Origin of the sequence: Massilia aurea (assembly GCF_014200505.1) — a bacterium.
In the GTDB taxonomy this organism is placed as follows: Bacteria; Pseudomonadota; Gammaproteobacteria; order Burkholderiales; family Burkholderiaceae_D; genus Telluria; species Telluria aurea_B.
The window spans coordinates 1,259,621-1,372,974 of sequence record NZ_JACHBX010000001.1; the positions used below are offsets into that span (position 1 = coordinate 1,259,621).

The 113,354-nt window shown below is 64.4% G+C and carries 101 protein-coding genes and 5 tRNA genes (2 of these 106 running past the window's edge); 63 read left to right on the forward strand and 43 right to left on the reverse strand.

Annotated features, from left to right (window positions below; translation table 11 throughout):
- A protein-coding gene (locus tag HD842_RS05595; RefSeq protein WP_229424608.1) for an HDOD domain-containing protein crosses the window boundary here: on the reverse strand, positions 1-1,068 show its 5' portion. Its footprint begins 426 nt before the window's first position; only the first 1,068 of its 1,494 coding nucleotides appear in the window; it begins with the start codon at positions 1,066-1,068; its stop codon lies off the left edge, out of view.
- A complete protein-coding gene (locus tag HD842_RS05600) occupies positions 1,065-2,801 on the reverse strand; it encodes a putative bifunctional diguanylate cyclase/phosphodiesterase (protein ID WP_183552027.1) in 1,737 nt (578 codons plus the stop codon). Before HD842_RS05600 ends, HD842_RS05595 begins: the two co-directional genes overlap by 4 nt.
- A 490-nt stretch (positions 2,802-3,291) precedes the next feature.
- Here HD842_RS05600 and upp point away from each other — a divergent pair, with 490 nt between their 5' ends.
- From upp to HD842_RS05615, 3 genes are all read left to right on the forward strand, one after another.
- Positions 3,292-3,942, forward strand: coding sequence for a uracil phosphoribosyltransferase (gene upp / locus HD842_RS05605; RefSeq protein ID WP_183552029.1), 651 nt, complete (start codon positions 3,292-3,294; stop codon positions 3,940-3,942).
- Between the two features lie 7 nt (positions 3,943-3,949).
- Entirely contained in the window at positions 3,950-4,321 is a 372-nt protein-coding gene (locus HD842_RS05610; protein WP_183552033.1) for an Hpt domain-containing protein, read from the forward strand.
- A gap of 319 nt (positions 4,322-4,640) precedes the next feature.
- The gene (locus tag HD842_RS05615) at positions 4,641-4,844 is read left to right on the forward strand and encodes a cold-shock protein (RefSeq protein ID WP_137176112.1); all 204 of its coding nucleotides are present in this window, start codon (positions 4,641-4,643) and stop codon (positions 4,842-4,844) included.
- A gap of 101 nt (positions 4,845-4,945) precedes the next feature.
- Here HD842_RS05615 and HD842_RS05620 read toward each other — a convergent pair whose 3' ends face one another.
- Positions 4,946-5,851, reverse strand: coding sequence for a LysR family transcriptional regulator (locus HD842_RS05620; RefSeq protein ID WP_183552036.1), 906 nt, complete (start codon positions 5,849-5,851; stop codon positions 4,946-4,948).
- A gap of 172 nt (positions 5,852-6,023) precedes the next feature.
- On the opposite strand from HD842_RS05620, the gene aceB reads away from it, so the two are divergent.
- Positions 6,024-7,613, forward strand: coding sequence for a malate synthase A (gene aceB, locus HD842_RS05625; RefSeq protein WP_183552039.1), 1,590 nt, complete (start codon positions 6,024-6,026; stop codon positions 7,611-7,613).
- A gap of 7 nt (positions 7,614-7,620) precedes the next feature.
- Here aceB and gloB read toward each other — a convergent pair whose 3' ends face one another.
- Positions 7,621-8,421, reverse strand: a complete 801-nt coding sequence (gene gloB / locus HD842_RS05630; RefSeq protein WP_229424609.1) for a hydroxyacylglutathione hydrolase — start codon at positions 8,419-8,421, stop codon at positions 7,621-7,623.
- Between the two features lie 26 nt (positions 8,422-8,447).
- On the opposite strand from gloB, the gene HD842_RS05635 reads away from it, so the two are divergent.
- The 6 genes from HD842_RS05635 to HD842_RS05660 all read left to right on the forward strand — a co-directional run bounded on the left by HD842_RS05635 (position 8,448) and on the right by HD842_RS05660 (position 13,086).
- Positions 8,448-9,236, forward strand: coding sequence for a class I SAM-dependent methyltransferase (locus HD842_RS05635; RefSeq protein ID WP_183552045.1), 789 nt, complete (start codon positions 8,448-8,450; stop codon positions 9,234-9,236).
- A gap of 6 nt (positions 9,237-9,242) precedes the next feature.
- Positions 9,243-9,731, forward strand: a complete 489-nt coding sequence (gene rnhA, locus HD842_RS05640; RefSeq protein WP_183552047.1) for a ribonuclease HI — start codon at positions 9,243-9,245, stop codon at positions 9,729-9,731.
- Between the two features lie 71 nt (positions 9,732-9,802).
- Positions 9,803-10,504, forward strand: coding sequence for a DNA polymerase III subunit epsilon (gene dnaQ / locus HD842_RS05645; RefSeq protein WP_183552051.1), 702 nt, complete (start codon positions 9,803-9,805; stop codon positions 10,502-10,504).
- Positions 10,505-10,560: 56 nt separating this feature from the next.
- Positions 10,561-10,635: transfer RNA gene (locus tag HD842_RS05650), tRNA-Val, on the forward strand.
- A gap of 133 nt (positions 10,636-10,768) precedes the next feature.
- Positions 10,769-10,843: transfer RNA gene (locus HD842_RS05655), tRNA-Val, on the forward strand.
- A 275-nt stretch (positions 10,844-11,118) separates the two neighbouring features.
- Positions 11,119-13,086, forward strand: coding sequence for an MHYT domain-containing protein (locus HD842_RS05660; protein ID WP_183552054.1), 1,968 nt, complete (start codon positions 11,119-11,121; stop codon positions 13,084-13,086).
- 14 nt (positions 13,087-13,100) lie between these two features.
- Here HD842_RS05660 and HD842_RS05665 read toward each other — a convergent pair whose 3' ends face one another.
- The gene (locus HD842_RS05665) at positions 13,101-15,137 is read right to left on the reverse strand and encodes a GGDEF domain-containing protein (protein WP_221290134.1); all 2,037 of its coding nucleotides are present in this window, start codon (positions 15,135-15,137) and stop codon (positions 13,101-13,103) included.
- A gap of 378 nt (positions 15,138-15,515) precedes the next feature.
- On the opposite strand from HD842_RS05665, the gene HD842_RS05670 reads away from it, so the two are divergent.
- The 4 genes from HD842_RS05670 (at position 15,516) to cphA (HD842_RS05685) (ending at position 21,968) form a co-directional block, all read left to right on the forward strand.
- Positions 15,516-16,916: an amino acid permease gene (locus HD842_RS05670; protein ID WP_370660794.1), complete on the forward strand. Its 1,401-nt coding sequence runs from the start codon at positions 15,516-15,518 to the stop codon at positions 16,914-16,916.
- 126 nt (positions 16,917-17,042) lie between these two features.
- On the forward strand, positions 17,043-17,657 hold the full coding sequence (locus HD842_RS05675) for an isochorismatase family protein (protein ID WP_183552057.1): 615 nt from the start codon (positions 17,043-17,045) through the stop codon (positions 17,655-17,657).
- Between the two features lie 132 nt (positions 17,658-17,789).
- Positions 17,790-19,244 (forward strand): iron-containing redox enzyme family protein, encoded by a 1,455-nt coding sequence (locus HD842_RS05680; RefSeq protein WP_183552060.1) that lies wholly within the window; start codon positions 17,790-17,792, stop codon positions 19,242-19,244.
- Between the two features lie 90 nt (positions 19,245-19,334).
- Positions 19,335-21,968, forward strand: coding sequence for a cyanophycin synthetase (gene cphA, locus HD842_RS05685; protein WP_183552063.1), 2,634 nt, complete (start codon positions 19,335-19,337; stop codon positions 21,966-21,968).
- 410 nt (positions 21,969-22,378) lie between these two features.
- On the opposite strand, the gene cphA (HD842_RS05690) is transcribed toward cphA (HD842_RS05685), so the two are convergent.
- From cphA (HD842_RS05690) to HD842_RS05700, 3 genes are read right to left on the reverse strand one after another with little or no spacing between them, the layout of a single operon-like run.
- A complete protein-coding gene (gene cphA, locus HD842_RS05690; RefSeq protein ID WP_183552066.1) occupies positions 22,379-24,967 on the reverse strand; it encodes a cyanophycin synthetase in 2,589 nt (862 codons plus the stop codon).
- Positions 24,964-25,845 (reverse strand): cyanophycinase, encoded by an 882-nt coding sequence (locus tag HD842_RS05695; protein WP_183552069.1) that lies wholly within the window; start codon positions 25,843-25,845, stop codon positions 24,964-24,966. Before HD842_RS05695 ends, cphA (HD842_RS05690) begins: the two co-directional genes overlap by 4 nt.
- On the reverse strand, positions 25,842-26,753 hold the full coding sequence (locus tag HD842_RS05700) for an isoaspartyl peptidase/L-asparaginase (RefSeq protein ID WP_183552072.1): 912 nt from the start codon (positions 26,751-26,753) through the stop codon (positions 25,842-25,844). Before HD842_RS05700 ends, HD842_RS05695 begins: the two co-directional genes overlap by 4 nt.
- A 203-nt stretch (positions 26,754-26,956) precedes the next feature.
- On the opposite strand from HD842_RS05700, the gene HD842_RS05705 reads away from it, so the two are divergent.
- The 4 genes from HD842_RS05705 to HD842_RS05720 all read left to right on the forward strand — a co-directional run bounded on the left by HD842_RS05705 (position 26,957) and on the right by HD842_RS05720 (position 31,973).
- Complete coding sequence (locus HD842_RS05705) at positions 26,957-28,222, forward strand: Hsp70 family protein (RefSeq protein ID WP_183552075.1); 1,266 nt, start codon at positions 26,957-26,959, stop codon at positions 28,220-28,222.
- A 39-nt stretch (positions 28,223-28,261) separates the two neighbouring features.
- Complete coding sequence (locus HD842_RS05710; RefSeq protein WP_183553660.1) at positions 28,262-28,921, forward strand: 3'-5' exonuclease; 660 nt, start codon at positions 28,262-28,264, stop codon at positions 28,919-28,921.
- A gap of 138 nt (positions 28,922-29,059) precedes the next feature.
- Positions 29,060-29,707: a tetratricopeptide repeat protein gene (locus HD842_RS05715; RefSeq protein WP_183552078.1), complete on the forward strand. Its 648-nt coding sequence runs from the start codon at positions 29,060-29,062 to the stop codon at positions 29,705-29,707.
- Positions 29,708-29,801: 94 nt separating this feature from the next.
- Complete coding sequence (locus HD842_RS05720; RefSeq protein WP_183552081.1) at positions 29,802-31,973, forward strand: prolyl oligopeptidase family serine peptidase; 2,172 nt, start codon at positions 29,802-29,804, stop codon at positions 31,971-31,973.
- 79 nt (positions 31,974-32,052) lie between these two features.
- Here the strand turns inward: HD842_RS05720 and HD842_RS05725 are convergent, their stop codons facing one another.
- On the reverse strand, positions 32,053-32,628 hold the full coding sequence (locus HD842_RS05725) for a helix-turn-helix domain-containing protein (RefSeq protein ID WP_183552084.1): 576 nt from the start codon (positions 32,626-32,628) through the stop codon (positions 32,053-32,055).
- A gap of 174 nt (positions 32,629-32,802) precedes the next feature.
- Here HD842_RS05725 and kbl point away from each other — a divergent pair, with 174 nt between their 5' ends.
- Genes kbl through HD842_RS05740 form a run of 3 tightly spaced genes read left to right on the forward strand, consistent with a single transcriptional unit; the run spans position 32,803 to position 36,419 of the window.
- Complete coding sequence (kbl, locus tag HD842_RS05730; RefSeq protein WP_183552087.1) at positions 32,803-34,008, forward strand: glycine C-acetyltransferase; 1,206 nt, start codon at positions 32,803-32,805, stop codon at positions 34,006-34,008.
- Between the two features lie 29 nt (positions 34,009-34,037).
- Complete coding sequence (locus HD842_RS05735) at positions 34,038-35,000, forward strand: NAD-dependent epimerase/dehydratase family protein (RefSeq protein WP_183552090.1); 963 nt, start codon at positions 34,038-34,040, stop codon at positions 34,998-35,000.
- Between the two features lie 36 nt (positions 35,001-35,036).
- A complete protein-coding gene (locus tag HD842_RS05740) occupies positions 35,037-36,419 on the forward strand; it encodes an L-serine ammonia-lyase (RefSeq protein WP_183552093.1) in 1,383 nt (460 codons plus the stop codon).
- A 32-nt stretch (positions 36,420-36,451) separates the two neighbouring features.
- Here HD842_RS05740 and HD842_RS05745 read toward each other — a convergent pair whose 3' ends face one another.
- Positions 36,452-37,420: an IS1595 family transposase gene (locus HD842_RS05745; RefSeq protein ID WP_183552096.1), complete on the reverse strand. Its 969-nt coding sequence runs from the start codon at positions 37,418-37,420 to the stop codon at positions 36,452-36,454.
- 224 nt (positions 37,421-37,644) lie between these two features.
- Between HD842_RS05745 and thrC the strand changes: the two genes are divergently transcribed.
- The 3 genes from thrC to moaD are packed head-to-tail and all read left to right on the forward strand — an operon-like array spanning position 37,645 to position 40,646.
- Positions 37,645-39,120, forward strand: a complete 1,476-nt coding sequence (gene thrC, locus HD842_RS05750; RefSeq protein WP_183552099.1) for a threonine synthase — start codon at positions 37,645-37,647, stop codon at positions 39,118-39,120.
- A gap of 1 nt (position 39,121) precedes the next feature.
- Positions 39,122-40,381, forward strand: coding sequence for a molybdopterin molybdotransferase MoeA (locus HD842_RS05755; protein WP_229424611.1), 1,260 nt, complete (start codon positions 39,122-39,124; stop codon positions 40,379-40,381).
- 7 nt (positions 40,382-40,388) lie between these two features.
- The gene (gene moaD, locus HD842_RS05760; RefSeq protein WP_183552102.1) at positions 40,389-40,646 is read left to right on the forward strand and encodes a molybdopterin converting factor subunit 1; all 258 of its coding nucleotides are present in this window, start codon (positions 40,389-40,391) and stop codon (positions 40,644-40,646) included.
- Positions 40,647-40,660: 14 nt separating this feature from the next.
- Here the strand turns inward: moaD and dctP are convergent, their stop codons facing one another.
- The 5 genes from dctP to HD842_RS05785 all read right to left on the reverse strand — a co-directional run bounded on the left by dctP (position 40,661) and on the right by HD842_RS05785 (position 43,667).
- Positions 40,661-41,701, reverse strand: coding sequence for a TRAP transporter substrate-binding protein DctP (gene dctP, locus HD842_RS05765; protein ID WP_183552105.1), 1,041 nt, complete (start codon positions 41,699-41,701; stop codon positions 40,661-40,663).
- Between the two features lie 179 nt (positions 41,702-41,880).
- On the reverse strand, positions 41,881-42,105 hold the full coding sequence (locus tag HD842_RS05770; RefSeq protein WP_183552108.1) for a hypothetical protein: 225 nt from the start codon (positions 42,103-42,105) through the stop codon (positions 41,881-41,883).
- A 13-nt stretch (positions 42,106-42,118) separates the two neighbouring features.
- The gene (locus HD842_RS05775) at positions 42,119-43,060 is read right to left on the reverse strand and encodes an alpha/beta fold hydrolase (protein ID WP_183552111.1); all 942 of its coding nucleotides are present in this window, start codon (positions 43,058-43,060) and stop codon (positions 42,119-42,121) included.
- Positions 43,057-43,260: a helix-turn-helix transcriptional regulator gene (locus tag HD842_RS05780; protein WP_183552114.1), complete on the reverse strand. Its 204-nt coding sequence runs from the start codon at positions 43,258-43,260 to the stop codon at positions 43,057-43,059. Before HD842_RS05780 ends, HD842_RS05775 begins: the two co-directional genes overlap by 4 nt.
- Positions 43,257-43,667 carry a hypothetical protein gene (locus tag HD842_RS05785; protein WP_183552117.1) on the reverse strand — a complete coding sequence of 137 codons (411 nt, stop codon included), beginning with the start codon at positions 43,665-43,667 and terminating at the stop codon, positions 43,257-43,259. Before HD842_RS05785 ends, HD842_RS05780 begins: the two co-directional genes overlap by 4 nt.
- A gap of 136 nt (positions 43,668-43,803) precedes the next feature.
- On the opposite strand from HD842_RS05785, the gene HD842_RS05790 reads away from it, so the two are divergent.
- The 3 genes from HD842_RS05790 to HD842_RS05800 all read left to right on the forward strand — a co-directional run bounded on the left by HD842_RS05790 (position 43,804) and on the right by HD842_RS05800 (position 46,737).
- Positions 43,804-45,060: a TIGR03862 family flavoprotein gene (locus tag HD842_RS05790; RefSeq protein WP_183552122.1), complete on the forward strand. Its 1,257-nt coding sequence runs from the start codon at positions 43,804-43,806 to the stop codon at positions 45,058-45,060.
- A gap of 74 nt (positions 45,061-45,134) precedes the next feature.
- Positions 45,135-46,325: a tetratricopeptide repeat protein gene (locus tag HD842_RS05795; protein WP_183552125.1), complete on the forward strand. Its 1,191-nt coding sequence runs from the start codon at positions 45,135-45,137 to the stop codon at positions 46,323-46,325.
- Positions 46,326-46,377: 52 nt separating this feature from the next.
- A complete protein-coding gene (locus HD842_RS05800; RefSeq protein ID WP_183552127.1) occupies positions 46,378-46,737 on the forward strand; it encodes a hypothetical protein in 360 nt (119 codons plus the stop codon).
- A gap of 3 nt (positions 46,738-46,740) precedes the next feature.
- Here HD842_RS05800 and arfB read toward each other — a convergent pair whose 3' ends face one another.
- Positions 46,741-47,148 carry an alternative ribosome rescue aminoacyl-tRNA hydrolase ArfB gene (gene arfB, locus HD842_RS05805; RefSeq protein ID WP_183552130.1) on the reverse strand — a complete coding sequence of 136 codons (408 nt, stop codon included), beginning with the start codon at positions 47,146-47,148 and terminating at the stop codon, positions 46,741-46,743.
- A gap of 187 nt (positions 47,149-47,335) precedes the next feature.
- Here arfB and HD842_RS05810 point away from each other — a divergent pair, with 187 nt between their 5' ends.
- Entirely contained in the window at positions 47,336-48,553 is a 1,218-nt protein-coding gene (locus HD842_RS05810) for a YeeE/YedE family protein (protein ID WP_183552131.1), read from the forward strand.
- A gap of 184 nt (positions 48,554-48,737) precedes the next feature.
- On the opposite strand, the gene HD842_RS05815 is transcribed toward HD842_RS05810, so the two are convergent.
- The 6 genes from HD842_RS05815 to hpnC form a co-directional block, all read right to left on the reverse strand.
- Positions 48,738-49,544, reverse strand: coding sequence for a GIN domain-containing protein (locus HD842_RS05815; RefSeq protein WP_183552132.1), 807 nt, complete (start codon positions 49,542-49,544; stop codon positions 48,738-48,740).
- Positions 49,545-49,549: 5 nt separating this feature from the next.
- Positions 49,550-50,368 carry a DUF1700 domain-containing protein gene (locus HD842_RS05820; RefSeq protein WP_183552133.1) on the reverse strand — a complete coding sequence of 273 codons (819 nt, stop codon included), beginning with the start codon at positions 50,366-50,368 and terminating at the stop codon, positions 49,550-49,552.
- Positions 50,369-50,383: 15 nt separating this feature from the next.
- Positions 50,384-50,533, reverse strand: coding sequence for a hypothetical protein (locus HD842_RS05825; protein ID WP_183552134.1), 150 nt, complete (start codon positions 50,531-50,533; stop codon positions 50,384-50,386).
- Positions 50,534-50,564: 31 nt separating this feature from the next.
- Positions 50,565-51,974, reverse strand: coding sequence for a hydroxysqualene dehydroxylase HpnE (gene hpnE, locus HD842_RS05830; protein ID WP_183552135.1), 1,410 nt, complete (start codon positions 51,972-51,974; stop codon positions 50,565-50,567).
- Complete coding sequence (hpnD, locus tag HD842_RS05835) at positions 51,961-52,794, reverse strand: presqualene diphosphate synthase HpnD (protein WP_183552136.1); 834 nt, start codon at positions 52,792-52,794, stop codon at positions 51,961-51,963. The genes hpnE and hpnD overlap by 14 nt, the downstream gene beginning before the upstream one ends.
- A 105-nt stretch (positions 52,795-52,899) precedes the next feature.
- Entirely contained in the window at positions 52,900-53,709 is an 810-nt protein-coding gene (gene hpnC / locus HD842_RS05840; RefSeq protein WP_183552137.1) for a squalene synthase HpnC, read from the reverse strand.
- A gap of 119 nt (positions 53,710-53,828) precedes the next feature.
- On the opposite strand from hpnC, the gene HD842_RS05845 reads away from it, so the two are divergent.
- The 7 genes from HD842_RS05845 to lon all read left to right on the forward strand — a co-directional run bounded on the left by HD842_RS05845 (position 53,829) and on the right by lon (position 64,540).
- Positions 53,829-54,998, forward strand: a complete 1,170-nt coding sequence (locus tag HD842_RS05845; protein WP_183552138.1) for an efflux RND transporter periplasmic adaptor subunit — start codon at positions 53,829-53,831, stop codon at positions 54,996-54,998.
- A complete protein-coding gene (locus tag HD842_RS05850) occupies positions 54,995-58,093 on the forward strand; it encodes an efflux RND transporter permease subunit (RefSeq protein ID WP_183552140.1) in 3,099 nt (1,032 codons plus the stop codon). Before HD842_RS05845 ends, HD842_RS05850 begins: the two co-directional genes overlap by 4 nt.
- Before the next feature lie 158 nt (positions 58,094-58,251).
- Positions 58,252-58,338, forward strand: a tRNA-Leu gene (locus HD842_RS05855).
- Between the two features lie 31 nt (positions 58,339-58,369).
- Positions 58,370-59,710 (forward strand): trigger factor, encoded by a 1,341-nt coding sequence (gene tig / locus HD842_RS05860; protein WP_183552142.1) that lies wholly within the window; start codon positions 58,370-58,372, stop codon positions 59,708-59,710.
- 77 nt (positions 59,711-59,787) lie between these two features.
- Positions 59,788-60,405 carry an ATP-dependent Clp endopeptidase proteolytic subunit ClpP gene (gene clpP, locus HD842_RS05865; RefSeq protein ID WP_307732379.1) on the forward strand — a complete coding sequence of 206 codons (618 nt, stop codon included), beginning with the start codon at positions 59,788-59,790 and terminating at the stop codon, positions 60,403-60,405.
- A 182-nt stretch (positions 60,406-60,587) separates the two neighbouring features.
- The gene (gene clpX / locus HD842_RS05870; RefSeq protein ID WP_183552143.1) at positions 60,588-61,856 is read left to right on the forward strand and encodes an ATP-dependent Clp protease ATP-binding subunit ClpX; all 1,269 of its coding nucleotides are present in this window, start codon (positions 60,588-60,590) and stop codon (positions 61,854-61,856) included.
- A 269-nt stretch (positions 61,857-62,125) separates the two neighbouring features.
- Positions 62,126-64,540, forward strand: coding sequence for an endopeptidase La (gene lon / locus HD842_RS05875; RefSeq protein WP_183552144.1), 2,415 nt, complete (start codon positions 62,126-62,128; stop codon positions 64,538-64,540).
- Positions 64,541-64,613: 73 nt separating this feature from the next.
- On the opposite strand, the gene HD842_RS05880 is transcribed toward lon, so the two are convergent.
- A complete protein-coding gene (locus HD842_RS05880; RefSeq protein ID WP_183552145.1) occupies positions 64,614-65,582 on the reverse strand; it encodes an IS1595 family transposase in 969 nt (322 codons plus the stop codon).
- 241 nt (positions 65,583-65,823) lie between these two features.
- Here HD842_RS05880 and HD842_RS05885 point away from each other — a divergent pair, with 241 nt between their 5' ends.
- The 5 genes from HD842_RS05885 to HD842_RS05905 all read left to right on the forward strand — a co-directional run bounded on the left by HD842_RS05885 (position 65,824) and on the right by HD842_RS05905 (position 70,680).
- Positions 65,824-66,096 carry an HU family DNA-binding protein gene (locus HD842_RS05885; protein ID WP_183553666.1) on the forward strand — a complete coding sequence of 91 codons (273 nt, stop codon included), beginning with the start codon at positions 65,824-65,826 and terminating at the stop codon, positions 66,094-66,096.
- An 81-nt stretch (positions 66,097-66,177) separates the two neighbouring features.
- A tRNA-Asp gene (locus HD842_RS05890) sits at positions 66,178-66,254 on the forward strand.
- A gap of 25 nt (positions 66,255-66,279) precedes the next feature.
- A tRNA-Asp gene (locus HD842_RS05895) sits at positions 66,280-66,356 on the forward strand.
- A 115-nt stretch (positions 66,357-66,471) separates the two neighbouring features.
- On the forward strand, positions 66,472-68,391 hold the full coding sequence (locus tag HD842_RS05900) for a SurA N-terminal domain-containing protein (protein ID WP_183552146.1): 1,920 nt from the start codon (positions 66,472-66,474) through the stop codon (positions 68,389-68,391).
- A gap of 141 nt (positions 68,392-68,532) precedes the next feature.
- Positions 68,533-70,680, forward strand: coding sequence for a beta-glucosidase (locus HD842_RS05905; protein ID WP_183552148.1), 2,148 nt, complete (start codon positions 68,533-68,535; stop codon positions 70,678-70,680).
- 2 nt (positions 70,681-70,682) lie between these two features.
- Here the strand turns inward: HD842_RS05905 and mnmH are convergent, their stop codons facing one another.
- Both mnmH and HD842_RS05915 read right to left on the reverse strand, forming a co-directional pair.
- Positions 70,683-71,744 (reverse strand): tRNA 2-selenouridine(34) synthase MnmH, encoded by a 1,062-nt coding sequence (gene mnmH / locus HD842_RS05910; RefSeq protein ID WP_183552151.1) that lies wholly within the window; start codon positions 71,742-71,744, stop codon positions 70,683-70,685.
- Positions 71,741-72,397, reverse strand: coding sequence for an arylesterase (locus tag HD842_RS05915; protein ID WP_183552154.1), 657 nt, complete (start codon positions 72,395-72,397; stop codon positions 71,741-71,743). Before HD842_RS05915 ends, mnmH begins: the two co-directional genes overlap by 4 nt.
- Positions 72,398-72,446: 49 nt before the next feature.
- Between HD842_RS05915 and HD842_RS05920 the strand changes: the two genes are divergently transcribed.
- A complete protein-coding gene (locus HD842_RS05920) occupies positions 72,447-73,124 on the forward strand; it encodes an ABC transporter ATP-binding protein (RefSeq protein ID WP_183553667.1) in 678 nt (225 codons plus the stop codon).
- Here HD842_RS05920 and HD842_RS05925 read toward each other — a convergent pair whose 3' ends face one another.
- Complete coding sequence (locus HD842_RS05925) at positions 73,125-74,645, reverse strand: NAD(P)H-hydrate dehydratase (RefSeq protein WP_183552157.1); 1,521 nt, start codon at positions 74,643-74,645, stop codon at positions 73,125-73,127.
- 109 nt (positions 74,646-74,754) lie between these two features.
- On the opposite strand from HD842_RS05925, the gene HD842_RS05930 reads away from it, so the two are divergent.
- Together HD842_RS05930 and HD842_RS05935 are read left to right on the forward strand one after the other, a co-directional pair.
- Entirely contained in the window at positions 74,755-78,354 is a 3,600-nt protein-coding gene (locus HD842_RS05930; RefSeq protein WP_183552160.1) for a hydantoinase B/oxoprolinase family protein, read from the forward strand.
- Positions 78,355-78,444: 90 nt separating this feature from the next.
- Entirely contained in the window at positions 78,445-78,918 is a 474-nt protein-coding gene (locus tag HD842_RS05935; RefSeq protein ID WP_183552163.1) for an FKBP-type peptidyl-prolyl cis-trans isomerase, read from the forward strand.
- Here HD842_RS05935 and HD842_RS05940 read toward each other — a convergent pair.
- From HD842_RS05940 to HD842_RS05950, 3 genes are all read right to left on the reverse strand, one after another.
- On the reverse strand, positions 78,915-79,817 hold the full coding sequence (locus tag HD842_RS05940) for a YdcF family protein (protein WP_183552166.1): 903 nt from the start codon (positions 79,815-79,817) through the stop codon (positions 78,915-78,917). The genes HD842_RS05935 and HD842_RS05940 overlap by 4 nt on opposite strands.
- Before the next feature lie 81 nt (positions 79,818-79,898).
- A complete protein-coding gene (locus HD842_RS05945; RefSeq protein WP_183552170.1) occupies positions 79,899-80,138 on the reverse strand; it encodes a hypothetical protein in 240 nt (79 codons plus the stop codon).
- A 53-nt stretch (positions 80,139-80,191) separates the two neighbouring features.
- The gene (locus tag HD842_RS05950) at positions 80,192-81,823 is read right to left on the reverse strand and encodes a response regulator (protein ID WP_183552173.1); all 1,632 of its coding nucleotides are present in this window, start codon (positions 81,821-81,823) and stop codon (positions 80,192-80,194) included.
- 225 nt (positions 81,824-82,048) lie between these two features.
- On the opposite strand from HD842_RS05950, the gene purL reads away from it, so the two are divergent.
- The gene (gene purL / locus HD842_RS05955; protein WP_183552176.1) at positions 82,049-86,080 is read left to right on the forward strand and encodes a phosphoribosylformylglycinamidine synthase; all 4,032 of its coding nucleotides are present in this window, start codon (positions 82,049-82,051) and stop codon (positions 86,078-86,080) included.
- Positions 86,081-86,274: 194 nt separating this feature from the next.
- On the opposite strand, the gene HD842_RS05960 is transcribed toward purL, so the two are convergent.
- The 8 genes from HD842_RS05960 to HD842_RS05995 form a co-directional block, all read right to left on the reverse strand.
- Positions 86,275-86,709 (reverse strand): GNAT family N-acetyltransferase, encoded by a 435-nt coding sequence (locus tag HD842_RS05960; RefSeq protein WP_183552179.1) that lies wholly within the window; start codon positions 86,707-86,709, stop codon positions 86,275-86,277.
- Positions 86,706-87,281, reverse strand: a complete 576-nt coding sequence (locus tag HD842_RS05965) for a hypothetical protein (protein WP_183552182.1) — start codon at positions 87,279-87,281, stop codon at positions 86,706-86,708. The genes HD842_RS05960 and HD842_RS05965 overlap by 4 nt, the downstream gene beginning before the upstream one ends.
- 141 nt (positions 87,282-87,422) lie before the next feature.
- Positions 87,423-88,199: a peptidylprolyl isomerase gene (locus HD842_RS05970; RefSeq protein WP_183552185.1), complete on the reverse strand. Its 777-nt coding sequence runs from the start codon at positions 88,197-88,199 to the stop codon at positions 87,423-87,425.
- Positions 88,200-88,283: 84 nt separating this feature from the next.
- Positions 88,284-89,063: a peptidylprolyl isomerase gene (locus tag HD842_RS05975; protein WP_183552188.1), complete on the reverse strand. Its 780-nt coding sequence runs from the start codon at positions 89,061-89,063 to the stop codon at positions 88,284-88,286.
- 104 nt (positions 89,064-89,167) lie between these two features.
- Positions 89,168-89,461: a BolA family protein gene (locus HD842_RS05980; RefSeq protein ID WP_183552191.1), complete on the reverse strand. Its 294-nt coding sequence runs from the start codon at positions 89,459-89,461 to the stop codon at positions 89,168-89,170.
- Entirely contained in the window at positions 89,458-90,090 is a 633-nt protein-coding gene (locus HD842_RS05985) for a septation protein A (RefSeq protein WP_183552196.1), read from the reverse strand. Before HD842_RS05985 ends, HD842_RS05980 begins: the two co-directional genes overlap by 4 nt.
- Before the next feature lie 13 nt (positions 90,091-90,103).
- Positions 90,104-90,499, reverse strand: coding sequence for a peptide-methionine (R)-S-oxide reductase MsrB (gene msrB, locus HD842_RS05990; protein WP_183552199.1), 396 nt, complete (start codon positions 90,497-90,499; stop codon positions 90,104-90,106).
- Positions 90,500-90,530: 31 nt separating this feature from the next.
- The gene (locus HD842_RS05995; protein ID WP_183552202.1) at positions 90,531-92,021 is read right to left on the reverse strand and encodes a protein adenylyltransferase SelO; all 1,491 of its coding nucleotides are present in this window, start codon (positions 92,019-92,021) and stop codon (positions 90,531-90,533) included.
- 202 nt (positions 92,022-92,223) lie between these two features.
- Here HD842_RS05995 and HD842_RS06000 point away from each other — a divergent pair, with 202 nt between their 5' ends.
- From HD842_RS06000 to HD842_RS06010, 3 genes are all read left to right on the forward strand, one after another.
- Entirely contained in the window at positions 92,224-93,891 is a 1,668-nt protein-coding gene (locus HD842_RS06000; protein WP_183552205.1) for a 3-(methylthio)propionyl-CoA ligase, read from the forward strand.
- A 73-nt stretch (positions 93,892-93,964) separates the two neighbouring features.
- The gene (locus HD842_RS06005) at positions 93,965-94,162 is read left to right on the forward strand and encodes a YqaE/Pmp3 family membrane protein (protein WP_183552208.1); all 198 of its coding nucleotides are present in this window, start codon (positions 93,965-93,967) and stop codon (positions 94,160-94,162) included.
- A 103-nt stretch (positions 94,163-94,265) separates the two neighbouring features.
- A complete protein-coding gene (locus HD842_RS06010; RefSeq protein ID WP_183552211.1) occupies positions 94,266-96,356 on the forward strand; it encodes a 3-hydroxyacyl-CoA dehydrogenase NAD-binding domain-containing protein in 2,091 nt (696 codons plus the stop codon).
- Positions 96,357-96,418: 62 nt separating this feature from the next.
- Here the strand turns inward: HD842_RS06010 and HD842_RS06015 are convergent, their stop codons facing one another.
- A complete protein-coding gene (locus HD842_RS06015) occupies positions 96,419-98,119 on the reverse strand; it encodes an MFS transporter (protein WP_183552214.1) in 1,701 nt (566 codons plus the stop codon).
- 223 nt (positions 98,120-98,342) lie between these two features.
- On the opposite strand from HD842_RS06015, the gene HD842_RS06020 reads away from it, so the two are divergent.
- From HD842_RS06020 to HD842_RS06030, 3 genes are read left to right on the forward strand one after another with little or no spacing between them, the layout of a single operon-like run.
- Positions 98,343-98,645: a Dabb family protein gene (locus HD842_RS06020; protein WP_183552217.1), complete on the forward strand. Its 303-nt coding sequence runs from the start codon at positions 98,343-98,345 to the stop codon at positions 98,643-98,645.
- A gap of 25 nt (positions 98,646-98,670) precedes the next feature.
- Positions 98,671-99,453 (forward strand): SDR family oxidoreductase, encoded by a 783-nt coding sequence (locus tag HD842_RS06025; protein ID WP_183552221.1) that lies wholly within the window; start codon positions 98,671-98,673, stop codon positions 99,451-99,453.
- A gap of 35 nt (positions 99,454-99,488) precedes the next feature.
- A complete protein-coding gene (locus HD842_RS06030) occupies positions 99,489-100,397 on the forward strand; it encodes an SDR family oxidoreductase (RefSeq protein WP_183552225.1) in 909 nt (302 codons plus the stop codon).
- Between the two features lie 20 nt (positions 100,398-100,417).
- On the opposite strand, the gene HD842_RS06035 is transcribed toward HD842_RS06030, so the two are convergent.
- From HD842_RS06035 to ygfZ, 3 genes are read right to left on the reverse strand one after another with little or no spacing between them, the layout of a single operon-like run.
- Positions 100,418-101,179, reverse strand: coding sequence for an NRDE family protein (locus HD842_RS06035; protein ID WP_183552228.1), 762 nt, complete (start codon positions 101,177-101,179; stop codon positions 100,418-100,420).
- Entirely contained in the window at positions 101,170-101,475 is a 306-nt protein-coding gene (locus HD842_RS06040) for a DUF4936 family protein (protein ID WP_183552231.1), read from the reverse strand. The genes HD842_RS06035 and HD842_RS06040 overlap by 10 nt, the downstream gene beginning before the upstream one ends.
- A gap of 2 nt (positions 101,476-101,477) precedes the next feature.
- Positions 101,478-102,545: a CAF17-like 4Fe-4S cluster assembly/insertion protein YgfZ gene (gene ygfZ, locus HD842_RS06045; protein ID WP_183552234.1), complete on the reverse strand. Its 1,068-nt coding sequence runs from the start codon at positions 102,543-102,545 to the stop codon at positions 101,478-101,480.
- Positions 102,546-102,657: 112 nt separating this feature from the next.
- Here ygfZ and mltG point away from each other — a divergent pair, with 112 nt between their 5' ends.
- The 13 genes from mltG (at position 102,658) to HD842_RS06110 (ending at position 112,172) form a co-directional block, all read left to right on the forward strand.
- Positions 102,658-103,659, forward strand: coding sequence for an endolytic transglycosylase MltG (mltG, locus tag HD842_RS06050; protein WP_183552237.1), 1,002 nt, complete (start codon positions 102,658-102,660; stop codon positions 103,657-103,659).
- Positions 103,656-104,282 (forward strand): dTMP kinase, encoded by a 627-nt coding sequence (gene tmk / locus HD842_RS06055; RefSeq protein WP_183552240.1) that lies wholly within the window; start codon positions 103,656-103,658, stop codon positions 104,280-104,282. The genes mltG and tmk overlap by 4 nt, the downstream gene beginning before the upstream one ends.
- Positions 104,282-105,301 carry a DNA polymerase III subunit delta' gene (locus tag HD842_RS06060; RefSeq protein ID WP_183552243.1) on the forward strand — a complete coding sequence of 340 codons (1,020 nt, stop codon included), beginning with the start codon at positions 104,282-104,284 and terminating at the stop codon, positions 105,299-105,301. Before tmk ends, HD842_RS06060 begins: the two co-directional genes overlap by 1 nt.
- Positions 105,302-105,311: 10 nt before the next feature.
- A complete protein-coding gene (locus HD842_RS06065; RefSeq protein WP_183552247.1) occupies positions 105,312-105,689 on the forward strand; it encodes a PilZ domain-containing protein in 378 nt (125 codons plus the stop codon).
- Between the two features lie 35 nt (positions 105,690-105,724).
- Positions 105,725-106,243 carry a GNAT family N-acetyltransferase gene (locus HD842_RS06070; RefSeq protein WP_183552249.1) on the forward strand — a complete coding sequence of 173 codons (519 nt, stop codon included), beginning with the start codon at positions 105,725-105,727 and terminating at the stop codon, positions 106,241-106,243.
- Positions 106,244-106,295: 52 nt separating this feature from the next.
- Positions 106,296-107,078 carry a TatD family hydrolase gene (locus HD842_RS06075; RefSeq protein ID WP_183552252.1) on the forward strand — a complete coding sequence of 261 codons (783 nt, stop codon included), beginning with the start codon at positions 106,296-106,298 and terminating at the stop codon, positions 107,076-107,078.
- 3 nt (positions 107,079-107,081) lie between these two features.
- Positions 107,082-107,750 carry an ankyrin repeat domain-containing protein gene (locus HD842_RS06080; RefSeq protein ID WP_229424613.1) on the forward strand — a complete coding sequence of 223 codons (669 nt, stop codon included), beginning with the start codon at positions 107,082-107,084 and terminating at the stop codon, positions 107,748-107,750.
- 124 nt (positions 107,751-107,874) lie between these two features.
- Positions 107,875-108,789 carry a methyltransferase domain-containing protein gene (locus HD842_RS06085; protein WP_183552254.1) on the forward strand — a complete coding sequence of 305 codons (915 nt, stop codon included), beginning with the start codon at positions 107,875-107,877 and terminating at the stop codon, positions 108,787-108,789.
- A gap of 320 nt (positions 108,790-109,109) precedes the next feature.
- Positions 109,110-109,310: a hypothetical protein gene (locus tag HD842_RS06090; protein ID WP_183552256.1), complete on the forward strand. Its 201-nt coding sequence runs from the start codon at positions 109,110-109,112 to the stop codon at positions 109,308-109,310.
- Between the two features lie 113 nt (positions 109,311-109,423).
- Complete coding sequence (locus HD842_RS06095) at positions 109,424-109,651, forward strand: DUF6139 family protein (RefSeq protein WP_183552258.1); 228 nt, start codon at positions 109,424-109,426, stop codon at positions 109,649-109,651.
- Between the two features lie 189 nt (positions 109,652-109,840).
- The gene (lpxO, locus tag HD842_RS06100; protein WP_183552261.1) at positions 109,841-110,740 is read left to right on the forward strand and encodes a lipid A hydroxylase LpxO; all 900 of its coding nucleotides are present in this window, start codon (positions 109,841-109,843) and stop codon (positions 110,738-110,740) included.
- A gap of 114 nt (positions 110,741-110,854) precedes the next feature.
- Positions 110,855-111,454: an NAD(P)H:quinone oxidoreductase gene (gene wrbA, locus HD842_RS06105; protein WP_183552264.1), complete on the forward strand. Its 600-nt coding sequence runs from the start codon at positions 110,855-110,857 to the stop codon at positions 111,452-111,454.
- A gap of 19 nt (positions 111,455-111,473) precedes the next feature.
- The gene (locus tag HD842_RS06110; RefSeq protein WP_183552267.1) at positions 111,474-112,172 is read left to right on the forward strand and encodes a glutathione S-transferase N-terminal domain-containing protein; all 699 of its coding nucleotides are present in this window, start codon (positions 111,474-111,476) and stop codon (positions 112,170-112,172) included.
- 19 nt (positions 112,173-112,191) lie between these two features.
- Here the strand turns inward: HD842_RS06110 and HD842_RS06115 are convergent, their stop codons facing one another.
- The gene (locus HD842_RS06115) at positions 112,192-112,926 is read right to left on the reverse strand and encodes an SDR family oxidoreductase (RefSeq protein WP_183552270.1); all 735 of its coding nucleotides are present in this window, start codon (positions 112,924-112,926) and stop codon (positions 112,192-112,194) included.
- Positions 112,927-113,084: 158 nt separating this feature from the next.
- Positions 113,085-113,354 carry the end of a peptidase U32 family protein gene (locus HD842_RS06120; protein ID WP_183552273.1) on the reverse strand. The gene runs 1,701 nt beyond the window's last position, so only the last 270 of its 1,971 coding nucleotides appear in the window; its start codon lies beyond the right edge, outside the window; it ends in the stop codon at positions 113,085-113,087.

Genomic DNA, 113,354 nt, shown 5'->3' on the forward strand with positions numbered 1-113,354 from the left:
AAACGACAGTCCCTCGTGCATGGTTTCCAGCGCCAGCGACATCATCTGGCCGGCGCTGGCGTCCGGGCCCGCGTCGCGCATGTCGGCCACGCCGCCCATCAGGATCTGGTTGCCGGCGATGCGGTCGCGCGTGGCCGCCGCCAGGCGTGCCTGTTTCTCGGCCGGCCGGGCCAGCGGCGCGATCGACAGATCGGCCACCGCTTCGATCCGGGCCCGGTCGATCGAGGCCAGGATGCCGGCGGGCGAGATGCCCAGCATCGGGGCGAACTGCTCGGCCAGTTCGGCCACCTTGTCGGCGCCGGCCGCGTCGTCGGCCCACATCGCGTCGGCGGCGCGGGTCGACATCGTGCCCAGCGCCGCCAGCCAGTCATCGTGCTCGAATCGTTCGCCCCGTTCGCCCGGTTCGACCCGGCGCATGCCGGCCACCAGGTTGCCGGGCAGGCCCCAATGGGCGGCGGTGGCGCGGCCCAGTTCTTCGAGATGCAACCCGAGCACATCGTGGGCCGCCGCCGTGTCGTCGCCGCCCGCCGCCCCGGCCTGGATCAGAGCCCAGCGCTCGGGCATGTAGAACGTGATCATCATGCGGCCCAGCGAGTGCAGGATCGAGCAGACCACGGCTTCTTCGGGATTTCGCACCTGCGCGCCGGCGGCCAGTTGCTGCGCCACCATCCCGGCCAGCACGGCTTTTTCCATCTCGATGTGGGCGATCTCGGTGTCGGGCGTGCTGCGGCCGAGCTCTTCGATGAGCTTCAGGCCCAGCGCCAGGTGGCCGATGCTTTCGGTGCCCAGCACCAGCACGGCCCGGGAAATCGTGTTGACGTGCTGGCCGAACGCCGCGTACATGCTGCTGTTGGCCAGGCGCAGGACCTTCTGGGTCAGCACGGGGTCGGACAACACGGTCTGCGTCATCGAGAAGTCGCGCTCGTCCTCGCCGCGCATCGACGCCAGGATGGCATTGATGGCCTTGGTAAAGCCGGGCATGTCGCCCTGGCGGCGAATGCGTTCCCACAGCAGGGCGAGAGTGGCTTGCGCTTTCGCCGAGCGCGCGGTGGTGATTGGTGTGGTCATGGTTTCCCTGTCCGGGTGTCGGCCGGCAGAAGAGCGGTATAGAGATTTTCCTTGAGGGCCGTGACGGCCACGTTGGCCGGCATCGGCTTGCCCGTCAGGTAACCCTGAACATAGTGGCAGCCCTGTTCGTCCAGCCAGGCCAGCTGGTCTTCGGTTTCGACGCCTTCGGCCACGACGGCCAGGCTCAGGTGCCGGGCCAGGTCGAGCACGACCTTGCAGATGGCGGCGTCCTTGTGCGAGCCGGGCAGGTCCTTGACGAATGCGCGGTCGATCTTGAGCACCGAAATCGGAAAGCGCTTCAGGTACGCCAGCGACGAGTAGCCGGTGCCGAAATCGTCGATCGCGATGCGGACCTTGCGCTCGACCATTTTTTCCATGACGGCCTCGGCGTGGGCTGGATCGACCATCAGCGTGCCTTCGGTGATTTCGAGCACCAGCTGGTGCCCTTCGGCGCCGGACATCGCCAGCGCGTCGTCGAGCTCTGACAGAAACCGGTCGCTGCGAAACTGGCGCGGGCTGATGTTGACTGAGATATACAGCTCGCGGCCCGCCACTTCCTGGAACTGGCGGATCTGCATGCAGGCCGCCTTCAGCGCCCAGGCGCCCAGCAGGTTGATCAGGCCATTGTTTTCGGCAATCGGGATGAAGCGCACCGGCGGCACCATGCCGAGCGTCGGGTGCTTCCAGCGCATCAGCGTCTCGAAGCCTTCAATGACCTTCGTGCGGGCGTCGACGATCGGCTGGTAGTAGAGCAGAAACTCGCCTTCGCGCACAGCCTTGAACATGGCAGCCTCGAGCGAGATGTCATGCTCGGGCGGGCCCTGGTCGCGCGGGCTGTACAGCACCGTACGGCCCTTGCCGGTTTCCTTCGCGCGCGACAGCGCGGCGTCGGCCAGCGTCACCAGGCGCACCTCGTCTTCGGCATGGTCCGGGTACACGGTCACGCCAATCGACGCGCCCAGATAGATCGTGTGGCCACCCGTCTCGAACGGCGACTGCAGCGTGGCCATCAGGCGCCCGGTGACGAGCTTGATCTGGGCCTCGCTGAAGGTGCCGGGCAGCACGGCGACGAATTCGTCACCACCGACGCGCGCCAGCGTATCGCTGTCGCGCAAGACCCGGCGCAGGCGCGTGGCGGCCATTTGCAGCACGGCGTCGCCCAGCGGGTGGCCCAGGCCGTCGTTGACCTTCTTGAAGCCGTCCATGCCGATCGCAACGACCGAAAAGCCCTGGCCCGACCGGCGCGCATTCGAGATCACGACACGGATACGGTCGGCCAGCAGCAACCGGTTCGGCAACTCGGTCAGCGCATCGTGCGTCGCCATGTGGCGCAGCCGCTCTTCGGTCGCGTGCTGCGCCGACATGTCACGGCCGATCACGAGGATTTGCGCATCGTCGCCCGTGGTCAGCTGGGCAATACGCAGCTCGAACCAGATGTCACGCTCGCCGCTGCGAAAGCGCGCTTCGACGAGCGCGGCTTCGTGCGCCGTCGCGGCGCCGTCCAGTGCGTGGCGCAAGGCTGCCTGGTCGACATCGTGCACGAGCGAGACCAGCGAACAGCCCGGCGCATACCCGTGCAGGCGCTGGGCACGGGTGCCTGCGGCACGGATCACCCCACTTGAAGCCACCCGGAATACGGCGTCGCCCGCGCTTTCCAGCAGACCGTCGAGCAGCGTCGCCGGCGGCAGGTGCGCCGTCGGCGGATGGGAAGCTGCGGAAGGTGGGGTCAGCATGGTCGGTCAGAGCTCTCGTTTCGCGGCATGCTCGAACCATGCCGATATCATCTTGTTATCCGTGCCAGGCAACAAACCAGGAACGAGTCTATCACTGAAAAATTCCGTACTGCATCAGAATGAGCAACGTACGGTGCGTTCGCTTCCATGCCTGCGCCTGCGCGCATCCTGCTGACTGGCAGGCCAGCCCGTCATCCGTGTATTGTCGCTGATTATTGCTGAGTAGAAAATATCTATCGCTTAATTTAATGCTTTAATGCAACCAGATTTGTGTCATCGTGACACATTCATGTGCTGGACCAGGCCGCAGGCATCATCCGGCAACAGGAACGGGGCGGCGGAACGGCTGACGGGCAGGGCGCTGCAGACGGTCGGCTACTTCGCGCCGGGGACGTCGACCCAGAATTATTTCGGCGGGAGCCGGGACAAACCACGTTGTGCCTGTGATAATGCTGGCTTACAAGCTTCATCGACTGCGTCGAGCCCCGCCATGAACCAAGATCCGCGCTTCCCGAACCTCTTCATCCTGAACCACCCGTTGATCCTGCACAAGCTGTCGCACATGCGCGAGCACGACACGTCGACGCGCACGTTCCGCGAACTGCTGCGCGAGATCACGCTGCTGATGGGTTACGAGATCACGCGCGACCTGCCGCTGACGACGCGCCAGATCCGCACGCCGTTGGTGACCATCGATGCGCCAGTGATCGCCGGCAAGAAGCTGGCCGTGGTGCCGATCCTGCGCGCCGGTATCGGCATGAGCGATGGCCTGCTGGAGCTGGTGCCATCGGCCCGCGTCGGGCACATCGGCGTGTTTCGCGATCCCGATACGCATGAGCCGGTCGAGTACATGGTCCGCTTGCCGGACACGACCGATCGCACCTTCATCCTGTGCGATCCGATGATTGCCACTGGCAACTCGGCGGTGCACGCAATCGACGTGCTGAAAAAGCGCGGCGTGCCGGACGAGCAGATCCTGTTCCTGGCGCTGGTCGCCGCGCCTGAAGGCATCCAGGTGGTGCAGGACGCGCATCCGAACGTCAAGGTCTACGTCGCGTCGCTGGACTCGCACCTGAACGAACACGCCTACATCATCCCGGGCCTGGGCGATGCGGGCGACCGTATCTTCGGCACCAAGTAAGGCCGGCATGACCATGACGCAGCCGGCTGACCAGCAATTCTTCGCCCGCCTGGCCGAACTGAACGACAAGTTCGCGGCGCGCCTGCCATCCACGTTCGGGCGCCTGGCGCAGCTGTCGCAAGAGCTCGCACCGGCTGGCGCGCCCGGGTTCGACCCGGCCGGGCCGGCCGGTGAGCTGCAGGCGATGCTTCACACGCTGGCCGGTTCGGCGGCGACCTTCGGGTTTCGCGGCCTGGGTCATCATGCGCGCCTGCTTGAACAGCGGCTGCGCGTGCTGCGGGCGTTCGATGCCGTCGCCGCGGGCGAGTGGCAAGCCTGGCGCGCCGAGCTCGACGACTACATTGCCGCTGCGCTGCGCGACCCCAAGGCGCTGACCTGAACTACGGGCAGCGCAAGCCGGGCGCGCAATTGTCGAGCACACCGGAATTTGATCAAGCGCAAACAAATTAACCGTCCTTGCCTCTATTCTTTGCTGCATACCGAATTAAAAAATCCCGCTGTCGTATTTATTGGCATCAGGAATCGTAGGGCTACTTACGTATTTTTATTCAACGAACAGGGCATGCGCGAGAAATATTCGGTATAATGTGGGATCGTTGGGTTCGAGGTAGTAGTGCAGTCTGTCTGTCATTTCTTTCTTGCTTCTTCAAACGATCTAAAACGGGCGCAAGCCCAACTAACCGAAATAGGAAATTGTAATGGCAACTGGCATCGTTAAATGGTTCAATGACTCGAAGGGCTTCGGCTTCATCACCCCTGATGAAGGCGGCGAAGATCTGTTCGCGCACTTCTCGGCTATCCAGAGCAACGGCTTCAAGTCGCTGCAGGAAAACCAGCGCGTCTCGTTCGACGTGACCACCGGCCCTAAGGGCAAGCAAGCCTCGAACATCCAGCCTCTGTAATCGCCTAACAGGCGTTGCGAGACCAAAATCCCCGGAACTGCCGGGGATTTTTTTCGTCTGTACCTTTCAGGTGCTCATTCGGCCTGACCTGGGCTGGCGCGTCAGCGTTGCCGCCAGTAGTCCGGCGCCGCATAACTGCGGCGCAGGAAGTCGACAAAAGCGCGGATGCGCAGCGGCAGATGGCGGCGCTGCGCGAACACGGCGTGGATGTCGTTGCCGGGCGCCGCGAAGGCGTCCAGCACCGTGCACAGTTCGCCACTGGCGATCTGCTCGCCCACTTCCCACATCGAACGCCACGCCAGGCCCTTGCCGGCCAGCGCCCACGCGTGCAGCACGGCGCCGTCGTTGCAGACCATATTTCCGCTGACTTTGTGCGTGACAGGTTGGCCATTCTCGAGAAAGGTCCAGCCGCGCTGGCTGCCTTCGCTGCTCATTGCCAGGCAGTTATGGCGCACCAGATCGCCTGGTGTGCGCGGCGTGCCGTGGCGCTTCAGGTAAGCGGGCGCGGCAACCAGTACGCGCCCGTTGTCGGCCAGTTTCACCCCCACCAGGTTCGAGTCGCCCAGACGGGCGATCCGGATGGCGACGTCGACGCCATCGCCGATCAGGTCGATGACGCGGTCGTTCAGGTTCAGGTTGACCGTCACGTCGCGGTGCTCGGCCAGGAACGAGGGCAGCAGCGGCGCCACGTGCTGGCGGCCAAAGCCGGCCGGGGCCGACACCGTCAGGTGGCCCGACGCCCGACCGCTTCGCTCCGAGATGGCCGATTCTGCCTCGTTGACCTCGGCCAGGATGCGCTGGCAATCTTCGAGAAACGCCACGCCCTCGTCAGTCAGGACGAGCTTGCGCGTCGTCCGGCGCAGCAGCTTGACGCCCAGCCGGGCCTCCAGCGCGTCCAGTCGGCGCCCGATCATCGCTGGTGCAATGCCCTCGGCGCGCGCCGCGCCCGACAGGCTGCCGCGCGCCACGACCTCGACAAAGGTTGCCATCTGGGTGAACTTGCTCATGCAAACGGTCCGGTTGCGCAGATTGATTTAATACAAAAACACACAGATGAAGTGCGTATTTGTCTCGTTTAGCGTTACGCAGGTGAATATACTGGATGCCAACAGGAACGCCAAGCAGGGCCCGCCCCGGCGCAGCGTCGCACGTGATTTTCATTCATCTTTAGGAGTCGATATGTCCCTCAGCATCCCCCAAGGCATGGAAATTTCCGGCACGATCCAGCCGGCCTACGAGCAGATCCTGACGCCGGACGCGCTGGCGCTGGTGGCCACGCTCACACGCGCGTTCGAGCCACAGCGCCAGGCCCTGCTGGCCGCGCGTGCGGAGCGGGCAGCGCGCCTGGACGCCGGCGAGCGCCCCGATTTCCTGCCCGAGACCGCCGCAATTCGCGACGGCGACTGGCGCATCGCGCCGATTCCGGCGGCGCTGCATTGCCGCCGTGTCGAGATCACCGGCCCGGTCGAGCGCAAGATGGTCATCAACGCGCTGAACTCGGGCGCCGACAGCTACATGACCGACTTCGAGGATTCGAACACACCCAACTGGGATAACCAGATCAGCGGCCAGATCAATCTGTTCGATGCGATCCGCAAGACCATTTCGCTCGAACAGAACGGCAAGTCGTACCGGCTGAATGACAAGGTTGCCACGCTGCTGGTGCGCCCGCGCGGCTGGCATCTGGATGAAAAACACGTGCTCGTCGATGGCAAGCGCGTCTCGGGCGGCATCTTCGACTTCGCGCTGTTCATGGTCCATAACGCGAAAGAATTGCTGGCGCGGGGCGCCGGGCCATATTTCTACCTGCCGAAGCTCGAGTCGCACCTGGAAGCGCGGCTGTGGAACGACATCTTCGTGATGACGCAGGATCTGCTCGGCATCCCGCAGGGCACGATCAAGGCGACGGTGCTGATCGAGACCATCCTGGCTGCGTTCGAAATGGACGAAATCCTGTACGAGCTGCGCGAGCACAGCGCGGGCCTGAACGCAGGCCGCTGGGATTACATTTTCTCGTGCATCAAGAAGTTCAAGCGCGACAGCGATTTCTGCCTGGCCGACCGCGCCAAAGTGACGATGACGGCGCCGTTCATGCGCGCCTACGCGCTACTGCTGCTCAAGACCTGCCACGCACGGGGCGCACCGGCCATCGGCGGCATGGCCGCGCTGATCCCGATCAAGAACGACCCGAAGAAAAACGAGATCGCGATGGGCGGCGTGCGCAACGACAAGGCGCGCGATGCGACCGATGGCTACGACGGCGGCTGGGTCGCGCATCCGGGGCTGGTGGGGTTGGCGATGGAAGAATTCACCAAGGTGCTGGGCGAGCGCCCGAACCAGTTCGACAAGCAGCGGCCCGACGTTGTCGTGACGGCCGCGCAACTGCTTGACTTTAAGCCGGAAGCGCCGATCACCGAAGCCGGCCTGCGCTACAACATCAACGTCGGCATCCACTATCTGGGCGCCTGGCTGGCCGGCAATGGCTGTGTGCCGATCCACAATCTGATGGAAGACGCCGCGACGGCCGAAATCAGCCGCTCGCAGGTGTGGCAGTGGATCCGGTCAGCCAAGGGCGTGCTGGAAGACGGCCGCAAGGTCACGGCCGACATGGTGCGCGCGATGATTCCGGAAGAGCTGGAAAAAGTGAAGCTGGTGGCGGCCGATGGCACGCACGCGAGCTACGAGCGCGCCGCCACCATCTTTGAAGAAATGTCCACGGCGGATGCGTTCGCTGAATTTTTGACGTTGCCGCTGTACGAAGAAATCTGACGCCGCGTCAGAACGTATTCTTCCACTCCCGCAGCGCCGTGAAGACCTCGAGCGGCGCTGCACCTTCAGCCACGCGCCCGGCAGCGACCAGGCTGCGCACGATCGGCGCGCTCGTCGTGCGCAGGAACGGGTTGGTGGCTTTTTCCAAAGCGATCGTTGAAGGAATGGTCGGCTGGCCAGCGGCGCGGCTGGCCCCGTCGGCCTCCACGCGCGCAGCCAGCGCCGTGTTGGCGCCATCGACCGCTTGCGCAAACGCCAGGTTCGACATCGTGTATTCGTGCGCGCAATACACCAGCGTCTCGTCCGGCAGCGCCGCCAGTTGCGCCAGCGACGCGGCCATCTGCGCCGGTGTGCCTTCGAACAGGCGGCCGCAGCCGGCGCCAAACAGCGTGTCGCCGCAGAACAGCCAGCGGGCATCTGGATCGCGCCGCACATAGGCAATGTGCCCGAGGGTGTGGCCCGGCACGTCCAGCACGTCGAGCGCCAGATCGATGCCCGGCACGGTGATGCGATCGCCCTGCACCAACGGATGCGTCACCAGATCGATCCCATCGTTCTGCGGGCCAAACACCGGCACATCCCATTCGGCCAGCAGGGCGGGCACGCCACCGATATGGTCAGCATGATGATGGGTGAGTAGAATGGCAGTCAGGCGCAGGTCGTGCGCGGCCAGCGCCGCGCGTACCGGTGCTGCGTCGCCCGGGTCAACGACGGCCGCATGCGTGCCGTCGTGAACCAGCCAGAGGTAATTGTCTTTGAAGGCCGGCACTGTCAGTACCGACAGGGCCGGCTGCCGTGGAGGTGTCATGGTCATGTGTATGGTCAAGAGGTGGCATGGATAGCGCTGCCGAGAAATCCATTATAGCGCTCGACAACTGGCTGCAATCGCCAGCCGGCGCGTACGTGCGCGCGTTCGAGCAGGCCTGCCTCGAAGAATTGACGGCGGATATTTTTGGCTACAACGCGCTGCAGATCGGCGTGCCGCAGCTTGATGCGCTGGCCGCCAGCCGCATGCCCAACCGGTGGCAGGTTGCCACGCGCACGTCGAATGCCGACGAGCTCGCGTTCGCCTCGAACGGCCGCCAGATTGCGGCCGCGGCCGATTTCACCGAGCTGCCGTTTGCGTCGAGCAGCATCGATCTGGTCGTGCTGCCGCACGTGCTCGAGTTCACCGCCGAGCCGCACCAGGTCTTGCGCGAAGTCGAGCGCATCCTGATTCCCGAAGGGCAGGTGATCATCTGCGGCTTCAATCCGGCCAGCCTGTGGGGCATGCGCCAGGGGATCGGGCGGGTCACGCGCAATGGCTACTTGCCGGACACGGGCGAATTCATTTCTATGCCGCGCCTGAAAGACTGGCTAAAATTGCTCAACCTGAGCGCCACGCGCAGCCACTTCGGCTGTTACGCGCCACCTTGCCGTACCGCCCATTGGCTCAGCCGCTTTGCGATGATGGAATCGGCCGGCGGGCGCTGGTGGCCATATCTTGGCGCCGTCTACGTCGTGCATGCGATCAAGCGCGTCAAGGGGATGCATCTGATCGGCCCCGCATGGAACAAGAAAACCAGCAAGCGACCGGCGGCGGTGCCGGCGGCGAACCGCATTGAACGAATTGAAAGTGAATAGCAGGGCATGAGCGACTTAACGAGCACAACAACGAGTGAAGTAAAGAGCGACACTAGCCCGACCCGGGTCGAGATTTTCAGCGACGGTGCCTGCAAGGGCAATCCGGGCACGGGCGGCTGGGGTGCGCTGCTGGTGTCGAACGGGCACGAAAAGGAAATCTTCGGCGGCGAGCCCAACACCACCAACAACCGCATGGAATTGCGCGCCGTGATCGAGGCGCTGGGCGTGCTGAACCGGCCATGTGAAGTCGTGCTGCACACCGACAGCCAGTACGTCCAGAAAGGCATCTCCGAGTGGATCCACGGCTGGAAGGCGCGTGGCTGGAAGACGGCGGCGAAAGAGCCCGTGAAAAACGAAGACCTGTGGAAGGCGCTTGACCTGGCCCAGCAGCAGCACGCCGTCGAATGGCGCTGGGTGCGCGGCCACAACGGCCACCCGGGCAACGAGCGGGCCGACGTGCTGGCCAACAAGGGCGCTGCATCGGTACGGCGCTGAGCAGCCGCTGCTGAGCATCCCGCCGCCGCAGTTGTTATACTGCGCCCGCACCCACTTTGAAGAATTGCACCATGCGTCAGATCGTTCTCGATACCGAAACCACAGGCCTGAACCCCCGCACCGGCGACCGCGTCATCGAAGTCGGCTGCGTTGAAATTTTCAACCGCAAGCTGACCGGCAATAACTACCACTGCTATATCAATCCCGAGCGCGAGTCGGACGAGGGCGCGCTGGCCGTGCACGGCCTGACCACCGAGTTCCTGAGCGACAAACCGAAGTTCCACGAGATCGCGCACGAACTGCGTGACTTCATCCAGGGCGCCCAGGTCATCATCCATAACGCCCCGTTCGACCTGGGTTTCCTGAACGCCGAGTTCACGCGCATGGGCCTGCCGCCGTTCGTCCAGTATTGCGACGGCGTCATCGACACGCTGGTGCAGGCGAAAGAGCTGCATCCCGGCAAGCGCAACTCGCTCGACGCGCTGTGCGACCGCTACGACATTTCGAACGCGCACCGCAAGCTGCACGGCGCGCTGCTCGACTCGGAGTTGCTGGCCGATGTGTACCTGGCGATGACGCGCGGCCAGAATTCGCTGACCATGGATGTCGAAGAAGAGACGAGCAGCGATGGCGAGGCGCTCGAGATCGTGCCGCTGGGCGAGATCATCGTCGTGGCGGCCAGTAGCGATGAACTGGCCGAGCACGATACGGTTCTGGCTGGCCTGGACAAAAGTGTGAAGGGCACCTGCGTCTGGCGGACTTACGCCGTTTAATTGCGCGGCGCAGGGGTGACGCCAAGAAAATTTTGTGCCATAATATGCCTCGCTTCGGGAGGTTAGCTCAGGGGTAGAGCACTGCATTCACACTGCAGGGGTCGCAAGTTCGAAACTTGCACTTCCCACCAAGAATTTTCAAGGCCAGCAGAAATGCTGGCCTTGTTCGTTTCTGCGCAGGTTTTTTACGGTGCGCCGTCCGGATGCATGTAGTCGATTGCTATTTGGCATAATTTATCGGCTGTGGCATAATACGGCCTCGCTGGGAGGTTAGCTCAGGGGTAGAGCACTGCATTCACACTGCAGGGGTCGCAAGTTCGAAACTTGCACTTCCCACCAACGAATATGGTTGAGCGAAAAAGGCTTGCACTTCACCGTGCAAGCCTTTTTTGCATTGTGCCTCTCGCTTTGCGCCCACCAGCCAGCCCCACAACCGTTAGGCATCTTTTTGACACGAATAATTGTCAAAAAAACGCGGTCAAACAGGCCGCAGAACGAGCGGAATTCAACCGCGCCCGTGGCTTCGCCCTGTACACTTGTCGTGCAACCACGCGGCATGCGCTGTGCCTTCAGGCACGTGCCGGCATCCGAAACATTCAAGTAACGAAGCTTTCATGGTGAATGGGCATTACCAACCCTGGCTGGTCGCCGTCTCGATTCTGGTCGGCATACTGGCGTCATACACCGCACTGAGTCTGGCCATGCGCGTCAGGCAGGCGCAGCGGCGTGCGCGGTATGTCTGGGTGGCCGGCGGCGCCATGGCCATGGGCAGTGGCATCTGGGCCATGCACTTTGTGGGGATGCAGGCGTTTCGCCTGCCGCTGCCGATCGGCTACGACACCACGACGACCTTTGTGTCCTGGCTGCTGCCGGTGGTGGCGTCCGGCCTCGCGCTCTGGCAATTGCGATACCGCACGGTGCGGCCACGGCATCTTGTCGCCAGTGCCCTGCTGATGGGCCTTGCCATCAATGCCATGCACTACACCGGCATGGCCAGCATGCAGATGCATCCTGCGATTACCTATTCGCCGTGGCTGTTCGCACTCTCGGTTGCCATCGCGATCGGCGCGTCGGCGCTCGCGCTGCAGATCGGCATGCGCATGCAGGAGGGTGCTCGCTCGCGCCGCATGCTGCAATTGGCCGCCAGCGTCGTCATGGGCGGCGCGATCGCCGGCATGCATTACACCGGCATGGCCGCCGCGCACTTTGCGCCGGACAGTGTCTGTGGCGCGGCGCTGGTAGGCGTCGACCAGGATTACCTGGCGGCGCTGGTAACGATCACGACAGTGGCGCTATTGAGTATCACGCTGCTGGCCACGATTTTCGATGCGCGCCTCGAGGAGCGCAACCAGACGATCGCCGCCTCGCTCGTGGCCGCGGCCGAACGCCAGAAGCTGTTCTTGCTCGAGCAGCAGGCGCGGCTCGACGCAGAAAACGTCAGCCAGATGAAGGATGATTTCCTGGCCACGCTGTCGCACGAGCTGCGCACGCCGCTCAATGCCATGCTCGGCTGGTCGCAATTGCTGCTGCAGGGCGGGCGCGACGACGCTGCACTCAAGCGGGGCCTCTCCACGATCGAGCGCAATGCGCGTGCGCAGTCCGAACTCATCGAAGACATGCTCGACATGAGCCGCCTGCTGGCCGGCAAGGTGCGCATCGATAACGTGCCACTGTCGCCCCCGGACTTCATCAACGCTGCGCTCGACACGACGCGGCCGGCGGCCCTGGCGCGCCAGGTGACGCTGGTCGGCGATCTAGACGCCGGGGCCGGGCGCATCCTCGGCGACAGCGGCCGCATGCAGCAGGTGATGGTGAACCTGCTGTCCAATGCCATCAAGTTCAGCGAGCCGGGCGGCGTCGTGACGGTCACGCTGCGCACCCTCGAGGACGCCAGCGTGATCACCGTGCAGGATACCGGCGCCGGCATCCCGGCCGCCTTCCTGCCATTCGTGTTCGACCGCTTTCGCCAGGCCGATGGATCGTCCTCACGGCGTCACGGCGGCCTGGGTCTGGGGCTGGCCATTGCGCGCCAGCTGATCGATTTGCAGGGCGGCGCGCTGAGCGTGGCCAGTGCGGGCGAGGGGCAGGGGGCAGCCTTCACGTTGCGCATGCCGCTGGCTAGTGGCTGCGCCCCGGCGCCCGCCGCAGCGGCGCCCGCACTGGGGTTGCCGCTGACAGCGCTGGCGCTGCAGGGCCTGACGGTGCTGGTGATCGACGACGCGCTCGACTCGCTCGAACTGGTGCAGGCGGTGCTGGCGCCCAGCCAGGCCAGGATCCTGACCGCCACTGGCGCCCAGGAAGCCCTGCACCTGATCGCGCTGCACCGGCCCGACCTGATCATCAGCGACATCGGCATGCCGGTCATCGATGGGTTCGATTTCATCCGCAAAGTGCGCGCCTTGCCGGACCGCCTGATCGCCAGCGTGCCGGTGATCGCACTAACGGCGTTTTCGCGCAAGGAAGACGAGCAGAAAGTGCTGGCGGCGGGGTTCGATGAATTTCTGGCCAAGCCACTGGTGCCGGCGGCGCTGCTGCAGACCGTGGCGGCCGTCAACGCGCGCCGCACGCCGCTGCCGGTCTAGGTCCAGGTCTACCTTCAGGCCGCCACGCCCGGCAACACCAGGTCGAGTTGCAGCGCGCCTTCTGGTCGCCGCAGGCCCGCCACGATATACGCGCGGTTGCGGCCCGCTTCCTTGCCCTTGTACATGGCGCGATCGGCCAGGGCAATGGCTTGTTGCCAATCCATCGAGGGCGCCGGCGCCTCGTCTTCACCGATCGCAAACGGCAGCGCCACGGCGCCGGCCGTGGCGCTGATCGCCAGCAGCGTGCCGTCGGCCAGCAGCACCGGGGCGCTCGCCAGTGCGTCGAGGATGCGCTGCACCAGCAGCGGCCGCTGCGCCGCCGTGACGCCCTGCGAATACACGAGGAATTCTTCGCCGCCCCAGCGCAGCACCATGTCCGACTCGCGCAGCGTGGCGCGCAGGCGCTTGCCCACTTCGACCAGCACGGCGTCGCCGGCGGCGTGGCCATAGTCGTCGTTGATGCGCTTGAAATGGTCGATGTCGAGCAGCGTGAAGCAGTCCGCGGCGTCCGGCTGCGGCGCCGCTTCGCCGGTACGGCTGCGCATGCGGTCCTGGAAAGAACGCCGGTTGTGCAGGCCGGTGAGCGGGTCGTGCGCCGAATGGTGGGCCAGTTCGGCGTTCAGTTCCGAAAGGCGCTGGCCCGTGCGTTCCGATTTGCGGTACAGCCACAGCACGCCAGCGCACAGCAGCAGCGCCAGCGCGGTCCCCAGAGAGGCGGCCGTCTGCACCAGCGTACGGTGACGCAGTTCGGCGTCCTTGGCGGCGTTTTCCAGGCGCAGACTGTCGATCTGGGCAACGCGCTCGCGCGACTTGAACTGTTCTTGCAGCGCCGAGATCGCCTTGTTGCGGTCATTCACGGCCAGTTGCTGCATGACGGCGTCGCGCTCACGCAGCGTGGCAAGGGCTTCCTTGAAACGGCCGGCCCGCTCCAGCGCCTGGCTTTTTTCGGCCAGCAGGCGCCCCAGCGTGGACAGGGCGCCGGCGCGGCGCATCGCGGCGCTGACCTCGTCGACCAGGTGCAGGCCTTCCTGATAGCGGCGCTGGCCAAACAGCGCAAAGCCCAGGTTCGCTGTCGCCATCTGCAGGCTGATCCTGTCCTCGCTGTCCCTGGCAGGGATCAAGGCGGCGCGTGCGGCCGTTTCGGCCTCGGCGTAGCGGCCCAGTTTGAGGTAGGCGTTGGCCATATTGCCCAGCACATTGGCCTGGACCGACAGCAGTTGATGCGTTTGCGCCAGCCCGAGCGCCCGCTCGAGCGCCACCAGGCCGGCAGCGGGCCGGTCTTGCGTGATCAGCGCGCGGCCTTCGAAGAACGACGCCGCCGCATCCAGCCGCGGCGGCAGGCTGGTCTTGCTGGCGCGTACTTCGCGCAGCGTCTCGAGCGCGCGCACGGGATCGCGGGCATTGACGTACATGCGTGCCATGGCCAGCAGGATGTCGGCTTTGCGCGGGCTCCACAGGTCGGGGTGGTTGTTGACCAGTTCGAGCGCAGGCAAAAAGCGCTGCAGCGCGCGATCGTACTGGCCGACGGCGCTGAAAGCTGCGCCCTGCAGTGCATCGAACCCGGCCTTGAATTCCAGGCTGTCGAGATCACGGTAGCGGGCGCCCAGCGTTTCCAGCAAGCCCAGCGCCGCGGCGGGATCATTGTTTTCAATCAGGCGATACACGCGGCCCAGGCTGGCCAGTGCCAGGTTGCGCGGATCGTGCGCAGTCGTGGCCAGCTTGATGATCTGTTCGTTGGTCTCGTACGCGTCGCGGTAATTGCCGCCATCGACCTGCACCCGGCGCAACAGGAACAGGTAACGGATCCGCACCGCATAGGGCGCGCCGGCGATCAGTGCCGGGCCTTCCTGCACCAGGAGAGTGCGGGCCTGCGCATGATGTTGCTCCGCGATGACGGCAATGTCGTCGAGACGCGACGCCGGGTTCGGCGCTGCCAGTGCGCCGCCAAGCACCAGTGTAAAGCCGCAGGTCACCAGTGCACGACGCAGTCCAGTCCGCCCCGACGCGTGCGCGGGCAGTCCGGTAATCAATTGTCCTGGGGTGACATGCATGGCGGGGGAACAGCGGTGTCCAAACAGCGGAAGGCGGCCCAGACAAGCTGGGGCGGTGGCAATCACCCATTATCGAATGTTGCCCTTGGGAAATCAAGACCGCTCGACGCCGGCGCGCTGTTTACGCAACGCTCGGTTGGATTTGCCAGCGGGCACGTAAATTGCACTTGTTTCCGCAGATTGCTTTGATTCGAGACAACATTCTGGTTATATTGGCACACCTGCGAAAAAGCTGGAGATGACAGGTACAAGCAGCGGCGGTTTCAGGTCAGGCAAGCCGGCCCACCAGGCAGGATCCCGGGAGTGCGCCCGCCCATCAGGCAGGCGCAGGAATGACAAGACGCGGGACCACACCATTATTTGATTGGAGAACACGTAGTGAGTATTTTTAGAACCAAGAATCTGGATGCGATGATCGCCGCAAGCGCCAAGCCGGGCGGCCTCAAGAAAGTGCTCGGCCCGACCGACCTGATCCTGCTCGGCATCGGCGCCATCGTTGGCACCGGTATCTTCGTGCTGACCGGCACCGGCGCCGTCACGGCCGGCCCCGGCCTGTCGCTGTCGTTCGTCATCGCGGCCATGGCATGCTGCTTCGCCGCGCTGTGCTACGCCGAATTCGCCTCGACCGTCCCGGTCGCTGGTTCCATCTATACCTACAGCTACGCCACGCTGGGCGAATTCGTCGCCTGGATGATCGGCTGGGACTTGCTGCTCGAATACGGCCTGGCCACCTCGACCGTTGCGGTCGGCTGGTCGGGTTATTTCCAGTCGCTGCTGTCGGGCTTCGGCCTGGTGCTGCCTGACGCGCTGACCGCCGCCCCCGGCGCACGCCCTGGCGTCGAGACCCTGTTCAACCTGCCGGCCTTCCTGATCATGATGGCCATCACGTTCCTGCTGTCGCTCGGCATGCGCGAGTCGGCCCGCCTGAACAACGTGATGGTGATCATCAAGATCAGCGTCGTGCTGCTGTTCATCGCGGTCGGTGTCGGCCACGTCAAGCCGGAGAACTGGCAGCCGTACATGCCATACGGCATGACGGGCGTGATGAGCGCCGCCGCACTGGTGTTCTTTGCCTTCATCGGCTTCGACGCCGTCACCTCGGCCGCCGAGGAAGTCAAGAATCCGGCACGCGACCTGCCGATCGGCATCATCGGTTCGCTGATCATCTGCACCATCCTGTATGTCGTGGTCGCTGCGATCATGACCGGCATCGTGCCGCACATGGACTTCAAGGGTGTCGACCATCCGGTGTCGCTGGCGCTGCAAGTGGCCGGTGAAGACTGGGTCGCCGGCTTCGTCGACCTGGCGGCGATCCTGGGCATGAGCACCGTGATGCTGGTGATGGCGTATGGCCAGACCCGTATCCTGTTCGCGATGTCGCGTGACGGCCTGATGCCGGCGCGCCTGTCGAAGGTGCACCCGAAATACGGTACGCCATTCTTCGCAACCTGGCTGGTGGGCATCATCTTCGGTCTGATCGCCGCCGTGGTGCCGCTGACGGTGCTGGCTGAGCTGGTCAATATCGGCACGCTGGCCGCGTTCACGCTGGTCTCGATCGCCGTGATCGTTCTGCGCAAGAAGCGTCCTGACCTGCCACGTGCGTTCCGTTGCCCGGCCGTGCCTTTGATCCCGATCCTGGCGATCATCTTCTGCCTGGTGCTGATGTCGTTCCTGAGCTGGCATACCTGGGTCGCGTTCGCGATCTGGTTGACCATCGGCGCGATCGTGTACTTCGGCTATGCACGCAAGCATTCGCTGCTGAACAATACGCCGCAGTAACGCACCACAGTAAGCACCACAGTAAGCTGCATGTTTTGTGCCCCTGCCAGCGCGGGGGCTTCATGGTAGGCTCTTGTTGGCGACGCCATCATGGCGTCATGTGAACGAACAGCAAAGGAAACAACCATGAGTGCCATCGTGCTGGGTGGGGGCGACGCCCTTCTGATCGTCGACCCGCAGGTCGACTTCCTTCCCGGCGGCAGCCTGGGCGTCCCGCAAGGCGACGCCGTGCTGGCCCCGATCAATCGACTGATCGACCTGTACCGCGCGCATGCGCTGCCGGTGTACGTGTCGCGCGACTGGCATCCTGCATTGCATTGTTCATTTGCCGACCAGGGCGGACCGTGGCCCGTGCACTGCGTCGCGGGCAGCGATGGTGCACGCTTTGCCAAGGCGCTGCAGCTCGACGACGCGGTGGTCGTCTCCAAGGCCACCACGGTCGAAGTCGATGCCTATTCGGCGTTCAACGGTACCGGCCTGGCCGACACGCTGCGCGAGCGCGGCATCCGGCGCCTGGTCGTGTGCGGGTTGGCAACAGATTATTGCGTGCTCAATACGGTCGTCGATGGGTTGGCGGCGGGGTTCGAGGTGTTGCTTGCACCAGAGGCAATGCGCGCCGTAAATGTCAATACGGGCGATGGCGAGCGTGCCCTGGCGCGCATGCTCGATGCCGGGGCAATGCCGGTACAACTATCCAACAGTGGCCTGGTTCCAGAGCAGACCCTGGGAGCAGCAGCGTAATGACCTGCGTCACTCGATAATATTTTTGTAATCCCTATCTTACAGGCCGACAGCACGCCTACCGATTCTCTCGACATGCCTGAGCACGGATAATGCGGTACCGTCCATAGAACGCATTTCAAGAATCGAGACATGAGCCCAATGCTGTTAGCCGACGCGCCAGGCGTCCAGAGTGCCCCGCTGCCTACCGGCCAGGGTGCCAGGAATCTGTACTTCTCGCTGTATGCCGACCCGGCAGCGCAGCCTGATGCCGCCAAGTCGTTCATCGACGACCAGATCGCGCTCGCACGCGAGCTGCCAGTCGACCTGCCATCGAACATGAATGACCTGCAAGCGTGGATCGAAGAGCGCGCCGACGTCGTTGGGCAGGAATACCGCGAATACCTGGCTGCGCGCAAGAACGGTGCACCGCGCCGCTACTTCAGCACCCGCGCCCATGCGCTGTACTTCATCAAGGGCGTGGCGCCGACCAAGTTGGTCGATGGCGCCTGGCTGTATGGCCTGGTGCGCCAGTGGGATGACGTTGCTTTCCACCCGCTGATCAAGACCTACCTCGAAGAGCTGGGTGACGGTTTGCCGGACAAGAACCACGTGACGCTCTATCGCAAGCTGCTGGCCACGAACGGCTGCGACAGCTGGGCAGGCTTGAGCGACAGCCATTTCCTGCAGGGCGCACTGCAACTAGCGCTGGGTCATAACGTTGAGCATTACCTGCCGGAGATCATTGGCTACAACCTCGGCTACGAACAATTGCCGCTGCACCTGTTGATCACGTCCTACGAGCTGAACGAACTGGGCATCGATCCGTATTACTTCACGCTGCACGTGACGGTCGACAATGCCGGTAGCGGCCATGCCCGCAAGGCCGTGCAGTCGGTCCACGACCTGATGCCACGCGTGGGCGACCGCGATGCCTTCTGGCAGCGCGTCGTCAACGGCTACCGCCTCAACGAGCTGGGTGCCAGCACCACGTCGGTGATTGGCGAGTTCGATCTGCAGGAAGAACTGGTCAGCATCATGGCGGCCAAGAGCATCGTCGGCAAGAACATGCATTCGGACTACTGCCGCGTGGCTGGGCGCTCGGTCAACGACTGGCTGGCCGAGCCCGCGCAGATTCCCGCATTCCTGGCCGCGCTCGAAGAAGCCGGCTGGATCAAGCGCGGTGAAGCAGTCGAGCACAGCCGCTTCTGGCGCCTGGTCGAAGGCGAGCGCGCCGAGATGTTCGGTGTGTTTAATGCCTATGAGCTGCAGGTGCTGCGCGACTGGATCACGAGCCACCCGGACGGCGGGCAAGCTGCCGGCCCGCGTGTGCTGACCGCCCGCGCGCGTCAGCGTACGCTCGACCAGCATGGCCTGGGCACCGAGCGCGGGACTGCGTTCCCGGTGCGTGGCCTGATCCGCCGTCACACGGGCGCCGACGCACAAGATACAGGCAACGAGCTGCGCGTGCTGGAGCAGCAGGTTGCTTCCAGCAGCGGCAAGCAGGAAGCGATGGCGCTGCTGGCGCGTTTGCTGTCGCCGGAAGTGCACCACACCACGGTGGGCCTGATGGCCACCCGGATGTACACGCAACTGTTCGACGCCTGAGGCGTCCGCACAGTGCACAAAGCGGCCGGTACACGTAGAGAGCGTGTGCCGGCCGTCGCTTCATCAACACCATAACAAGGGAACACCAACGTGCAAATCCTGGAACAACGCTTTCTGCGCGGACCGAACGTCCACGCCGATTCACCCTGCCTGCTGTCCGTCGTCGATCTGGAAGACCTGTACGGCCTCTCGACCCGGGATATCCCCGGCTTCAACGATGCGCTGCTGGGCCTGCTGCCAGCGCTGGGCGGCGCGCGCCTGTCCGATGGCGCCACGGGCGGCTTCGCGCAGCGCCTGGCGGCCGGCACCTACCTGGGCCGCGTGATCGAAACCGTCGCCCTCGAGCTGCAGTCGTTGGCCGGCGCACCCGCCACCTTTGGCCGTACGCGCCCGGTGAACGGCCATCCGGGCCAGTTCCGCGTGGTCGTTGCGTACACCTGTGAAAAGCTGGCCGAGCCGGCCTTCGATCTGGCGGTGGACCTGGTGACGGCGCTGGCGCGCGGCGAAGCGTTTGCACTCGAGCCACGGCTGGAAGAACTGCGCGGTATCGCCGGGCGCTACGCAATCGGCACCAGCACGGCGGCCGTATTGGCGGCGGCGCACGAGCGGGGCATCCCGACCCAGCGCATCACCGAAGAAGCGAACCTGTTCCTGCTCGGCTGGGGTGTGCGCCAGAAGCGCCTGCAAGCGACGACGACGGGCGAGACCAGCTTCATCGCGGTCAAGATCGCCAGCGACAAGCAGTTGACGAAAGCGTTGTTGAAGGAAGCCGGCGTGCCGGTGCCCGAGGGCGACGTGGTCACGACCGTCGAAGCGGCGCAGCGCGTGGCGCGGCGCCTGGCGGTGCCGGTCACGCTCAAGCCACTGGACGGCAACCAGGGCAAGGGCGTCACAGTCGCCTGCGCGACACCGGACGACGTGGCGCTGGCGTTCGAATTTGCCCGTGGCTTTGGCCGGCGCGTGATCGTCGAACGCCATGTCGAAGGACGCGACTATCGCGTACTCGTGGCCTGCGGACGCGTGGCGGCCGCCTCGTGCCGCCGCCCGGCACACGTCGTCGGCGATGGCAACCTCACGGTGCGCCAGCTAGTCGAGATCGAAAACACCAACCCGGCGCGAGGCGCGGGCCATGCGACCATCCTGACCCGCATTACGCTCGATGAACACGCAAACGACATGCTGGCGCGCCAGGGCTTCGATGTGGACAGCGTGCTGCCGGTGGGCGTCACGGCCGAACTGCGCGGCAATGCGAACCTGTCGACCGGCGGCACCGCCGAAGACGTGACCGACCAGTTGCCGGAATCGACGCGCCTGCTGTGCGTGCGGGCCGCCGCCAAGATCGGTCTGGACGTGGCCGGCATCGACATCGTGTGCCAAGACATCGCGCAGCCGCTCGCAGCGCAGCGGGGCGCCGTCATCGAAGTGAACGCCGCGCCAGGCATCCGCATGCACCAGTACCCGAGCGCCGGTGAGCCGCGCGATGCGGGCGACGCCATCGTCGAAGGCCTGATGGGCAATACGGACGGGCGCATTCCCGTCATCGCACTGACCGGCACCAATGGTAAGACCACCACCACCTTGCTGGTCGCGCACGCGGCGCGCATGGCAGGCAAGGTGACGGGCGTGACGACGACCGAGGGCGTCTTCATCGACGGCAAGCAGGTCGTCAAGGGCGATTGCACCGGCTACTGGTCGGCGCGCACGGTGCTGGGCGCACCGGAAGTCGAGGTCGCGGTGCTGGAAACGGCCCGTGGCGGCATTCTCAAGCGCGGTCTCGCGTTCGATCGCTGCGACGTGGCGATCGTGCTGAATATCGCGGCCGACCACCTCGGTCTGGATGGCGTCGATACGGTCGAAGATCTGGCACAAGTCAAGGCCGTGGTGGCGCAGTCGGCCTCGAAAGCGGTCGTGCTCAACGCGGAAGACGCGCTGTGCGTGCAGATGGCGCGCCGCATCAAGCCAGGCGCTGAAGTGCTGTTCTTCTCGATGGATCCGGAAAGCCCGGTGATGCTCAAGCACCTGGAAGACGGTGGGCGTGGTGCGTATCTGCAGGATGGCGCGGTGGTGCTGGCCGACGGCCACAGCCAGCAAGCGCTGCTGCGCGTGGAAAGCATGCCGATCTCGTTCGGCGGCCTGGCACGGTTTAATATCGCCAATGCACTGGCGGCTGCTGCCGGCCTGATGGCCGCCAACTTCAACCATCTTAACATCGCTGCGGGCCTGTCGACGTTCGTCTCGAACGGCCGCACGAATCCGCTGCGCACGAACATGTTTGACGTGCGCGGCGTGACGGTCATCGTCGACTACGCGCACAACCCGGCCGCCTACGCCGCCATGGCCGACATGGCACGCGGCATGCTGCCCGGCCAATTGATCGGCATCGTGACGGCGCCCGGAGACCGCCGCGACACCGACCTGGAACAGGTCGGCCGTGTCTGCGGTGAGCGTTTCGACGAGCTGGTGGTCTACGAATCGCAAAGCCGGGGCCGTGAACCCGGCGAAGCGGTCGACCTGATCCTGTCCGGCGCCGAAGAAGTGGTCGGCATCAGCGACACGCTGCACCGCGAGCTGGATGTCGGCAATGCCATCCGCCTCGGCCTGAGTCTGTGCAACCCGGGCGACGTCCTGATCTTCGCCTGCGGCTCCTCGCTGCAAGTCTTCATCGACGCCATCCGCATGACCGACCCCGAAAGCGCCGCCCTGATCGCCGCCCAAACGGCCTGACCCGAAGATCCCGAACAATTAGGGTCAGAGTAGAATTATTGAGCAATTGATCCGGATTTAAACGGACTCAGCTTATCGAGTCCGTCGAATTCGGAAAAGTTATCAAACAATTCGACTCTGGCCCTAATTGTTCATTTTCTGATGGCAAATCTGAGGCAAAAGACTTAATTAGGGTCAGAGTCGAATTGTTGAGCAATTTCTCCCGAACTTAGCAGTCTCATCTTATGCAGGCTTGCTTATTCGAAAAAGTTGTCAAAGAATTCGACACTGACCCTAATTATTCAGTTTCTTTGGGTAGAGCCCTAGTGCAATGATTAATTGGGGTCAGTGTCGAATTATTGGGTAATGGATTTGGAGCACTGACAGTGCGTGAAAAAAACGGCCCTTTTGGGGCCGTTTGTCGTTGGGGCTCAGATTGCGGCGGCTTCGATTTTATTTGCCAGGTCCGGGCGGGTGGGGCGGAGGGCTTCCGTAAGTTCGGAGATCGATGAACCGCACCCGAAAACGAGGACGTCGCCAGGCACGCAGCGTGCCAGGCCCAGGCGGATGGCGCAGTGGACGTCATGCTCGATCTGCAGGTGGTCTGGCGCAATCTTTGCCAGCTGGGCGCCGCGGGCGATGAGTCTTGCGGACTCACCCTTGGCGCGGCCACGCGCTTCGCTGTCGTAGACGACCAGTTCGTCGAACCCGGCGGCGCAGGTGCGGCCGATGTCGATCAGGTCGGCATCGCGTCGGTCGCCCGGGGCGGCCACCACGCCGACCAGGCGGCCGGCCGTCATGGCGCGTGCCATCTCGGCCAGCGCGGCGTAGGCAGCGCAGTTGTGGGCGTAGTCGACGACCACCGTCACGCCGTCGACGTCGTACAGATTCGAGCGCAGTGGATTGTGCTTGTTGTCGGAGACAAAGCCGCGCAAGCCGGCGGCGATGTCGTGGTTGCTGAAGCCGCTGGCCATCAGCGCTGCCGCTGCCGCCATCGCGTTGGCAATGTTGTAGCGCGCACGACCGCCGAGCGACACGGGCATGTCGCGCACATCGAGCAAGGCCTCGTGCCGCATGCCCCCGGCCAGTACGATCGTCGAATCCTGCAGGTAGACGCCGCGGCCACCGTGTTCGATGTGCGGCACCAGGACTGGGTCTTCGGCGTCCAGCGCGAAATAGATGATCTCGACGCCGTCGGCCAGCGTGTCCGCCATCCTCACGCAAAGGGCGTCTTCGGCATTGAGCACCACCGCGCGCGTCGCCCTGGCCGCGACGACCGCCTTCACCCGGGCCAGATCCTCGATCGTGTCGATGCCATCCAGCCCCAGATGGTCGGCCGAGACATTCAGCACCACTGCCACGTCGCAGCGGTCGTAGGCCAAGCCGCGCTTGAGGATGCCGCCGCGCGCCGTTTCCAGCACCGCGAAGTCGACATCGGGCGAACCAAGCACACTGCGCGCCGAATGGTAGCCGGTACAGTCGCCTTCATAGGCCAGCTGCCCGTCCAGATACACGCCGCTGGTCGTCGTGACGCCGGTGCGCAGGCCGGCCAGGCGCACCACGTGTTCGATCAGCAGGCTCGTGGTGGTCTTGCCATTGGTGCCCGTCACGGCGACCACGGGAATGCGGCCATCATCGGCACCGAATATAGCTTCGACGATGGCGTCACCGGCATCGCGCGGCGCACCGCGACTCGGATACTGGTGCATCCGGATCCCCGGCGCGGCATTGACTTCGATGACGCCGCCGCGCTGATCGCGCAAGGGCAGGGCGATGTCGTCGCAGATGATGTCGATGCCCGCGATGTCCAGGCCGATCGTGCGTGCGGCGCGGATGCAGATGTCGCGCGTCTCTTCCGGCAGCAGGTCGGTCACATCCTCAGCGGTGCCGCCGGTGGACAAGTTCGCGTTGCCCCGCAAGTCGGCGCCGATGCCGGCCGTGAGCACTGTATCGAGCTCGTAACCCTGGCTGGCGAGCGTCTCGAGCGCCAGTGCGTCGAGCGGAATCTTCGTCAGAATGTTCGTGTGCCCGTCGCCCCGGGCCGGGTTACTGTTCTCGCGCTCGACCAGCGCGCGGATCGTCGAGTGGCCATCGCCCGTCACGCCAGGCGGGCGCCGCCACGAGGCAGCGGCGATGCGGCCGCCCGTGACCAGCACGCGGTAGTCGCGTCCACGCAAGTACTGTTCGACGATCACGCGCCGACCGTGTCGCCGCGCGTGATCGAAGGCCCGTTCGACGCTGTCAGGCGTCGCGCAATCGACCGTCACGCCCTTGCCCTGATTCGCGTCCAGTGGCTTGACGACCACAGCGCAGCCCAGCCGGCGCGCGACACGCTGGGCGGCCGCGCTGGTCATCACGACCTCGCCACGCGGCACCGGTACGCCGGCCTGCGCGAGCAGGGTCTTGGTCAGGTGCTTGTCGCTGGCGATGCTCACCGCGATCGAATTGGTGGCGCCGGTGATCGTCGCCTGCAGACGCTTCTGACGGCTGCCCCAGCCCAGCTGGAACAGGTTCGCCCCGTCCGTCAGCCGGCGCGATGGAATCCCGCGCCGCTGCGCCGCATCGAGCACGGCGCCGGTGCTGGTGCCGATCGCATGCGCCGAAGCGAGTTCGCGCAACGCCGCCACGGCGGCATCGAGATCGAACGGCTCATCGCGCGTCAGCGCCGTCAGCAGCTTGACGCCGACCCGCAGCGCTTCGCTCGCAACCTGCTCGACGCCGTAACCGCACACGATGCGGCGGCGCTCTTCATGCCCCGTGACCGCCAGCGTCGCACCTTGCACGCCGGGGGCGTCCGCGAGGCGCTGCAGTTCCATGATCACGGGTTCGAGCGCGTCGACGGGCAGGGCATCGTCAGACAGCCGCACGGCCGCCGCCGCGGGCAGCCCCGGCATCAACGCCAGCAGGCGCGCACCAAAGCCACGTCCCTTCGTATTCAGATTGTCGACGACCGCCATCAGGCATGGCGTCTCGGTAAACAGGTTCGGGCCCCGCAGCAGGCGCTTTTCGATCACTTTCATGAGAGAGGCGTGCGCTTCGTGACGATCTGCAGGAAGTCCAGCAGCGAAGCCGGAATGCGCCTGCCCACCTGTTCATCGCCAATCGGCAGCGAATACTTGGCGCCGGCCGGCAGCAGGTGCAGGCGCACGTCAATCAGTTCCGGGATGGCCCGGTCCTTGATCTCGGCGACGTTACTGCTCATCGAGCGGCCATCGACGACGGTCACCGCGCCTTCACCCAGCACCTCGATTCCCACGCCGCGCTCGATCACGAGCGCCGTGTCTTCATCGATGCCAATGCCTTGCAGGTACGGATTCTGCGCGACGATCGACAACAGGCGCGACAAACGCTGGCGCTCCGAGAAATGCTGGTCGACGACCACGCGGTGCAAAAAGCCCAGGCCCGCGCCCAGGCTGACCGAGCCTTTTTCGGGCAGCAGGTCGGTGCGGCCCTGCGCGAGCATGTGGCCCGACATCGCAGATGCACCGGCGCTGGTGCCACCAATGGTGGCGCCGCGCACCTTCAGCGCGGCGTGCATTTCGGCGTCCAGCGCCGTGCCACCGATCAGCGCGAGCAGGCGTTTCTGGTCGCCGCCCGTCATGAAGATGCCATCGGCTTCGGCGACCTGGCGCACGAAGTTCTCGTCGTTGGCGTCGTCGCGGCTCGTGATTTCGAGGTGGCTGTGCCGGGTCACGCCCAGTGCGCCGAAGGCGTCATCGTAGATATGCCACATCTCGTCGGCGATCTGGCTGGCGGCTGTGATCACGACGATGCGTGCGTCGGGGCCGCCGGCCAGTTCGACGAAGCGCGACAGGATCTGCATGTCGTGCTGGCGGTCCTCGTGGCCGCCGATGATGACGAGGTGGCCGTTGCGCGGTACGTTCAGTGTTGGGTTCATCGTTGTACCATTTTCGAAGTGGGCATATCACTGTTGCTGAAAGCGCCGGCGTCCGTGCGGCTCACCGCAATCAGGCCGACCTTGATGTCCGGGGTGAACAGGGCGACGCCGCGCTGCAGCGCGTCCGCCAGCGGGATGCCATCGGCAATCCAGCCATACACGGTGCGCGCCAGCAGGTGGCGCACGATCTGTTCACCGATGCCGGTGGCGGCGACGGCGCCTTCCGGGCCGGCAAAAAAGCCGCTGCCGATGATCGGTGCATCGCCGACGCGGCCCAGCAGGGCCGGCGCCGACCCGCCGCTCGAACAGGCCACGGCAAAGTGGCCGTCGGCGCCGCGCACGACGGCGCCGACGGTGTCGCAGGCCACGCCTTCGGGCAAGCGCATGGGGGTATTGTAATTCCAGTAGTGCTCGATCAGGTCGCGGTCCAGGCCCGGCATCACCGGCATCGAGCCGGCCAGTTGCGCCAGCAGCTTGCGGTGCGCCGTGCGCTGGCGTTCCGTCACCGGGGCGGCGTCCGGCATGCCGATCGTGCGCGCGAAGCGGCTGGCGCCTTCGCCGACGAGCAGCCAGTGCGGCGTGTCGGCCACCGCATGTGCCAGGCGCACCGGATTCTTCACCGACTGCACGCAGGCGACGGCGCCAAGGCGGCCGCGCGTGTCCATGATCGCCGCGTCCATTTCGACAGTGGCGCCATCCAGGCCCAGCACCGAGCCGCTGCCGGCATTGAAGCGGCCATCGTCTTCCATCGTGGTCACGGCGCCGATGGCGGCGTCGAGTGCGTCGCCATTGATTTCCAGTTGTGCCAGGGCGCGGCGCGCGGCGAGCACGCAACCGTCTTCATGGTCGCGCGACGTGCCGGCGCCGCCGTGAACAACGACGGCGCCAGCGTGGGGGGTATTGCTCATGCGGTCAATCTTTCTGCTTTATTGTTGTCGTGGCCAGCGTACAGCACCGGCAGTGCATTGCCGGGCGATTATCCGGTGTTCACCAACCACACCATATCGGTACGCCTGCCGCCTCCCTGTAAGAGCTTGCTTACAGCGGGAAGCGGCGAAGCGATACTTGACGGAATCTGTTACCATACCGCCCCTTCAAGATAAAGGTTCCTATGGTGCACGCTTGCGGCGTTGACTTCGGCACGTCAAATTCCACGGTCGGCTGGTATCGGCCCGGCATGATGCAATCCGCCCCGACGGCGCTGTTGACCCTCGAGGACGGCAAGCCCACGCTGCCGTCGGTGGTGTTCTTCAACGCCGACGAGGACCGTGTCAGCTACGGCCGCGCCGCGCTCGCCGAATATCTTGAAGGCTATGAAGGCCGCCTGATGCGCTCGCTGAAAAGCCTGCTGGGCACGAGCCTGATCGGTGGCCAGACCGAGGTCGCGGGCCGTTCGGTGTCGTTCCGTTCGCTGCTGGCCCAGTTCATCGGCGAGGTCAAGCACCGCGCCGAAACACAGGCCGGCCAGCCGTTCCAGAGCGCCGTGTTCGGCCGCCCCGTGTTTTTCATCGACGACGATGCCCAGGCCGACCAGCTGGCCGAGGATACGCTGCTCGACGTGGCGCGCTCGGTCGGCTTTCGCGACATCGGCTTCCAGTACGAGCCGATCGCCGCCGCCTTCGATTACGAATCGCGCATCGACCGTGAAGAACTGGTCCTGATTGCCGACATCGGCGGCGGTACGTCCGACTTTTCGCTGGTGCGCCTGGGCCCCGAACGCGCCGGCCGCCCCGACCGCCGCGACGATATCCTGGCCAATGGCGGCGTGCACATCGGCGGCACCGATTTCGACAAGTACCTGAGCCTGGCGAGCGTCATGCCGCTGCTCGGCTACGGCAGCAAGCTGCGCTCGGGCGCCGAGATCCCGTCGAGCTACTACTTCAATCTGGCCACCTGGCATACGATCAATCAGGCCTACACGCGCAAGAGCGTGACGCAGCTGGCCGACCTGGCGCGCGACGCGGCCGAACCGGCCCGCATCGCGCGCCTGCAGAACCTGATCGAAGACCGCGCCGGTCACTGGCTCGCGATGCAGGTCGAGGGCGCCAAGATTGCGCTGTCCGACGCCGACATGGTCAATCTGCAGCTCGATCGCCTGTCGCCGCCCGAGTCACTGGACATCGCGCGCGCCCAGTTCGAAGCGGCGATCGCGCAGCTGGTCGAGCAGGTCGCCACCACCGTCGGCAAGCTGTTCGCCGATGCGGGCGTGCGCCCTAGCGATGTCGACACGGTCTTTTTCACCGGCGGTTCGAGCGGCGTGGGCTTGCTGCGCGCGCGGATTGGTGCGATGGTGCCGGATGCGCGCCGCGTCGAGGGCGACCTGTTCGGCAGCATCGGCACCGGTCTGGCGCTCGACGCGCTGCGCAAGTTCGGCTGACACCCCGCTGGAACAGCACACAAAGGAGCAAGGATGAGTATGTACGACCGACCGCTGGTGATGCTCGACTTCGAGACCACCGGCCTGTCGCCCGATATGGGCGACCGCATCACGGAAGTGGCGGCATTGCGCATCGTTGGCGGTGAAGTGACCGAGCGGTATGTCTCGCTCGTCAATTGCGGCGTGCGCGTGCCGTCGTTCATCACGGCCCTGACCGGCATCACGCAGCAGATGGTCGACAGCGCGCCGCCTTCGCACCAGGTCGTGCCTGAGCTGCTCGACTTCATCGGCGGCGACGTCCTGTCGGCGCACAACGCGAGCTTCGACGAAAAGTTTTTGAAGGCCGAAGGCGCGCGCCTGGGCCGCACGACGCAGCACGTGGGCCTCGTGTGCTCGCTGAAACTGTCGCGGCGCCTGTTCCCGGGCCTGGTCAGCTACAAGCTGGGCCAGCTGTCGAGCCAGCTCGGCATTCCCTTTGTCGGCACCGCCCACCGGGCCGAGGCCGACGCCCAGGTCGCGGCCGACGTGCTGCTGCATGCCGCGCGGCATCTCGGGCGCACCTGCGGCATCGAGCGCGTCGAGCCAAGTCTGCTGGTGTCGATCAACAAGGTCGCTGCCGCCAAGATCCCGGTATTTCTCGAAAAATATGCGGCCACCGTGCGCGAACGCCGGATGGCTGCAGAGGCGCATTGCAGCTGATGGCAACTGATGGCAACTGACCTTGCCTGACATCCTGATTGTGCGCTCGCAAACCGCGTAGCCCCGATCTACTTAAACTTTTGGCAATGGAATGGGCTGCGCCTGCGGCCGTTCGCACGACTTGCCGAAAGGATCTGGATGAGCTCCGACCATGCCGCCCGCGCCGGCGCCGCGACGTTCTCCTGGTATCACCGCGCTGCCTGGCAAGGCAACCCGTACGCCCAGTTCAACCTGGCCCAGCTCTACCTGCGCGGCCACGGCGTCGAGCGCGACGACGCGCAAGCCGCCGTCTGGCTGGCGCGCGCCGCCTCGCACGGCCTGGCCTATGCCCAGAACCATCTCGGCGCCTTGCACTACAGCGGCCGGGGCGTGCCGCCCGACCACGCGCTCGCTGCGCGCTGGTTCCGCCGCGCAGCGCAGCAGGGCGATCGCTCGGCGCAATACAATCTCGGCCTGCTGTACCGCAAGGGCCGCGGCGTGACGCTGTCCCATCCCACTGCACTGAGCTGGTTCTACCGGGCGGCCGAGCAGGGCATGGCGCGCGCGCAGGCGCAGCTGGCGCACGGCTATCTGCACGGGCTGGGCGTCACGGTCAGCCATCCGCTGGCGATGGCGTGGTACCGCAAGGCCGCCTTGCAGGGCCACGTCGCGGCGCAGGTCCAGCTGGCGCATATGTACGCGCGTGGTCTGGGCGTGGCGGCCAGCAGCGCGCGTGCCCTGTACTGGTACCGCCATGCGGCGGGCGCCGGCGATCCCTCGGCCAGGCGCGCCCTTGGCCTGATGTAAAGGCTGTCCGGCGGGCGGTTTGCACTGTTGTCAATTCGCGCTATGATGCCCTGCGGCCACAAGCCGACCTCATCATTCACAGACCGAGAACAACATGCACATGAAACTTGCCACGCTTGCCGCCGTGTTGGCCACGACCTTCAGCGCCAATCCGGCGCTCGCACAAAGCTGTTCCACCAAAGGCACCGGGCCGACCTATCCGGTGACGAAGAAAGTCGACCAGACGGACAACTACCACGGCACCGTTGTCGCCGATCCGTACCGCTGGCTCGAAGACGCCAACAGTGCCGAAACGAAGATGTGGGTCGACGCCCAGAACAAGGTCACCCAGGCCTACCTGGCCGCGATCCCGCAGCGCGAAGCGATCCGCCAGCGCCTGACGCAGTTGTGGAACTACGAGCGCTACAGCGTGCCGGGCAAGGAAGGTGGCCGCTACTTCTATACGCGCAACGATGGCCTGCAGAACCAGGCGGTCCTGTACACGCTGAAAAACCTGAATGACGAACCGCGCCTGCTGCTCGACCCGAACAAGCTGGCCGCTGACGGCACCGTCGCCCTGGCCGGCACCGAAGTAAGCCCCGACGGCAAGCTGCTGGCCTACAGCATCGCCGCATCGGGTTCGGACTGGAACGAGATCAAGCTGCGCGACATCGAGACCGGCAAGGACCTGCCGGACCACATCAAGTGGGTCAAGTTCTCGAGCACGGCCTGGACCAAGGATGGCAAAGGCTTCTTCTACAGCCGCTACGACGAGCCGGAGGAAGCGACCAAGCTGGCCGACGTCAACTACTTCCAGAAGCTGTACTACCACCGCATCGGCACCCCGCAAAGCGCCGACACGCTGGTGTATGACCGCGCCGACCAGAAGGAATGGGGCTTCGGCGGCCAGACCACGGACGACGGCCGTTACCTGATCATCACCACCACCAAGGGCACAGCGCCCAAGTACCGCGTGTCGTACAAGGATCTGTCAAAGCCGGACGCGAAAGTGGTCGACCTGATCGACAACTTCGACGCCGGCTACGACTTCATCGACAACGTCGGCAGCGTGTTCTACTTCAGCACCGACCGCAAGGCGCCCAAGAAGCGCATCATCGCGATCGACGTGAGCAAACCGGCTGAATCCAACTGGAAAGAGATCGTCGCCGAAAGCGCCGACACGCTGGCCGGCGCCGACATCGTCAACAACCAGCTGGTGCTCGAATACCTGAAGGATGCCCGCAGCGTCGTGCGCGTGGTCTCGCTCGAGGGCAAGCCGGTGCGCGAGATCGCGCTGCCGGGGATCGGCACCGTTGCCGGCCTGTCGGGCAAGCGTGGCGACACCGAGACTTTCTATTCCTATACCAGCTTCACCAGCCCGACCACGATCTACCGCCTGAACATGACCACCGGCCAGAGCACCGTGTTCCGTCAGCCGAAAGTCGCGTTCAATCCGGCCGACTATGAAACGCGCCAGCAGTTCTACACGAGCCGTGACGGCACCAAGGTCCCGATGTTCATCGTGTCGAAGAAGGGCCTCAAAATGAATGGCCAGAACCCGACCTACCTGTACGGCTATGGCGGCTTCAATATCTCGCTCACGCCGGCCTTCTCGCCGGCCAATCTGGCGTGGATGGAAATGGGCGGCGTGTATGTCGTGGCCAATCTGCGCGGCGGCGGCGAGTACGGCGAAGCCTGGCACCAGGCCGGCACCAAGCTGCAAAAGCAGAACGTGTTCGATGACTTCATCGGCGCGGCCGAGTGGCTGGTGGAGAACAAGGTCACGTCGCCGCAGAAGCTCGCCATCGGCGGTGGCAGTAACGGGGGCCTCTTGGTCGGCGCGGCAACCACGCAGCGCCCGGACCTGTTTGCAGCGGCGATTCCGTCGGTGGGCGTGATGGACATGCTGCGCTTCCACAAGTTCACGATCGGCTGGGCCTGGACGTCGGACTACGGCTCGTCCGAGAACCCGGACGAATTCAAGGCGCTGGTCAAGTATTCGCCGCTGCACAACCTGAAAGCCGGCACCTGCTACCCGGCGACGATGGTGACGACGGCCGACCACGATGACCGCGTGGTCCCGGCGCACAGCTTCAAGTACGCCGCTGCTGCCCAGGCAGCGCAGGCCGGCAGCGCGCCGATCCTGATCCGCATCGACACCAAGGCGGGTCATGGTGCGGGCAAGCCGACGAGCAAGCAGATTGAGGAAGTCGCGGATCGCTGGGGCTTCCTGTCGCGCGAGCTGCACATGAATGACGCCGCCGTGACGGCCGCCGGCGCCAAGTAATACCGGGCGCATGCAAACATGGCCGCCGGAGCGATCCGGCGGCCATGTTGTTTTGTGTGTCTGTCGCCTGGTGTTTCTACTAGCGGTGCACGACCACCAGCACCGCCTTGGCCTCGGTCTTGCCCGTATTGCGGATCACATGATTCTGGTCGGCCGGGTAGCGCGCCGTCGCGCCGTGGCGCACCTTTTTCTTTTCAAGCCCCACCTCCAGCTCCACAGTCCCCGTGATCACCGTCAGGTGCTCGCCCGTGCCGGGATCGTGCGCCTGCGACGCCAGTTCGCCACCGGGCGCCAGCGTCAGCTCATACCATTCATACTTGCCTGCCAAATCCATCGGACCGAGGATGCGCAGCGAATAGCCGGCGTGCGCGCCGGGCAGGGTGGGGATTTCGTGCGCATCCACCAGCCGGATGAGTTCCGTCGGCCGTACTTCGGACGACAGCAGTTCACTGATCTGCACGCCCAGTGCATTGGCCAGGCGCCAGGTGATGGCGATGGTGGGGTTGGCTTTCTCGCGTTCGATCTGCGACAGCATCGATTTCGAGACGCCGGCAATGCGCGACAGGTCTTCGAGCGTCAGGCCTCGGGCCAGACGCAGGCGTTGCAGTGTGGCGCCGACTTCAGGTGGCGCGTTGTTGGTTGAAATTGTATTCATTGCCGCATAAGGTGTTGAGGACCGGCTTGCCAAGTCGATTGGGCACGGGTAATATCCACTATATTGAATCTTTGTTCGATATACAGGATAAGTCTTCTACATCGAACAAACCCACGGTACAGCATCCGCCAACTGCCGGTCAAGCCGGACCATCCACGGAACAGGAAAAACACCATGAGCGACCAGACTTTCTACAGCGGCCTGCAGCAAAAACTCGACACCTTGCGTAGCGATGGCTTGTTCAAGCCGGAACGCGTGCTGGCTTCGCGCCAAGGCGCCGAAGTGGTCGCGCAGGATGGCCGCACCTTGATCAATATGTGCGCGAACAACTACCTGGGCCTGGCGGGCGACCCGGAAACCCAGCAAGCCGCCGCCGCTGCGCTTGAAAAGTACGGCTACGGCCTGTCGTCGGTGCGCTTCATCTGCGGCACGCAGACCGTGCACAAGGAGCTGGAAGCGGCGCTGTCGAATTTCCTGGGCACCGAAGACACGATCCTGTACGCCGCCGCGTTCGACGCCAATGGCGGCGTGTTCGAGCCGCTGTTTGACGAGAACGACGCGATCATCTCGGACGCGCTGAACCACGCGTCGATCATCGACGGCGTGCGCCTGTGCAAGGCGGCGCGCTACCGCTACGCCAACAACGACATGGCCGACCTCGAAAAACAGCTGATCGCGGCAACTGAAGCGGGCAAGCGCCACAAGATCATCGTCACCGACGGCGTGTTCTCGATGGACGGCACCATTGCCCAGCTGGACAAGATCGTCGCGCTGGCCGAGCAGTACGGCGCGCTGACGATGATCGACGAGTGCCACGCATCGGGCTTCATGGGCGCGACCGGCCGCGGCACGCACGAACACTGCGGCGTGATCGGCAAGATCGACATCATCACCGGCACGCTGGGCAAGGCCCTGGGCGGCGCGATGGGTGGTTTCACGTCGGGCAAGAAAGAAGTGATCGAGACGCTGCGCCAGAAATCGCGCCCGTACCTGTTCTCGAACACGCTGGCGCCCATGATTGCCGGCGCCTCGCTCGCGGTGCTCGAGCGCATCTCCAAGTCGACCGAACTGCGCGACCGCCTGATGGAGAACACGGCGTACTTCCGCGCCGAAATCGAGCGCATCGGCTTTACCATCAAGCCGGGCACGCACCCGGTGGTGCCGGTGATGCTGTTCGACGCACCGGTCGCGCAGAAATTCGCCGCGCGCATGTTCGAACTGGGCGTGCTGCTGTCGGGCTTCTTCTACCCGGTGGTGCCGATGGGCCAGGCGCGCGTGCGCGTGCAACTGTCGGCTGCGCACACCCGCGAACAGCTGGACATCGTGCTGAAGGCATTCGAACAAGCCGGCCGTGAGCTGGGCATCATCAAGCAACAATAAATAATAAATACACAGCAAGGAAACACAGCATGGAACGCATCCTCATCATCGGCGCCAATGGCCAGATCGGCAGTGAACTGGTCAGCGCGCTGGCCGAGCGCCACGGCGCGCAGAACGTCATCGCGTCGGACATCGGCGAGAACAACCTGTACGGCGCCGCGCGCTACACCCGTCTGAATGTGCTGGACAACGATGCGCTGGCAAGCCTGATCGCCGACGAAGACATCACCCAGGTCTACCAGCTGGCCGCCATGCTGTCGGCCACCGGCGAAAAAGCGCCACTGAAGGCCTGGAGCCTGAACATGGATGGCCTGCTCAACATCCTCGAGATCGCGCGCGAGCGCGGCGACGCCGGCAAGCCACTGAAAGTCTTCTGGCCATCGTCGATCGCCGCCTTCGGCCCGAACACGCCGGGCGAACAGACGCCGCAGTTCACGATCATGGACCCGACCACGATCTACGGCATCAGCAAGCTGGCCGGCGAGCGCCTGTGCGAGTACTATCACAGCAAGTATGGCGTGGACGTGCGCAGCATTCGCTACCCGGGCATCATCAGCTACAAGTCGCCACCGGGCGGCGGCACCACCGACTACGCGATCGCGATCTTCCATGCGGCGCTGCGGGGCGAGACCTACGAATGCTTCCTCGGCCCCGAGACCACGCTGCCGATGATCTACATGCCCGACGCGATCCGCGCCACCATCGAGCTGATGGAAGCGCCCGCCGAACAGGTCGCGATCCGCTCGTCGTACAACGTGGCCGGCGTTTCGTTCAACCCGCGCGAACTGGCGGCCGCGATCCAGAAAGCGCGCCCCGGTTTCGCCATCGCCTACGCGCCCGACAGCCGCCAGCAGATCGCCGATTCGTGGCCGAAAAGCCTGGACGACAGCCGCGCGACGGCGGACTGGGGCTGGCAATCGCGCATCGGCATCGACGAGATGGTCGACTCGATGCTGGCCAATATCGATGTCGGCATCAAGGCGGCAGCGTAAGACCTCGCCTCACAATAAAAAAGCAGGAGACACAAGATGGACATGAGCGTGTTTGATTTGTTCAAGATCGGCATCGGCCCGTCGAGTTCCCACACGGTGGGCCCGATGGTCGCGGCACGCCGCTTTCTGCTCGAGAGCGGCATGCTGGACGAGGCGGTCGGCGTCGAGGCGCACCTGTACGGTTCGCTGGCGCTGACGGGCGTCGGCCACGCGACCGACAAGGCGGTGATCCTGGGCCTGATGGGCGAGACGCCGCAGGAGCTCGATCCGGCCTCGGTCGACGACAAGCTCGATCTCACCGCGCTCGATGGACAGATCGCACTGCTGGGCATCAAGACCGTGCCGTTCGACGCCCGTGTCCATCTGGTCTGGCACAAGGCCTCGACGCTGCCCGAACACCCGAACGGCATGCGCTTCGTGCTGCAACTGCGTGACGGCAGCATCATCGAGCGCATCTATTACTCCGTCGGCGGCGGCTTTATCACGGCGGCCGGCGAAGCGCAGGCGCGCACTCTTGAGCCCGTCGGCACGCCGGTGCCGTACCCGTTCGACACGATGGTGCAATTGCTCGAGCACGGCCGCACGCATGGCCTGACGATCCCGCACATGCTGCGCGCGAACGAGCGCGTGCGCATGAGCGACGCCGATCTGGATGCGGGCCTGGATCGCCTGTGGCGCGTGATGCGCGACTGTATCTGCCAGGGGCTCAAGACGGAAGGGCGCCTGCCGGGCGGCCTGAATGTGCGCCGCCGCGCGGCCGCGCTGTGGAAGCAGGCGCAGGAAACCCAGCCCCAGAACGCGTTGCCGCACGACGCCGTGCAGCAAGTCAGCCTGTACGCGATGGCCGTCAACGAAGAAAACGCCGCCGGTGGCCGTGTCGTCACGGCGCCGACCAACGGCGCCGCCGGCATCATTCCGGCCGTGCTGCGCTACTACGCCGAGGATTGCCGCCCGATCGATCCGCAGCGCGGCGTGCGCGACTTCCTGCTCACGTCGGCGGCGATCGGCATGCTGTGCAAGAAGAACGCCTCGATCTCGGGCGCCGAAGTGGGTTGCCAGGGCGAAGTTGGCGTGGCGTGCGCCATGGCGGCGGCGGGCCTCGTTGCAGCGCTGGGCGGCACCAACGAGCAGATCGAGAACGCGGCCGAAATCGGCATCGAACACCATCTGGGCATGACGTGCGATCCGATCGGCGGCCTGGTGCAGATCCCGTGCATCGAGCGCAACGGCATGGGCGCGATCAAGGCGATCACGGCGGCGTCGCTGGCGCTCAAGGGCGATGGCGTGCACTTCGTGAGCCTGGATAGCGTGATCGAGACGATGCGCCAGACGGGCGCGGACATGCAGGTGAAGTACAAGGAAACGTCGCTGGGCGGCCTGGCGATCCACGTTGTGACGGTCAATCACGCCGCCTGCTGATGTTGGTGGGTTCGGCAATGGCGCAGTCAGCATTACGTATTGATGACTCTGATTGCGATGTGCAGCAATTGTTCTGGTGAACGTACTCTCTGGCCATCCAGAGCCCAGCGCCAACCCAGATAGTTGGCGAGATAGCACGACGCCACACCGCGAAAGCCCCCCAACCAATCCTTGAAGCGCTGATGATAGGCATTCACGTTTTGCACGTGAATGGCCAGGCTGCCCAGGCGCCTGGCCCGCACCCCCGCTCGCAGATTGACGGTCTCGTGCGTGATCCCGTGCTTGCGTGCAAAAGCCCTGTAGGCGACATGGCTATCGCTGACCAGAAAGGACTGGGGATCGAGTCTGGGCAGCAAGTTGCGTTCGAGCTGCGCGGCCGTCAATGCGCCGCGGCCCGTGACGGCATCGACCGTGCGTCCGTTGCGGTCACGCGCCACCAGAATGCAGTCGAGTTCTGCGGAAATGCCGGGTCTGGCGGCGCGGCCACCCCGCCGCCGCGCGGGCCGGTCGAGCGCGCGCGAACCTTTCTGCGATTCGAGCAGAAAGGTTTCATCGGCTTCGACGATGCCGTTCAGGGTCGTCGGCCGGTCGAGCTTGATCCAATGCAGGAAGCGGTGGCGCCAGCGGAACGCCGTGTTGCGGTGCACGCCAACCAGGCTTGCCGCCTTGCGTACAGGCAGTGAATCGAGCAGAACTTGTGAATAGGCGAGCCACTTGGCCTTGTGCCTGAGCCGCGCCAGAGGCGTGCCGGTGAGGTCATTGAAGGTGCGTCCGCAATCGCAGCAGCGGAAGCGTTGCAGGTCGTTGGCGAACCCGTGCCGGTTACAGCACACGCTCCCACAGCGGGGGCAACAGCGGCCCGGCGACCTGGCGTGCGCGATGAGTGCGACGACCTGGTCGAGCCCGGCGGCAGGATGCAAGGCATCCAGCACCTGTCGGCGCTGCGGGACGTTCAGCAATGGCAAGTTGGCGAACCAACGCGTGAAACGGGGTGCTTTCATGCTCGACTCCTGGCGCTGACGACAGGGGTTGGACCACGAAAGTGCTCATCAGTTCACAGCTCGGCACTATTTAACGTTGACTGCGCCTCGGCAATCGTCGGGCGGCCAAGGCATCGGCCGCCCAATTTTATTGGGTGACATGACTTTTTTGCAGCACAGCATACAATTTCTCTGGCTCCCACTATAATTGACGATCCACCCGAGCCAACTGGATCTACAACCGTATGCACTATGTGTCCACCCGCGCGACGAGCGCGTCCGCAGCACGCAATCCCGAGAACTTCTGTGACATTCTGCTCGGCGGCCTCGCCCCGGACGGCGGCCTGTACCTGCCAGCCGAGTACCCGCAGGTCACGAGCGCCGAGCTCGACGCGTGGCGCACGCTGTCGTACGCCGACCTGGCCTTCGAGATCCTGCGCAAGTTTGCTACTGACATCCCGGACGCCGACCTCAAGGCCATCACGACGCGCACCTACACGCCCGCCGTGTATTGCAACGCCCGTGCCGGCGAGTCCGCCGCCGAGATCACCCCGCTGCGCGTGCTGGAAGACGGCCGCAATGGCAAGCTGATCCTTCAGGCGCTGTCGAACGGCCCGACGCTGGCGTTCAAGGACATGGCGATGCAGTTGCTCGGCAACCTGTTCGAGTATGCGCTGGCCAAGAACAGCGATGAACTGAACATCTTCGGCGCGACCTCGGGCGACACCGGCAGCGCAGCCGAATACGCGATGCGCGGCAAGAAGGGTGTGCGTGTGTTCATGCTGTCGCCGCACGGGCGCATGAGCGCATTCCAGACCGCGCAGATGTTCAGCCTGCAAGACCCGAACATCTTCAATATCGCCGTCAAGGGCAACTTTGACGATTGCCAGGACCTGGTCAAGGCGGTCTCGAACGACCTGACGTTCAAGGCGCGCCAGAAGATCGGCACCGTCAATTCGATCAACTGGGCCCGTGTCGTGGCCCAGGTCGTGTATTACTTCCGCGGCTACCTGGCCGCGACCACGAGCAACGACCAGAAAGTCTCGTTCACGGTTCCGTCGGGTAACTTCGGCAATATTTGCGCCGGCCACATCGCCCGCATGATGGGCCTGCCGATCGACAAGCTGGTGGCTGCCACCAACGAAAACGACGTGCTCGACGAATTCTTCCGCACCGGCGTGTACCGCGTGCGCAAGGCGGCCGAGACGTTCCACACGAGCAGCCCGTCGATGGATATTTCGAAGGCGTCGAACTTCGAGCGCTTCGTGTATGACCTGGTCGGGCGCGACGCCGAGCGTACGCACGCCTTGTTCCGCAAGGTCGACACGCATGGCGGCTTCGACCTGTCCGGCAAGCCGGGCAGCGATGGCGACGAATTCAAGCAGGTAGCGCGCTTCGGCTTCGCCTCGGGCCGCTCGACGCACAACGACCGCCTGGACACAATCCGCGACGTGGCCGACGACTACGACATCACCATCGACACCCACACCGCCGACGGCATCAAGGTCGCGCGCGAGCACATGGCGCCGCGCGTGCCGATGATCGTGCTCGAGACGGCGCTGGCCGCCAAGTTCAACGAGACGATCCTCGAAGCGCTGGGCACCGATGCCGAGCGTCCGGCCGGCTTCGACGACATCGAGGCGTTGCCGCAGCGCTACGTCGTGATGCCTGCAGACGTCGCGCAAATGAAGGCGTACATCGCCGACCACACGGGGCTGTAGCATGAACGCACCAGGACAACGACCGCCGATGCTGACGGTGCGCGAGGCGCTGGACGTGCTGCTCGCCGCCGCGCGTCCCGTGACGGACATCGAAACGATCCCCACGCTGGACGCCAACGGCCGCGTGCTGGCAGAAGACCAGCTGGCCACCATCGACGTGCCATCGGCCGACAACACGCAGATGGATGGCTACGCCGTGCGCGCCGCCGACTGCGCGAGCGGCGAGGCGACGCTGCGCGTGGCCCAGCGCATCCCGGCCGGCCACGTCGGCCAGCCACTCGAGCCCGGTACGGCAGCGCGCATCTTCACCGGCGCCCTGATTCCGCCGGGCGCCGACGCCGTCGTCATGCAGGAGCAGTGCGAGGCCGCAGGCGACAATGTGACCGTGCGCCACGCGCCGGCCGACGGCGAGTGGATCCGCCGCAAGGGCGAAGACATCGGCAACGGCAGCGTGATCCTGACGGCAGGCACCCGCTTGCGCAGCCAGGAACTGGGCTTGGCTGCCTCGGTGGGCCTGGCGACACTGCCCGTGCACCGGCGCCTGCGCGTGGCCGTGTTCTTCACCGGCGACGAACTGGCGATGCCGGGCGAAGTGGCGGCGCAGGATCTGGCGCCAGGCGCGATCTACAACTCGAACCGCTTCACGCTGCGCGCGCTGCTGGAAAACTTCGGCTGCGAGATCACCGACTTCGGCATCGTGCCCGATACGCTGGCCGCGACGCGCGCCACCTTGCGCGATGCCGCGCAGGCACATGACCTGATCATCACGTCGGGCGGCGTGTCGGTGGGCGAAGAAGACCATATCAAGCCGGCGGTCGAGGCGGAAGGGCGCCTGTCGATGTGGCAGATCGCCGTCAAGCCCGGTAAACCGCTGGCGTTTGGCGAGGTGCGCCGCGAGGTAGGGGGCAATGAGGCTGATGCGTTCTTCATTGGCTTGCCCGGCAATCCGGTGTCGAGCTTCGTTACCTTCCTGCTGTTCGTGCGGCCGTTCCTACTGCGCCTGCAGGGCGTGCGTGGTCCGGTCGAGCCGCGCGGCTATCTGGTGCGCGCCGATTTCGATCTGCCCAAGGGCGACCGCCGCAACGAATTCCTGCGCGCGCGCTTCAATGCAGACGGTGGCCTCGAACTGTTTGCGAACCAGGGTTCCGGCGTGCTGACGTCGACCGTGTGGGGCGATGGCCTGATCGATAACCCGCCGGGCAATGCGATTGCCGCGGGTGACCTGGTGCGCTTCATTCCGTTCGCCGAACTCCAGCATTAGGATAGTCATGAAGATCAACGTGAAGTATTTTGCCGCGCTGCGCGAAGCAGTCGGTACGGGGCAGGAACAGCTGGACCTGCCCCCTGATGTGGCGACCGTGGGCGCCGTGCGTGAACTGCTGCGCGCGCGCGGTGGCGTGTGGGCCGAGGCGCTGGCGCCCGAGCGGGCAGTACGCATGGCCCATCAGCAAGTGATGTGCGACGGCACCACGCCCGTGGCGGCCGGCGCCGAAGTGGCGTTCTTCCCGCCCGTGACAGGCGGGTAAGCTCTTCCGCTCGACTAGATCGCGGCGATCGACTGCTCGGCCAGCGCCATCAGTTTGGCGCAATTGCTGTTGCGGGCCGCGAAATCCTTCCACGCCGTATTGCGCGCGACTTCCTGCCAGCCGCGCAGCGCGTCGGGATTCAAGTCGACCACGCGCGCGCCAACGCCGCGGTACACGGTGGCGACTTCGGCATCGTCCATGCGCGCCGAATTCATCGCGAACTTTTCCAGATCGGCACCCACCGTCATCACCGCCTGCTGCTGCGCCTTGGTCAGGCGCTCGAACACGCTGCGCGACATCAGTAGTGGCTCGAACATGAACCAGTACGAGCCGGCGCGCGCCGTCGTCAGCGAACGGGCGGTTTCTTGCAGGCGGAACGAGATCAGCGACGTCGATGACGTCAGCGCCGCATCGAGCGCGCCGCTGCGCAGGGCATTGTAGATTTCATTGGATGGCATGTTGACCACCGTGGCGCCGGCGTTCTGCAGCAGCATGTCCATCTCGCGCGAGCCGCCGCGTACTTTCAGGCCGCGCGCGTCTTCCGGGGCGATGATCGGGTCGCCGCGCGACGCGACGCCACCCGCCTGCCAGATCCAGCTGACGATGACCAGGCCCTGTTCGCCAAGGATGCGCGACAGCTCACGCCCGACCGGTGCGTTGCGCCAGCCATAACCCTGTTCGTAGGATGTGACCAGCGCCGGCATCAGGCCGATATTGGCCTCCGGCGCCTCGGCGCCCGCGTACGACAGCGGCACCAGTGCCATGTCGAGCTTGCCGCTGCGCAGCGCGCCGAATTGCGCGCCCGGCTGCATCATGGTCGAGTCCGGATAGATCGAGAACTTCACGCCACCGCGCGTGCGCTTTTCGACCTCGGAAGCGAACATGCGGCACAGGCGATCGCGAAAGTCGCCCCGCGCGATGCTGCCGCCGGGGAACTGGTGCGAGATCTTGAGATTGTTGGGCTGGGCCCACGCCGAGCTCATCCAGAGCGGGCTGGTGGCGAGCGCACCGAGTACTGTCCTGCGCGTAGCGAACGATTCGATTTCTACCGACATATACATCCTCCAAGATGTTGTAACGGACTGCCGGGCGAATCGTGGCGTGCCTCGTCGGTGCGGGCGTCATCGTTCGCAGCTGGCCACGACAAGAATATGCCTGCTGCGCGGCATGTCAAGCAGAATATTGCAGATCTGACAAACCGAACATGCTGGAGGAATAGTCTGACGGGTAATCGTCAGCGCGCCTGCTCATCCTTGCAGACAGCGCAGGCGATCCCGCGGCTGGCCTGACGCCAGCGCGAGCCGACGAAGATCGCCGCCGCCGCGGCCGACCAGCCCAGCGTCGCGGGCCAGGTGGCGGCCAGGCTGTCGCCGCGCATCAGGTCGACGGCGGCGAGCAGCAGGAACATGGTGCCGGCGGCCAGCAGGAACTGGCCGATCCAATAGGTGACAGGGCGCATGGAAAACTCCTTATCAACGACGGTCGAAAAAGCGGCGCAGGATGCCGGCCAGGGCCAGCGGCTGGTCGATCATCAGGAAGTGCCGGGACGGCGCGATCGGTACCACCTCGACCGAGGGAATGCCCTCGACCAGGCTGCGGTAGTGCGCGACCTTGTCGTCGGCCGTCATGGTGTCCTGCGCCCCATCGTACTGGTAAAACGGCGCCACCACCAGCACCGGCGCGGTGATCTTTTCCAGGCCCGGACGCAGGTCGAGCGCCAGCGCGTCCGCCACGTAGGCGCCGACGGCGGCGCGGTCGCTGCGCAGCAGCAGCGGCGTGATGTCGTCGGCCTTGCCGATGTCAAGCACACCCTGGCCGCGCATGTACTGGCGCTGCTGGGCGGCCCAGGCGTTGGGGTCGGCGACGGCCATCGTGTCGCGCACCCGCTGCGCTGCTTGCGGGCGCTGTGCGGGCGGCATGTTTTCGGTGCCGGGGAACACCGGCAAGCCATCGAGCGCCACGACGCCGCCGATGCCGTTGCCCAGGTCCTGCGCCACGGCGTAGGCGAGCGTACCGCCCAGGCTGTGGCCGACGAGGATCGGCTTGTTCAGCTTGCGCTGCGCGATCAATCCTTCCAGTGCGGCGCGCGCGCCTTCGAAGGGTTCGCCAGTGGGCCCGGGACGGCCGTCGAAGCCGGGCAGCGTCACGACATACAGCGTGAACTCGTCCTTGAACTGGCGGATCACGTCCTGCCACACCCACGGGCCGCTGGCCAGGCCAGGAATCAGGATCACCGGGCGGCCCTTGCTGCCATGGCGCTCGACCAGCAGCGCGCCGGATTCGAACGTTTCGGCCGGCTTGATGCTGGCGGCAAAGCGGTTCGCGCTCTGGGTTGCCGGGGCCGCAGACTGTGCTTGGGCTGCGGCAAAGGGGGCGGCGCCAAGCGCCAGGGTCAACAACAGTGCAGCTTTCATGCGGTCTCCTGATCAGGTGTGAAGATGGCTTCGACCGGCAGGCCGAACAGCCGGGAAATGGCAAAGGCAAGGGGCAGGCTGGGATCGTAACGGCCCGTTTCGATTGCGTTGACGCTCTGGCGCGAGACATCCAGGCGCTCAGCCAGGTCGGCCTGGCTCCAGCCCTGCGTGGCGCGCAGTTCGCGGATACGGTTTTTCATCGCGTCTGCAGCTTCTCGTGCACCGAGCGTACCAGGCAGACGAGCATGGTCGCGCCACACAGCACCATCCAGACCGAGAACATCGACATGCGCGGATAGCCGGCGGTTTCAAGGAAGCCGTAGCTGAAGGTGAGGCCGGCGGTCAGGCCGGCGGCCAGCGCGAATGATTCGAGCAGAAATCTGCGCAGGTATTCGTCGACGCGGCCCAGATGACGCGCGATCGCCCACAGCGCCAGGCAGAAGCCGATCATCGGCGAGAGCAGCACCAGGAGGCGCAGCAGGCCATCGTCCATCGGCCTGCCGAAGCGGATGGAGGCCATCAGCAGGACGGCATAGACCAGGAATGCGCCGGCCATCTCGCGCAGGTACGCCGTGTGAACCCGCTTCTCGTGTTTGCTCGCAGCCATCTGGTGCCTCTCTTGGTTAGTAAAGGATGCTTTACATCGTAGGCCCGTTATTTTGTGATGTCAAGCATCCTTTACAGCGTTTTTTGGGGCGGGAAACCGACTACAATGCGGGTCCTGCTTTTTCTCGTTCGTCATCATGACCCAGCCCGCCAATTCTGCCGTTTCGCCCCGTGTCGTCGTGATCGGCGGCGGTCCTGCGGGCCTGATGGCGGCCGAGACGCTGGCCGCAGCGGGCGTGCAGGTCGACGTTTACGACGCGATGGCTAGCGTCGGCCGCAAGTTTCTGCTGGCCGGGAAGGGCGGTATGAATATCACGCACTCGGAACCGTATGCCGACTTCGTGCAGCGCTACCGCGACCGCCAGGTGCACGTGAATGGCTGGCTCGAACGTTTCGATGCCGACGCCGTGCGTGCCTGGATCCACGATCTCGGCATCGAGACCTTCGTCGGCACGTCGGGCCGTGTGTTCCCGCTCGAGATGAAGGCGGCGCCGCTGCTGCGCGCGTGGTTGCACCGCCTGAAGGAAAGCGGCGTACGCTTTCACATGCGCCAGCGCTGGCTCGGCTGGCAGGATGGTCAGCTGCGCTTTGCCACGCCGGATGGCGAACGGCTGGTCGAGGCCGACGCGACGATCCTGGCGCTGGGCGGCGCGAGCTGGGCGCGTCTGGGCTCGGACGGCGCCTGGGTGCCACTGCTGCGCGAGCGCGGTGTCGAGGTTGTGCCGCTGGTCCCCGCGAACTGCGGGTTCGACACCGGTTGGAGCGCGCATTTCAGCAGCCGTTTTGCCGGCGCGCCGCTGTTGACGGTGGCGGCCGGCGTGCGCGGTGCGGACGGCGCCATCGCCTGGCGCAAGGGCCAGTTTGTCGTCACGGAGGGCGGCGTCGAAGGCAGTCTGGTGTACGCGTTGTCGGCACCGCTACGCGACGCGATTGCGCGCGATGGCACGGCCACGCTGTGGCTCGACCTAGCGCCGGATCACAGCGCTGAACGGGTATTCGAGGAAGTCACGCGCGGGCGGGGTTCGCGCTCAATGTCGAGCCACCTGCAAAGCCGGCTCGGGCTCAAGGGCGTCAAGGCCGGGCTGTTGCACGAGTGCCTGTCGAAAGCCGATTATGCGGATCCGTCGCGGCTGGCCGCTGCGATCAAGGCGCTGCCGGTGACGCTGCTGCGCACGCGCCCGATCGACGAGGCGATCAGCAGCGCGGGCGGCGTGCAATTCAATGCGATGGACGGGGCCATCACCATGCTGCGCGCGCTGCCCGGCGTGTTCGTCGCCGGCGAAATGGTGGACTGGGAAGCGCCCACCGGCGGCTACCTGCTGACTGCCTGCTTTGCCAGCGGACGTGCCGCAGGGCGGGACGTGCTGGCCTGGCTGGACGCTGCACAGCGGTGACATTCCGTGAATTAGTCGGGGCGCATGCTTGGTAAGATAAGCGCTTCATCAGCGTTTCGCGCCACGGCCCCTCCATGACTTTTTTTCGTGTACTGACGCTCGCAGTCCTTCTCGCCGCTACGCATGTCGCCGGCGCCCCGAGCGCCCGTGCAGACGTCGGCTGCGGCCAGCCATGCCGTGGCCTGGTGCTCGAAGCGCAGGCGCTGGAAGGGCGCGCCCGCTACCAGGAAGCACTGACGAAGTACAAGGCGGCCGAACAGGCCGATCCGACTGCCTCGATCCCACTGTCGCTGGCGGCGGGCCTGGTGCTGAAACTCTCGACGGTGGCGCCGCAGGACAAGGCGCCGCAGCTGCGCGACATGGCGCGCGCGCTGGCCGAGCGGGCAACCCTGCTGGCAGCCGACGATCCGGTGGCGCAGGAAGTCTTGCGCATGCTGGACGATCCGGCGCCGCCACCGCTGCGTCAGCCCAATGCCAGGGCCGTGAAATTGATGGCCGAAGGCGAGGCGGCGTTCGCGCGCCAGGATATCAAGGCCGCGCTGGCAAAGTACGAAGCGACGATGCTGGCCGATCCGCAGTATTCCAGCGCCTGGGTCGCCGCTGGCAACTGTCATTATGTGCAACGGGACTGGAAGGGCGCCGAGGCGCTGTTTCGCCAGGCCACTCTGATCGAGCCGCACAATTCGCAGGCCTGGCGCTACTTGTCCGACGCGCTCTTCTACCAGGACCAACGGGGCGCGGCCGAGGCGATGCTGTACAAGGCCATTGAGGCCGATCCGTCGCAGCGGCCCAACTGGAGCAAGCTGGCCAGGTACCGGGCCGGCGCCGGCTTGCCACTGAAGGCGCTGGGCCTGCGCCGCGGCGTGCGCGTGGCGGAAAACGCGGACGGCAAGTACGTGATCAGTCTCGATTCGAAAACGGATGCGGAGAAGACGCCCGATCACGCGTTCCGGCTGGCGCTGGGCATGACGGAAGTTGCGCTGCGCACCGGCGACAAGGACAAGCGCAAGTCGGCGTTCGAGATCGAGCTCGCCACGTGGCGCCAGGCCTTGAAGATCGCCGACGAGGCCGAGGCAAATAGCGGCGAAGGCATCCTTGATCCGGGCCTGCTGCAGGTGCGGGCGCTGGCGCGTGAAGGGCAGCTCGAACCGGCGATCCTGCTGCTGATGTTCCGCCAGGCGTACCGGCCGGCGTTGCAGGCGTGGATGGCCGCCAATCCGGGTGGGGTCAAGTATTTCATCGACCGCTATGGCGTGATGCCTTGATGATCCCGCAGCCGGGCGCTGGCATCCCGGGCCGGCGGGTATAGTCAACAGCATGCCTTCTTCTTCCCGTTATCCGAACACGCCGGACGGCCGCTACTTTGTCGTCAAGGGGCGCCTCTGGCGCAGCAGCAATCCGCATCTGGCGCCGGACGAGCGGCAGCAGTTGGTCAATGAGCTGATGGATGCAAGGCGGCAGGTCGGGGCGGCGCTCAAGGCGCGCGATGATGCGGCCGAGCGCGCGGCCCGCGCCGGTGTCGACGAAGCCAAGCGGGCGCTGGGAGAGCGGGGGCCAGTCTGGTGGAGTGATGGCGCGCCGGATTACAACCGGCGCATGGCGGTCAATACGCCGTATGCGGCGTGGTTCGAGGGGCTGGACGAGGTGGAGTCCGGGACGTTGGACGCTTCCGAGTGACGTTCAGTCGGTGACCTTGCCCCGCAGCGCCTTCGTTTGGCTGCTGCGCGTCTTGCCGTCGAGACGCCGTAGTTGCGAGCCGCGGGTCGGGCGGGTGGGGCGGCGGGTGACGGGCACGATCGCGGCCTTGTCGACCAGTTCCTGCAGGCGCCGCAGCGCGTCTTCCTTGTTCTGCTCCAGGCTGCGCGACTGTTGCGCCTTCAGTACCAGCACGCCTTCGTGCGAGATGCGCGTGTCGCGCAGCGCCAGCAGCCGCTCCTTGACCGCCTGTGGCAGCGACGACGCCGGAATGTCGAAGCGCGCATGCACGGCGCACGAGACCTTGTTGACGTTCTGCCCGCCCGGGCCCTGGGCCCGGATTGCGCTGAATTCGACTTCGGCTGGATTGACATGTGGGGTGAGTGCGGCCATTTTGGTCCTGGTTTGGTCCTGGTTGCATGATGCGCCGTGCAGGTTCGCAGCAGCAGGCGCATTGTAAGCGCTGACGCGCCGGTCTGATGCCTGCCGTGTCTGCGACGCGCAAAACGGGCGGGTTGCCTGCAACGATTGTCAAAAGCGACGACAATACCGGCCTACTTTCATTTGCACGGTCCCTGTCATGTCCAATTCTTCCACTCTGTCGATGCCGTTCCGTGTCGACCTCAATGTGCGCCCGCTTGGCGTGGCGTTGTTCCTGCTCGTGCTGGGCGCGTGGTATCTAGCGCAGGCAGTGAGCGGCCGCCAGTCGGCGCTGTACATCGTCGGCGCGCTGCTCGGCGTGGCGCTGTACCACGCGGCGTTCGGCTTCACGTCGGCCTGGCGCGTGTTCATTGCCGACGGCCGCGGCGCCGGCCTGCGTGCGCAGATGGTCATGCTGGCCGTCGGCGTGGCGCTGTTCTTCCCGGCGCTGGCCGCCGGCACGCTGTTCGGCACCCCGGTCACGGGCCTGGTGCAGCCGGCCGGCACCTCGGTGATCTTCGGCGCGTTCATTTTCGGCATCGGCATGCAGCTGGGCGGCGGTTGCGCCTCCGGCACGCTGTACACGGTTGGTGGCGGCAGCACGCGCATGATCGTTACGCTGCTGTTCTTCATTATTGGCTCATTGATCGGCACCGCGCACATGCCGTTCTGGACCTCGATGCCGCAACTGGCCCCGCTGTCGGCCGTCAAGGAACTGGGCCTGGCGCCGGCGCTGGCGCTGAACTGGGGCATCTTCGCGCTGATCGCGTTCATCACGATCGTCGTCGAAAAGCGCCGCCACGGCAAACTGGTGCCAGCACACGTGCAGCCGCCCCATCGCTCGCCATGGCTGCATGGCCCGTGGCCGCTGCTGGCCGGCGCGCTTGCGCTGGTGGTGCTTAACTTCGCGACGCTGGCGCTGTCCGGTCGGCCGTGGGGCGTCACATCGGCCTTCGCACTGTGGGGCGCGAAAGCGGCCGCGGTAATGGGTATCGACACGGCCAGCTGGACCTACTGGTCCACGAAAGCCAACGCCGCCGCACTGGCCTCGCCGATCTCGCAAGACGTGACGTCGGTGATGGACATCGGCATCGTGCTGGGGGCGATGTTGGCAGCGGCGCTGGCCGGCCGCTACGCACCAGTCTGGCGCCTGCCGATGCGCTCGCTGATCGCCGCCATCGTCGGCGGTCTGCTGCTGGGCTACGGCGCCCGCCTGGCCTACGGCTGCAATATCGGCGCGTACTTTAGCGGCATCCTGTCGGGCAGCCTGCACGGCTGGCTGTGGCTGGTCGTCGCCTTCATCGGCAACGTCGTCGGCACCCGCCTGCGCCCCTTCTTCAGCCTCGAAGTCGAGCGTCTGAAACCCACCGCCTGCTAAGCAAAAAGTAGGGTCAGTGTCGATTTATTGACCAATTGATTCACTGAAGTTGTCAAACAATTCGACTCTGACCCTAATTATCCAAAAGACAATTGCCCAACAATTGGGGTCAGAGTCGAATTATTGAGCAACTGATTTACTGAAGTTGTCAAACAATTCGACACTGACCCTATTTGTTGGGGGGTTATTCTTCGTAGGTGACGCTGCCGCTGCCTGTGCGGCTGGTGCTGCGTTCGGCGGGGTTGCCGTAGACTTCGACGTCGCCGCTGCCGCTCAGGGTGATGCGGATGGTGTCGCGGGCTTGCACGACGCTGTCGCCGGAGCCGGTCTGGCTTAGCGTGACTTCGCTGGCGCGCAGGTGTTCGGCGTCGAGGCGGCCGGAGCCTGTCGTATCGGCTTCCAGCGCGCGGGTGGTGCCGGAGACCGTGATGCTGCCCGAGCCCATCAGGCGGGTTTCGACGCGGTCCATCGCGGCGCCGCCATTCACGTCGAGGTCGCCGCTGCCGGTCAGGCCGACCGTGGCGTCGCGGTAGCGGCCATTGAAGCGAACGCTGCCCGAACCGTTGAGCTGGACGGCGATGGCGTCGCCCGAGAAGCCGTTGATCGTGCTGTCGCCGCTGCCTTCGATCGTCACCGCTGTCAGCACTGGCAGCACCAGCTCGACCACCAGTGGCTCGCGGTGGCGCAGCACCATGCCGCGGATGCCGATGCGCAGGACCTTGCCGTCGCCCGTGACCTCGACATTGCCCAGCATGCGCTGCTCGCCGCTGACCCGCAGCATCGGCGTGGCGCCGTAGCGCAGGTTCAGGTCGATCGGGCCATCGAGTTCGACGATCTCCACGCCGGCCGGCACCGGGCGCGTATCCTGCGCGACGGCGCGGCCTTCGGCGGCGCTGACCGTGCCGCTGGCCTTGAGCATGCTGTAGCTGAGCGCCACGAGCACCGCCGCCAGCAGCAGCAGGCTGAAACCCACTTTCATCAATGAGCGCATGGCGGCTATCCCTTCAACAACGACATGTTCATGTTCACGTAGCGGCGGATGCCGGCGATCGTGTACTTGCTGAACACCAGCGACAGCAGGAACAGCGCGATGCCACCCAGGATCAGCCCGCACCCGAGCACCACCTGCGTCGTGCGCGAATCGGGATCGAGGTCGGTCGTGATCTGGATGCGGCGCTCGGCCACCGCTTCGGCACCGCGCAGCACGCGCGAACGCTGCTGCCGGTTCTCGCTGTCGGCGGCCGATCCACTGTCGCCGGCCTCGGTTCGCTGATCCGATCTCAGCACCGGCTCTTCATACACCTGGATCCCATGCTCGCCGATCGACACCCGGGTCTGCGTTTCGCTCGGGCTATCGTCGTTCGTTATTTCCAGGCGGCTCAGCGGGGCGCTCAGCACCAGCTCGTTCGAGCCGGCCAGGCCGCTGGCAGTCACGGCAATGCCCGAGACATACACGCCGAAGGCCGACACGTACAGCGCCATCAGCAGCGACGCAAACACCGCGGCCGGAATCAGCATGAACAGGTTGAAGACCAGCAGGCCAAAGCCTGACACCACGGTGCGCGCCACGCTGCTTGTTGGCGCCGGTTTGTGGCTCAATTGCGCGAAATGGGCGTTGGTGCGCAGCGTCAGCGCGACGTCGCGCGGGTCGCCGAGTTCCTTGGCCACATCCTGTTCGGATCGTCCGACTGCTGCGCCGTCGACGAAGCGCTGCTCGTACCACGCGAGCGTCTTGGCCTGCACGTCGGGCGGGAGCCCCATCAACGCCCGCTTGAGCGCGTCGAGGTAATCAAGTTTGGAAAAAAAGTACGCCATACGATGCGCGCCGACCTAGTGATGACCGAGGACCGGGATCGCCCCGATCGCGCTGGCCGTACCGGGGCCACCGCCGCCGATCAGTTCCGGCATGACGAGTACGAGTGTGCTGGCCGCCACGAGAAGCAGCAGGGCGACCGTTCGTAGTCCGAGTCGGGGTGTCATGGTGGTGTCCATCAGGCGTGTTTCGATGGTGCTACTGTACGGCGCCGGCCGCTGGTGCACCATCGCCGTGCGACAGGCTGCGCTTTTCGCGGGGCAGGGCGCCGTAGGCGAGGATGGCCGTCGCTGCCGCCTGGCCGCTGCGCACCGCCGTCTCCAGCGTCGCCGGGTAATCGCTGGCCGTGTAGTCGCCCGCCAGCACCACGCCCGGGAGCGGCGTAGCATTGGCTGGCCGGACCAACCCGGGCGCACAGGTGAACGTCGCGCGCTTTTCCGTGATCAGCTGGGTCCAGACCGGCGTGCCCAGTTCGGGCCGGCCAAAGTCGTGCGCCAGTTGCGCCGCGATGGCGCCCGCGAGCGCCTCACGCGGCAGCGCTGCAGCCTCGGCGGCGGCGCTGACGACGACGGCAAACACGCCATCCTGGCCCGGGTCGAGCTGGGCGCGGTCGAACACGAACTGGCCCCAGCGGCCCGCCTGCGGATCGTCCAGCAGCGCGCAGAACGGCAGGTCCAGGCGCGTGCCCGGTGCATATTGCAGGTAACAGGTCGCGATCGGCTCGTAAGTGAAACTATCCAGTTGCGCGCTCAGTGCGGCGCAGTCGGCAAACGGCGCCAGCAGCGTAGCGCTGGCGGCTGCCGGTGTGGCCAGCACGACGGCGTCGACCCGCTCGTCGCCCGCGCCCGTCGTCAGGCACCAGCCGTCGCCATCCACGTTGCGCGCAAGCGCCGCAACCTTGACGCCAGCGCGCACTGCGTGGCCTTCACGCGCCAGCCAGGCACCGGCAGGCTCCGGAAACAGCGCGCCCATCGCCACGCGCGGCAGCAGCATGTCCGAGGCCGCACGCCGGCTGGCGCCCAGGCTGTCGCGCAGCACGGCCAGAAACACATTGGCCGACGCGCGCTCGGGCGGCGTATTGAGCGCCGCAATGCACAGCGGGCGCCACATCAGTGTCGTGAGTCGCTCGGTCTGGTCGAAGCGTTCGAGCAGTTCGGCCACCGTGCAATCGACGTCCAGCGCCCAGCCCATCCAGCGCCCCGCGCTGTTGAAACGGGCCAGGGCGAGCTTGTCGGCACGCGCCAGGCCCTTGGCGCGCAGCAGCGCGAACGCCAGGTGCAGCGGCGCGGGCAGGCGCGGCGCGACGAAATCCATGCCGGCGCTGCCGGGCGGATAGCGCATCTGCACCGGCAGGCGCAGCAATGCTGCATCGGGATCGACGCCCACCTGGCGCAGCATGCGCAGCGATTCGGCGTACGCGCCCAGCAGGATGTGCTGGCCGTTGTCCAGCGCCAGGCCGCGCACGTCGACCCCACGGGCGCGCCCGCCAAGGGTGCGCGCCGCTTCGAACAGGATGACGTCCGCGCCCTTGCGCGCCAGCGTCACTGCCGCCGCGCAGCCGGCCCAGCCCGCGCCGACGACTGCAACGCGCAGCCTAGGTGCGGACATACGTCTTCCACGCCAGCCACAGCTTGCGCAGCGGCGTGAGCGAGATGCGCTGGTTCAGCACGTGGTAGCCGTCGCGCTGGATTTCATCGAGCAGCGTGCGGTAGATCGACGCCATCATGAGTCCCGGACGCTGGGCGCGCCGGTCTTCCTTCGGCAGCAGGGCCAGCGCTTCGTCGTAGATGGCTTGCGCGCGCTTGGCCTGGAACGCCATCAGCGCTTCGAATTTCTCGTTGTGCTGGAGCTTGAGCAGGTCGTTCGCCGTGACGCCGAACTGCTGGAGTTCGTTCACCGGCAGGTAGATACGGCCCTTGCGCGCGTCGTCGCCCACGTCGCGGATGATGTTCGTCAGCTGGAACGCGAGGCCCAGTTTTTCGGCATACGCCAGTGTTTGCGGATTGGTGTAGCCGAAAATGCTGGCCGACAGGATGCCCACCACGCCGGCCACGTGCCAGCAATAGCGTTGCAGGCCCGGGTAATCGAGGTAGCGGCTCTGGTCGAGATCCATCTCCATACCGTTGACGATCGCCTGCAGGTGTTGTTCTTCCAGCTTGTAGACGGCGATGTGGGGCTGCAGCGCGAGCATCACCGGGTGCGTTGGCGTGCCCGCATACATCTTCGAGACCTCGGTGCGCCACCACGCCAGCTTGATGCGGGCGACCGAACCGTCGGTGGCTTCGTCGACCGTGTCGTCCACCTCGCGGCAAAAGGCGTACAACGCCGTGATCGCGCGCCGGCGTTCGGGCGGCAAAAACAGGAAGCTGTAGTAGAAACTGGAGCCGCTTTGAACGGTCTTTTGCTGGCAGTATTCGTCTGGAGACATGAAAATCGTCGTGGAGTGCTGGTTGGGCGGCTGCGGCACGGCTGTGCCGTCAGGCGAGCATTCTAGCAGGGTAGACAGCGCAGCCGGCGATGTGCGCCGTGACTTTTACATGCGCAGCGCGCCCCAGCCGACGGCGACCCAGTCCGCGGTGCCCAAGGTCGGGCGGCGCCGGTACACATCGTAACCTGCGCGCTCGATCCGGTCGAGGATGCGCAGGCCGCCCTGGACGATCATGCGCAGCTCCCAGCCGATGCGGCCCGGCAGCCGCCTGGCCAGGGGCGCGCCCGACAGCATCAGCGCGCGGGCGCGCTCGACCTCGAAGCGCATCAGGGCCTGGAACGGCGCATCGACGATGCCCGCCTTCAGGGCCGTTTCGCTGACTTGGAAGCGCGCCAGGTCTTCCAGCGGCAGGTAGATGCGGCCCTTGGTCAGGTCGATCGCGACGTCCTGGATGAAATTGATCAGTTGCAGCGCGCTGCAGATCGCATCCGAGTCGCGCAGGTTGACCGCGTCGTCGGCCTCGTACAGGGCCAGCATCAGGCGCCCGACCGGGTTCGCCGAGCGGCGGCAATAGTCGAGCAGGCTCGCGTATTCCTGGTAGCGCGGCGTGACGACATCCTGCCGGAAGGCCGACAGCAGGTCGCGCATGGGCGCGACCGACAGCCGGTACTGCACCACGACATGGGCCAGCCGCGCGAACATCGGCTCATCGGGAACGCTGCCAGCCTCGATGCGGTCCAACTGCTGGTCGTAGGCTTGCAGCGCCGCCAGCCGCTCGCCGGGCGCGGCGTCGCCTTCGTCGGCCAGGTCGTCGGCGCTGCGTGCAAAGGCATAGATCGCCTCGACCGCCGGCACCAGGCGGCGCGGCATCAGAATCGACGCAACAGGAAAGTTCTCGTAGTGATCAACAGCCATGTTTAGAGGGAAGACGCTAAAGTCGTCACATTGTCTAGTTGCATGATTATAATTGCTGAATTACAAACTGGCGCCAACGCAGCACTCCACGCGCCGCCAGCTTCGGCTTGAGACGCCGCATGCCCAGTCAAAGGATCACCACCGTGTTTGTCCGATTTTCTTCCCCAACCTTGCGGGCGGCCGTGGTCGCCTTCTGCGCCGCCGGCGCCCTGGCCGCGTGCTCGAAGCCGGCGCCGCCGGTCGAAGACATCCGTCCGGTGCGGGTGATCCAGCTGGTGGCCGATGCGGGCGCCGAGCGGTCGCAGTTTTCAGGCGACGTGCGGCCGCGTTACGAGTCGCAACTGGGCTTCCGGGTTGGCGGCAAGATCATCGAACGCAAGGTGGACGTGGGCGCGACCGTCAAGCGCGGCACGGTGCTGATGCGCCTCGACCCGCAAGACATCCGGCTGGCCGAAACCCAGGCCCGCGCCACGCTGCGCGCCGCCGACACCGAGCGCGAACTGGCCGCTGCCGATTACCAGCGGCACGTCAATCTGCGCTCCCAGAATTTCGTCAGCCAAGCCGTGCTCGATGCCAAGCAAAGCGCGCTCAAGGCGGCCCAGGCCAATGTCGATGCAGCGCGCGCCGGCTTGCGCGGCCAGTCGAACCAGGCCAATTACACGACCCTGGTTGCCGACGTCGATGGCGTCGTCACGGCCATTGATGCCGAGGTAGGGCAGGTCGTCCAGGCTGGCACGCCGGTGGTGCGCGTGGCCCGCACTGCAGAGAAGGAAGTCGTCATCGGCATCCCCGAAAACAAGGTGGATGGATTGCGCCAGTCGGCCGACGTGGTCGTGCGCCTGTGGGCCGATGCAGAGCAGACCATCCCGGGCAAGATCCGCGAAATCGCGCCGATGGCCGATGCCGCAACCCGCACCTACACCGTGAAAGTTGCGCTGCCCGCCCGCGTCGATGCGCGCCTGGGAATGAGCGCGACGGTGGAGCTGGCCACGGGCGCGGCAACCACCGGCGGCCTGCGCGTGCCCTTGAGCGCGCTGGTCAACAACAAGGGCGCGAGCAGTGTCTGGGTCGTCGACAACGGCGCCGTCAAGCTCGTGCCGGTGCAGGTGGCCGGCCAGGTCGATAACGACGTGCTGGTGGCCGGCGCCGTGCGCGCCGGCCAGAACGTGGTCACGGCCGGCGTGAACCTGCTCAAGCCTGGCCAGAAGGTGCGCATCCTTACCGCCGATGTCGCGCGGCGGGCGGACGCCGAAGCGGCCATGACGGCCAACGGCGGGGCCGCACGATGAAGGGCTTCAACCTGTCGCGCTGGGCGCTGGAACATATCCCGCTTACGCGCTTCCTGATCGCGGCGTGCCTGCTGTTCGGCATCCTGAGTTACTTCGAACTGGGCCAGGACGAAGACCCGCCATTCACCTTCCGCGCGATGGTCGTGCGCGCCGTGTGGCCGGGCGCCACGGCGCTGCAGATGGCCGAGCAGGTCACCGATCCGCTCGAGCGCAAGCTGCAGGAGACACCCTACGTCAACACGATCCGCAGCTTTTCCAAGCCGGGCGAAACCACGATCCTGATCGAGCTGCGTGAATCGACGCCGCCCAAGGAAACGACGGCCGCGTGGTATCAGGTGCGCAAGAAAATCGGCGACATCACCGCCACGCTGCCGCAGGGCGTGATCGGCCCGTTCTTCAACGACGAATTCGGCGACACGTATGGGTCGATCTTCGCGTTGTCGGGCGATGGTTTCACCTATGGCGAAATGCGCGACTACGCCGACTTCGTGCGCCAGCAGCTGCTGCGCGTGCCGCTGGTGGCCAAGGTCGAGCAATTTGGCGTGCAGAACGAAAAAGTGTATATCGAGTTCTCGAGCAAGAAATTTGCCCAGCTGGGCGTGCCGTTCGAGCAGATCGTGAACCAGATCGCCACGCAGAACGCGGTCGAGGCCAGCGGCGTGCTGGTCACGCCCACGGACAACCTGTCGGTGCGCGTGACGGGCGCGCTCGGCACGCTCGACCAGATCGAGGCGCTGCAGCTGCGCGCCGGCGGCACCACGTTCCGCCTCGGCGACTTCGCCACCGTCAAGCGCGGCTACCAGGATCCACCGGCCGACAAGATGCGCTTCAATGGCAAGGACGTCATCGGCCTGGGCGTGTCGATGGAAAAGGGCGGCAATATCATCACGATGGGCAAGGGGCTGGCCGAGACGGTGGCCCGCATCCGCGCGCAGCTGCCGGTCGGGATCGAGCTCGAACGGGTGGCTGACCAGCCGCAGGCCGTCAAGGAGTCGGTCGGCGAATTCGTCAAGGTGCTGATCGAGGCGGTCGTCATCGTGCTGGTCGTGTCGTTCCTGGCCCTCGGCCTGCACACCAAGCCCAAATGGCGCATCGATATCTATCCGGGCCTGGTGGTGGCGCTGTCGATCCCGCTGGTGCTGGCCATCACGTTCCTCGCCATGCGCATGCTCGACATCTCGCTGCACAAGATTTCGCTGGGCGCGCTGATCATCGCGCTGGGTCTGCTGGTGGACGACGCTATCATCGCCGTCGAAATGATGGTGCGCAAAATGGAAGAGGGCATGTCGCGCTTCGAGGCCGCCACCTTCGCCTACACGTCCACGGCCATGCCAATGCTGACCGGGACGCTGATCACGGCGGCAGGCTTCCTGCCGATTGGCTTGGCCGAATCGGCCGCCGGCGAATATACGTTCACGATGTTCTCGGTCAACGGGCTGGCGCTGCTGATCTCGTGGGTGGTGGCGGTGATGTTCACGCCCTACATCGGCTTCATGCTGCTCAAGGTCAAGCCGCACGCGCATGGCGAGAGCGGCCACGACGTCTTCGATTCCCCTGCGTATCAGCGCTTCCGGCGCATCGTGACCTGGTGCGTCGAGTGGCGCAAGACCACCATTGCGCTGACGCTCGCCGTGTTCGCGCTGGGCATCTTCGGCTTCAAATTCATCGAGAAGCAGTTCTTCCCGGACTCGAGCCGGCCCGAGTTGATGGTTGAACTCTGGTCGCCCGAGGGTACGAGCTTTGCCGCCAACGAGGCAACCGTCAAGCGCTTCGAGGCGTTTCTGGCGCAGCAGCAGGGTGTGCGCAGTGTGACGAGCTATGTCGGCACCGGCAGCCCGCGTTTCTATCTGCCGCTGGACCAGATCTTCCCGCAATCGAACGTGTCGCAGGTGGTCGTGCTGCCGGTCGATACCAGGGCGCGCGACGCGCTGCGCCTGAAGATCGTCGACATCTTCAAGCACGATTTCCCCGAAGTGCGCGGGCGCGTCAGGCTGCTGGCCAATGGCCCGCCGGTGCCGTACCCGGTGCAGTTCCAGGTGCTGGGGCCCGACATCGGCGTCGTGCGCGGGATCGCCGACCAGGTCAGGGCGACGCTGCTGGCCAATCCGAACACGCTGGGCGTGAACGACAACTGGAACGAATCGATCAAGGTGCTGCGCCTCGACCTGGACCAGGACAAGCTGCGCGCGCTGGGCGTGACGTCGCAGGCCGTGCGGCGCGCGGTCAATACGACGCTCACCGGCACGGCGGTCGGTCAGTTGCGCGAATCTAACCGCCTGATCGACATGGTCGTGCGCCAGCCACTGGAAGAGCGCTCGACCATCACGCGCCTGTCCGAAACGCTGGTGCCCACCACCGGCGGGCAGGCCGTGACGATTGGCCAGGTGGCGCGCGTGCGCTTCGTCTGGGAGCCGGGCGTCGTCTGGCGCGAAGGCCGCGAGTGGGCCATCATGGTCCAGGCCGACGTGGTCGACGGCATCCAGGGGCCGACCGTGACCGCGCAAGTCGACAAGCAGCTGGGCGCGCTGCGCGCGAAGCTGCCGGCCGGCTACCGCCTGACGATCGAAGGCGCCGCCGCCGACAGCTCCGAAGCCGAGGCGTCCATCGCGGCCAATGTGCCGCTGGTGCTGTTCATCGTGTTTGCGCTGCTGATGCTGCAATTGCACAGCTTCTCGCGTTCGCTGCTGGTGTTCTTGACCGGCCCGCTGGGCGTGGCGGGCGCTGCGATGGCGCTGCTGATCCTCGACCGCCCCTTCGGCTTTGTCGCGAATCTCGGCGTGATCGCGCTGTTCGGCATGATCATCCGCAACTCGGTGATCCTGGTCGACCAGATCGAGCAGGACATTGCCACTGGCAGCCATCCGTGGGATGCGATCATCGAAGCGGCCGTGCGCCGCTGCCGGCCGATCCTGCTGACGGCCGCCGCGGCGGCGCTGGCAATGATCCCGTTGTCGCGCTCGACGTTCTGGGGCCCGATGGCGGTGGCCATCATGGGCGGCCTGATGGTGGCGACGGCATTGACGCTGTTATTCCTGCCGGCCTTGTATGCGGCGTGGTTCCGCGTGAAAAAGCCGGCAGGGGCGGGCGGCAAATGAATGCACCTATCCCCGCACTGGAAAAAATGATGCCCAATAGTGTCAGAAATTCCAGTAAAATAATCGATTGAAGTTGTAGCCCCTAAACAATGGAGTGCAGGGCGGCCGGGTTCTACTGTCGGGCGCCCTTTGTTTTTGAGGCGATATTGCAATCCTGAGCGAGGATGGCGAAATTGGTAGACGCACCAGGTTTAGGTCCTGACGCCAGCAATGGTGTGGGGGTTCGAGTCCCCCTCCTCGCACCACGAATAATTATTTTTTTGGACGATTTTTACAATGGCAACTGCAGTCGAAACCCTGGGTAAACTCGAACGTCGCTTGACGATCTCTTTTCCGGTCGCTGACGTCCGCACTGAAGTCGAGAAGCGCCTGAAACAGCAGGCCAAGACCGCCAAGGCGCCTGGCTTCCGTCCGGGCAAAGTGCCGCTCAAGATGGTCGCTGCCCAGTACGGCTACCAGATCGAATCGGACGTGCTCAACGACAAAGTTGGCCGCGCATTCAACGAAGCCGCTGTCGCCAACGAACTGCGCGTTGCCGGTTTCCCGAAAATCGAGCCAAAAGACGACGCCCCTGAAGGCGTCCTCGAATTCAACGCCACCTTCGAAGTCTATCCAGAAGTCGTCATTGGCGACCTGGCAGCGGTTGAAGTCGAAACCGTCGTGACCGAAGTGTCCGACACCGAAATCGACAAGACCATCGACATCCTGCGCAAGCAGCGTGTGCACTACCACACCAAGGGCGAGCAGGGCGAACACGGCACCGGCGGCGAGCCAGTCGCAGCTGATGGCGACCGCGTCACCGTCGACTTCGTCGGCACGCTCGATGGCGTCGAATTCGACGGCGGCAAGGCTGAAGATTACGCGTTCGTGCTGGGCGAAGGCCGCATGCTGCCTGAGTTCGAAGCCGCAACGATCGGCCTGAAAGTCGGCGAAGCCAAGACCTTCCCACTGGCGTTCCCAGAGGACTACCATGGCAAGGACGTCGCCGGTAAAACCGCCGAGTTCACCATCACGCTCAAAGCACTCGAGTGGGCGCACATGCCTGCGGTCGATACCGAATTTGCCCAGTCGCTGGGAATCGAAGACGGTTCGATCGAGAAAATGCGCGAAGACATCAAGGTGAACCTGGAGCGCGAAGTGCGCGCCCGCGTCAAGGCCCGCAACAAGGAAGCCGTGATGGATGCACTGGTCAAGGCTACCGAACTGGACGTGCCGACCGTGATGGTCGAGCAGGATTCGGAGCGTTTGGCCGAAATGACCCGCCAGGACATGGCGCAGCGCGGCATGGACGTCGCCAAGCTGCCATTCCCGTCCGAGATGTTCAAGGACAAGGCCGAGCGCCGCGTGCGCCTGGGTCTGATCCTGTCGCAACTGGTTGCCGACAACGATCTGCAAGCCACGCAAGATCAGGTGAAAGCCCAGATCGAAGATTTCTCGCAGAGCTACGAAGACCCGAAAGAAGTCCTGAAGTACTACTTCAGTGATCGTCGTCGTCTGGGTGAAGTCGAAGCCCTTGTATTGGAAGAAAACGTCGTCAACTACGTACTTGGCAAGGCCAAGGTCTCGAACAAGACCGTCGCTTTCGATGAACTGATGGGCAGCGTCCCACAGGCTTAAGAAAAGCAGGCCGGCCCCTCGAGGCCGGCTTTTTTCAATGGCCCATTTGACCAACCCCTAACAAGGAAGAGACAGGTATGATGCACAATCCAGCACTGGATACACAGGCACTCGGCTTGGTGCCGATGGTCGTCGAGCAAAGTGGTCGCGGCGAACGCGCTTACGACATTTACTCGCGCCTCTTGAAAGAACGCGTGATTTTCCTGGTTGGTCCCGTCAATGACCAGATGGCCAACCTGATCGTCGCCCAGATGCTGTTCCTGGAAAGCGAAAATCCTGACAAGGATATCTCGCTCTACATCAACTCGCCGGGTGGCTCGGTCTCGGCCGGCCTCGCGATCCTCGACACGATGAACTTCATCAAGCCCGACGTCTCGACGCTGTGCACGGGCCTGGCGGCCTCGATGGGCGCATTCCTGCTGGCCGCCGGCGCCAAGGGCAAGCGTTTCTCGCTGCCGAACTCGCGCGTCATGATTCACCAGCCATCGGGCGGTTCACAGGGCATGGCCTCGGATATCGAAATCCAGGCCAAGGAAATCCTGTACCTGCGTGAGCGTCTGGCCCGCATCATGTCCGACAACACCGGCCAGAGCATCGAACAGATCCACCGCGACACCGACCGTGACCGCTTCATGTCGGCCGAAGAGTCGGTGGAGTATGGGCTGATCGACAAGGTCCTCACGCACCGCGGTTAAGAAATTGCCCGAGCATCCAGCGTGATGTTGGAAAAAAACGCCCGGACGCGAACACGTTCGGGCGTTTGTTTTTTATTTCGGGTAGCATGTTCACATGCGCACCAGTTGCGCCCTTGGATTCGCCCTTGTTGCGTCTCCGGTTAAGCGTTATATTCATAGCAATTCAATAGAGTCCTGCCCCCATGTCAGAGAAAAAATCCTCCAGCGGCGAAAAACTGTTGTACTGCTCGTTCTGTGGCAAGAGCCAGCACGAAGTCAAAAAGCTGATCGCAGGACCGTCCGTGTTCATCTGCGATGAATGCATCGACTTGTGCAACGACATCATCCGCGATGAAACGTCGAACGTCGAAACGGTCACGGGCGCCAAGTCCGACCTGCCGACGCCCCTTGAAATCACCGAATTGCTCGACCAGTATGTGATCGGTCAGCAGACGGCCAAGCGCATCCTGTCGGTGGCGGTGTACAACCACTACAAGCGCCTCAAGCACCTGGGCAAGAAAGACGAAGTCGAACTCGCCAAGAGCAACATCCTGCTGGTCGGTCCTACTGGCTCCGGCAAGACGCTGCTGGCCCAGACGCTCGCACGCATGCTGAACGTGCCGTTCGTGATCGCCGATGCGACCACGCTGACCGAAGCCGGCTACGTCGGTGAAGACGTCGAGAACATCATCCAGAAGCTGCTGCAGAGCTGTAACTACGAAGTTGAAAAAGCGCAGCGCGGCATCGTCTACATCGACGAGATCGACAAGATTTCGCGCAAGTCCGATAACCCGTCGATCACGCGCGACGTGTCGGGTGAGGGCGTGCAGCAGGCGCTGCTCAAGCTGATCGAAGGCACGATGGCCTCGGTGCCGCCGCAGGGCGGGCGCAAGCACCCGAACCAGGACTTCGTCCAGATCGACACGACCAACATCATGTTCATCTGCGGCGGCGCGTTTGATGGCCTGGCCAAGGTGATCCAGAACCGCTCCGTCAAGAGCGGGATCGGCTTTGGCGCCACGGTCAAGAGCCTCGATTCCGGCTACAACGCCGAGATCCTGCTCGAAGCCGAGCCCGAAGACCTGATCAAGTTCGGTCTGATTCCCGAGCTGGTCGGCCGTCTGCCGGTGGTGGCTGCCTTGTCCGAGCTGACCGAAGAAGCGCTGATCCAGATTCTGATTGAACCAAAGAATGCGTTGATCAAGCAATATTCGAAATTGCTGGAAATGGAAGGCGCCGAACTGGAGATTCGTCCGGCAGCGCTGCATGCAATTGCGAAGAAAGCACTGGCCCGTAAAACCGGCGCACGTGGCCTGCGTTCGATTCTCGAACATGCGCTGCTTGACGTGATGTATGAATTGCCAGGCCAGTCGAATGTCGTGAAAGTCGTGATCGATGAAAATACGATCACGAACGGCGCGAAACCTTTGCTGATTTACAGCGAAACAGCAAAAGCGTCGGGAGAAAACTGAAAAAAATCCGGGCGCAAGCGACAAATTGCTTGCCGCACAGATTCAACTCGGTACAATCAATCTCAATAAGAGATCCCGGCTTCATTCGAAAAGCCACTCGCGGTACGCCGTGTGGTGGCTTTTTCATTTTCCGAGAGTCTTTTATTGGAACGGCTATATGCTCTGACAAGTCGAGTTTCTTTTACTTACAGAATATATTTTTGCCGGACGGTCTTGTGTTTTGGCTGTCCAGTGCCCAAGTTCAGAACACGCTTTTTATAAGGTATGCCATGACAACTTCGAAATTAACCGAGCAAACGACGCTGCCACTTCTGCCGTTGCGCGATGTGGTTGTGTTCCCGCATATGGTGATACCTCTGTTCGTTGGCCGCCCTAAATCGATCAAGGCTCTGGAAGCCGCGATGGAGCAGGGCAAAAGCATCATGCTGGCCGCCCAGAAGGCCGCCGCCAAGGACGAACCGTCCGCCGCAGACATCTACGAGATCGGCTGCGTCGCCAATATTCTGCAGATGCTCAAACTCCCCGACGGCACCGTCAAGGTCCTGGTCGAGGGTTCGCAGCGCGCGCGCATCGATACGATCAATGACGGCGCCACGCACTTCACGGCGCAACTGACGCCCGTCGAATCGGAAATCGGCGACGACTCCGAAGTCGAGGCGATGCGCCGTGCGATCGTTCAGCAGTTCGACCAGTACGTCAAACTCAACAAAAAGATTCCGCCAGAAATCCTCGCCTCGCTCGCCGGCATCGATGACGCAGGCCGCCTGGCCGATACCGTCGCTGCGCACCTGCCGCTCAAGCTCGAGCAGAAGCAAGTGATCCTGGAGATCTTCAACGTCGCCAAGCGCCTCGAGCACCTGCTCGGCCAGCTGGAAGGCGAGCTGGACATCCTGCAGGTCGAGAAACGCATCCGTGGCCGCGTCAAGCGCCAGATGGAAAAGTCGCAGCGCGAGTATTACCTGAACGAGCAGGTCAAGGCGATTCAGAAAGAACTGGGCGAGGGCGAAGAGGGTGCCGACATCGAGGAACTCGAAAAGAAAGTCGTCGCCGCCAAGATGCCGAAAGAAGCCATGGAAAAAGCCCAGGCCGAAATTCGCAAGCTCAAGCTGATGTCGCCGATGTCGGCCGAAGCCACCGTCGTGCGCAACTACATCGACACCTTGGTGTCGCTCCCATGGCGCAAGAAGTCGAAGGTCGCGATCGATCTGGCCAGTGCCGAAGCTGTGCTTGAACAGGATCACTATGGCCTGGACAAGATCAAGGAACGCATCCTGGAATACCTCGCAGTGCAACAGCGCGTCGACAAGCTGAAAGCGCCGATCCTGTGCTTCGTCGGTCCTCCGGGCGTCGGCAAGACGTCGCTTGGCCAGTCCATCGCCCGCGCGACGAACCGCAAGTTCGTGCGCATGGCCCTGGGTGGCGTGCGTGACGAGGCCGAGATCCGTGGTCACCGCCGCACGTATATCGGTTCCATGCCGGGCAAGGTGCTGCAATCGCTGGCGAAAGTCGGCGTGCGCAACCCGCTGTTCCTGCTCGACGAGATCGACAAGATGGGCGCCGATTTCCGTGGCGATCCGTCGTCGGCCCTGCTCGAGGTGCTGGACCCGGAACAGAACCACACGTTCTCGGACCATTACCTGGAAGTGGACTTCGACCTGTCGGACGTGATGTTCGTGGCGACGTCGAACTCGTACAATATCCCGCCCGCGCTGCTGGACCGTATGGAAGTCATTCGTCTGTCGGGTTACACCGAAGACGAAAAGACCAGCATCGCGCTGCGCTACCTGTTGCCGAAGCAGTTGAAGAACAACGGGCTGAAGGAAGAGGAAATCAAGGTCGAAGAGACCGCGATCCGTGACATCATCCGTTACTACACCCGCGAAGCCGGCGTACGTTCGCTCGAGCGCGAAGTGTCGAAAATCTGCCGCAAGGTCGTCAAGATGCTGCTGCTGAAAAAGCCGGGCACCGGTGCCGACAAGCGCGTCATCGTCAACGGCAAGAACCTGGACAAGTTCCTGGGCGTGCGCCGCTATGACTTTGGCGTGGCCGAGAAAGACAACCAGGTCGGCCAGGTGGTCGGTCTGGCCTGGACCGAAGTCGGTGGCGATCTGCTGACGATCGAAGCCGTCAACGTGCCGGGCAAGGGCGCCATCATCCGCACCGGTACGCTGGGCGACGTGATGAAGGAATCGATTGAAGCTGCCCGGACCGTGGTGCGCAGCCGCGCCGCACGCCTGGGTATCAAGAACGAGGCGTTCGAGAAGGCTGACATCCACATCCACGTGCCGGAAGGCGCGACGCCGAAGGATGGTCCGTCGGCCGGTATCGGCATGACGACGGCGCTGGTCTCGGCCTTCACCGGCATCCCGGTGCGCGCCGATGTGGCGATGACGGGCGAGATCACGCTGCGCGGTGAAGTCCTGCCGATCGGTGGTCTGAAAGAAAAGCTGCTGGCGGCGCATCGCGGTGGCATTAAGACGGTGCTGATTCCCGAGCAGAACGTGAAGGACCTGGCCGAGATTCCGGACAACGTCAAGAACAAGCTCGAGATCGTGCCGGTGCGCTGGATCGAGAAAGTGCTGGAGATCGCACTGGAGCGTCAGCCGCAGCCGTTGGTGGAAGATCCTGCAGTGGCCGTCGCGCCAGCGCCGGTGGAAGCCAAGCCTGAAGTGGTCAAGCACTAAATAGTATCGAGCTGCTTGCAGCTTCCTGAAACAGGCGCCCGTGTGGCGCCTGTTTTTTTGGGCTCAGTCAACGTTATCTGTTGATGACGCTGATAGCGATACTAAGCAATTGTTCTGGCGACGTAATCCGCTCACCATCCAGCGCCCAGCGCCAGCCCAGGTAATTGGGCAGGTAGCGCGACGCCACGCCACGAAAGCCCTGCAGCCAGGTCTTGAAACGCTGGTGGTAGGCATTCACGTTTTGCACATGGATGGCAAGGTTGCCTAGCCGCTTCGCACGCACCCCGGCGGGAAGATTGACCATCTCGTGCGTGATTCGGTGCTTGCGTGCAAAGGCGCGGTAGGCAGCATGGCTGTCACTGACCAGCAAGGCCTGCCGATCGAGGCTGGGCAGCAAGTCGCGTTCGAGTTGCGCAGCCGTGAGCGCACCCCTGCCAGTGACGGCATCGACCGTACGCCCCTCGCGGTCGCGCCCGACCAGGATGCAGTCCAGTTCACTGGAAATGCCCCGTCTGGCAGCGCAGCCGCCGCGGCGGCGCGGTGGCCGATCGAGCGTGCGCGAACCTTTTTGCGATTCGAGCAGAAATGTTTCGTCAGCTTCGACGATGCCGTTAAGCGCCGCGGGCCGGTCGAGCTTGATCCAATGCAGGAAGCGGTGTCGCCAGCGAAAGGCGGTGTTGCGGTGTACGCCGACCCGATTTGCGCCCTTGCGCACGGGGAGTGAATCGAGCAGTACCTGCGAATACGCGAGCCATTTGGCCTTGTGCCTGAGCCGCGCCAGCGGCGTGCCAGTGAGGTCATTAAAGGTGCGGCCGCAGGCACAGCAGCGGTAGCGCTGCAAATCATTGGCGAACCCGTGCCGGTAGCAATGCGCGTTGCCGCATCTGGGGCAGCAGCGGCCTGGTGCTCTGACCTCATCGATAAGCGCAACCACCTGATCGAGCCCAGCTGTAGGATGCAGGGCATCGAGCGCTTGCTGGCGCTGCGGCTGATTCAGTGAAGGCAGTTTTGCGAACCAGCCCTTAAAACCTGGCGCTTTCATGATCGACTCCTGACGCTGGGGACAGGGCTTGGACCACTGGAGTGCTCGTCAGTTCAAAGCTAGTCTCTATTTAACGTTGACTGCGCCTTTTTTTTGGCTGTCGGGATGACGCTTCTTATGCCACAGATGAACCTGCATTGACGCGGGCTCGCTTGACAGCGTCATGTTGCCCTTGTTTAATACGGCCTGCACTTTTGCAGCAGCGGCGCGTGTGCGTCACGAACGGGAAACGAGGGAACGAGTGAACAAGGCAGAACTGATCGAAGAAATCGCGAAGTCCGCGGACATTACCAAGGCATCGGCAGCGCGTGCCCTCGACGCCGTCATCGACGCCGTGACCGAGACCCTGAAAAAGAATGATAGCGTCACCCTGGTTGGCTTTGGCACGTTCACGGTTGGCGAACGCGCCGCACGCACGGGCCGCGATCCGCGCACCAAGGAGCCCATCAAAATCAAGGCCGCACGCGTCCCGAAATTTAAGGCTGGTAAAGCGCTGAAAGATGCTGTAAACTAATGCCTTCTTCGCGGTGACAAGCGAAGGAAAGCAGCAGGGGTTGTTGTGTAGTCCCTGATGTTCGTTGGTGTGTTTTTTGCTGGAGCGGTAGTTCAGTTGGTTAGAATACCGGCCTGTCACGCCGGGGGTCGCGGGTTCGAGTCCCGTCCGCTCCGCCATAAAAAACGCACAGACACCATGTCTGGAGCGGTAGTTCAGTTGGTTAGAATACCGGCCTGTCACGCCGGGGGTCGCGGGTTCGAGTCCCGTCCGCTCCGCCAGAATATAGTAGTATGGGATGCCTCACGGGGCAATCCCGCTAGAAGAGGCGAACGCGAGTTCGCCTTTTTTTTTAACTTGTGCTGTTATTGCATTCTCAACCTTGAATGGCTGACCATGTTTGAATTTATTCGGAACAACAAGCGTTGGATGTACGGGATCCTGCTTCTTTTGATCGTCCCATCGTTCGTGTTTGTCGGTTTGGAGAGTTACCAGAGCAACGATGCCGGCACCCACGTCGCCACCGTTGGCGGCGAAAAGATCTCGCGTCAGGAATGGGAAGATGCACAGCGTCGCCAGATCGACCAGGCACGCCAGATGATGGGCGCCCAGTTCGACCAGAAGATGTTCGAGACGGCCGAAGCGAAGAAAACGATCCTGAATAACCTGGTCGGCGAACGCGCCATCAGCGCCGAGATCGCCCGCTCGCATATGAACGTGAGCGATGCAACGCTGCAAAAGACCATCATGGAGATCCAGCAGTTCCGCCAGCCGGATGGTGGCTTCGATATGGAAGGCTACAAGGCCGCCCTGGCAGCGCAAGGCATGACGCCGGCGATGTTCGACCAGCGCCTTCGCCGCGACCTCACCGTGCAGCAGTTGACCGGTTCGATCCAGGCCACGGCATTCGCACCACGCAGCGTCGCAACGCGCCTGTCGAGCATCAATGACCAGGAGCGTGAAGTGCAGGAGATCGTGTTCCCGGTCGCGACCTACCTGCCGCAGGTGAAAGTCACCGACGCGATGGTCAAGGCCTACTACGACAAGAACCCAACGCTGTTCCAGATTCCTGAGCAGGTCAAGGCCGAATACGTCGTGTTCAATGCCGCCACCGTTGAAAACCAGGTGCAGGTGTCGGATGCTGAAATCAGCGACTTCTATAACAAGAACCTCAAGACCTATACGACGCCCGAGCAGCGCAGCGCCAGCCACATCCTGATCACGGTGGCCAAGGATGCGAAACCAGCCGACCAGGCTGCGGCCAAGACGAAGGCGGAAGCCGTGCTGGCGCAAGTGCGCGCGGCGCCGGCCAATTTCGCCGCCATTGCCAAGGCCAATTCGCAAGACCCGGGCTCGGCCCAGGCTGGTGGTGATCTGGGCGTGGTCGAGAAGGGCTTGTTCGTCAAGTCGGTCGAAGATTCGATCTATGCGTTGAAAGAGGGCGAGACGAGCGGCCTGGTGCAGTCGGAATTCGGCTGGCACATCATCAAGCTGAACTCGATCAAGCCGGCGACGCAAAAGTCGCTCGACACAGCGCGTGAGCAGATTGCAGGCGACCTGAAGAAGCAAAAGATGGCTTCCAAGTACACCGAGCTGGCTGGCGTGTTCACCGAGACCGCGTATGACCAGTCGGACAGCCTGAAGCCGGTGGCCGACAAGCTCAAGCTGCAGATCCAGACCGTCGACAACCTGACCCGTACGCCGAATCCGGCGCTGGGCGATGCACCGTTCAACAATGCCAAGTTCCTGACTGCGCTGTTCGGTAACGACGCGCTGAAGAACAAGCGCAATACCGAAGCCGTGGAAGTCGCCCCAAGCGTGCTGGTGGCCGGTCGCGTCGTTGAACTGCGTCCCGCAGCCAAGCGTCCGCTGGCCGAGGTCGAGGCGCAGATTCGTCAGCGCGTGACGATCGAAGAAGCCGTGCGCCTGGCGCGCCAGGCAGGTGAAGCCAAGCTGGCTGCGGCCAAGGCGGCAGGCGATGCGACCGGTTTCGGTGCGCCGGTGATCGTGTCGCGCACCAAGCAGCCGACCATCAACCAGCCCGGTGCGATTGCCGTGCTCAAGGCTGACGCCACCAAGCTGCCGGCGTATGTCGGTGTCGATGTTCCCGGCCAGGGTTACGCGGTCTACCGCATTAACAAGGTCTCGCAGCCGGCGCAGCTCGACGCGGCGCGCCGCAAGCAGGAAGCCGACCAGATCGGCAACATGATGGGCCAGCAGCAGATGGTCGATTACGTTGAAGCGCTGAAGGTCAAGGCCAAGGCCAAGGTAACGGCCACGCCGTCGCAGCTGGGCACGAATACCGACGCGCAGTAAGCCGTCGCCCGTTCGCCCCTGATCGAAAAGCCCGGTTGCGCAAGCAGCCGGGCTTTTTTGCGATGTGCTTAACCGACCCGGCGGACGGTATCTGTAACACTGGACGGATCAGCTACTCTCCATCATGAAGGGACCGTTCCAATGACCACTGCCACCACGAGCCGTCAGCGCGCCCAGGATCTGGTTGCGCGCATGACCGAGGACGAAAAGTTTGCCTGGCTGTCCGGCCCGATGGCCATTCCTCTGACGGACGAGCTCAAAGCGCAGGGCGCCATCGGCTCGGCCGCGTTCTATCCCGGCATCCCGCCCCTGGGCATCCCCGCGATGCAGCAGGCCGACGCCAGTCTCGGGATCAGCAATATCGGCGACGTGCGCCCGGGCGACCATGCGACGGGTTTGCCCAGCTCGCTGCTGCTGGGCGCCACCTTCAACCGCCAGCTGGCACACGACAGCGGCGCGCTGGTCGGACGCGAGGCAAAGGCCAAGGGCTTCAATGTGCAGCTCGCTGGTGGCGCGAACCTGATCCGCGAACCGCGCGGCGGGCGCAATTTCGAACACATCAGCGAGGACCCACTGCTCACCGGCGAGCTCGCCGGCCACTCGGTTGCCGGCATCCAGGCCCAAGGCGTCGTCTCGACCGTCAAGCATTTCGTCGCCAACGGCCAGGAAACGGGGCGCGTGATGGTCAGCGCGAACCTGGCTGAAGCGGCTTTGCGCGAATCCGACCTGCTGGCGTTCCAGATCGCGATAGCGATCGGCAAGCCGGGCGCCGTCATGCCTGGCTATAACCTGGTCAATGGTCACTATGCGTCCGAAAACGCCTTCCTGCTGCAGCAGGTGCTCAAGGATGAATGGGGTTGCGCCGGCTGGGTCATGTCGGACTGGGGCGCAACGCATTCGACCGTCAAGGCGGCACTCGCAGGGCTGGACGTGCAATCGGGCGCCAATCTCGACGACGCGCATTACTTCGGCCAGGCCTTGCGCAACGCGGTACGAGACGGCCAGGTGCCGCAGTCGCGCATCGACGATATGGTGGCGCGCATCCTGACAAGCCTGATCGACGTCGGTGCACTCGACGCAGAGTCGATTGACGACCACACGCAGCCGATCGACTTCAGCCACCACAAACTGATCGCGCAGCGCCAGGCCGAAGAAGGCATCGTGCTGCTCACGAATCGGAACGCCACGCTGCCGCTGCCGCAACGACTCACGAAGCTGCTGATCGTCGGCGCGCATGCCGACCATGGCGTTCTGTGTGGCGGCGGTTCATCGGCCGTGACGCCCATCGGCAGCCTGCAACTGCCCGGCACCAGCATCATGGGGATGGACGTGGCCAAGGTCGTCCAGCCGTCGTCGCTTGTCACCGCGATCAAAGAGGAAAGCGTCGCACGTGACGTCGTGTTCGTCGACGGCACCGATCGTCAGCAGGTACTGGACGAAGCGGGCAGCGCCGATGCGGTGATCGTGTTTGCGCAGGAGTGGCGCTCGGAAGGGCTCGACGCCGTTGGCCTCGCGTTGCCCGACGACCAGGATGCGCTGATCGAGGCCATCGCCGGCGTCAACCCGAAGACGATCGTCGTCATCCAGTCGGGCGGCCCCGTCACGATGCCGTGGCGTGACAGCGTGGCCGCAATCCTGGCGGCGTGGTACCCGGGATCGGGCGGCGGGCCAGCCGTGGCGGGTGTGCTGTTCGGGCGCGTGAATCCCTCGGGCCGGTTGCCGGTCACGTTCCCGGCCAGCGAGGCGCAGTTGCCGCGCCCGGAGCAGATCGATCCGGAAACCACAACGTCCAACCCGGGCACGCCGCGCAAGGGCGGCATCATCGCGCTTGACTACGATATCGACGGGTCGGATGTCGGCTACCGCTGGTTCGCGCGCGAAGGGCATCAGCCGCTGTTCCCATTCGGGTTCGGCTTGTCGTACACGACGTTTGAAATGATCGGTCTGCGCGTGGGCGTCGATGGGCGTTACATCGCGAGCGTTGAGGTGGCCAACACCGGCGCGCGCACGGGCGCAGTCGTGGTGCAGATCTATGTCGAAAAGCAGGGCCCCGACGGCTTCGTCAAGCGCCTGGCCGGCTTCACCAAGACGACGCTGGCGGCTGGCGAGCGCGCCAGCGTCGAGATCGACCTCGAGCCGCGCATCCTTGCACGCTACCGTGTGGGCGGCGACGCGCCGGGCTTTGCCATCGAGCCCGGCGTCTACCGCGTGTGGGCGGCGCAGCACGTCGGCGACGACGCGCTCTGGCAGGATGTCGCGATTGACGAGGCGCGCCGCATCGGGTCGTAGCCTCAGGCCGGCGAGTCGTGCAGGTGCCGTGCCGCTGCCAGAAAATCGCTGGTGCCGATGTCGGCCAGCTCCACCACCTGCGCCTGCGGATACTGCACGAAGTTGCGGTCAATCGATCGCAGGTAGGCCGGGTCGTAGTGCTGCACCAAGAGCTCATCGACCAGCGCCGGCAGCGCGCCGCCTTGCGCCATCGCCTGCCAGTCAGCGATCTTGGCGCGGCCATGCACCAGCGTCAGGTGTGTCAGCTGATCGGCCAGCACGGACGGATCGGCGCAGAAGTGCTGATAATCTTCCATCAGCAGGCGCACGCGCGCGGGGCGCGCCAGTTGCAGGTCGATGCAGGGCGCGGCGCGCATGCGCACCATCACGGCATCCGGCACACGCAGGTTGCCGACTTTCTTACTCTCGGCCTCGACGAACACGGGACGGGCCAGGTCGAAGCTGCGCAGTTTGGCCAGCACCATCGTCTCGAACATCTTCTGGCTTGGCTGTGGTTCGTTCGGCAAGTGACCCAGCACCGAGCCGCGGTGGGCGGCCAGCTGCTCCAGGTCGAGCACCTGCGCGCCAATGCCGTCGAGCGTTTCGAGCAGGCGGCTCTTGCCGCTGCCGGTCGGGCCGCAGACGACGCGAAAATCGACGGCAGGCGGTTCGGCCAGCGCCGCGCTGACCCACGCGCGGTAATTCTTGTAGCCGCCCTCGAGCTGCGCCACCGGCCAGCCGATGCGCGCCATGATCAGCGCCATCGCGCCGCTGCGGTTGCCGCCGCGCCAGCAGTACACCAGCGGACGCCAGTCGCGCGGTTTGTCGTGAAACAGCGTGTCGATGTGGTGCGCGATATTGCGCGCAATGATCGGCGCCCCGGCCTTCTTGGCGTCGAATGCGCTGGTTTGCTTGTACAGCGTGCCAACAAGGATGCGTTCGTCGTTGTTCAGTACCGGGCAGTTGATCGCGCCGGGGATATGGTCGAGTGCGAATTCGGCTTCGCTGCGCACGTCGATGATCGCGTCGAATTCACCGAGGCGCGGGAGCAGGGCGTCGAACCCTGCGACTTCCGGGTACTTCATGGTTGCTTCACCATTTTCTCGAACGTCGGCCAGATATTGTTCAGGATGATCGGGTGCGCCTGCGCGGTGGGATGCAGGCGGTCTTGCTGGAACAGGGCCGGTTTGTCAGCCACGCCTTCAAGCATGAACGGCACCAGCGGCGATTTGGTCGACGTCGCCACGGTCTGGAACATGCCGAAGAAGCGCTCGGTGTAGGCGCGCCCGTAGTTCGGCGGCATGCGCATGCCCACCAGCAGCACGCGCGCTTTCTGCGCCTGCGCTGCGGCGATCATCGCGCGCAGGTTCGCTTCGGCCGACGGCACGGGAAGGCCGCGCAGGCCGTCGTTGGCGCCCAGTTCAATCACGACCAGGTCCGGCTTGTGCTGGCCCAGCAGGGCGGGCAGGCGCGCCTTGCCGCCGCTGGTGGTCTCGCCGCTGATGCTGGCGTTGACGACCCTGGCGTCGATTTTTTCGCTCTTCATTTTTTGTTCGAGCAGCGCGACCCAGCCGGCGCCACGGGCGATGCCGTATTCGGCCGACAGGCTGTCGCCCACCACGAGTACGGTTTTTGGTGCAGAATAAGCGTTCGCCGTCGCCGCCAGGGACAGACTCAACCCCAGTGCAGCGCCGACAATTAATTTACCGAGAACTGCGTTCTTAAGAAAAGCAAGCATGCGTGATCATCCCGAGGCATTCAAAAATGACGTCACTGACGTCGGTGTAATGACAGGCCGGCCGCCCGCAATTGAAGTCAGCGGCTTGTCGAAGAAGGTCGCAGACGCCAGCGGCGAGCTGACCATCCTGCAAGAGATTGATTTTACCGTGCAACCGGCAGAGACGCTCGCGCTCGTCGGCGCTTCCGGCTCGGGCAAGTCGACGCTGCTTGGCCTGCTTGCAGGCCTGGATACGCCATCGTCTGGCACCGTGCGCCTGGATGGTACCGACATCTTCGCGCTCGATGAAGATGGCCGTGCCGCGTTTCGCAAGGCCAAGCTGGGCTTCGTGTTCCAGTCGTTCCAGCTGCTGACGCACCTGAACGCGCTCGAGAACGTGATGCTGCCGCTCGAATTGCGGGGCGAATCCGGTGCACGCGAAAAGGCTGCCGACATGCTGGGTCGCGTCGGCCTGGGCAGCCGCCTGAAGCACTATCCCAAGTTTCTGTCGGGCGGCGAGCAGCAGCGTGTGGCGCTGGCACGCGCTTTCGTCACGCAGCCGCCGCTGCTGTTTGCCGACGAGCCCACCGGCAGCCTCGATGCCGCTACCGGCGAGTCGATCATCGGACTGATGTTCGAACTCAATCGCGAACGCGGCTCGACGCTGGTGCTGGTCACGCACGATCCGGGCATGGCCGCGCGTTGCGGCCGGACGATCACGATCGCCGCCGGCCGCCTCGTCAAATAATCAATCAGCTGCCTGGGCTGCAGCGCGCACCTGCGCGTTGAGTACCTTGCGCACGGCCGCGGGCAGTTCACCGGCCGTCAGGCCGATCGGCCCCACGCCATCTTCGACCAGCGCGTCGGCCGCGGCGCCATGCAGCCAGGCCGCCGCCGCTGCAGCTTCCTTGCCCGGCCAGCCTTGCGCCAGCAGCGCGCCGCAGATTCCCGCCAGCACGTCGCCACTGCCTGCCGTGGCCAGACCCGCGTTGCCGGTCGGGTTGATCAAGACCGCGCCATCGGGGTCTGCGATCACGGTGCCCGACCCCTTGAGAATCACGACTGCATGCATGCGCTGCGCCAGTTCACGCGCGCTGGCCAGGCGGTCAGCCTGCACCACCGACACCGTCATGCCCAGCATGCGCGCCGCTTCCAGCGGATGCGGCGTGAGCACGCTTGGGGCGCTCCGCTGCGCCAGGCGCGCCTGCAGGTCGGGGCTGGCGCCGACCAGGTTCAACGCATCGGCGTCGAGTACCAGCGGGCAGTCGCTGTCGAGCGCCTTGGCCACCAGCCGCATCGCATCGACCGAGTCGCCCATGCCAGGCCCAAGCACCAGCGTGCGGCCAAACAGATCCAGGTCGTCGGCCGCGCGGAACATGATTTCGGGCTGGCTGCTGTCGTAGCCGGGCGGCGTGTTGAGCGCCGCGACATACACGCGCCCCGCGCCCGCATACAGCGCGCCGCGCGCGGCCAGCACCGGTGCACCGGCCATGCCGTGCGCGCCGCCAATCACGGCGACGTCACCGAAGCTGCCCTTGTGCGAGTTCTGGCGGCGCGCCGTGAAGCAGTGCGCAAACGCCGGCAACCCGTTCATGGCTGCCGTCGTGGGCGTGGCCGCAGCATCCACGCCGAGCGTGTCCACGCGCACCACACCTGCGTGATCGCGCCCGTCGGCCGTGTGCAGGCCCGGCTTGTCGGCGATGAACGTGATCGTGTGCGTGGCGCGCACCGCGATACCGTCCGGGCCGATGACAGCGCCCGTGTCGGCGTCCAGGCCACTCGGCACGTCCAGCGCCAGGATTGGACAGCGAACGTCATCCAGGCCCGCGACGACATCGCGGTACTCGCCCGCGAGCGCGCGCGTCAGGCCGATGCCGAACAAGCCGTCGACGACGAGCGCCCACTGGCCATCGGGCGGCAGCATGTCGAGCCAGCCGACGGTGCCGGAACGCGCGCGCTCGTAGGCCGCAGCGGTTTCGCTCGAGGCGTCGTCGTTGCCATCGCCCGGTAAGTGCAGCACGGTCGCGTTGACGCCGGCTTCGGCCAGGTTGGCCGCCACCTCGAGTGCATCGCCGCCATTGTTGCCGGGGCCGGCGAGCACCAGCACCGGCGCGCCACGCAGGTCATCCCCTGATGCACCCAAAAGCTCGAGTGCATAGTCGGCGGCGGCCTTGCCGGCGCGGGTCATCAGGGTGCCCGGCGCCAGCGTGCTGCTGGCCGCGTGTTCGATGGCGCGCAGCTGCGCGACGGTGTAGAGAGGGTATGCCATGGTCGTTTGCGTGAATGAGAATGCGACCATTGTCGTGCATTCGCGCCAACGTTGGCGCGCCGTCCGCACTACAATGGCTGCCATCATCTGGTCAGCACAGGGAGTGAGTATGGATTGGCAGTTCTGGATCGACCGTGGCGGCACATTCACCGATATCGTGGGGCGCCGCCCGGATGGGCAACTCGTCACGCACAAGCTCCTGTCCGAGCACCCCGAGCAGTACCGCGATGCGGCCGTCGCCGGCATCCGTCACCTGCTGGGCATCGCCGCGGGTGCGCCGCTGCCGGCGGCCGGCATCGAGGCGGTCAAGATGGGCACGACCGTGGCCACCAACGCGCTGCTCGAGCGCAAGGGCGAGCCGACCGTGCTGGCCATCACGCGCGGCTACCGCGACGCGCTGCGCATCGCTTACCAGAACCGGCCACGCCTGTTCGATCGCCACATCGTGCTGCCCGAACTGCTGTACGCACAGGTCATCGAGATCGATGAACGCGTCGGCGCACATGGCGACATCGTGCAGCCGCTCGATGAAGCCGTCACCCGCGCCAGCCTGCAGGGGGCGTTCGACACCGGCCTGCGCTCGCTGGCCATCGTCTTCATGCACGGCTACCGCTACACGGCGCATGAAGCGGCGGTGGCCCGCATCGCGCGCGCGATCGGCTTCACACAGGTGTCGGTCTCGCACGAAGTGAGCCCGATGATGAAGCTCGTCGCGCGCGGCGACACGACGGTCGTCGACGCCTACCTGTCGCCGATCCTGCGCCGCTACGTCGACCAGGTGGCCGACGAACTGCCTGGCGTGAACCTGCAGTTCATGCAGTCCAATGGCGGCCTGACCGATGCCCGCGCGTTTCAGGGCAAGGACAGCATCCTGTCCGGCCCGGCCGGCGGCATCGTCGGCATGGTGCGCGCGAGCCGGCAGGCCGGCTTCGAGCGCGTGATCGGCTTCGACATGGGCGGCACGTCCACCGACGTCTCGCATTTCGCGGGCGAGTTCGAGCGCGTGTTCGAAACCCAGGTCGCCGGCGTGCGCATGCGCGCGCCGATGATGAGCATCCACACCGTCGCCGCCGGTGGCGGTTCGATCCTGCACTTCGACGGCAGCCGCTATCGTGTGGGGCCGGACAGCGCCGGCGCCAATCCCGGCCCGGCCAGTTACCGGCGCGGCGGCCCGCTCGCGGTCACCGACTGCAACGTCATGCTCGGCAAGGTGCAGGCCGATTATTTCCCGCGCCTCTTCGGCGCGCGTGGCGATGAAGCGCTGGACGTGGCCACCGTACGCCGCCGTTTCGACGCGCTGGCGGACGACATCGGCGCTGCAACGGGTGAACGGCCCGCACCGGAAGCGGTGGCCGAAGGCTTCATTGCGATCGCGGTGGGCAATATGGCCAACGCGATCAAGCAGATCTCGGTGCAGCGCGGCCACGACGTCACCGGCTACGTGCTCACCAGCTTCGGCGGCGCCGGCGGCCAGCACGCGTGCCTCGTGGCCGACGCCCTCGGCATGCAGACGGTGTTCATCCATTCGCTGGCCGGCGTGCTGTCGGCTTACGGCATGGGGCTGGCCGACCAGAGCGCGATGCGCGAGCAGGCCGTCGAAGAGCGGCTGGCCGATACGGTACTGCCGGCGCTGGCCGAGCGTCTCGGCGTGCTGGGCGAAGCTGCGCGCGCGCAGTTGCAGGCGCAGGGCGTGGCGCCCGAGTGCATCACGCTCGTCGAGCGCGTGCACCTGCGCTATGAAGGCACCGATTCGGCGCTCGTGGTGCTTGCGGGCGACATGGCAGGGATGACGGCGCAGTTCGAGCAAGCCTACAAACGCCGCTACTCGTTCCTGATGCCGGCACGCGCGCTAATCGTCGAAGCGGTGTCGGTCGAGGCCATCGGGCAGTCCGATGCACCGGCCGAGCAACTGGTGGCGACGACCACGCCAAGCGGCGAAGCGGCCCCGCAGGACACCGCGCGCATGTACAGCGCGGGCCGCTGGCACGATACCGGTGTCTACGCGCGCGGCGCGCTGCTGCCGGGGCACGCGGTGCGCGGCCCGGCGATCATCGCCGAAGACAATGCGACCACGGTCGTCGAGCCGGGCTGGGAAGCGCGCGTGACGCCATATGGCCACCTGGTGCTGCAGCGCGTGGAAGCCTTGCCCGAACGGCGCGCGATCGGCACCACGGCCGATCCGGTGATGCTCGAGATCTTCAACAGCCTGTTCATGTCGATTGCCGAGCAGATGGGCCTGCGCCTGCAGAACACGGCCCACTCGGTCAACATCAAGGAACGGCTGGACTTCAGCTGCGCGATCTTCGACCAGGACGGCAACCTGGTGGCCAACGCACCGCACATGCCGGTGCACCTTGGTTCGATGGGCGAGAGCATCAAGACCGTGATGCGCGAGAACGCGGGCCGCATGCATGCGGGTGACGTGTACATCCTGAACGACCCGTACAACGGCGGCACGCACCTGCCCGACGTGACGGTGATCTCGCCCGTGTTCGACGAAGCGGGCGCCGAGATCCTGTTCTACGTCGGCTCGCGCGGCCACCACGCCGACATCGGCGGCACCACGCCCGGCTCGATGCCGCCCGACTCGAGCCACATCGAGCAGGAGGGTGTATTGATCAACAATTTCAAGCTGATCGACGGGCAGGATGGCGTGCTGCGCGAAGACGCGGCGCGCGCGCTGCTGGTGGGCGCGCGCTACCCGGCGCGCAATCCCGACCAGAACCTGGCCGACCTGCGCGCGCAGGTGGCCGCCAACCAGAAAGGCGTCGAGGAGCTGCACAAGATGGTCGCGCACTTTGGCCTGGACGTCGTGCGCGCCTACATGGGCCACGTGCAGGACAATGCCGAAGAAGCGGTTCGGCGCGTGATCTCGGCGCTCAAGGATGGCAGCTTCCACTACCAGCTCGATAACGGCGCGCACATCGACGTCGCGATTCGCGTGGACACTGCAGCGCGCAGTGCGGAGATCGACTTCACCGGTACATCGGGCCAGCTGCCGAACAACTTCAATGCGCCGTCGGCCGTGTGCATGGCGGCCGTGCTGTACGTGTTCCGCACGCTGGTCGACGATGAGATTCCGCTCAACGCCGGGTGCCTCAAACCACTCAAGGTGATCATTCCACCCGGCTCGATGCTCAATCCGCACTATCCGGCATCGGTCGTGTCGGGCAATGTCGAAACCTCGACCTGCATCACCAATGCGCTGTATGGGGCGCTGGGCGTGATGGCGGCGGCGCAGGGCACGATGAACAACTTCACGTTCGGCAACCAGCGCTACCAGTATTACGAGACCATCTCGGGCGGCTCCGGCGCGGGCGACGGTTTCGACGGCACCGACGTGGTCCAGACCAATATGACCAACTCGCGCCTGACCGACCCTGAAATCCTCGAATTCCGCTTCCCCGTGCGGCTTGAGCGTTACGAGATTCGTCCGAATTCGGGCGGGGCGGGGCGCTGGCATGGCGGCAATGGCGGCGTGCGCCGCGTGCGCTTTTTAGAGCCGATGACGGCGGCGATCCTGTCGAACAACCGGATTCACGCGCCGTTCGGCATGGCCGGTGGCGCGGACGCAGAGCGTGGCCGAAACAGCGTCGAGCGCGCCGACGGCCGCATCGAGCAGGTGGGCCATATCGGCAAGATCGACATGGCCGCAGGTGACGTGTTCGTCATCGAGACGCCGGGCGGCGGCGGTTACGGCAAGCCATAGCGAGGGACAGCATATTGTGGCGCGCCCGCGCGCACTGTATGCTGCACCAGCATCGATTTGCACCACATTATTCACCCTAAGAGAGAAACCATGAAACGTGTACTGACCTGTTCCGCCCTGGTGGCGGCAATGCTAATGACGGTCACCGCCTGCAAGCGCGCCGAAGCACCGGCCACCCCTGCTACTGCCAGCGTTGATAGCACCGCCACCGCGGCCGCACCGGCCGTCGCCTCGCAACAGATCGACACCGTTGTCGGCACCGGCAAGGAAGCCACTGCCGGCGCGACCGCTGTCGTCAACTACACCGGCTGGCTGTACGAGCCGGCGGCGCCGCAGCAGCGCGGCAAGGAGTTCGATTCGTCGATCGGTCGCGAGCCGTTCAAGTTCCAGCTCGGCGCCGGCCAGGTCATCAAGGGATGGGATGTGGGCGTGCAGGGCATGAAAGTCGGCGGCAAGCGCACGCTGATCGTGCCGGCCGACATGGGCTACGGCGCCGGCGGCGCGGGTCCGATCCCGCCAAACGCCACGCTGGTGTTCGAGGTCGAACTGCTCGACGTGCTTTAATTGGCGACCGGCGCCGGCGCTTTTTCGAGCGCTGGCGCCGGTGCCGGTGTCAACGGCGGCGCCACCGACGTCCGGCGCGGCGGAGTCGCCACCGCGTCCTGTTTTGCCCCTGGCGCTTCACGGTCGCGGATTCGGTACCACGCAAAACCCAGTAATTCGTAGGTCGCGTACCACGAGCGCCGCATGCCTTCCGCGCTCGGCAGCCACGCATCGAACCCGTAGTACGGGCTATAGACGAACATCGTTGGCGCCTCGATCACATCGAGCCCTTCGCGCTCGAACACATTGCGTGCACGGTGCATGTGCATCGCATCGGTCACCAGCAAAATCCGTTTGACGCCTGCCGGGCGCAGCAGCACATTGCTGTAGATGGCATTCTCGCCCGTGTCGCGCGAGCGCCGTTCGATCCACTTGACCGGCACCCCGAAATCCTCGCGCAGCGCCCTGGCCATCGCGTCGGCCTTGGTATATGCCATGTCGATCGTGGCCGGGTCGGCACCGCTGCCGCCATTGCCGCCGGTGACCAGGATTGGCAGGCCGGTGCGCCGCTGCAGGTGCGCGCCGTAGCGCAGCCGCGCCAGCGCGGTATGGTCGGGAATGTCGCGGTTGTCGTATTCGCCTGCGCTGCTCAACCGCCCCGCCGCCAGCACGACGATGGCCTGGGCGCCGGCACTTTCGGGCCGCGCGAGCGGCCTGGTCATCTTTTCCAGCGGCCCGACCAGGAAGCTCGATCCGGCATTGCTCGACATGAAGGTCAGCAGGGCCAGCCCGGTGCCGGCGACGATGCGCCCGGCTCTGGGCCGAAAACGCCAGAGCAATAAACCCAGCGCGATGATCAGGAACAGGCTGGTGGGAGGCAGGAAGAGATTGCGGGGAAGGGCGTTGATTAGGTCGAGCAAAATGGAAGGCGATCGGGCCGCTGTAGTAACAATGACATCGACAGTAGACCGTAACTTGTGCAGTGCGTCAAGTTTGCGGCGTCAGGCGCGATACCCGGCATTGATTGCGTACAGGAGCAGGGGAACCGCAGCGAAGGCCAGCAGCATGGGCAGCATACCCATCAAGATGCGGCTGCGGCTCATCAGTGGATACTGATGCCGGCGGTGTCGGTAGGAACGGTAACCGACATATGCAGCCACCGGCGGCAGGATGGCCAGCGGCGTGACGAGCCAGAAGATCAGCGCCGCCAGCAGGATCAAAAACAGGGTTTGCAGTTTCATGGTGTCGGGTTTCGTGGCTGGTCGTGGTGGCGCGCGGATCGGGGTGACCTCGATCAGGTGGCCGCGATCCCGTACTTGCGCCGCGCCGCCTGGTATTCCTCGGTCAGCGTCGCCAGCCGTGGATGCTGCGCATCCTGGGCACGGATGCCGTCCAGCAGCCCGGCGGCGGTCTGGCCCAGCGGATGATCCCAACCCAGCTCGTTGATCTGGCGAAGAATGCCGCCGGCGGTGGCGGCCATCACTTGCAGGTTGCGCGGTGCAAGGTGCAGCGCTTCGCGCAGCGTCTGGACCGCGCCGCGCACGTCGCCCATATTGCGTTTTTCGTCGGCCACGCCCAGCAGGATCTGCGCCTGGGCCTTGAGCTGCTGGTCCATGTGGTCCAGCAGGTCGGTGCGGCCGGCATTCACGAAGACGGTCATTGCCTGGTCGGGCGAGACCCCGCTGCTGGCGTCGTTCACCACGGTCAGCATCACGCCGGCGGCTTGCTCGTCGAGCCGGTGCGCCAGGCAGGCGCGTGCCAGTTCGAGTTTCAGGCCGGAGGACAGTGCATTGTTGGCGCGCACCGCCGACACGGCGTTCTGCAGGCCAGCCACGGCGGCGCCGCTGTTGCCGGTCTTGTCGTGCAGGAGCGCGTTGGCATAGGCGTGGCAGGCATCGTAGCCCGGGGCCGCGCGCAGCGTGCGTTCGAGGTCGCGGATCGCGCCGCTGGCCTGCAGCAGGTCGCCGCGCGCCACCAGCGTCTTGACCAGGCTGATGTGGTCTTCGGGATCGCGAAACGCCGAGTAGCGCGCCTTGCCCACGACCTGGCGGAACGACGTTTCGGCCACGGCCATGTCGCCGGTGGCCAGTGCGAGCTCACCCAGCTTGCGCAGGCGCCCCACGACGTGCGGCGAGATGGCCACCGCATCGGCCAGCACGCTCTGGGCCAGTGCCGGCTCGCCGTCCGCTTCGAGGCAGCGTGCGAGCAGGTCGTAGCCGGCCATCAGGCGCGGGTTGGTCGCCAGCAGTTCTTCGAGGATCGCGCGCGCGTCATCACCCTGGCCCAGCGCGAGCAGCGTGCGCGCCAGGCCCAGCGCCGCCCAGCCCAGCGGGCGTTCGGCCAGCACGTCGCGGTAGACGGCGGCGGCCTCGGCATGTTCGCCCAGCGTCGTGTGCAGTTCGGCGCGTACGCGCGCGAGGTCGGCCGCGAAGCGCGGCTGCGCCTGGGCGCCATTGGCGCACGCGAGGATCGCCTCGCGCAGCCGGCCTTGCGCCGCCAGTTGCCAGGCCGGGAGCAGGGCGCCACGCCGATCGAGCGCGCGCTTTATGCGCGTGCTGATCAACTCCACCGTGAATGGCTTGAGCAGGTAATCGGTGGGGGCCAGTTCGGCCGCGCTCACGACTTTATCGCGCTCGGCCTCGGAGGTGAGCATGATGAAAATGGTCGAGGGCGTAATCAGGCGATGCTGGCGCAGGTCTTCGAGCAGTTGCTGGCCGTCCTGACCTTCGCCGGCGCCGCTGGCCAGGTCGTATTCGCACAGGATGATGTCGAACGCGCGCTGCTGCAGCTGGCGGATCGCCGTGTTGGCATTGACCGCGTGTTCGATCTTCGTGATGCCGGCCAGGCCCAGCATGTTTTGCAGGCTGGTGCGCATGCCCGGATTGGGATCGACCACCAGCACCGCCAGGTTCGCGTTTTCTTGCATCGTCGCTCTCGTCTGCTCTGGCCGCGTACGCCGGACGGCGCACATCGCAAGATTGTCCACCGTTAAGATACCGGCAAGTGCCGAATCGATCAAGGAAACCGACTCGCTGCGTGCGCGGGGTGCCTGCCGGTCGTCGATGGCGGCCCGGCCAGAGGGGGGAGGCTGTATAATACCGGCCTATCTTCCACCCTAGCAGCGACGCTGCATCAACCGACTGTCCAAGCCATGTTGATTCTGCCGGGTTCCAATGCCCTGTCCGCCTTCCGTAGCCAACGCCTCCTGAGCCAACTGCAAGCTGTCGCCCCGTCGATCGCCGCCGTCCAGGGCCGTTTCTACCATTTCATCGACACCAGCGCGCCACTGTCCATCGACGATACGTCGCGCCTGTCGGCCATGCTCACCTATGGCGAGCCTGCGCCGGAGACCCTGTACGAAGGCGTGACCGAAGCATTCTTCGTCATCCCGCGCCTGGGCACCATTTCACCATGGGCCTCGAAAGCGACCGATATCGCGCGCAACTGCGGCATGGGCCATGTCCACCGTATCGAGCGCGGCATCGGCTACACCGTCGTGCTCAAGACCGGCATCCTTGGCAGCAGCTTCGGCGCGCCCAAGAAACTGGCGGACGACGAGCTGCAGGCGGTCATCGGCCTGCTGCACGACCGCATGACCGATACCGTCCTGCGCAACGCCGACGACGCGCAGCACCTGTTCAATGAACTCGAAGGCAAGCAGCTCGAGAGCATCGACGTGCTGGGTCTTGGCCGCACTGCACTGGTGCGCGCCAACACCGAACTCGGTCTGGCGATGTCGGACGACGAAGTCGATTACCTGAACGACGCCTTCACGAAGGCGCAGCGCAACCCGACCGACGTCGAGCTGATGATGTTCGCCCAGGCGAACTCGGAGCACTGCCGCCACAAGATCTTCAATGCCGACTGGGTCATCGACGGCGAGAAGCAAAGCATCTCGCTGTTCGGCATGATCAAGAACACACACCAGCTGAACCCGCGCGGCACGGTCGTCGCCTACAGCGACAACTCGTCGATCATCGAAGGCGCCACCGTCACCCGGTTCTTCCCGCGCGACGGCGAAGAGTACGGTCCGTCGACAGAGCTCGTGCACACCCTGATGAAGGTCGAAACGCACAATCACCCGACCGCGATCTCGCCATTCCCGGGCGCCTCGACCGGCGCCGGCGGCGAAATTCGCGACGAAGGCGCAACGGGCCGCGGCGCCAAGCCGAAAGCGGGCCTGGCCGGCTTCACGGTCTCGAACCTGGTGATTCCCGATGCCGTGCGGCCGTGGGAAAACGCGTCGGATGTGACGAGCCAGATGCGCTCGGATGCCCTGTACGGCAAGCCGGAACGCATCGCCTCGCCACTGCAGATCATGATCGAAGGCCCGATCGGCGGCGCCGCATTCAGTAATGAATTCGGCCGCCCGGTCCTGGGCGGTTACTTCCGTACCTATGAACAGAACGTCGGCGCAGCCGGCGCGGTCTACGGCTATCACAAGCCGATCATGATCGCCGGCGGCATCGGCAGCATCTCGGCTGCGCACACGCACAAAGATGAAATCCCGGTCGGCAGCCTGCTGATCCAGCTGGGCGGCCCCGGCATGCGCATCGGCATGGGCGGCAGCGCCGCATCGTCGATGGCCACCGGCACCAACACGGCCGACCTGGACTTCGACTCGGTCCAGCGCGGCAATCCGGAGATGGAACGCCGCGCACAGGAAGTCATCAACGGCTGCTGGCAGCTGGGCGCGCACAATCCGATCATCTCGATCCACGACGTGGGCGCGGGCGGCTTGTCGAATGCGTTCCCTGAAATCGTCAACGATGCCAAGCGTGGCGCGATCTTCAATCTGCGCAAGGTGCCGCTCGAAGAAAGCGGCCTGGCGCCGAAAGAAATCTGGTCGAACGAATCGCAGGAGCGCTACGTGCTGGCCATCGCACCCGAGAGCCTGGCGAAGTTCGCCGCGCTGTGCGAGCGTGAGCGCTGCCCGTTTGCCGTCGTCGGCACCGCGACCGAAGAGCGTCAGCTGCGCCTGATCGACGAGGAGCAGGCTGGTGGCCCGAATGCGTCACCGGTCGACATGCCGATGGACGTCCTGCTCGGCAAGCCGCCGAAGATGACGCGTGACGTGCAGCATGTGCAGAACACGTTCCCGCCAGTGGACCTGACGGGCATCGAGCTGGTGGAAGCGGCGCGGCGCGTGCTGCAGAATCCCACCGTGGGCGACAAATCGTTCCTGATCACGATCGGCGACCGCACGGTCGGCGGCATGACGGTGCGCGACCAGATGGTCGGCCCATGGCAGGTACCGGTGGCCGATTGCGCCGTCACCGCAATGGCGTACGACGGCTTCCTCGGCGAAGCGATGGCGATGGGCGAGCGCACGCCGCTGGCCGTCATCGACGCTGCCGCATCGGGCCGGATGGCCGTGGCCGAGTCGATCATGAACATCGCGGCCGCCGCGATCAACGACATCTCGGACATCAAGCTGTCGGCCAACTGGATGGCGGCCTGCGGCCAGCCGGGCCAGGACGCCGCACTGTTCGACACCGTGAAAGCGGTCGGCATGGAACTGTGCCCGGCGCTGGGCGTGTCGATCCCGGTCGGCAAGGATTCGCTGTCGATGCGCACGACCTGGAACGACGACGGTGCCGCCAAGGCCGTGATCTCGCCGGTGTCGCTGATCGTCTCGGCGTTCGCGCCGGTTGCCGATATCCGCCGCTCGCTCACGCCGCAACTGCGGACGGACGCGGGCGAGACAGCGCTGATCCTGGTTGACCTGGGCCGTGGCAAGAACCGCCTGGGCGCATCGATCCTGGCGCAAGTCACGCAGCAACTGGGTGACTCGGTGCCGGACGTCGATTCGCCGGACGACCTGAAAGCGCTGTTCGGCGCGATCCAGGCGCTGAACAAGGACGGCAAGCTGCTGGCTTACCATGACCGTTCGGACGGCGGCCTGTTCGCGACGCTGGCCGAGATGGCCTTCGCTGGCCGCACCGGCGTGTCGGTCAACCTCGACATCCTGACGATGGAGAGCGGGCATGGCGCCGACTGGGGCGATGCCAAGAACTGGACCGGCCAGGTGGCCGAGCGCCGCAACGAAATGACGCTGCGCGCGTTGTTCAGCGAAGAACTGGGCGCCGTATTCCAGGTGCGTGTGGACGACAAGACGGCCGTCATGAACGTGCTGCGCGAAGCGAACCTGGGCGCCTGCAGCCATATCATCGGCAAGCTCAATGACCGCGGTGCCATCGAATTCACGCGCGACGCGAAAGTCATCTACAACGAAAAGCGCAGCAGCCTGCACCGCCTGTGGAGTGAGACCAGCTGGCGCATTGCGCGCCTGCGCGACAATCCGGAATGCGCGGACGCGGAATACGACCGCCTGCTGGACGAGCACGATATCGGCATGACGCCGAAGATCAGCTTCAACCTGGACGAGGATATCGCTGCACCGTTCATCGCGACCGGCAAGCGTCCGCGCGTGGCGATCCTGCGCGAGCAGGGCGTCAATTCGCACATCGAGACGGCGTGGGTCATGCACCAGGCGGGCTTCGCAGCCTTCGACGTGCACATGAGCGACCTGATTGCCGGCCGCGCCAAGCTGGACGACTTCCATGGCGTGATCGCCGTGGGCGGCTTCTCGTATGGCGACGTGCTGGGCGCCGGTGAAGGCTGGGCCAAGACCATCCTGTTCAACCCGCAGCTCTCGGACCAGTTCGCCCGCTTCTTCGCGCGCCAGGACACCTTCGGCCTGGGCGTCTGCAACGGCTGCCAGATGATGAGCAACCTGAAGTCGATCATCCCGGGTGCACAGGCATGGCCGAAGTTCACGCGCAACAAGTCGGAGCAATTCGAAGCGCGCTTCGGCATGGTCGAAGTGCTGGACTCGCCATCGATCTTCTTCCAGGGCATGGCCGGTACGCACGCGCCAATCGCCATCGCGCACGGCGAAGGCTTCGCCGACTTCTCGCTGACGGGCGACTACGACGCCTCGATCAAGGCGATGCGCTTCGTCGACAACCGTGGCCAGGCCACCGAAACGTACCCGTTCAACCCGAACGGCTCGCCGGGCGGGCTGACGTCGGTGACGACGGCCGACGGTCGCTTCACAGTCCTGATGCCGCACGCCGAACGCGTGTTCCGCGCCTCGGTGCATTCGTGGGCTCCAGAATCCTGGGGCGACGAGTCGCCATGGATGCGAATGTTCCGCAACGCGCGCAAGTGGGTTGGCTGATCGGTTGACTGATGTGAAAAACGCCTCTTCGGAGGCGTTTGTTTTTGGTACTGTGGCACAGCCGGGGTCAGGTCTGACATTCGGACATGACCCCAGCCGTAGGGTGGACGGCTACGCCGTCCACGCGTCCAACGAACCTCGCCGCGCCACGACATCACGCCCGTTTGAACGCGTGGGCGGCATAGCCGCCCACCCTACGGGCCGTCGAGAACGAAGACGCTGTCGTCAGCGCTCGATGATGCGAGCCGCCATCCCAGTCGCGTATAGAATTGCGCGGCTCTGGTGTGCGTCCCGGTGCTGAGTGTCACCCGCCTGAACCCCAGCGAGAACAGCCAGTCCGTTGCCAGCGAAAGCAGCTGCTTGCCGAGCCCTTGACCTTCGAAGCGGGGATCGACGAACAGCGCCCAGATCGACCCGTCGATCCGGTTGGCATAGCTGAACGCGACAATCTCGCCATCGACCAGCGCCACCCAGCCGCGCCCATCCTTTTCCAGAAAATCGGCATACATCTGCGGCGTGATCCGCGGCGGGTCGCGCAGGCGATTTTCGTTCACGGACAGCCGGATGCGCGACATCGCCGGGATGTCATGCACACTGGCCTGACGAAAGGTCGGGTGCGACTCCGTCATAACGGGTGGAGCTTGCCCTGCGCTGCGGCTGCAAGCATCTTGCGCACGTCGGTATCGATGCGTGGCATGGGGACATGCTGCAGGACATACGATGCGAACGCCGGCTGGCCCGTCATCGTGCCGCCGATGCGCACCTTCTCGCCGGACGCCAGTGCCAACCAGTAGCCACCGGTCCACTGCGAAAATCCAACGCGGTCGACGTCCCGCCATGCAAAGCGCCCGTTCTTGCCGAAGATCCGGCCGTAGCCCATGCCGGTGTCGTCCATCGTGTGCCGTGCGAAGACGTAGTCCGCGACGAGCCACAAGCCCAGCAAGGCCGGGGCGAGCAAGAAAAGTGCGGGCCAGTCCATGGTTGCGGCATCCGGTCTGTAGACAAGGATCGACGTGATGACGCTGAACAGGATGGTGACCACCACGCCGATGACAAATACCTCGGGTGGTTGCGACAATGTCCCGGCAGCGGTTGCCGGCTGTGAGCGCAGTCGGGCGCGGTGCATCCAGCGCCTGAACAGCATCATGCTGACGAGCCAGAACACGATTTGAAACAGCAGGCCGTACCAGGAATAGGGCATGAGACGTCAGAGTGGAGGAAAGTCCATTAGCATATCAGACGAACAATATTGCAAAATGCACGCATCTTCACGTCCGCCAGCATCGGCAATAAAAAAGCGCTCCCGAAGGAGCGCTTTTCAACCGCAACCAGCCAGGGCTGATTACTGCACTTTGGCTTTCTTGACCAGCGTCTCGCGATAGGCTGCCAGCTGACGCTGCTGCAGGCCTTCGGTGACTTGCTGCTTGACTTCTTCCAGCGCCGGCACCTTGGCTGCGCGCACGTCTTCCAGCTTGATGACGTGGTAACCGAACTGCGATTTCACAGGCGTTTCGGTGATGGCACCTTTTTGCAGGGCGACCATGGCTTTGGAGAACTCAGGCACGTAGGTGGCCGCGCTGGCCCAGCCCAGGTCGCCGCCGTTCTGCGCGCTGCCGTCTTTCGACTGCTTGGCCAGTTCATCGAACTTGCCGCCGGCTTTCAGCTTGGCGATGATGCCCTTGGCATCGGCTTCGGAGTCGACCAGGATGTGACGTGCGTGGTATTCCTTGTCGCCGATCAGCGCTTTCTGCTTGTCGTACTCGGCTTTGACGTCGGCATCCTTGACCGGGTTCTTCTTGACGTAGTCCGCCAGCATCGCGTTGATGATGATGCTTTGACGGGCGTTGTCGATGGCCGACTTGACGTCGGCGCGGGCGCCGATGTTCTGCTTGTCGGCTTCCTGGATCAATACTTCACGGCTGATCAGGTCTTTCTTGATCGCTTCGCGCAGGTCAGGGGAGTCCGCAGCGCGGCCCTGGGCCACGACCTGCTTGACCAGCTGGTCGACCCGAGCTTGCGGGATTGCCTTGCCATTGACGGTAGCGGCGTTCTGCGCGAGGGCAGGCACGGCAACGACTGCAATCATGGCGAACAACAGGCTGGCTGGCTTCAAAATCATCGTTGAGATCCTATATAAACTCGAAAAGTATCGCCGCAGGCGACGAATGCCGGCGTGCAAAGCGCGCGCCGGCGACAATACATCTTACTGCACCTTTGCCTTCTTGACCATTTGCTCCTGGAAGTCACGCAGCTTCTCTTGCGCGAGCGTCTCGGAGATCTGTGGCTTGACCTGGTCCATCGGTGGCAGCTTGGTCGCGCGGGTGTCGTCCAGCTTGATCACGTGGTAACCGGCATTGGTCTTGACCGGCACGTCGGTAATCGCGCCCTTGGCGAGCTTGGTGAAGCCGGCCGCGAATTCTGGCGGCATCGTGTTCGGGGTGACCCAGTCCAGATCGCCGCCGGTGTTGGCCGTGCCGGTGTCCTTCGAGGTCTTGGCGACGTCTTCGAACTTGGCGCCGCCCTTGATCTTGGCAATGGCTGCCTTGGCATCGGCTTCGGTGCTCATCAGGATATGGCGGACGTGGTATTCCTTGTCGCCCGTTTCTGCCTTGACCTTGTCGTAGGCAGCCTTGATCTCGGCGTCGGTCACCGGGTTCTTGGCGATGTAGTCGCGCGCCAGTGCATTGACGACGATCGACTGACGGGCGCTGTCCATGGCTTCGCGCACTTCAGGCTTCTTGTCCCAGCCTTGCTTGACGGCCTCTTGCATCAGCACTTCGCGGGCGATCAGGTCATTCTTGACGGCTTCGCGCAGCTCTGGCGAGTCCTTGCCCTGGTTCTGGGCAACGACCTGCTTGACGACGGCGTCGGCGCGTGCCGAAGGAATCGCTTTGCCGTTGACCACTGCGATGTTCTGGGCAAAGGCCGGGACCGATGCAATGGCAACGAGGGCTAACAGCAGGCGAGCAGGCTTAAAGGTCATGTGTATTCCTGTGACGGGTTTTAACTGGACAAGAGAAGTTCAGGTGGTGTACTTATCTGTTCGATTGTCGGGCAAATTTCTTAAAACTGCCTGAAAACCCGCTTTCAGGACAGCTCGGAAGGCGCGATGGCGTTGATGGCCAGAGCGTGGATTTCCGCCTTGTTGATCATATCGTGCACGGCATCATACACAAGACGATGGCGCATGACCAGCTTGAGGCCTTCGAAGCGCGAGGACACGATTTTGACCGAATAATGGCTGCCGCCGGAGGCCGCGCCGGCATGGCCCGCGTGCAGGTGCGAGTCGTCGCTGATCTCGAGCAGGGTAGGGGCCAGCTCGGCTTCGAGCTGGGCGCGCATGCGTGGTTCGCGATCGCTTTTGTCTGTCAGAGTGGTCATGCGTCTTCTTCCTTGATGTATTTGTAGAGCATCATCGTCTGAATCATGATGAAGGCAAAGAATATGGCGGTAAAGCCGAACAGCTTGAAGCTGACCCAGGCGCCGGTATCGTTATGGAAGACCACGAAGGCCATCAACAGGTTCAGCAAACCCATCGCGACGAAGAACGCCATCCAGATGTAGCCGATGCGGTTCCAGAATGGCTCGGGCAGCTTCATGTTCGGCTCCATCACCGAGCGGATCAGGTTCTTGCGGTAAAACACTTGCGCGATGAATAGACCCAGTGCGAACGCCCAGTACAGGATCGTTGGCTTCCACTTGATGAACAGGTCGTCGTGGAAATAGATCGTGGCGCCGCCAGCGACGACGATCACGCCCAGCGTCAGCCACATCGCATTGTCGACCTTGCGCCCGCGCGCCAGCAGGTAACCGACCTGGCACACGGTGGCGATGATGGCCACGGCAGTGGCCAGCAGGATCGCCGACTGTGACGGCGGCACGCCGCCGCCCGCAATCAAAGGCCCCAGATACTCGACGGCCATGCGATGCGCCCAAGCCTGGTTGCTGTCGCCATACTTGTAAACGCCGAAGAACAGCAGGACCGGGAAAAAGTCGAACAGGAATTTCATCGTGCAATCACTCTCAGGCCGGGTCGAACCGCATCGAGGCGGAATTGATGCAATAGCGCAGGCCGGTTGGCGGCGGACCGTCCGGGAACACGTGGCCCAGGTGCGCGTCGCAGACGCCGCAGATGACTTCGGTGCGGACCATGCCGTGGGTGCGATCGGTCTTTTCGATCACATTGGCCGGATCGAGCGCGCGGAAGTAGCTTGGCCAGCCGCAGCCCGAGTCGAACTTGGTGTCCGATTCGAACAGTGGCGTATTGCAGCAGACGCAGCTGTAAATGCCATGCTCGTGGTGGTCCCAGAACTTGCCCGTAAAGGCGCGTTCGGTGGCCGCGTGGCGCGTGACTTCGTATTCCATCGGGTCGAGCTGGTTACGCCATTCGGCGTCGGTCTTGGTGACTTTGTCGGTCATGATGTGGTTTCCTCGTGTCTCGTTGGTGTGTTCATGAAGAGCAGCTCACTTCGAGATGCGCAGCCCAATCGGGCGGCAGCTCGGCGTAGGCGGCGTTGTCGGGTTGTTCGTCGAAGGGGTGCTCGAGCACGGCCAGCAGCTTGTGCACGCCACTGAAGTCGCCGTTCTGGGCCTGTTCGATGGCCGTCTGGGCCAGGTAGTTGCGCAGGATGTATTTGGGGTTGACTAGGTTCATTGCCGCGCGCCGGGTGGCGTCCACGCTGTGTTCGCTGCGCAGGCGGGTACGGTAGATCGCCGCCCAGGCGTCGAACGAGGCGCGGTCGATGAACAAGTCGCGCAGTGGCTCATCCTGCCCGGGCGCATCCACCTGCAGGTCGCCCAGCAGGCGGAAGAACAGCGTGAAGTCGGCGTGGTTGGCCTGCAGCAGCTCGATCGTGTCTTCGAACAGCTTGGCGTCGCCGTCCTGGGTGCTCTGCAGGCCAAGCTTGCCGTGCATCAGGATGTCCATCTGGTGGCCGAACTCGGGCCGGTAGACAGCCAGGGCTTCCTCGGCCACCTCGGGTTCGCCGATCAGCGGCAGCAGGGCATTGCCCAGCGCATAGCAATTCCAATGCCCGACCGGCACCTGGTTGGCATACGAATAGCGCCCACCCTGGTCGGTATGGTTGCAGATGTGGCGGGCGTCGAACGCTTCCATGAAGCCGAACGGGCCATAGTCGAGCGTCAGGCCCAGGATCGACATATTGTCGGTGTTCATGACGCCATGCATGAACCCCACGGCCTGCCAGTGCGCAATCATGCGCGCAGTGCGGCGCGTGACTTCGGCCAGCAGCGCCGCGTACGGATTGGCCTCGCCAGCGAGTTCAGGATAGAACTGCCCGATGACGTAATCGGCAAGTGTGCGCAGCTCGTCCTCGCGGCCTTGCGAGGCCCAGTGCTCGAACGAGCCGAAGCGAACGAACGTCGGCGCCATGCGCGCCACGACGGCGGCAGTCTCGAGCGTTTCACGCGCGATGCCTTGCGGCGAGCCGGTCAGTGACAGCGCGCGCGTCGTCGGGATGCCCAGTGCGGCCATCGCCTCGGAGCACAGGAATTCGCGGATCGACGAGCGCAGCACAGCGCGGCCGTCGCCCATGCGCGAATACGGCGTGCGCCCGGCGCCCTTGAGCTGAATTTCCATCGGCCCAGTCGGGGTGGCAATGTCGCCCAGCGTGATCGCGCGGCCATCGCCCAATTGGCCCGCCCAGACACCGAACTGGTGACCGGAATACACGGCGGCAAGCGGTTGCGAGCGCGGCGCCACCTTGTTGCCGGTGAAGACCTCGACAAAATCAGGACGTGCGAGATCCTCGACGGTGAGCCCGATCAGGGCCGCCGCAGGTTGGCTGGCCGCGATGAAATGCGGCGCAGGCAATGGCGTGGGCATCAGGCGCGTGTAAAACGCTGGCGGCAATTCGGCGAAGGAATTGTTCAGTGCAAGTTCGTCGGCAGTGATGGCAGTCCTCGTTGGCGTGGTCGGCAATGAAACGATTTTACCCGACCGCGATATTACGCGTGATCGGGCACGCCGGTTCACGCGCGTTACACCCTGTAACGGCGCCGGCTGGACAGCACGTCCGCAATGCGGCGCTGCATCATCGAATTGCGTTGACGCCGCGCCGCATCGCACACGACACTTTCGACGTTGCTGCTGAGCTTGATAACCACTGAACCCTGGAGCCCACATGCCTGACTACCCGATGAGTCCCCTGCAAGGCCAGATGATGGATGCACCGCTGCTGGTCTCCGGCATCATCGAATTCGCCGCGCGCCATTATGGCGATGGTGAAATCGTCTCGCGCCGCGTCGAGGGCGACCTGCACCGCTACACCTGGCGCGATGCGGCCGCCCGCTCGCGCCAGTTGGCCAATGCGCTGGACAGCCTTGGCATCGCCATGGGCGACCGCGTGGCCACGCTGGCCTGGAACGGCTACCGGCACCTGGAACTGTATTACGGCGTCTCGGGTTCCGGCGCCGTACTGCACACGATCAATCCCCGTCTACACTCAGAACAGATCGCCTATATCGTCAACCACGCCGACGATCAGGTGCTGTTCTTCGACCTGACCTTCCTGCCGATTGTCACCGCGCTGGCGCGCATCTGCACGGGCGTCAAGGCCTGGGTGGCCCTGTGCGACAGCGCGGCGCTGCCACGTGATACGGGCATCGACACGCTGCTGTGCTACGAAGACCTGATCGGCGCACAGAGCGACGACTACGCGTGGCCGCAGTTCGATGAACGCTCGGCCGCCAGCCTGTGCTACACGTCCGGCACGACCGGCAACCCGAAAGGCGCACTGTATTCGCACCGCTCGACGGTCCTGCACGCGTACGCATCGGCCATGCCGAACGCGCTCAATGTAGCGTCGCGCGACGTCGTGCTGCCGGTGGTGCCGATGTTCCATGTGAACGCGTGGGGCTTGCCGTACTCGGTGCCGCTGTCGGGCGCCAAGCTCGTGTTTCCCGGCCCGGCGCTCGATGGGCGCTCGTTGTACGATCTATTCGAAGGCGAGGGCGTGACGTTCTCGGCGGGCGTGCCCACAGTCTGGCTGGGCCTGGTCAATCATGTGATCGAGCACGGTCTGGCGTTCTCCACGTTCCGCCGCACGGTGATCGGCGGTTCGGCCTGCCCGCCGGCGCTGATGGACACGCTGATGGACAGGTTCGGTATCGAGGTCGTGCACGCCTGGGGCATGACCGAGATGTCGCCGCTGGGCACGGCCTGCACGCTGAACAGCGCGCACCAGGCACTGTCGCCGGAGGCGCAGCGCGCCGTGCTGCGCAAGCAGGGCCACGCTATCTATGGCGTCGACATGAAGATCGTCGACGATGCTGGTACCGAACTGGCCTGGGATGGCGTGACGTACGGGCATCTGCTGGTGAAGGGGCCGTGGGTCGTCTCCGGCTACTTCCGCGAGGAGGGCGGCAACGTGCTGGTCGATGGCTGGTTCCCGACGGGCGACGTCGCCACGATCGACGCCGACGGCTATCTGGCGATTACGGACCGCAGCAAGGACGTGATCAAGTCGGGCGGGGAGTGGATCGGCACCATCGACCTGGAAAACGTGGCGATGGCGCATCCGGCCGTGCTGCAGGCGGCCTGCATTGGCGTCGCGCACCCGAAATGGGACGAGCGCCCATTGCTGGTGGTCGTGCGCCGGCCCGGCATGGACGTCACGCGCGACGCGTTGATCAGCTGGTTTGACGGCAAGGTCGCGCGCTGGTGGACGCCGGACGACGTTGTGTTCGCCGACAGCCTGCCCGTCGGCGGCACCGGCAAGATCCAGAAGAACCGCTTGCGCGAAACGTATGCGCAGCACCGTCTGCCATCGGCGCAGGACACCGAAACGTAGCTGTGCGCCGCATTTCACGCCTGGCGGGTAGAGTTGTGTCACTTTTAACAATCTTCTACTCACAGGAATTCCCATGCGCCTGCTTATCGCCCTCATCCTTCCCTGGCTGACGTTCTTCACGATCGGCCGCCCGATTGCTGGCGTCATCTGCCTGATTCTGCAAATGACGCTGGTCGGCTGGCTGCCTGCCGCGATCTGGGCCGTGTACGCGCTGAACGAGTACAAGACCGACAAGAAAATCGCCGAGGCTAGCCAGCGCGGTCAATTCTGAGTGGGTAGTCAGCATCCTGGCTTGCCCGAATAACACGTTCGTTCGTTTATTTGCGGTATAGTTGGCAGCTCGGTCATTCCCACTTTCAGGAGACGAAATCGACATGAGCGCCGACTACCAGGTGCACGGCAGCGTTGCCGTCATCACGCTGAACAATCCCCCCGTCAATGGCCTTGGCCTGGCCACCCGCACGGCAGCCGTTGCCGGCATCCGGCAGGCCGAAGCCGACCCGGCGGTCACGGCCATCGTGATCACCGGCGCCGGCAAGGCATTCTCGGGCGGTGCCGACATCCGTGAGTTCACGTCGCCCAAGGCGCTCACCGAGCCGACGCTGCATACGCTGATTGCCACTGCCGAAAGCGCGGCCAAGCCGGTCGTTGCAGCAATCCACAGCGTGTGCATGGGCGGCGGCCTGGAGTTGGCGCTGGGCTGCCACTACCGCGTCGCGGCGCCGGGCGCGCAGATCGCGCTGCCCGAAGTCAAGCTGGGCCTGCTGCCCGGCGCGGGCGGCACGCAGCGCCTGCCCCGCGTGCTGGGCCTGGAAAAAGCCCTTGACATGATCCTCACCGGTGCGCCGGTGGTGTCCGACAAGCTGGCCGGCACGGCGCTGTTCGACCGCGTATTCGATGCGGACGTCGACCTGCTGCCGGCCGCCGTCGCATTCGCCGAATCCATCGCCGCCGTCCGGCCGCTGCCAAAAGTACGCGACCGCGCCGTCGCGCACCCGGACGCCTCCGGCTTCCTGGCAGCGGTGCGTGAGCGCGTCGATGCGATGGCCGGGCCATTCCCGGCGCCGCGCGAGTGCGTCGAGACGGTCGCCGCGTCGGTCACCGCCGAAACCTTCGAAGCCGGCTTGCAGTTCGAGCGCGAACGCTTCATGTACCTGACCACGACGCCCGAATCGAAGGCGCTGCGCCACGCGTTCTTTGCCGAGCGCGCCGCCGGCAAGGTGCCGGGTGTGCCCCCCGACACCCAGCCACGCCCGATCGCCAGTGCGGCCGTGGTGGGCGCCGGCACCATGGGCGCCGGCATCGCGATGAACTTCGCCAACGCCGGCATCTCGGTGACGATTCTCGAAATGAATCAGGAAGCGCTCGACAAGGGCCTGGCCGGCATCCGCGCCGTGTACGAACGCAGCGTCGCCAAGGGCAAGCTCACGGCCGACAAGCTGGCGCAGCGCATGGCCTTAATCACCGGCACATTGTCGTACGACGCACTGGCGCAGGCCGACATCGTCGTCGAAGCGGTGTTCGAGGACATGGGCGTCAAGGAGCTCGTGTTCCGCGAACTCGACAAACTGATGAAGCCGGGCGCGATCCTGGCCACCAATACGTCGTCGCTCGACGTGAACCGCATCGCCGCATTCACGGGCCGGCCGCAGGACGTGATCGGCCTGCATTTCTTCAGCCCCGCGCATGTGATGAAGCTGCTCGAGATCGTGCGCGGCGCCCAGACCGGCGCCGATGTGCTGGTCACGGCGCTGGCGCTGGCGAAAAAACTCAAGAAAACGGGTGTGGTCTCGGGCGTCTGCGACGGCTTCATCGGCAACCGCATGCTCGAGCAGTATCTGCGCCAGGCGTACGATTTGCTGGAAGAAGGCGCACTGCCGGAACAGGTCGACCGCGCAATCGAAGCGTTCGGCTTCGCGATGGGGCCATTCCGCATGAGCGACCTGGCCGGCAACGACATCGGCTGGCACATCCGCAAGCGGCGTGCCATCGACTCACCAGACTTTGCCTATTCGAAGCTGCCGGACCGCTTGTGCGAACAGGGCCGCTTCGGGCAAAAGACGGGCGCGGGCTGGTATGACTACCAGGCGGGCGCGCGGGCGGCCACGCCCTCAGGCACCGTCCACGCGATGGTGACGCAGTACTCGCACGAGATCGGTGTCGAGCGCCGCGCGATTCCCGATACTGAAATCGTCGAGCGGCTCGTGTATGCGCTGGTCAATGAGGGCGCGAAGATCCTCGAAGAAGGCATCGCGCTGCGGGCGTCCGACATCGACATGGTCTACCTGAGCGGCTACGGCTTCCCGCTGCACCGTGGCGGGCCGATGCTGTATGCAGACATGGTTGGCTTGCCGGCCGTGTTGGCGGCAATTGAAGGCTTTGCCCGCGGGCGCAATGGCCAGGCGTGGACGCCGGCGCCGCTGCTGGTGCAGCTGGCCGCGGCGAATGGCGCGTTCAACGCCTGAAGAAAACGTGCCTGATGCGTGGAAGGCGGCGCCTGCCACGCATCAAGGATGCCGCTAATTTACTAGTCGTTCGCGTAGATATTGTTGTCCTTGGTCTCCCGCACGAACAGCGCACCGATCACGAACGTGGTCATGGCGATGATGATCGGGTACCACAGGCCGTAATAGATATCACCCTTGAACGCCACCAGCGCAAAGGCCGTCGTCGGCAACAGCCCGCCGAACCAGCCATTCCCGATGTGATACGGCAGTGACATCGACGTGTAGCGGATCCGGGTCGGGAACATCTCGACCAGCATCGCCGCGATCGGGCCATACACCATCGTCACGTACAGCACGAGGATGAACAGCAGCACGACCAGCATCGGCTTGTTGATCGCGGCCGGATCGGCTTTCTCCGGATAACCCGCGCTCGCCAGCGCCCCGGTAACCTCCTTCTTGAGCGCCGCTTCGCTGGCCTTCGAGGCATCGTTGAAGTTCAGGTTATCCGGCGTCATGACGGCGTTGAACGACTTGAACTCGGTCGCGCCGATCTTGATCGTGGCGACTGTGCCGGCCGGTGCGTCGATGCGGTTGTAGCTGACCGAAGCGGCCGTCAGCATGCGCGTGGCGATATCGCACGAGGACGGGAACTTGCGGGTGCCCGTCGCATCGATCTGGAAGCTGCAGGTGGCCGGGTCGGCGACGACAAACACGGGCGCGGTGCGCAGCGCTGTTTCCAGTGCCGGATTACCGTAGTGCGTGATCGCCTTGAAGATCGGGAAGTAGGTCGCCGCCGCAATCACGCAGCCGCCCAGGATGATCCACTTGCGACCGATCTTGTCCGACAGCGCGCCAAAGATGATGAAGAACGGCGTAGCCAGCAGCAGCGCGATGGCAATCAGGATGTTGGCCGTCGGGTCGGCGATCTTGAGCGTCTTGGTCAGGAAGAACAGCGCGTAGAACTGGCCCGTGTACCAGACCACGGCCTGGCCCATCGTCAGGCCGAGCAGCGCCAGCAGGGCGATCTTGGCGTTCTTCGGTTTCAAAAAGGCTTCCGACAGCGGCGCTTTCGACGTCTTGCCTTCGGCCTTCATCTTGGCAAACGCCGGCGACTCGTTCATCGACAGCCGGATCCAGACCGAAATCCCCAGCAGCACGACCGAGATCAGGAACGGAATGCGCCAGCCCCAGGCCTGGAATTCTTCTTCGCCGATCAGCGTGCGGGTACCCAGAATGACCAGCAGCGACAGGAACAGGCCGATCGTCGCGGTGGTCTGGATGAACGCCGTGAAAAGGCCGCGCTTGCCATGCGGCGCATGCTCGGCCACGTAGGTCGCGGCGCCGCCGTACTCGCCGCCCAGCGCCAGCCCCTGCAGGATGCGCAGCGAAACCAGGATGATGGGGGCCGCAATGCCGATCTGCGCGTAACTGGGCAGGATGCCCACGAGGAAGGTCGACGCGCCCATCAGCAGGATCGTGATCAGGAAGGTGTACTTGCGGCCGATCATGTCGCCCAGGCGCCCGAACACGAGCGCGCCGAACGGCCGCACGATGAAGCCGGCGGCAAACGCCAGCAACGCAAAGATGAAGGTGGTGTTGGGGTCGCCAATGAAGAACTGCTTGGCGATGATCGTGGCGAGCGAACCGTACAGGTAAAAATCGTACCATTCGAACACGGTGCCGAGCGAGGAAGCAGCAATGACCTTGCGCTCTTCCTTGGTCAGGCCGGCGGTGGTGGTGGGGGGTACGGCGCCGACAGTGTTGCCGGGTGAGATTGCCATGGCTTGTCTCCGTTCGTTGTTTTGTGTTTAAGCGGAAAGGCTGATTGTTGGTCAGCCAACCCAATGTGCGCCTCGAACCTTACGCGAATCTTGCAAAATGGGTAGGCCGGAGCCCGTGCTGTAAATATGTTTTTCGTACGGTTTTGGCGAACGATCGTGCTCTCGCTATACTGGCTGTGAGGGGCACGCAACGCTGCCCACAACACCAACAACAGGAGCACGAATGATCAAGCACATCGTCATGTGGAAGCTGAAGGAAGAGGCCGAAGGCGCAAACCGCGCGACCAATGCACGCGAGATGAAACGCCGGCTCGATGAGTGCGCCGCGATCGTCCCCGGCATCGTCACCTTCGAAGTCACGCTGGCCCAGCCCGACCTCGAAGCGACCTACGATATCGTGCTGTATTCCGAATTCGCCGACCGCGCCGCGCTGGCCGCGTACATCGCGCACCCGGTGCACCAGGCCGTGGTCCCCTTCATCGGCGCGATCCGCGAAGGGCGCCAGTGCATGGACTACGAAATCTGACCACGCCGTGCTGACCGGAGGCCGTATGCGCACCACGCAGGAACTGTTTTCACTGAAGGGCAAGACCGCCATTGTCACCGGCGGCTCGCGCGGGCTCGGGCTGCAGATGGCGCAGGCGCTGGGCGAGCAGGGCGCGCGCCTGATCCTCACCTCACGCAAGCAGGAAGAGCTCGACGCCGCCGTCGCCCGCCTGCACGATCTGGGCATCGAGGCGAGCTGCTTTGCCGGCGATCTGTCCGATCCGGCGCACGCAACAAGCCTGGTCGAGACGGCGCTGGCGCGCCTGGGTCACGTCGATATCCTGATCAACAATGCAGGCGCCACCTGGGGCTCTCCCGCCGAAGATTATCCGCTTGAGGCGTGGGACAAGGTCATGAACCTGAACGTGCGCTCGGTATTTCTCGTGGCGCAGGCGGTCGGCAAGCTGTCGATGATCCCGCGCCGCTACGGGCGCATCGTCAATATTGCGTCGATTGCCGGCCTGTCGGGCAATCCGCCAGACGCGATGCAGACCATTGCCTACAACACGTCCAAGGGTGCGGTCATCAACTTCACGCGCACGCTGGCCGGCGAATGGGGCCGCCATGGCATCACGGTCAATGCGATCGCGCCGGGCTTCTTCCCATCAAAGATGACGAAAGGCGTGCTGGCCGCTTACGGTGCCGACAGCCTGGCAGCCGCGGCGCCCTTGGGGCGCCTGGGCGACGACGAAGACCTGAAGGGCGCGGTGGTGCTGTTCGCTTCCGACGCGGGCAAGCACATCACGGGACAAATACTCGCAGTCGATGGCGGCGTCACCGCTGTCTGACCGTTGTTCTAAACGTTCGGCCAAAGGACAAGACGATGGATGATTTCAAAGGCAAGGTCGCGGTCATCACGGGCGCGGCCAGTGGCATGGGCCGCGAGTTCGCCACGATGGCCGCGAGCCTCGGCATGAAGCTGGTGCTGGGCGACGTGCAGCGCAAGCCACTCGAGAAAGCGGCCGAGGAACTGATGGACGGCGGCGCCGAAGTCATTGCGATGGTGTGCGATGTGCGCAAGAGCGCGCACGTGCAGGAGCTGGCCGATTCGGCGATGGCGCGCTTCGGCGCGGTGCACCTGGTGTTCAACAATGCCGGCGTTGGCGCTGGTGGCCTGATCTGGGAAAATTCGAAGGAAGACTGGGAGTGGGTGCTGGGCGTGAACCTGTACGGCGTCGTCAACGGCGTGCGCGCGTTCATCCCCGTGATGCTCGAATGCGCGGCGAAGGATCCCGCGTACCGGGGCTATGTTGTCAACACGGCATCGATGGCGGGGCTGATCAATTCACCGGCACTGGGCTTGTACAACGTGTCCAAGCATGCGGTGGTGGCGCTGACCGAAACGCTGTATCACGATCTCAAGCTGGTCGATGCGCCGATCGGCACGTCGGTGCTGTGCCCGTACTTCATCCCGACGCAGATCGCGCAGTCGCACCGGCACCGGCCGGATGAACTGCGCACTGACGAGATCATGACGGCGAGCCAGATGGCGGCGCAGGCGCTGACCGAGAAAGCGGTCGGGTCGGGCAAGGTGTCCGCAGCGCAGGTCGCGCAGCTGACGTTCGACGCCATCCGCGCTGAGCGCTTCTATGTGTTCTCGCATCCGCAGGCGCTGGGCACCGTGGCCGAGCATGCCGATGCAATGGTGCATGGCCGGCAGCCGCCCGATCCGTATGCGGCCACGCCCCATCTGCGGGATATCCTGAAAGCAGGCTTGAAGGGCCGCCGCTAAGCGGCCAAAAGTTTATTGCGTCAGGCTTCGACCTGCTCGCCCGGCACCACGACGCGCTCATGCAGGTCGGGCGCGCCGTTCAGGTACAGCTTGACGACCGTTGACGTGCGTGTGCCGTACTCTTCGGACTCGATGCAGACCGACGACAACATCCGCTCCATCTCGAGCGGCACGCCGGTTTCCGGCAGGCGCAAGTCCGGTGCGCGCGTCGTGTCGGCCAGCATTTCGAAGTACGCGTCTTCCGGCGCGCCCTGGCACAACAGGCTCGCGAACTGCGCTTTCGTGCGCAGCACCTTCGGCCACGGCGCGTCGAGCAACCCGTTCGAGATGCCGTAGATCCGGCCGCGCTCGAGCGGTTGGCCATTACGTGGGTCAGACTGCCCGCGGTTCGAATACCAGTACAGCGTCTCGCCGTCGCCCAGCACCAGGTTGTAGCCGTTGTAGTGGTCCGGCTGCGCCGCGAGCTGGGCGACATAGGCGCCCGCATCGAGGTCGCCAGCCAGGTAGTCGGCCACCAGCGCGCCGCGTGTCGGCGCGTCGGGCTGACGTTCGCCCGGGCTGCGGATATTGGTCAACGCAGCAAAGCGCGGGCCGTTCGGGCCCGTGAGTGACACGCCCATCCAGCTGCCGCCGCCTTGCAGATCGCGCCCGGCGATCACGTGCGGATGCTCGGGCCAGGGCGCTGCGGGCAGGGCCGGGCGGTCATAGAATTCATCGCGGTTGGCAGCGGCAATCACGGGCACGCCAGGGACGACGTGCCATGCAAAGACGATCAGGCACATGGCGGCAACTCCGTAAAGACTTCGACACGGCGCGGGCCGGCCAGCAGGGATTCGAATCCGGCTTCATCGACGGCGCGCGCGAGCGCAGCGTCAAAGCCGGCGGGGACGGACGGGTAGACTTCCATCCAGGTTTGCAGGCCATCCGGGTCGCCGGGCCGGCGCTTGAGCTGAACGCTCACGCCTTCGCTGGCGACGAGGGCCGCCTGCATCGTGCGCACCAGCGGGGCCAGTTGCGCGGTGTCGGCGTCGCGCACCTTGTAATACACGTACAGGTCGGAGACGGACAGATCGGCCATCGTCAGTCGTCGATCGCGTCGAGGCTGTACGGCATCGGCAGGAACTGAACGCGTACGCCGGTGGCCGAACCCAGGCGCACTTCTTCCGTCATCTGTGCCAGTTTGATTTCGACCAGCGCGTCGGCGCCACCGATCCCGTTGGGTGCGACGTTGACGACCATACCGCATGGCTGGCTCGGGTCGAGCAGCGAAAAGACTTCGTCGCCGGCGCGTGCATCCGCGTCGTCAATACGGGCCAGCGCCGCGCGCCGCTTGATCTTGCCGAGGTACTTGGTGCGTGCAACGATTTCCTGGCCGGGGTAGCACCCCTTCTTGAAATTGACGCCGCCCAGCAGCTCGAGATTGATCATCTGCGGGACGAACTGTTCCTGCGTGGCCGGGCCGACCTGCGGCTCGGCCGCGTGGATCGTCGCCAGTTGCCAGGCCTGGTCGCCGCCGACGGCGAGCTGCGTGCCCAGCGCGGACAGCGCAGCGCTGGCCGTCTCGGCCGACGTGAGCCACAAGTAGCGCGGCGCGCCGAACGCATCGTTCAGGCGCAGCACGGTGCCGAACGCGCCATCCGTTTTGGTCATCGGCGTGGACGGCAGCGTTGGCACGATCTGGCCGAGCGCCGCTTGCGCACGGGCGCCGCCCAGGCCGAGCACCGTGGCGAATGGCGCCGCATCGGTTGCATCGACGAGTTTGGCCTTGGAGCGCATGACGAACATCGACAGCCGTTTCTGCAGCGGCGCCTGGATGGCGCGCGGCAGTTGCAGGTACACGGCATCATTGTTACGCCACATCAGGAAGCTCGCCTGCAGGCGGCCCTTCGGCGTGCAGAAGCCTGCGAAGCGCACGTCCGTCGCCGTCAGGTGCTCGACGTCGTTGGTCAGTTGCGTATGCAGGAATTTCGCAGCGTCGTCGCCGCTCACAGCGATCAGGCCCTGGTCGCGTACGGTCGCGATGAAGCCGGCGGTAACGTCGTCGAGCGTGAGCTGCGGGCCTGTGTCGGCGACCTGCGTAGCTACGGCTAGGTCATCGTGAGCCGGCACCGGCGAAGGCGTGTTCTGGATGTCTGTCTGGGTCGTCATCAAAATCCGCTTATATTTAGGCAATTAGGCTTTATCATTACGGCCTCATTATAGAGTTGTGTGGAAAATCGCGCCGGGCGCGGTCCATTTCGCACGTTGACCGCGCAAAGACATGGCACTGATAAAAAAATTACTCGTTACCGGCGTCATCGTTTCCGTCGCCGCCGCCAGCGGCTTTGCCTGGTGGACCAAGCAGGCCTTGCCCGTCCCCGGCGCGCCCATCGAATTTTCGATCAACCCCGGCAGCGGCGTGGCCGCCAGCGCGCAGCAGATGGCCGCCGCCGGCGTGCCCGTCAACCCGACGCTGTTCGTGCTGCTGGCGCGCCTGACCGGTGATGCAGGGCGCATCAAGGCCGGCAGTTATGAGCTCAAGCCGAACACGTCGCCGCGCCGCCTGTTGTCGCAACTGGTGCGTGGCGAGTTCGCGCAAGAAGCCGTGACGATCATCGAAGGCTGGAGCTTCAAGCAGATGCGCCAGGCGATCAGCAGCCACGCGCGCCTCAAGCACGATACCGTCAAGCTGACCGACGCCGAACTGATGGCGAAGATCTCGACCGAGTACAAGGATCCGGAAGGCCTGTTCTTCCCCGATACCTATTTGTTCGCGAAGGGCTCGTCCGAGATCGAGATCTACCGCCGCGCGCACCAGGCCATGCTGGCCCACCTGAATGAAGCCTGGGAAAAGCGCAACAAGGAACTGCCGTACAAGACGCCGTACGAAGCGCTGATCATGGCCTCGATCGTCGAGAAGGAAACGGGGCAGAAGAGCGAGCGCACGATGATTGCCGGCGTGTTCGTCAACCGCCTGCGCACCGGCATGCTGCTGCAGACCGATCCGACCGTCATCTACGGCATGGGCGACGCGTTCGTCGGCAAGATCGCCAAGAAGGACCTGCTGACCGACACGCCGTACAATACCTATACGCGCGGCGGCTTGCCGCCCACGCCGATCTCGCTGCCCGGCCTGCAGTCGCTGCAGGCGGCGCTTGCGCCAGCCGAGACGCCGGCGCTGTATTTCGTCTCGCGCGGCGACGGCACCAGCCAGTTCTCCAGCAATCTGCCGGACCATAACCGCGCCGTGAATCGCTACCAGCGCGGGATCACCACCCAATGACAGAAGGTTGTTCCATGCAGGGCAAGTTCATCACGTTCGAAGGCATCGACGGCGCCGGAAAATCGACCCATATCGGTTTCGTCACCGATTTTCTCGCGGGGCGCGGCAAGACCGTGGTCGCTTCGCGCGAGCCGGGCGGCACGCCGCTGGGCGAAAAGCTGCGCGACGTGCTGCTGCACGAAACGATGCATCTGGAGACCGAGGCGCTGCTGATGTTCGCCAGCCGCCGCGAGCATATCGCGCAGGTGATTGCGCCGCAGCTGGCGATGGGCCACTGGGTGTTGTCGGACCGGTTTACCGATGCCAGCTTCGCGTACCAGAGCGGTGGCCGGGGCCTGTCGCGCGAGAAGATGGAAGCGCTCGAGGCATGGGTGCACCCAGCGCTGCAGCCTGACCTGACGCTGCTGTTCGACGTGCCGCTGGAAGTAGCGCGCGAACGGCTTGCGGCCTCGCGCACGCTCGACAAGTTCGAGCGCGAGCAGGCCGAGTTCTTTGCCCGGTGCCGCGCCGAGTACCTGCGCCGCGCAGCGCAGTTCCCAGGGCGCTTCGTCGTCGTCGATTCGACGCGCAGCATCGAGGCGATCCAGCGCGAACTCGCAGATGTCCTGGAGCGTCTGCTGTGATGATGTATCCGTGGCAGGGCGCCGCCTGGACGCAATTGCAGGCGCTGCGCGCGCGCATGCCGCACGCGATCCTGTTCCACGGCCCGACCGGCACCGGCAAGGCCGACTTCATCGAAGCGTTTGCCCAGGCGCTGCTGTGCGAGAACGCCCGGCCTGACGGCCAGGCGTGCGGCGTCTGTGCATCGTGCGGCTGGTTCGTCCAGCACAATCATCCCGATTACCGCCGCGTGCGGCCCGAGGCGCTCGAAGACGAACCGGGTGCGGGCGACGAGGAAGGCGACGGCGATCGTAAATCGAAGTCGACCAAGGCGCCGTCGAAAGAAATCAAGATCGAGCAGATCCGGGCGCTGGCCGATTTCATGAATATCTCGACGCACCGCCAGGGCTTGCGCGTCGTGGTGCTGTATCCGGCCGAGGCACTGAATACACCGGCCTCGAACGCGCTGCTCAAGACGCTGGAAGAGCCGCCGCCGGGCACCGTGTTTTTGTTGTCGTCGAATAGCCTGGACCGGCTGCTGCCAACGATCCTGTCACGCTGCCGCAAGTTCGCGCTGCCGATGCCCTCGCACGACGACGCGCTGGCGTGGCTCAACGCGCAAAGCGTGCCGGATGCCGACAGCTGGCTGCGCGAGCAGGGCGGGGCGCCACTCGCGGCGCTGGCCGCGTCGGCGCACGGCAGCCGCGAAGAACTCGACGTGCTGCTCGCGTTTCTGGCGCGACCGGCGCCGGATGCGGCGCTGCGCGCGGCCGACAAGCTGGCCAAGGCCGAGCTGCCGGCATTGGTGGCCTGGACCCAGCGCTGGCTGTACGATGTATTCTCGTACAAATTGTCGGGCAAGATCCGGTACTACCCGCGCTACCAGAAAGAGCTGGCGGCGCTGGCCGGCAGGGCGCAGACGAACAACCTGCTGCGCGCGATCAAGGCCATGAACGAGCGGCGCGCAGTGGCCGATCATCCGCTGTCGGCAAAATTATTTGTCGAGGACATGCTGCTTGAGTACACTGGCTGCTGTACATGAGAGGACCACGATGAGCGCCAATCCGCCAGATGCAACCGCAGCCCAGGCCCCGCGGCCGTCCGTGCTGTCACTGGCGATCAAGGAGAAAGCGGCGCTCTATGCGGCCTACATGCCGTTCCTGCGCAATGGCGGCATGTTCGTCCCGACCAGCAAGCCATACCAGATCGGTGACGAGATCTATCTGATCCTGGCGCTGATGGACGATCCGAATAAATACCCGATTGCCGGCACCGTCGCCTGGATCACGCCGGCGGGCGCCAACAACAACAAGGCGCAAGGCATCGGCGTGCATTTCCCGGCCGACGAATCGGGCCAGCGCGCCCGCCAGCGTATCGAAGAAATCCTCGGCGCTGCGCTGCGGTCGTCGCGCGCCACCCATACTTTGTAACTAACCAAATTCTGTAACTAACCCATTCCTGCTGCATGCCTTCCTACGTCCATCGCCTGGCACGACGCGACGACCTGCCGGTCATCGTCGATATCTATAATTCCACTATCGCCTCGCGCGACGTGACGGCCGATACCGAGCCGGTGTCGGTGCAGTCGCGCGAAGCCTGGTTCAACGAGCATACGCCCGACCGGCGCCCGTTGTGGGTGATCCACGATGCGCTCGATACGAGCGAAGAGCCGGCGGTCATCGGCTGGCTGTCGTACTCGAACTTCTACGGCCGGCCGGCGTATTCGGGCACGGCCGAAGTCTCGATCTATATCGCGGAAAGCGCGCGCGGCCAGGGCCTGGGACGCTACTGCCTGGAGCTGGCGATCGCGTTCGCACCCGAGGTCAAGGTGCACACGCTGCTGGGCTTCATCTTTGGCCACAATGCACCGAGCCTGGCGCTGTTCGGTAAATACGGCTTTGAGACCTGGGCCAACTTCCCGCGAGTGGCGAACCTCGATGGCATCGAGCGCGATTTGATCATTCTGGGCAAGCGGGTGGCTTGACCACGACCGTGGCGCCCGTGCTGCGGCCGGGCGCCTCGCGTACAATGGCAGGATGTTTATCGATTCCCACTGCCACATCAATTTCCCGGAACTGGCCGCCCGCATGCCCGAGGTACTGGCCAAGATGGCCGAGAACCAGGTCACGCATGCCCTGTGCGTGTCGGTCGACCTGCCGGACTTTCCGCAAGTGCTCGCGCTGGCCGAGCAGTATCCCCATATCTTCGCCTCGGTCGGCGTGCATCCCGACTACGAGGACACGCCTGAACCGACCGTACAGCAGCTGGTTGACCTGGCGGACCATCCGAAGATCGTCGCCATCGGCGAGACGGGCCTGGATTACTACCGCCTCAAGGGCGACCTCGACTGGCAGCGCGAGCGCTTTCGTGTGCACATCCGCGCCTCGCGCGAGACCCGCAAGCCGCTGATCATCCATACGCGCGCGGCCAGCGAAGACACGATCCGCCTGATGAAGGAAGAGGGCGCAGGCACCGACGCCGGTGGCGTGGCGGGCGTCATGCATTGCTTCACCGAGTCGCTCGAGGTGGCGCAGGCGGCCATGGCGCAGGGCTTCTATATCTCGTTCTCGGGGATCGTGACGTTCAAGAGCGCCAAGGATTTGCAGGCGGTCGCACTGGCCGTGCCGCTTGAGCGCATGCTGATCGAGACCGATTCGCCGTATCTGGCGCCGGTGCCATTCCGCGGGCGCATGAACGAGCCGGGCTATGTAGCGCACGTGGCCGAGTACATCGCCACGCTCAAGGGCGTGTCGCTGCGCGATGTCGCGGCGCAGACGAGCGAGAATTTCTTCAACCTGTTCCAGACAGCCAGGAGCTGACGCATGCGGATTGTTCGTTCGATGGCGCGCATGTGCGCGGCCGGTGTGCTGAGCGTGGTGGCCGTCGGTGCCATCGCTGCCCAGGCGCCAACTGAAAAGCAGGTGTCGTCGTTCTTCCGCGCCGTGCAGATGGACGATGCGAGCACCGTGCGCAAGATGGTCGGCACGGTCGTCAACGCCAACGAACTCAATCCGCTGGGTGGCGAGCCGGCACTGGTGCTGGCGATACGCGAAGGCTCGGCGGCGGTCGTGCAGGATCTGCTGGCCCATCCGGGCACCGACCTGGAACGCAAGGCGGTCAACGGCAACACGGCGTTGATGATGGCAGCGTTCAAGCGCGATGGCGACACGGTGCGCGCGCTGCTGGACAAGGGCGCTAAGGTCAACCAGCCCGGCTGGACCGCGCTGCATTACGCGGCCGCCAGCGGCGACGCCGCCATCGCGCAACTGCTGATCGAGCGCGGGGCGAAGCTCGACGCGCTGTCGCCACGCCCGTCGGGCGCCGTGACGCCATTGATGATGGCCGCGCGTGAGGGGCAGGACGGGATCGTGCGCCTGTTGCTGAGCAAGGGCGCGAACGCGGGGCTGAAGAACACTGAAGGCTTCACCGCCGCCCAGCTGGCCAAGCAGGCCGGGTATGACAAACTGGCCGGATTATTGTCCGGCCGCTGATGGGTGGCGAAACGCGTCGGGATTGAATTGGACGTTATTTGCCCCTCACCTCGACAGATTGCGCGCAGGAAATAGTATCCATAATAGTCCTACGGTCCCACAACACAGGACGACGAGGATAATCATGCTGAACGAACGCGAAATCGAAAGCTGCTACCTGGGGCAGTTCATTCCAGTCCACTACCATCACAATATGCTGATGGACCAGAACCGGATGCACAGCTTCAAGTCCGCCATCCACTACTCGGTCTTCCCCGGCGCCAAGGTGCTGGAACTGGGCGGCGGCACGGGCGTGCTGTCGTTCTTCGCGGCGCAGAAAGCGTCGAAAGTCTATTGCGTCGAATACAACCCTGACATGGTGCGTGAAGCGCGCCGCTTCCTGGCCATGAACCCGAACGGCCACAAGGTCGAAGTCGTCCACGCCGACGCATTCGACTACCTGCCACCGGAGCCGGTCGATGTCGTCATCTGCGAAATGATCCACGTCGGCATGCTGCGTGAAAAACAGGTCGAAGTGATCGAGTCGTTCAAGCGCCGCTACCTGGCCAAATTCGGCGGCCCGCTGCCGCTGTTCATGCCGGAAGCCGTCATCATGGCCGTCCAGCCGCTCCAGCAGGAATACGACTTCGACGGCTTCTACGCCCCGATCGTCCAGTTCCAGGAAACGGGCGTCGTCCAGCCCGGCACGATCGAGCTGTCGCAACCCGCCGTCTACAGCATCATCGACTTCGGCCAACCGGTCGACAGCCTGATCGCCTGGGAAGGCTCGGTCCTGATCGAACAGTCCGGCACCCTGAACGCCATGCGCTTCGTGACGAAAAACGTCCTGGCCATCGTGCAGGAACAAGCCACCACAATCGACTGGCTGAACCACTACATGACGCTGCCGCTGTACACGCCCATCACCGTCAAAGCCGGCGACCTGCTGCGCCTGTCCTTCGCCTACCGCGCCGGCGGTTCGATCCCGTCCCTGCAAGCCTCGATCCAGGCCGACGTCGTCACCCAGTCCGTCACCGAACAAATCCCCGAATACGCCTAACCCCAACCAGGGTCAGTGTCGAATTGTTTGACAACTTCAGTAAATCAATTGCTCAATAATTCGACTCTGACCCCAATTGATGGGTCATTGCTCGATGGATAAATAGGGTCAGTGTCGAACTGTTTGCCAACTGCAGAAAATCAGTTGCTCAATAATTCGACACTGACCCTAATTGTTTGGATTTAGCCATGTGGCTATTCTTGCGCCGTTTATCGGGATGGGCGACCGTTCGTGGCGGCGAAATGACCGTGCGTCGGATAGGGGTGGCCTGTTGAAGATGGTGGCCGGTAAAGTGCCTTCCTGTTCAATGTGGAGGCAATATGCTGAGTTTTCTGGTGTGGGTGCTGCTGTTGATGGTGTGCTGGCCGATCGCGTTGCTGGCGCTGCTGGTTTATCCCGTTGTGTGGCTGTTGCTGCTGCCGTTCAGGTTGCTGGGGATCGGCGTTGATGCCGTGTTCAGCCTGCTTAAAGGCATTGTCATGCTGCCGGCGAGGGTGTTGGGACAGCGGCCGGGCCATTGATATCGTTATGGCATGACTGAGTGTTGGGCAATTAACAGACGCTTCGCGCGCGATCTTTTACTGTGAAGATGCTCGCTTTCATCCGAAAGCAAACATTAAATAGAGGAAATAATATGCGCCTGGATATCTACCGCCGAGCTGAACATGATGGCAAGTTTTCGTACCTGGCCGTGCCGGAATCGAAAAGCATTCCTGAAGAAGCCACCAATACCGATTGGGAAGTCCAAGCCCAGGGCTACGAGGTGGAAGACAATGCCGATGCCATCAAGGATTTCGACATTGAACACCTGAGCGACCAGATCGCCGAAAAAGGGTATGCGATCACGTCGGTGACGCACTAAGATTTCCCCGGCGGGCCATCAGGCCTGCCAACATTTCTTCATCGGCAAGCGCGCAATTCGCGCCTTGCCGATGCGCCGGCATCTCTCCCTGAGAACCTGGCCGGCCCGCAACGGCCCCATAGCCGTTGTGGTATTCTGCGTCCTCGATCAAGCAAGCCAGCCACGCAATGGGCTGGGACGGAGGATGGTATGAAGTGGGTTGTTGTCGGTTTTTATGTGTTATCGATCCTGCACATCCATTTCCGCGGCCGAGTCCGTCTACCGTTTCGTCGCCAGATTTTCGATCATTCGTCGTTCATGGCGCCGATCAATATCTTCATGCACAAGTTTTCGCGCGTACCCAATACGCCGTTCACGCCGCTCTCCGAATTCCCTGAACTGGCCCGCCTGCAAGAGAACTGGCCCATCATCCGTGCTGAAGCCGAGAGCATGCTCGCGCTCAAGAAGATCAAGGCTGCCGAGCAGAATGACGATGCCGGCTTTAACTCGTTCTTCAAGAATGGCTGGAAGCGTTTCTACCTGAAGTGGTACGACGCGAGCCACCCGTCAGCTGAACGTCTGTGCCCGCAGACGTATGCGCTGCTGCAGTCGATCCCGTCCGTCAAGGCCGCCATGTTCGCCGAGCTGCCACCCGGTGGCAAACTGAATCCGCACCGCGATCCCTTCGCCGGTTCGATGCGCTATCACCTGGGCCTGGCCACGCCGAACGATGATCGTTGCTTCATCGAGGTCGATGGCGAGCGCCACAGCTGGCGCGATGGCCAGGGCGTCGTGTTCGACGAAACCTATATCCACTGGGCGATCAACGGCAGCGACAGCGACCGCATCATCCTGTTCTGCGACGTCGAGCGCCCGATGCGCTACCGCTGGATGCAGAGCGTGAACCGCTGGCTCGGCCGCAACCTGATGACCGCTGCCGCATCGCCTAACGAAACGGGCGACCAGGTCGGCCTGGTCAGCAAGCTGTTCCGCATTTCGTTCTACATGGGCCAGTACCGCCGCCGCTTCAAGGCGTGGAACAAGACGGCGTACAACATCACGCGCGTGGCGCTGGTCGTTGCATTGGCCGCATTCATCTACTGGATCTGACGCGCTCCCAGTAGCGCCGGTACTAAGACAACACGACAAGCCATTGTAGCGAAACCGGCATCTTTGCCGATCTCGCTACAATGGCTTTTCTGTTTTCACCTATCGGAGAAGTCCATGGCAAAAATACTGGTTCTGTATTACTCGACCTACGGTCACATTGAAACGATGGCCAACGCGATGGCCGAGGGCGCGCGCGGCGCTGGTGCAACGGTCGACGTGAAACGCGTCCCTGAAACCGTCCCTGAAGACATCGCCAAGAACGGCCACTTCAAGCTGGAGCAGGCTGCGCCCATCGCGAAAGTGGATGAGCTGGAGCACTACGACGCGATCATCATCGGCGCACCGACGCGCTATGGTCGTATGCCGAGCCAGATGGCGGCCTTCCTCGACCAGACCGGCGGCCTGTGGGCACGCGGCGCCCTGAACGGCAAAGTCGGCGGCGCCTTCACCTCCACCGCCACCCAGCACGGCGGCCAGGAAACCACGCTGTTTTCCATCATCACGAATCTGATGAACCTTGGTCTGACCATCGTTGGCCTGCCATACAGCTACCAGCAGCAGATGACGCTCGACGAAGTCGCCGGCGGCAGCCCGTACGGCGCGACGACGATTGCCGGCGGCAAGGGTGAACGTCAGCCGAGCGAGATCGACCTGGGCGGCGCGCGCCACCAGGGCAAGCTGATCGCCGAGACCGCCGCCAAGCTGTTCGGCTGATCGGGCGGGTGCCATCACCATGACCGATCTCTCCGCATTCCCCATCACGCAACGATGGCCGGCGCAGCATCCGGACCGGCTGCAGTTGTATTCGATGCCGACGCCAAATGGTGTCAAGATTCCGATCATGCTGGAAGAGATCGGTCTGCCGTACGAAGTGCACAAGGTCGACTTCGCCAAGGACGACCAACACTCGCCGGCCTTCCTGTCGCTCAATCCGAACAACAAGATCCCGGCGATCATCGATCCGGATGGCCCCGGCGGCCAGCCGCTGCCGTTGTTCGAGTCGGGCGCCATCCTGATCTACCTGGCGGACAAGACTGGCAAGCTCATGCCTGAGGACCCGGCCGCGCGCTATCAGGTCATGCAGTGGGTGATGTTCCAGATCGGCAGCGTGGGGCCGATGTTTGGCCAGCTGGGCTTCTTCCACAAGTTCGCTGGAAAGGACTACGAGGACAAACGTCCCCGCGACCGCTATGTCGACGAGTCACGCCGCCTGTTGGGCGTCATCAATGGCCAGCTGGCGCAGCACGCCTGGATCGCAGGTGACGACTTCACCATCGCAGATATCGCGATCTTCCCTTGGATCAATGGGCTGCTGAATTTTTACGAAGCAGGGGATCTGGTCGGCATCAAGGACTTCCCGCACGTATCGACCGCGCTCACCAAATTCCTCGCGCGCCCGTCCGTGCAAAAAGGGCTGAAGATCCCGGCGTAATCAAGCCGGCCAATCCGCCTCAGTAAGGGCTGGCCGTCGGCCGCACGATCAGCTCGCTGACATCCACGTCGGCCGGCTGATCGATCGCAAACCCGATCGCCCGCGCGATGGCCTCCGGCTTGATTGCCACCTTGCGAAACTGGCGCATTGCGGCGCGCGCAGCAGGATCCGAGATCGACTCGGCCAGGTCCGACTCCACGACGCCAGGCGACACCAGCGTCACGCGGATCGCGCCGCCGACCTCTTGCCGCAAACCCTCGGTAATGGCCGCCACGGCAAACTTGGTGGCGCAATACACCGCCGCTGTCGGGCTGACCGCATATGCGCCGATCGACGCGATATTGATGATCTGCCCGCTGCCACGTGCCTGCATGCCGGGCAGCACGGCGGCGATACCGTGCAGCACGCCGCGGATGTTCACGTCGATCATCTGGTTCCACTCGTCGATCTTCAAGGCGTTGAGCTTTGACAATGGCATGACGCCCGCGTTATTAACCAGGACATCAATCCGGCCATGGCAGTCGAGCGCGAAGTCGGCGAACGCCGTCATGCTCTCCATGCTGGTGACGTCGAGCCGGGCGACGTCGGCAGCACCGCCTGCAGCGCGGATGTCGCCTGCCAGCGCCACCAGCTGCTCGACCCGGCGTGCGCCGAGAACGACGCGGTGGCCCTGCGCGGCAAGAAAACGGGCGGTGGCTTCACCGATGCCGCTGCTGGCGCCCGTGATGAGGATGACTTTCGATGCGTGTTCCATGCTGTGCTCCCTGGTGTGTTGACAGTGGCGCAAGTATGGGCATCGGGCGTGGCGTTGCCCATGCCGAAACCTCGGCATCGATTGCACGATCCTCCGGAAATGAATAACGGCGCCCGCAGGCGCCGTTTGGTTGGCAACAATCAGCCGGCAGCAATCGGTCAACCGCGCGGCCGCTGGCGGTGGAACGTCAGCGGCGTGTACGACACGGCCGATGGCGGCGGTTGCTTCAGGATGTTCGAACGCATCGCGCCCACCACGTGCATTTCGCACGGCTTGCAGTCAAAGCGCAGCGTGTAGCGGTCTTCTCCACTGACCAGCGTCATCGGCTCGGCCTTCACCTGGCCCTGCACGCCTTGCACGCCCTTGGCCTGTTTCGGGCACAGGTTGAACGAGAAGCGCAGGCAGTGCTTGGTGATCATCAGGGAGAC

What these genes read in the sequence shown, in the direction of transcription:
- HD842_RS05600 (WP_183552027.1), bottom strand. Translation starts at nt 2,801, where the DNA reads ATGCTGACCCCACCTTCCGCAGCTTCCCATCCGCCGACGGCGCACCTG.
- upp (WP_183552029.1), top strand. Translation starts at nt 3,292, where the DNA reads ATGAACCAAGATCCGCGCTTCCCGAACCTCTTCATCCTGAACCACCCG.
- HD842_RS05610 (WP_183552033.1), top strand. Translation starts at nt 3,950, where the DNA reads ATGACCATGACGCAGCCGGCTGACCAGCAATTCTTCGCCCGCCTGGCC.
- HD842_RS05615 (WP_137176112.1), top strand. Translation starts at nt 4,641, where the DNA reads ATGGCAACTGGCATCGTTAAATGGTTCAATGACTCGAAGGGCTTCGGC.
- HD842_RS05620 (WP_183552036.1), bottom strand. Translation starts at nt 5,851, where the DNA reads ATGAGCAAGTTCACCCAGATGGCAACCTTTGTCGAGGTCGTGGCGCGC.
- aceB (WP_183552039.1), top strand. Translation starts at nt 6,024, where the DNA reads ATGTCCCTCAGCATCCCCCAAGGCATGGAAATTTCCGGCACGATCCAG.
- gloB (WP_229424609.1), bottom strand. Translation starts at nt 8,421, where the DNA reads ATGACACCTCCACGGCAGCCGGCCCTGTCGGTACTGACAGTGCCGGCC.
- HD842_RS05635 (WP_183552045.1), top strand. Translation starts at nt 8,448, where the DNA reads ATGGATAGCGCTGCCGAGAAATCCATTATAGCGCTCGACAACTGGCTG.
- rnhA (WP_183552047.1), top strand. Translation starts at nt 9,243, where the DNA reads ATGAGCGACTTAACGAGCACAACAACGAGTGAAGTAAAGAGCGACACT.
- dnaQ (WP_183552051.1), top strand. Translation starts at nt 9,803, where the DNA reads ATGCGTCAGATCGTTCTCGATACCGAAACCACAGGCCTGAACCCCCGC.
- HD842_RS05660 (WP_183552054.1), top strand. Translation starts at nt 11,119, where the DNA reads ATGGTGAATGGGCATTACCAACCCTGGCTGGTCGCCGTCTCGATTCTG.
- HD842_RS05665 (WP_221290134.1), bottom strand. Translation starts at nt 15,137, where the DNA reads ATGCATGTCACCCCAGGACAATTGATTACCGGACTGCCCGCGCACGCG.
- HD842_RS05675 (WP_183552057.1), top strand. Translation starts at nt 17,043, where the DNA reads ATGAGTGCCATCGTGCTGGGTGGGGGCGACGCCCTTCTGATCGTCGAC.
- HD842_RS05680 (WP_183552060.1), top strand. Translation starts at nt 17,790, where the DNA reads ATGAGCCCAATGCTGTTAGCCGACGCGCCAGGCGTCCAGAGTGCCCCG.
- cphA (WP_183552066.1), bottom strand. Translation starts at nt 24,967, where the DNA reads ATGAAAGTGATCGAAAAGCGCCTGCTGCGGGGCCCGAACCTGTTTACC.
- HD842_RS05695 (WP_183552069.1), bottom strand. Translation starts at nt 25,845, where the DNA reads ATGAACCCAACACTGAACGTACCGCGCAACGGCCACCTCGTCATCATC.
- HD842_RS05700 (WP_183552072.1), bottom strand. Translation starts at nt 26,753, where the DNA reads ATGAGCAATACCCCCCACGCTGGCGCCGTCGTTGTTCACGGCGGCGCC.
- HD842_RS05705 (WP_183552075.1), top strand. Translation starts at nt 26,957, where the DNA reads ATGGTGCACGCTTGCGGCGTTGACTTCGGCACGTCAAATTCCACGGTC.
- HD842_RS05710 (WP_183553660.1), top strand. Translation starts at nt 28,262, where the DNA reads ATGTACGACCGACCGCTGGTGATGCTCGACTTCGAGACCACCGGCCTG.
- HD842_RS05715 (WP_183552078.1), top strand. Translation starts at nt 29,060, where the DNA reads ATGAGCTCCGACCATGCCGCCCGCGCCGGCGCCGCGACGTTCTCCTGG.
- HD842_RS05720 (WP_183552081.1), top strand. Translation starts at nt 29,802, where the DNA reads ATGCACATGAAACTTGCCACGCTTGCCGCCGTGTTGGCCACGACCTTC.
- HD842_RS05725 (WP_183552084.1), bottom strand. Translation starts at nt 32,628, where the DNA reads ATGAATACAATTTCAACCAACAACGCGCCACCTGAAGTCGGCGCCACA.
- kbl (WP_183552087.1), top strand. Translation starts at nt 32,803, where the DNA reads ATGAGCGACCAGACTTTCTACAGCGGCCTGCAGCAAAAACTCGACACC.
- HD842_RS05735 (WP_183552090.1), top strand. Translation starts at nt 34,038, where the DNA reads ATGGAACGCATCCTCATCATCGGCGCCAATGGCCAGATCGGCAGTGAA.
- HD842_RS05740 (WP_183552093.1), top strand. Translation starts at nt 35,037, where the DNA reads ATGGACATGAGCGTGTTTGATTTGTTCAAGATCGGCATCGGCCCGTCG.
- HD842_RS05745 (WP_183552096.1), bottom strand. Translation starts at nt 37,420, where the DNA reads ATGAAAGCACCCCGTTTCACGCGTTGGTTCGCCAACTTGCCATTGCTG.
- thrC (WP_183552099.1), top strand. Translation starts at nt 37,645, where the DNA reads ATGCACTATGTGTCCACCCGCGCGACGAGCGCGTCCGCAGCACGCAAT.
- HD842_RS05755 (WP_229424611.1), top strand. Translation starts at nt 39,122, where the DNA reads ATGAACGCACCAGGACAACGACCGCCGATGCTGACGGTGCGCGAGGCG.
- moaD (WP_183552102.1), top strand. Translation starts at nt 40,389, where the DNA reads ATGAAGATCAACGTGAAGTATTTTGCCGCGCTGCGCGAAGCAGTCGGT.
- dctP (WP_183552105.1), bottom strand. Translation starts at nt 41,701, where the DNA reads ATGTCGGTAGAAATCGAATCGTTCGCTACGCGCAGGACAGTACTCGGT.
- HD842_RS05770 (WP_183552108.1), bottom strand. Translation starts at nt 42,105, where the DNA reads ATGCGCCCTGTCACCTATTGGATCGGCCAGTTCCTGCTGGCCGCCGGC.
- HD842_RS05775 (WP_183552111.1), bottom strand. Translation starts at nt 43,060, where the DNA reads ATGAAAGCTGCACTGTTGTTGACCCTGGCGCTTGGCGCCGCCCCCTTT.
- HD842_RS05780 (WP_183552114.1), bottom strand. Translation starts at nt 43,260, where the DNA reads ATGAAAAACCGTATCCGCGAACTGCGCGCCACGCAGGGCTGGAGCCAG.
- HD842_RS05785 (WP_183552117.1), bottom strand. Translation starts at nt 43,667, where the DNA reads ATGGCTGCGAGCAAACACGAGAAGCGGGTTCACACGGCGTACCTGCGC.
- HD842_RS05790 (WP_183552122.1), top strand. Translation starts at nt 43,804, where the DNA reads ATGACCCAGCCCGCCAATTCTGCCGTTTCGCCCCGTGTCGTCGTGATC.
- HD842_RS05795 (WP_183552125.1), top strand. Translation starts at nt 45,135, where the DNA reads ATGACTTTTTTTCGTGTACTGACGCTCGCAGTCCTTCTCGCCGCTACG.
- HD842_RS05800 (WP_183552127.1), top strand. Translation starts at nt 46,378, where the DNA reads ATGCCTTCTTCTTCCCGTTATCCGAACACGCCGGACGGCCGCTACTTT.
- arfB (WP_183552130.1), bottom strand. Translation starts at nt 47,148, where the DNA reads ATGGCCGCACTCACCCCACATGTCAATCCAGCCGAAGTCGAATTCAGC.
- HD842_RS05810 (WP_183552131.1), top strand. Translation starts at nt 47,336, where the DNA reads ATGTCCAATTCTTCCACTCTGTCGATGCCGTTCCGTGTCGACCTCAAT.
- HD842_RS05815 (WP_183552132.1), bottom strand. Translation starts at nt 49,544, where the DNA reads ATGCGCTCATTGATGAAAGTGGGTTTCAGCCTGCTGCTGCTGGCGGCG.
- HD842_RS05820 (WP_183552133.1), bottom strand. Translation starts at nt 50,368, where the DNA reads ATGGCGTACTTTTTTTCCAAACTTGATTACCTCGACGCGCTCAAGCGG.
- HD842_RS05825 (WP_183552134.1), bottom strand. Translation starts at nt 50,533, where the DNA reads ATGACACCCCGACTCGGACTACGAACGGTCGCCCTGCTGCTTCTCGTG.
- hpnE (WP_183552135.1), bottom strand. Translation starts at nt 51,974, where the DNA reads ATGTCCGCACCTAGGCTGCGCGTTGCAGTCGTCGGCGCGGGCTGGGCC.
- hpnD (WP_183552136.1), bottom strand. Translation starts at nt 52,794, where the DNA reads ATGTCTCCAGACGAATACTGCCAGCAAAAGACCGTTCAAAGCGGCTCC.
- hpnC (WP_183552137.1), bottom strand. Translation starts at nt 53,709, where the DNA reads ATGGCTGTTGATCACTACGAGAACTTTCCTGTTGCGTCGATTCTGATG.
- HD842_RS05845 (WP_183552138.1), top strand. Translation starts at nt 53,829, where the DNA reads ATGCCCAGTCAAAGGATCACCACCGTGTTTGTCCGATTTTCTTCCCCA.
- HD842_RS05850 (WP_183552140.1), top strand. Translation starts at nt 54,995, where the DNA reads ATGAAGGGCTTCAACCTGTCGCGCTGGGCGCTGGAACATATCCCGCTT.
- tig (WP_183552142.1), top strand. Translation starts at nt 58,370, where the DNA reads ATGGCAACTGCAGTCGAAACCCTGGGTAAACTCGAACGTCGCTTGACG.
- clpP (WP_307732379.1), top strand. Translation starts at nt 59,788, where the DNA reads ATGATGCACAATCCAGCACTGGATACACAGGCACTCGGCTTGGTGCCG.
- clpX (WP_183552143.1), top strand. Translation starts at nt 60,588, where the DNA reads ATGTCAGAGAAAAAATCCTCCAGCGGCGAAAAACTGTTGTACTGCTCG.
- lon (WP_183552144.1), top strand. Translation starts at nt 62,126, where the DNA reads ATGACAACTTCGAAATTAACCGAGCAAACGACGCTGCCACTTCTGCCG.
- HD842_RS05880 (WP_183552145.1), bottom strand. Translation starts at nt 65,582, where the DNA reads ATGAAAGCGCCAGGTTTTAAGGGCTGGTTCGCAAAACTGCCTTCACTG.
- HD842_RS05900 (WP_183552146.1), top strand. Translation starts at nt 66,472, where the DNA reads ATGTTTGAATTTATTCGGAACAACAAGCGTTGGATGTACGGGATCCTG.
- HD842_RS05905 (WP_183552148.1), top strand. Translation starts at nt 68,533, where the DNA reads ATGACCACTGCCACCACGAGCCGTCAGCGCGCCCAGGATCTGGTTGCG.
- mnmH (WP_183552151.1), bottom strand. Translation starts at nt 71,744, where the DNA reads ATGAAGTACCCGGAAGTCGCAGGGTTCGACGCCCTGCTCCCGCGCCTC.
- HD842_RS05915 (WP_183552154.1), bottom strand. Translation starts at nt 72,397, where the DNA reads ATGCTTGCTTTTCTTAAGAACGCAGTTCTCGGTAAATTAATTGTCGGC.
- HD842_RS05920 (WP_183553667.1), top strand. Translation starts at nt 72,447, where the DNA reads ATGACAGGCCGGCCGCCCGCAATTGAAGTCAGCGGCTTGTCGAAGAAG.
- HD842_RS05925 (WP_183552157.1), bottom strand. Translation starts at nt 74,645, where the DNA reads ATGGCATACCCTCTCTACACCGTCGCGCAGCTGCGCGCCATCGAACAC.
- HD842_RS05930 (WP_183552160.1), top strand. Translation starts at nt 74,755, where the DNA reads ATGGATTGGCAGTTCTGGATCGACCGTGGCGGCACATTCACCGATATC.
- HD842_RS05935 (WP_183552163.1), top strand. Translation starts at nt 78,445, where the DNA reads ATGAAACGTGTACTGACCTGTTCCGCCCTGGTGGCGGCAATGCTAATG.
- HD842_RS05945 (WP_183552170.1), bottom strand. Translation starts at nt 80,138, where the DNA reads ATGAAACTGCAAACCCTGTTTTTGATCCTGCTGGCGGCGCTGATCTTC.
- HD842_RS05950 (WP_183552173.1), bottom strand. Translation starts at nt 81,823, where the DNA reads ATGCAAGAAAACGCGAACCTGGCGGTGCTGGTGGTCGATCCCAATCCG.
- purL (WP_183552176.1), top strand. Translation starts at nt 82,049, where the DNA reads ATGTTGATTCTGCCGGGTTCCAATGCCCTGTCCGCCTTCCGTAGCCAA.
- HD842_RS05960 (WP_183552179.1), bottom strand. Translation starts at nt 86,709, where the DNA reads ATGACGGAGTCGCACCCGACCTTTCGTCAGGCCAGTGTGCATGACATC.
- HD842_RS05965 (WP_183552182.1), bottom strand. Translation starts at nt 87,281, where the DNA reads ATGCCCTATTCCTGGTACGGCCTGCTGTTTCAAATCGTGTTCTGGCTC.
- HD842_RS05970 (WP_183552185.1), bottom strand. Translation starts at nt 88,199, where the DNA reads ATGATTTTGAAGCCAGCCAGCCTGTTGTTCGCCATGATTGCAGTCGTT.
- HD842_RS05975 (WP_183552188.1), bottom strand. Translation starts at nt 89,063, where the DNA reads ATGACCTTTAAGCCTGCTCGCCTGCTGTTAGCCCTCGTTGCCATTGCA.
- HD842_RS05980 (WP_183552191.1), bottom strand. Translation starts at nt 89,461, where the DNA reads ATGACCACTCTGACAGACAAAAGCGATCGCGAACCACGCATGCGCGCC.
- HD842_RS05985 (WP_183552196.1), bottom strand. Translation starts at nt 90,090, where the DNA reads ATGAAATTCCTGTTCGACTTTTTCCCGGTCCTGCTGTTCTTCGGCGTT.
- msrB (WP_183552199.1), bottom strand. Translation starts at nt 90,499, where the DNA reads ATGACCGACAAAGTCACCAAGACCGACGCCGAATGGCGTAACCAGCTC.
- HD842_RS06000 (WP_183552205.1), top strand. Translation starts at nt 92,224, where the DNA reads ATGCCTGACTACCCGATGAGTCCCCTGCAAGGCCAGATGATGGATGCA.
- HD842_RS06005 (WP_183552208.1), top strand. Translation starts at nt 93,965, where the DNA reads ATGCGCCTGCTTATCGCCCTCATCCTTCCCTGGCTGACGTTCTTCACG.
- HD842_RS06010 (WP_183552211.1), top strand. Translation starts at nt 94,266, where the DNA reads ATGAGCGCCGACTACCAGGTGCACGGCAGCGTTGCCGTCATCACGCTG.
- HD842_RS06015 (WP_183552214.1), bottom strand. Translation starts at nt 98,119, where the DNA reads ATGGCAATCTCACCCGGCAACACTGTCGGCGCCGTACCCCCCACCACC.
- HD842_RS06020 (WP_183552217.1), top strand. Translation starts at nt 98,343, where the DNA reads ATGATCAAGCACATCGTCATGTGGAAGCTGAAGGAAGAGGCCGAAGGC.
- HD842_RS06025 (WP_183552221.1), top strand. Translation starts at nt 98,671, where the DNA reads ATGCGCACCACGCAGGAACTGTTTTCACTGAAGGGCAAGACCGCCATT.
- HD842_RS06030 (WP_183552225.1), top strand. Translation starts at nt 99,489, where the DNA reads ATGGATGATTTCAAAGGCAAGGTCGCGGTCATCACGGGCGCGGCCAGT.
- HD842_RS06035 (WP_183552228.1), bottom strand. Translation starts at nt 101,179, where the DNA reads ATGTGCCTGATCGTCTTTGCATGGCACGTCGTCCCTGGCGTGCCCGTG.
- HD842_RS06040 (WP_183552231.1), bottom strand. Translation starts at nt 101,475, where the DNA reads ATGGCCGATCTGTCCGTCTCCGACCTGTACGTGTATTACAAGGTGCGC.
- ygfZ (WP_183552234.1), bottom strand. Translation starts at nt 102,545, where the DNA reads ATGACGACCCAGACAGACATCCAGAACACGCCTTCGCCGGTGCCGGCT.
- mltG (WP_183552237.1), top strand. Translation starts at nt 102,658, where the DNA reads ATGGCACTGATAAAAAAATTACTCGTTACCGGCGTCATCGTTTCCGTC.
- tmk (WP_183552240.1), top strand. Translation starts at nt 103,656, where the DNA reads ATGACAGAAGGTTGTTCCATGCAGGGCAAGTTCATCACGTTCGAAGGC.
- HD842_RS06060 (WP_183552243.1), top strand. Translation starts at nt 104,282, where the DNA reads ATGATGTATCCGTGGCAGGGCGCCGCCTGGACGCAATTGCAGGCGCTG.
- HD842_RS06065 (WP_183552247.1), top strand. Translation starts at nt 105,312, where the DNA reads ATGAGCGCCAATCCGCCAGATGCAACCGCAGCCCAGGCCCCGCGGCCG.
- HD842_RS06070 (WP_183552249.1), top strand. Translation starts at nt 105,725, where the DNA reads ATGCCTTCCTACGTCCATCGCCTGGCACGACGCGACGACCTGCCGGTC.
- HD842_RS06075 (WP_183552252.1), top strand. Translation starts at nt 106,296, where the DNA reads ATGTTTATCGATTCCCACTGCCACATCAATTTCCCGGAACTGGCCGCC.
- HD842_RS06080 (WP_229424613.1), top strand. Translation starts at nt 107,082, where the DNA reads ATGCGGATTGTTCGTTCGATGGCGCGCATGTGCGCGGCCGGTGTGCTG.
- HD842_RS06085 (WP_183552254.1), top strand. Translation starts at nt 107,875, where the DNA reads ATGCTGAACGAACGCGAAATCGAAAGCTGCTACCTGGGGCAGTTCATT.
- HD842_RS06090 (WP_183552256.1), top strand. Translation starts at nt 109,110, where the DNA reads ATGCTGAGTTTTCTGGTGTGGGTGCTGCTGTTGATGGTGTGCTGGCCG.
- HD842_RS06095 (WP_183552258.1), top strand. Translation starts at nt 109,424, where the DNA reads ATGCGCCTGGATATCTACCGCCGAGCTGAACATGATGGCAAGTTTTCG.
- lpxO (WP_183552261.1), top strand. Translation starts at nt 109,841, where the DNA reads ATGAAGTGGGTTGTTGTCGGTTTTTATGTGTTATCGATCCTGCACATC.
- wrbA (WP_183552264.1), top strand. Translation starts at nt 110,855, where the DNA reads ATGGCAAAAATACTGGTTCTGTATTACTCGACCTACGGTCACATTGAA.
- HD842_RS06110 (WP_183552267.1), top strand. Translation starts at nt 111,474, where the DNA reads ATGACCGATCTCTCCGCATTCCCCATCACGCAACGATGGCCGGCGCAG.
- HD842_RS06115 (WP_183552270.1), bottom strand. Translation starts at nt 112,926, where the DNA reads ATGGAACACGCATCGAAAGTCATCCTCATCACGGGCGCCAGCAGCGGC.